Here is a 114542-nt window from a genome sequence, read left to right on the forward strand (position 1 = left end):
GCAAGAACTTTTTATCTGCTTAAAGGAGACGGAAGTTCTGATGAGGGTAAATCTGAAGAAGAAATGGCAATCATAAGGCAGCGGGAAAAACTTCTGAAAAAATACTTGGTTCTTCATGGAGTTACAGAGGAAGAACTCAAACCATATTCAGAAATAATCGAAGTCTGTCATAAGTGCGAAATGCTATAATTCAATTTATTTAGCCGGAAAATAAAATCTGAATTTTTAATCCGAATATTTATTACAATTTAGTAAAAAGTCACTCGATTGTTAAAACAATCTTCTGTCAAGAATCTTCTTGACTTTTTATGGGAGTGAATCTATGAAGATAATTGAATATTTTACAACAGAAAACAAAGAGCATTGGCTAAAAGAAATAAAAAAATGTGACTGGGAAGCAGGACAATATTTGCATCAGCTTTTAAGCGAAAACAGTTTAAAACAAAAACTTGGCGGAACGGCACTTGTTCTCCTGCTTGTGGATGAAGACAGGCTTGTTTCATTCTGCACTTTTGCACCAAAGGATGATATCCAGCCGACGGATTTATCACCATGGATTGGATTTTTGTATACATTTCCTGAATACAGGGGAAATAAATATGCAGGAATGCTTTTAGATTATGCCGAAAGTATAGCAACTGTAATGGAACGCGAATACATTTATATTTCTACAAATCATGATGGTCTATATGAAAAATACGGATTTGAATTTTATAAAACCGAAAAAGACATAAATGGAGAAGATTCAAGAATATACAGAAAAAATCTTGCATTAGAGGGACAAGAAAAGGACAGACGATATAATAACGGGGCAAAGTGGAAGGCAGAAATTGTAAAGGATGCAAGAAAAAACGTTGACATGACGGCCTATTGCGGATTTTCCTGTAATCACTGCTTTCTAGGAGAATGGTGCGGAGGATGCCGTTCAGTATTCAGCTGCTGTTCTTACGGAACATTTCATGAAAGCGGAAACTGCCCAAACATAGTTTGCTGTAAGGAAAAGAAAATCGACGGCTGTTATGAATGCAATGAATTGGCAGACTGCACAAAAGGATTCTATAAACCTGATAACGATGGAGCTTTTGCCTGCAAAGCACAGGCATTGTTCATAAAAAAATACGGAAAAGAAAAATTCCTTCAGGTTCATGACAACTTACACAAAGCCTATGACTTCAAAAAAACACAGGAAATATTGGGAAAAAGTGTTGAAGAAGGATTAAAGATATTGGAAAAAAATATGTAAAGCAATTGAATGTCAATCACATTTTTTTGCAAACAGAAAGAAATTTACCGGCTTACAGTTTTTACATAAAGTCAGGTTTTTCAGAACTGAAAGCTCATGCATCATTAGTAAAAATATTTGACTGAAAAACAATCCAGAATTTTTGAATCTGGCGCAGATAGATAACTTAAAATTTTATAGAGGAAAATCATCATGATGAAAAATCCAGAAGAAACAATTGGAAAAATTATTGATAATTCAGCCAACAGCAGAAGCAAAAGAACGGCTGTGGCAGGATTGCGATACTATCCATGAAACTTGAATTCAGAAAGGCTTCCCTTGCCGATGCAGAACAGCTGATAGAGATTTACAATGCTTCATTTTACGACGATTACATTAAATACGGTGAATGTCCTGCGTATGGAAAAACGAAAGAAGTAATGGAAAAATCCATTTTGGATTATCCGAAATTTCTTATACTGTGCAATGAAAGACCAGTTGGCTGTGTTTCCTGCAAAAAAAAGGAAAAGAAGATATACGAAATCGGCTGCCTGTGCGTAATCCCGGAATTTCAAGGCAAGGGAATAGGAACACAGGTAATTGAATTTGTAAAAGAGTTTTACAAAGACTGGGAAGAGTTCACTTTAATTACGCCAGCTGATAAACTTGAAAATGTAAAGTTTTATTCAGAAAAGTGCGGATTTAATATCGAGTCAACCGAAAAAGACGGAAATGTTAAAGTTGTTCGCTTAATTCTAGGAAAGTACTGATTTACACTTGAAGCGATTACTCAGTAGTTTCTGTCAAATTTGTATTTTATGAGGTGTTTATAATGAAAGAAAATATAAAATTTGATATGACAGTTCCATGCGGAAATGGTTTGTTAAACATTCGGGTTGGTGCAATCATCATGAAAAAAGATAAGATTCTTATGGTTGCAAACAGTAAAAATCCTGAGTATTTATATTCTGTTGGCGGAAGAATAAAGTTTGGAGAAACGGTTGAAGAAGCTGTGATTAGGGAAGTTTATGAAGAAACCGGGATTCAAATGGAAGTTGACAGATTAGGTTTTGTTCATGAAAATTATTTTTATGGAGATGTTGATTCTAATCTTGGAAAACTGATTTATGAGATTTCATTTTTCTTTTATATGAAAGTACCTGAAAATTTTGAACCAAAAAATCAGACTTTTGCAGAAGATGACCATAAAAAATACTTGCATTGGATTTCATTGGATTCGACAGTAAAGTATTATCCTGAATTTTTCAAAACGGAATTGAAACATCATCAAACAGCTGTAAAACATTTTGTTACTGATGGAAGAAATATTTGTACTGGATAACCCAGGCAAAAGAAAAAGCTCAAAATATCATAAAAACTGTTAATTTGAATATGGCTCTTGAAAATCAAAATATTACGACTGACGAAGCTGTTATGGACATGGCAAATGATTTTATCAACAATAATACAAAGCAAATCTGGGATTAGTTTGATTTAAAAACATTGGATAGAAACCAATAATTATTCTAATGGAAATGCAGATAATGGTGATTATTCAGATTTGATTGAATTCACTAAAGAAAGGAATAGATAATCTTCCTCATTTTGTGAAACTCAAAACTTAATAAAGTGTTGATTAATGCGCAATCCTCTGTGCAAGTTCACCAATTGCTTGAATGTTGTGGGCCTTGTGGGAGTGCATGAGCGTGCGAGTGTCCAAAAGGATGCCGTAGATTTTGTTGTAAGGTTTTTCTGTCTGTTCAGAATCCTGGGGCAGGGCGTAGTCTGCGGAAACAAAGCCGATGTTTTGGCTCTCGTTTACAAAGGCGGGCATGATAAATGCGTTGTAGATTTTTTGGGAATCGAGGTTTTGCTGAATGTCGGACGGCAGTTTGATTTTGTTTTTCGGGTTGGCAATATATTCGGCATAGGCCAGCTGCTTTACGACGCTTGCACTGTCCGGCAGGTGATTTGGATTTTTGGTTGCGCCGTACTGGTAATATTTTGAATCGAGCACAAATATTTTCTGTTCAGGTTTTCCGCGGTTTTGAATCATGATTGTGTCAGGGCGGAGGGAATTTCGCTTTTCGGAATTTCCAAACGAAAAATCAGCCTTGCTTCCGTTCAGCCGCCAGTAAACTTTCGGGTAGAATTTTTCCTTGTCCTTTTCGCCGTAAACAGAATCAACAAGCTGTTCCCAAATGTGATGAAAATTATTTGTCCCGAAAATAAAATTTTCTTTGTCCGCTGAACTGTCCAGATAAAGGATGATGTCGAGCATGTTCTTAAAAAGCAGAAGTTCGCTTTCGTTAAAAGTGTGGGCGATTTTTGCCTGCAGGATGGAAGTAAAAAAGTTTTTGTTAAACGCAATCGGCGGCTTTGCAGGCACAAAAGAAGAAAAAAGAAATCCCAATTTGCAAAAACTTTCATGCACGCAGAATTTGTGAATCAGCGTGATAAGTTCAGCTTCGTTGTGATTCGTTCGGTGCGTTATGAATTCCAAGTAGACCGCATTTTCATTTGCAATCTGGGGACGTACCTGTTTGATTGTTCGGCTCCAGGAGATTTTTCCGGAAGGTGCGCGTTTGTAAATCTGTTCTTTTGACCTGTAGTAACCGTGATTTAAAAAATCGTTGATTACAAAAAAATAAGCGTGAATCGGAAATGTTACCTGAGTAGATTTTAAGCGAACGTCTGTTTGATGCAATAATGATTCCGGCGTTCCGAAGGAAGAAAGAACGCTGATCAGGTTCAAAATATCAAGTCGGATTTGCCTGTCGTCTGCATTTTCAGATTTTGCATAGCCAACAGGAAAGTGAATTGAAAGTTTTCCATCAACAAAACGAAGACCGACGAATTTATCAACAAGACCTGTTTCTTCATCGCGGGAATTTTCCGCATCAAAATAAACACAAAGGTCAGAAAGAGAAACATTTTTATTTCGGACATCATTTGCTGAATTCATTAAAATCCTTACTGTTCAGAAGTTTCAGACTGCGATTCTGAATCTTGCGGAGTCGTGGTTTCGCTTTTTGATTCTGAATCCGGCTGAGTTGTCGAAAGAAAATCTTTTAATCCACAGTTTTCAGAAAAAACATCAAAACCTTTTTCAAAAAATCTTTTTTGCAGTTCTTCAAAATTCTTTATGTCGCTCTCAAAAATTTCCTGATGACAAAACTTGAATGCGTCATCCCAAAGATATTTAAGAACTTTGTTCGCAAACTTTTTTTCTTCAATGATACCGTTTTCAGCTTTGATGAACCAGCAGCCGAGCCGTTTGTCTTCCATGCTGGAAAGTCCGCCTTCATTTGACTTTTCGCCGATAATGCTGTTAATCTGAGTCTGAAAACCCTTCCAAGTGATGGACTGATTATTCACGGTGATTTTTGCATTCATTTGAGAAGAATCACTACATTGATTTTGAACAAGTTCCATTTCCCACCTTCGCTGGAAAGCGTTGTCCAAAGTAAAAACGTTCTGGTCGCTTGTATTCATAGTTGCAAACAGAGAAAGATTTGGCGGAAGGCGGATTCCAGTGTTGGCAGTCCAATTCAATTCCGGTACTGTTTTTCGGATTTCATAATTGATGTCATCGTTCATAATGCAATACGAACTCCAACCGTCTGAACCTCGGTCAAGAAGCTGAAAAATCTCACCAAAAATTGCAGCTGCATTTCCGCGGTTGATTTCTTCTATAATCAAATAATAAGGCTTTTCAGGATTTTTGAGTGCTGCAACAAGAATTCGAGTAAATGACCCCGGCTTGAAAGTGTACTTAACAGCATCGCCATCAACAACAGGCAGAATCTGTCCGACAAAATCTGCATTTGTATATTCAGGATGGAAAACAACGCGGATTTTCTGCTCGTCAGAAACGAATTTTGTCTTTTCATCGATTTTGCGAGATTTTCCGCTACCTGGCACACCGTAGTAGATGGTTTGGGTGGGGGCGTGGGTGGAGTAAGAGAGATTTTGATTGGAAGGTTCTTTTTTTTCAATTATGGATTCATCTTTTGTAAGAAGATTCTCTATTAAATCATCTTGTATAAGATCAATAAGTTCTTTTTTTGAAAAAAAATTTTTTCCTATAGTATAGAGTCCATTTGAAAATGTAAAGTTCATTTATCTACTCCTAGTTTTTTTAACATATCATTTAAATAATTTTGTCTTCTTACTGAAAAGAAACCTATTTCATCATTAAATTTTTTTAGAGATGAAGTTTTTATTCTAAATTGCGCATTACGGGCTTCTCCGTCATGCCTTTTATTAGGAGTAAGTTCAAATCCAACAGATTCGACAATGTCAGAAAAAGTTTGAAATGTATCTTCCGATAATTTATAATCAACAACAATTAAATGACTATTTGTATCCATTGAACCACGACCATCAAAAATCCCCTTTATAAAAAAGCGCTTATTTTCTATGCTTTCAAATTTTAGTTTTGATACAAGTTTATAAATTTTTTGAAAACTCACATTCTCATTCTCAGAACTGTCTTTCTCTATTAGAAGAGTAAATCCCCTTAAAGCTCCAGATAGATTTCCGAATTCTTCTGTTTGATTTGCTGTTATTTTGATTTTTTCAGATAATTTATAACTGCCAAGGAATTGTTTTATTTTTTTATGATGCTCTAATATATCCTCTTCAGAAATATGAGCTGCATTATGTCTAACTTGAGCTAATACATATCTATTACCATTAGCAGCTGTTTTTTCTGTATATAATGGAAATATCATACCAAGAAGAAATGCTTTTGCAGGTGACATCTCTAGATTTACAAATTCATCTAAAGTCATACTTCTAATCTCCTTTTTGCCATTTCAAAGTAGTTATTATCTTTTTCAATTCCGATAAATTTTCTATTTAATTCTTTACAAGCAACTCCGGTAGTTCCACTGCCCATAAATGGATCTAAAATCAATTGATTTTCGTTTGTATGAATAGATATGATTTCTTTCATTACAGAGAGAGATTTTTGTGTAGGATGTCCAACTTTTTCAGCTCCATTTACAACAGGAGCTGTATATAAACTGCGTAAATACGGTTTAGAAACGGTTTTGTTGAAAACCCATTTTGAATTTTTCTTTACTGCCCAGATTGCAAATTCCATATCTTGCACATAACGGCGATTAATATTTCGTGGCATCGGATTTGATTTTTGCCAAATCAAAATATCTTTTACTTCGCAATTTGATTCTTCTCCTTCAAGAACATCTGCAATATAACTTAAAAATCTATATGAGCAAAAAATTATAATTGAACCATTTTTGTCTAAAAGTTTTGTATATAAAGGAATCCAAGAAAATAAATCAAATTTTCCTCTATCCCATAACCCAAAATCTACACCTGTACGTGGTTTTTTCATTGTTGAGAAATTATTATTTTTAGAAATGTTATATGGAGGATCTGTAATTATATGATTTACAATAATACCAGCAGAAATGAGTTCATTTATTTTTGTATATGCATCATCATTGTAAATAATCATTGAATCAGACATTTTTGAATTCCTCCTTAATCTGTTCTGCAAGAGCTTTTGCTAAAAGTGGAGGAACTGCATTTCCAATTTGTTTACAAACAGAGCATTTATTTCCGTAAAAAATAAATGAATCTGGAAAACTTTGTATTCTGGCAGCTTCTCGTGGTGTTATTGAGCGATTTAATAAAGGATGTGAGTTTCTACCATTAGAAGGAGTATCAAATCTTGTATCAATTGTAGGAGAAGGAGAATCCCATTTTAATCTCGCCCAAGTTGTCGAAAATTGCTGCTTTCCATAAAGTTCTTTCGGCATGGAAGTCTTATCTCCTTCAGGAGGAATCATTTTTAGTTTTTCTAATGCAAAACTTGAATGATTTGTTGCTTTATGGTTATAAAGCATTTTGCTACCATTACGAATTTTCTGCTGGTATTCTGATTGTGAATCATTTTGATATTCTGAAATATCTGAGCCTTCACCAGAATCTAAATAAGCAAGGTCAGAAATAGCATCTCGAACTGTTGTTCTTGGTGCGTTATTTTGTTTTGGAACTGTTATTCTTTTATTAGATAGAGTTCCTATAATAATAGTTCTTTCCCTGGTTTGGGGAACACCAAAATTGTAGGCATTTACAATATCGTGATTTAATGTATATCCAAGATTTTCAAATTCTTCATATATTTGCCTGATGAAAAATCCATTCGCGGACGCAATAAGATTTTTAACATTTTCAATAATAAATACTTGAGGATGTAATTCTTTTACAATATTTACATATTCTCTAAAAAGAAAATTTCTCGGATCTTTTATTCCAAGATTTTTACCTTTTAAACTAAACCCCTGACAGGGAGGTCCTCCAATAACCATGTTTACATTTCGTTCTTTTGATTTTTGAATAATTGCTTGTTTTGTTTCAGAAGAACAAATATCTCCACAAATACAATAAGTATTTGGAAAATTTTTTTGAAATGTATTTATGACTTTCGGATCGAAATCTGTTGCAACTTCTGTTTGAAATCCTTCAACCATATCAAGACCACAAGAAAATCCCCCGGCTCCAGAAAATAAATCTAATACATGAAAATTAATCGGGGTCTTAGGGGCATCGCCCCTAGGAGAAGGGGTAGCGGAAGACGGTTCTCCGGCTGGAGCGAGGGGAAGGCTTTCCCCTCCTTTTGTACACTTTAAACGGTCGTTTTGGGTATCACTTTCTTACCCAACTTGCCCTTGCCTCTGTTACAAAATATGACGAACTTACACCAAGCTCCCTTGAAAAACTTGCTGCATTCCAAAAAATCTCCACAATCTTCCTTTTTTTTTTATATCTTTAAAATATGATTTATGGTTACATTCGGGTAAGTACGGACAAGCAGACTGTGGAAAATCAGCGGTTTGAAATCCTGGAATTTGCAAAACGCAATTCGCTTGTTCTTGACAGCTGGATTGAAGAAACTGTGAGCGGAACAATCAGGCCGGAAAATCGAGCGCTTGGAAAACTTCTTGATTCAATTCAAAAAGATGACCTGATTATCTGCTCGGAACTTTCGCGGCTTGGGCGCAGTCTTTTTATGATTATGTCAATCCTAAACAAACTGATGGAAAAAGGTGCACGAATCTGGACAATCAAGGACGGTTACAGGCTTGGCGATGACATTCAGTCAAAGGTGCTCGCTTTTGCATTCGGACTTTCGGCTGAAATTGAGCGTAACCTTATAAGCCAGCGGACAAAAGAAGCTCTTGAACGAAAAAAAGCCGAAGGTCAGAAACTCGGACGCCCCAAAGGAAGCACAACTGAAACTTCAAAACTGGACGGAGCAGAAATCGGTGCCACAATTATGATTATGCAGGGAATTTCTGTAAATCAGATGGCAAAACTGTACGGCGTCCACAGAAATACGGTAAAAAAGTTCATTGCGGCAAAACAGCTTGGTTCGCAGGAAAATATCGAGCAGATGCTGAAAATAATAGGGTAAAAACTGACGGATATGTTCTTTACATTTCGATGTATCGAAAATACCCGTTGAAAAAGTCATAATTCACAAAAATCAAAAAATATGCTATAAAAAAAATATGGAGGGAAACATTGCTTTCTTAAAAACAACTTTCTTCCATAATAATTATAGTAGGAAAAAATGTGCAATAAAAATATAAATAAAGAAGAAAAAAACATCACCAAAAACGACCGTTTAAAGTGATGCATTTAGGAAAAAAAATGGGTCATAAATGGACAGATAAGGAATGTATCGTGGTTTGCGAAGTTTTTAAGAGAGATTTTGTGGATTCTAGCAGTTCTCTTGTTAATGCTATCAGTTCAATAATGAAAGAATGTCCGGATTTGGAGAATGGTTCTGTTCGTATGAAAATATCAAATACCGTGCAATTATGTAAAGAGTTCTCTATAAGGCACACCTGTCAGATTTCAACGTTAAAAAACTATTCACAACAACATTTGAAAGCATTCAAAAAGGTTTTTGAAATTTAAGGTATCCACATGGAGTCAACTCAGTTCATCTATAACGGTCGTACTCGCAGTTTTTTTAATACGCTGGTTGAAAACTTAGAGCAGTGCAGTGAATTCAAAATCAGTGTGGCATTTATTACTTTTGGCGGGCTTCAGGTTTTGCTTGAAACTTTGCAGGTACTTTCTGAGCGCGGTATTCCTGGCGAGATTTTAACGACTACCTATCAGAACATGACGACTCCACAAGTTTTAAAGCGTCTTTCTGAATTTCCTAACATCAAGCTTAAGATTTATGTTCCGCCGACTCAGAACGACGGCTTCCATGCAAAAGGCTATCTTTTTCATAAATCAACTGACAGTAAAAGCAATGACCTGTGGACTGTAATAATCGGTTCTTCAAACATCACCGGTCGTGCTCTTAAAACAAATATCGAATGGAACGTGCTGCAGAATGAACCTGTGCAGGAAGCGCAGGAACCGGGAGTTTTTGCAAAATCCGTACTTGATGAATTTGAGCAGCTTTGGGAAAGTCCGTGGGCAAAAGAATATTCTGATGATTTTTTAATTTCGTACCGTGATTATCTTGCGCGGATTAAAAAGGATGTTCAGGCTAAAAAAGTCAATGAGCTTTTTACTTACGAGAGAGCTCAGGCAATCCAGCCGAACGAAATGCAGCAGGAAGCAATCGTAAAACTTGATAGGCTTCGAAAAACCGGCGCAAAAAGGGCACTTGCAATTGCAGCAACAGGAAGCGGAAAAACATATATGTCTGTTTTTGATGCTCTTCAGGTAAATCCAAAACGGTTGCTTTTTATCGTTCACCGTGAGGACATATTAAAAAAGGCAAAAGAATCTTTTGACACTATATGCGGAGCGGTTGGAAAAAATTATGTTTCCGGTTTTTATACAGGAAATCAAAAAGACGAAAATTGCACTTATCTTTTTGCAACTCGCGACACGATGAGCCGGCATTTTACGGAATTTGCTCCTGACACTTTTGACTACATCGTAATCGATGAAGCGCACCACGCTTCAAGCGACAGCTACCAGAAAATCATCTCGTATTTTAAGCCTGATTTTCTTCTAGGTCTGACGGCTACTCCTGAACGCAGTGACAGCGGCGACATTTACGCGCTTTTTGACAACAACATTGCTGTAGAAATCCGTCTGAGGCAGGCACTTGAATACAATCTGATTTGTCCTTTCCATTATTTTGGTCTTACTGATGCCGAAGGAATTGACTACACAAAAATCAAAGCGGAACCTGGCACATCTGAATATACCGAAGAAATTGCCAGAATGCTGATGGTAAGTCACAGAGTTGATTACATAATAGAAAAAATGAAATTTTACGGTCACGATGGTGAAAAAACAAAAGCTCTGGGATTTTGTCAGAACATAAAACACGCAAAATTTATGGCAAGTGAATTTTGTGCGCGTGGAATTCCTGCCGTAGCTCTTTCTAGTGAAGACAACAAGAGCATTGACGAGCGAATTGCTTTTACAAAACGTCTTGAAAACGATGATGACGAACTTAAGGTGATTTTTACGGTTGACCTGTTCAACGAAGGAATTGATATTCCGTCCGTAAACACGATTTTAATGCTTCGCCCGACGGAGTCTTCTATTATATTTATTCAGCAGCTTGGACGAGGATTGCGTAAACTTGCAGATAAAGAATTCGTTACGGTTCTTGATTTTATCGGAAACTACAACAAGTCATTTTTGATGGCGATTGCTTTGAACGGTAAGCAGAACTTTGACAAGGATTCGCTAAAAGTTGAAGTAGAAACAGATTTTGCCGATTTGCCAAACGGAACTTACATCCACATGGACAAAATTACAAAGCAGCAGATTCTTCATCAGCTTGAAAATGAGCGCTTTATGTCAATGAAGTATATGAAGGAATCCTACTTGAATTTTAAACACGTTTGTGGCGGAAAAATTCCTATGCTGATTGATTATTTAAAGCATGACGGAAGTGTTGACCCACTGCGTTTTTCTTCGTTCAATACGAATTACAAGACCTATCTTGAGTTTGCCGCTTTTATGGAAAAAGAGACTCACCCTGAACTTTCTGTTCTCTTGGAAAACGAAGCGTTTAAGCAGCTCATGCGTCTGTTCACTTTTTATACGCCTGCAAAACGAATTGAAGAATGGCTAATTGCAAATGAATTATTGAATGCTGAAAATTATTCGGTAAAAATTGATGATTTTATAAATAGAGCCCATAAGTTTCTTGATGAAGTTCATGCTGAAAATCTGATTCATGCAGCAGAAACTTTGAGCGGAAAATATTTTGATTCATCAGAACTTAAAAGATTTGAAAAGGCACTTCTTTCTTTTGACGGTAAGTCAGTTTCATTTAGCAGTGAAGTAAAATCCGCTCTGAAAAACGAAGAAAGTTGCCGTACTTGGTTCGAAGATTTGATTCAATATAATCTTCTTCGCTATCAGAACGAATTTGGCAGTGCCGATTATGGGCTTCCGTTCTTAAAGCTGTATTATGAATATTCAATGCGTGACACGGCACTTTTGTGCAATTACAAGAAGATTCATTCTTCGTTCCGCGGTCAGGGACTTCTGACTTCTGCAAAGCCAGATTATTTTATTTTTGTAAATCTTCATAAAAATGCCAACATCAAAGAGTCTATAAACTACAAAGATAAATTCATTACGCCTGGAGTTTTTCAGTGGCAGTCACCGAACAGTACAACGCAGGATTCGGAAGTAGGACAGAACATTATTTTTAGTTACAAGCGGGGAATAAACCTACATCTTTTTGTCCGTAAATTTGAAGAGGTAGAAGGTGTAACTCAGCCTTTTGTTTATCTTGGAAAAGTCGTGCCTTTTTCTGATACTGCTGAAGGCAACAAGCCTATTACAATTCATTTTGCCCTTGAAAATCCTGTGCCTGATGAATTATATTTGGATTTTACAACAAGGACTGATATGCTTGGGAAAAATAATCCGGAGATTGAATTATGAAACACATCACCGTAAGCGCCGCCATAATCGTGCGCACAAATCCGCAGACTCAAAAAAAAGAACTCTTTGCCACCCAGCGCGGCTACGGCGATTTTAAAGGCGGCTGGGAATTTCCCGGCGGAAAACTTGAACCTGGCGAATCACCGCAACAATGCATTGTCCGCGAAATCCGGGAAGAACTTGCCACTGTCGTAAAGGCAGAAAAAACTCTTGGGGTAGTGGAGTATGATTATCCGGCTTTTCATCTTACCATGCACTGCCTTTTGTGTTCAGTAGTTTCGGGCGACTTAAAGCTTTTGGAACACGAGGATGCAAAGTGGGTAACTGGAGAAAACCTTTATTCTCTGGACTGGCTTCCGGCGGACAGGCTGATTTTGGATAGGCTTCTTTCAATTTTATAATCTTTTATTATCTTTTGGGAATGTTTCAAATCCTTTGTTCTGCTAAAATTTTGCTGCCATTTTTTCTACTTCTTCTTTCAGTTGTTTTTTTATACTGTCGGGGCTTAGGATTTCAAGGCGGCTTCCAAAACTCAGTAGCCAGTCTGTGAGCCATGGCATTTTTGGAACTGAAAGGGTTAATATTTTGGAGAAAGGAGTGTCATCCTGAATACTGTCTGCACAAAAATCATCAAGTATTCTGTAAACATCCTGGCTATGCACCCTTAATTTGAGCGTAATTTTCGTGGTAGTGTCTTCGCGGTAACCGGAATAATCCATCTGAGTGGCATTTGAATTTATTTTCAGATCTGATTCTGACTTTTCGGAAAGGATTTCTACATTTTTCATTCGGCTTAGCTTAAAGAAGCGGTTTTCTTTCTTTTTCTCACACCACGCCCACAAATACCATGCCTGACCGCGAAAAACAATTTTCCATGGACATAGAATCCTGTTTGTGCAATTGCCGTTACTTGAATAGTAATCAAGACGAACCTTCCGTTCGCTTAGAACTGCGGTTTTTAATAGATTGAAAATATTTTTTATTTCAGTAAGTTTTGGATTCCAAGGGGCAAAATCAATTTCAATCCAGTCTGCATTTGCTTTTGTTAGGGATTTTAGTTTTGTTACTGCTGACTGTTTGTTTCCGCTGAGATTTTCAAGTGCCAGAACTCCAGCTAAAAGTTCAAGCTTTTCATCTTCTGTAAAAACAGTTTTGTCCAGAGCATATTTTTCCGAAACGCAGAGCCCACCTCCTTTGCCTTTGATTGCATAAATCGGAACGCCTGCAAGGTTCAGCGCATCAACCCAACGGTAAATCGTCCTTTGACTTACGCCAAAGTGTTCTGCCATTTCTGAGGCAGTAACCTGCTTTTTTTCCAGAAGAATGTAAGTTAATTCAAAAAGAGATTCGGTCTGCATTTATGTCTAAATTTTTCCTTTTATCACGACACCATTTGCATCAGGGCAAAAAAGTGTTCGGCTTTTCCTGTATTAAAATAATTGTACCATTCGTCTAGTGCGGCGTTTTCAAAAACATTGAGTTTCTGAAGAATAAGTTTTGTCCATAAAAGAGAGCCAGTGGCACCTGCTGTAATCAGATTATTGTGGCACACAGCCGCTTCATCAACAAAAAACTCAGAGCCTTTGTATTCTGGAACAAACATTTCAAGAAAACCTTTGCCATTACTTGTGTGCGGTCTCTTATCAAGAACGCCCTTTTTTGCAAGAGCAGCGGTTGCGCCACAAATCGCACAGACTGTTCCCCCGACTTCAATGATTTTAAGTGCCTTTTCAAGAATAGCTTCGTTTTTCGTTTCATTCCAGGAATCGGCACCAGGCAGAATCAGAACAGTATTTTCATCAGCTGAAATTTCATCAATCGTGCAGTCCGGAACAACTGAAAGTCCGCCCATAGTTTTAATTGACTCCTTTGAAACAGCCGCATGTTTAAAGATGATTTCTTCGGCATCCTTTTTAAAGAATCTTCTGGAATGTAATTCTGCCGAAATATAACCGGTTTCCCAGTCAGCCATTGTATTCAAAAGATAAAGATATACTTTTCGCATTTCAGCCTCTCTCCCGATTATTTCACGGCCAGATAAATAAAAATTGTTCCATTACCTGTAGCACAGTCTTCCTGGTACTCTTCGTAATCTCCGGTAAAAGTGCGTTCCAGCGGAGTGTTCCAGATTTGATCCCAGCTTTCTGCAACTGCTTTTGGAATTTCACCTTTTACGGTAAATTTTGCATATCTTCCGGCAGGAATTTTTTTAACAGTAAGTCCGTCTTTTTCAGCTTCGGCAATACCTTCACTTGAAATCTGGCAGCCGGCAAGAACTGTATAACTCATGTCCTGTGCATAATCGCAGTACAGCCCGACAGATTTTCTGTTCACTCGATTTTTCATTGACTGAGCTACACCAGAATAAAGCTTCTGCCAGAGTCCGCCGATTACACTTTGCATATCAGGCGAATCATTTTTTGTAACTGCAGATACTCCTGCAAAAGTCCTTTCTTCCATTTCTACGATTTCGTAATTCATAAAACACCTCAATAACTGATTATGTGGCAATTATACAAGGTTGAATATGACACCTGTCTGTCATAATATAAAATATTTTTTGAAAAATGTGAAATTTAATTATTTTTTACTTATTTTGTCAAATAAAAACAGAGGTAAAAAATAGGGCGTTCCCCTCTAAAAAAGTAAAAACTAAAAAATTGCTCCAAGTTTTCGCAATTTTTCTTAACGTTTTTTCTGTTTTAGAGGGTCGCAGTATTCTCAGGCTCGCTCAAACCGCTCGGTGCTTCGCACTTGCCTTCGGCAACCCTCCATGTTGCTAATGCAGGTTTAAACTGAAGACAATACCTGTTATCACTTTACTCCTGTGCAGTAAAAATGTTTAATAGAACAACCACCCATTTTGTGCTATAATAACCCTATGACCGAAAGATTTTTGCCAATCGGCATTCAGGATTTTGAAGATTTACGCACACGCGGCTGCATTTATGTAGACAAAACTGAACTTATCTACAAACTTGCAACAGAAGGAAAGCCTTATTTTTTAAGTCGTCCGCGTCGGTTTGGGAAAAGCCTTTTGCTTTCTACGATGGAAGCGTATTTTCTTGGCAAAAAGGAACTGTTCAAAGGTCTTGCGATTGAAAAACTTGAAAAAGAGTGGATTGAATATCCTGTTTTGAAAATCAGTTTTGGTGTGAATAGTTATGAAAATAACGAAAGATTAAAATCCCGGCTCGATTCTATTGTTTCTGAAAATGAATCTCGTTATAACATTGAAAAAAAAAGTGAAAATTCTGCCGAAAGATTTGCCAATATTATTCGTGAAGTTTCAGAAAAGTTTAACCAAAAAGTTGTCATCCTCATAGACGAATACGACAAACCGATTCTTGACGCCCTCTACACCGAATACGAAGAACAGAACCGTCAGGAACTCCGCAGTTTTTACAGCCCGTTAAAAGACAGCGACAAATATATCCGCTTTCTGTTCATCACTGGAATTACGAAAGTCAGCCATGTAAACATTTTCAGCGGATTGAACCAGCTTGATGACATCAGCATGTATGAAGATTATTCTGGTTTGTGTGGAATTTCTCAAAATGAACTGGAGCATTATTTTGAGCCGGAAATTAATGCGCTTGCCGAAAAACAGAAAATGACTGTTGATGTGGCAAAAGAGACACTTGCAAAAATGTACGACGGCTATCATTTTACTTACGATGTTGAAGGCGTTTATAATCCTTTCAGCCTTTTAAAATGTTTCAAACAAAGGCGTTTTGATTCGTACTGGTTTGATACTGCAACTCCGACAATGCTCATCAAGACTTTGGAAAAAAAGCCTTCTGATTTACTGCGTTATACAAAACCCATAATCATTCAGGAGTCCGCATTTAAAAATTACGATCCTGAAAGTGAAAGTATTCTTCCAGTTTTGTATCAAAGCGGCTATCTTACGATAAAAGATTACGATAACGATTCAGAACTTTACACGCTAGGAATTCCAAACCGCGAAGTTGAAAAAGGACTTTTTGAAATAATCATTCCAAAGTTCACAACAATCGCGACAGACGACCTTGGACTTTCGATTGAAAAGTTCAGACAGTCATTTATCCACGCAGACATAGAAAAACTTATGACATTACTCAAGGCAGCTCTTGCAGACATCCCTACAATTCTCAAAAAAAATCAGTGTGAAAATTATTACGAAACCGTAACCCATGTAATTTTCAGACAGACAGGATTCAGCGTAGTTTCAGAATTCCAGTCGATAGCCGGCCGAAGTGACACAGTAGTTACCACAAAAGACAGCGTCTTTATTTTTGAACTGAAAATGGACAAAGGCCGCCCGTTTGAAGAAGTGGCCGCAGAAGCACTTGCACAAATTGACGCTAACGGATACGCTGACCGTTTTGCCGTAAGCGGCAGACAGATGCACAAGGTGGGCGTAGTTTTCTCCAGCGACGGTAAGGGAATGTGCGGTTGGAAGGTGAAGTAAGGGAGTCAAATCATCGAAATCAAAAAGGAATAACTTTTACATGACCTTGCCACAATTCCTTGAAAAATTATCAAAATCGCAAATCACGGAAGAAGTTTTGAAATTATGCAGGCTTTATCCTGAAGTAGAAAATTATTTTGAAAATAAAATCAGCGAAATCAATTCAGAACAAAAGATAACAAAGAATTCTGCTTCAGAAAATATGTCCACTGCAATTTCTTTCGTAACCAGACTAAGTTCTCCGCAGGAAAAAATAAATTTGTTCAAGTCAATTTTTGTAGGACGTGAGGATGTTTTTGCACTGCGATGGTTTAATAAAAAGACGAATAAAAGCGGATATTCACCTGTCTGTGCAAATAAATGGCAGAGCGGAAAATGTGACTTAAAAAAGTTTTCGTGCAGTAAATGCCCGTATAAATCTTTGGTAAAACTTGATGACAGATTTTTATTTAATCATCTTGCAGGGAAAAGCGAAAATGCCTGTGATGTTATCGGACTTTATCCGCTGATGAATGGAAATGTCTGCCGTTTTCTTGCTTTTGATTTTGACAGTCATAAAGGTTTTGAAAATTCCTGGAAAGATGATGTTTTTGCCGTAAAAAGTATTTGCAAAGAATTTGATATTCCCTCTTACATGGAAATTTCCCGTTCTGGGAATGGATGCCACTTGTGGATTTTTTTCAGTGAAAATGTGTCTGCTTCTCTTGCAAGAAATCTTGGTTTTGACATTTTGAAAATGGCAATGCAAAAAAGGCATTCTCTTCCGTTTGAATCTTTTGACAGAGTTTTTCCAAATCAGAATGAAATTCCTGATGGCGGTTATGGAAATTTAATTGCACTTCCTTTGCAGGGGAAAGCCGTTAAAGATGGAAAATCTGTTTTTGTTGATGACTTTTTGAAACCTTTCTGTGACCAATGGGATTTTTTAAGTTCGATTAAAAAAATTGATGAAGCGTTTATAAAAACTGTACTTTCAAAGATTAGAAAAACACTTCCTGAATATGTAAAAGAAGAAAAGGCTGAAATTGACGAAGAAAACAGCAAATCTGTCAAAAAAGATGTTAAGTTCAACGATGATAAATCATGTTCTGAAAAAACTCCAATATTTTCAAAAGCGGATTTTCAGGAAAAAGTTTTTATCCGTCTTACGAATTATGTTGAAATCAGTAAAAAAGGAATTTCAGAAAACGCACTTCTTGCATTAAGACGGACGGCGGTGTTTTTAAATCCTGAATATTTTAAGAAACTTAAAATGCGCTTGCCGCTATATAATATTCCTCGTTATATTGACTGCTCAAAAAATATCGGAGATTTTCTTCTGCTTCCGCGTGGAGTTTTGAATAAAATTAAAGCTTTGCTGAATTCGGCAGAAGTTGAATACGAAATTGCAGATGAAAGGGAAAAAGGTTCTTCAATTGAAATTAAATTCTATGGCACATTATTTGAAAATCAAAAAACAGCGTTCAATTCACTTAAAAACGCTGACTATGGGATTCTTTCTGCCGGTACTGGATTTGGAAAAACTGTAGTTTCTGCGGCATTAATTGCAGAAAAAAAAGTCAGTACGCTTATTCTTGTTACATCAAATGCGCTTCTTGAACAATGGAAGAATCGTCTTCAGGATTTTTTGAAAATTACTCCTGGAACTATTTCTGGAGGAAAAGACAAGTTAACAGGAATTGTTGATATTGCAATCGTAAAATCGCTTTGTGAACAGAATACAGATGAATTAAAAAAACGGCGTTATAAATATGGAATGGTAATCGTGGATGAATGTCATCATGTGGCAGCTTTTCAGACAGAAAATCTTGTTTCAAGTTTCAGAGCAAAATATGTTTACGGACTTTCGGCAACACCCATAAGGCGTGACGGTCATCAAAAAATTATCTTTTATCAATGCGGATCTGTTTTGTACGAAACAACCGTCAGGCAAATGAATCAGCTGCAGACTTTTTCGCATTATTTCATTCCGCGATTTACGAGTTTTCATCTTCTGGAGAAGGAAAATTCTAAAAACAAAAACCTTAATGAATATTTTGAAAAGATGATTAAAAATGAAGCCCGGAATCTGATGATTGTCAGCGATATAAAAAAATCAATAGAAAATGGGCGGACGCCACTTGTTCTTTCTGACAGGCTTGAACATCTTGAAATTTTAAAAGAAAAGTTGACTGGATGTGCAGAAAATGTGATTCTTATTACAGGTCGTGGCACTCAAAAACAGAAAAAACAGCAGTTTGAAGAATTGAATTCCGTTCCGTCTGCTGCAACCCTTATTGTTCTTGCTACAGGAAAATATGTTGGAGAAGGTTTTGATAATCCGCGTTTTGACACGCTTATGCTTGCTCTGCCGTTCAGCTGGAAAGGACTTTTGTCTCAGTATTGCGGACGTCTGCACAGAAATTTTGAAGGCAAGGATGAAGTTCAGATTTTTGACTATGTTGATTTTCTTGTTCCTGTTTTTGACAGAATGTATCAGAATCGGCTAAAAGGTTACAGGCAGATGGATTATTCAATAAAATCCTGTTTACCAAACTCTGACAGTTCATCGGACAGTAATGAAAATTATCTAAAAGAACCTGAACAAGACTCAGGCTTAAAAGATCTTGAAACAGCAAAGAAACATTTTATAAAAGATATTTCAGATGCCAGAAGCAAAATTGTAATCTGTGCACCATATCTCTCAAAAACAGAAGTTACGGATTTTTCATTTTTTGCTTCAAAAAAAATCATCGAAGGCGTAAAAATATTTATTCTTACAAAAAAAGAGGAAGATGAACAGAAAGCTCAAAAAACCAGAACCTTGATTTCGATTCTCCAAAATGCAGGAGTACAGATTGTCTTTACAAAAAACAAAGGACAAAAACTTGCAGTAATAGATGAAAGAATCCTGTGGTATGGAAGCATAAATTTTCTTGGGTTTACTGAAAAAGATGAATGCAGCATGCGGATAAATGATTCTGCACTTGCATCAAAAATTGAAGGTGAAATCAGTTCTAAGGAAACACTGAATAAATCCTATTGAGGATTTTTCAGTGTTAACCTTGAATGTAACACTGAAAAATCACCATGGGAGGAAAAATCAACTTTTTTGCCATTATATTCAAAGTAAGTGCAAAGTTCTGTCTTTATCCTGTTGTTGCGGTTAATGAGCGGAAAAAAGATATGTTGATTCTGAACAGGAAAAAGACCTTTCGTTTTTTAGCAATTTACATTACCCAAAATCATAACTAGAATATATCTATGAATAAATTGAACACATTGAAAAAACTCGGACTGGTCGGCGGAACAGGACCGGAATCTACGGCGATTTATTACCGCGAGCTGAACAGGATTATAAATCAGAAAACCGGCGGAAAAGCGTTCCCGGAACTTTGCATAGAAAGCGTAGACTTGTACCGCACGCTCGGTTATTGCAAGGCTGGCGACGATGAGGCGCTTGTGCAGTATCTTTTGGACGCAGTGAAAAATCTTGTTGTGTGCGGAGCGGATTTTGCAGCTCTTACAGCAAATACCGTGCACAGCGTTTTTGACAGGCTTAGTGCACTTTCTCCGATTCCGCTTGTAAGCATTGTTGATGCGGTGTGCGAAGAAGCGTTCAGGCGCGGCTACAGGAAAATCGGGCTTTTGGGAACGATTTATACGATGAACGGCGCTTTTTTCAGAAATTCGTTTACCGCGCGCAAAATTGAACTTGTAACTCCGCCGGAAAACGAAAAGTCGCTTGTGAACAGCAGGATTGCCGACGAACTTGAACTTGGAATCGTAAAAGACTCCACCGTCCGCGAACTTGTTTCTGTCATTCAGGGAATGAAAGAGCGCGACGGAATTGAAGCGGTAATCCTGGGCTGCACCGAACTCCCGCTTGCCCTCAACGACAAAAACTGTTCCGTCCCGTGTCTGGACACAATGAAGATACATATCGATACGCTTTCGGAGATGGTTTTGGGGGCGGTGTAAATCCGAGTGCAAGACCTTTTAAGAATCAGCATACTTCACTGCTTGCGGCGAGGTTGCTGATTGCAAATAAAACGAAAGAAAAACCGTACTACTTTGTAATGCGTAACCCGGCAAATTCAAAAGACGGCGACAGCCTGATTACTAATTTTGAACAGATTTTCACTTATAGTCCTAATACAGTAAGAAAGATTCTCTAAACTGTTAAGTTCATTTAACAAATCTTGTTAAAAATCGTTAAGTAAACTTAACAATTTTTCAATATTGAAATATAGTATAAACTATGGAAAGACTTATAGAGGTATTCAGAAAAAAAATTGCCTCAACGGAAATGACTTTTGTCCGCAGTTTGGAAAGTCAAATCAACTGGAACGCTCGTCTCACATAAAAAAGGCTTTTTCTGGCTCGTTGGATAAAGTGCTTTATGTGAGCCTTGACAATCTTTATTTTTCTGACAACTCGCTTCTTGATTTTGTAGACAGTTTTGTAAAAAGAGGCGGAAAGTATCTCTTCCTTGATGAAGTTCACAAGTATCCAGACTGGTCGCGTGCAATCAAAAACATTTATGACGATTATCCAGAGCTGAATGTGGCTTTTACAGGCTCTTCGCTTCTTAAAATTTTAAACACACGTTCTGATTTGAACCGTCGTGCTCTTGTGTACAATTTGCAGGGGCTTTCTTTTAGGGAATATCTGAATCTTAATGCAAAAACTGACTTCCCGATTCTTTCTCTTGAAGAAATCTTGAAGGACAATGAAAATCTTTCGGCACAAATTGTTTCTAAAATCAAGCCTTTTGAATATTTTGCAGATTATCTTGAGAACGGCTATTATCCGTATTTTCTCGAAGGAATTGACGATTACTACACCCGATTGAATGAAACTGTGAACCTCATTCTGGAAATCGAACTTCCACAGCTTAGAAAACTGGATGTCGCGTATATCGTAAAAATCAAAAAGCTGCTTGCTGTAATCGGGATTCATTCCGAATGTAACAGAGATTGCTTCTTCAATTCAAATTTCCCGGCAGACTTTATTGCAGTACTTTGAATATCTGGAAGAATCAAAATTAATTTATCAAGTTTTCAAGCAGAGCCGCGGACTTGGAGCACTTGAAAAACCAGACAAGATTTTTCTTGAAAATACAAATCTTATGTATATGTTTGATGATGTCCAGACTGATATTGGAAATGTCCGTGAAACTTTTGCTTTCAATCAGCTTTCGCATAGTCACGAAGTTTTGTTTTCTGAGCAGAGTGATTTTCTTGTAGATCAAAAATACATATTTGAAGTCGGCGGAAAAAATAAAAAGCGCAGGCAGATAAAAGATATTTCTGATTCATATATTCTTGCTGACAACATTGAATATGGAACGGAGCGAAGGATTCCAATCTGGCTTTTGGGATTTTTGTATTGAAAATACCAGCCTGTGGAAAGGCTTATCCATAGGCAGCGGAATGGCGGTTCTGAGGTCTGTGGAACGGCGAGGATGCAAGGGTGGACTTGCTGCGGAAATCAGGCGGCCTGTAAAAGTGATGTTGCAAAGTCCTTCGGATTTTCTTTAGCGACAAAACAGCCTTTTGGTGCTATAGTATAACAGAAAATATGGAAACCAAATGCTCTCTTTCCGAACGCGACATTATTACAAAATATATTCTCCCCGCAATTGAAGCTTCTGGTTGGGATAAGCGAAACCAAATCAGAGAAGAGGTGTCCTTTACTGCAGGCCGTATTTTTGTAAAAGGCAAACTGACTAAACGCGGTGAAAAGAAGCGTGCAGATATTATCATTTACTATAAATCAAACATTCCTGTTGCTGTTGTAGAAGCAAAGGATAATAAGCATGCTGTTGGAGCCGGAATGCAGCAGGCTTTGGAATATGCAAGTACGCTCGATATCCCGGTTGCAATTTCAAGCAATGGTGATGGTTTTGTAATCCAATACCGCAGAAATTGCGGAGGTTCAGACGCTTCTGGCAAAGCGATAATTTCGGAAAATGCAGATCTCGATCATTTTCCGACTCCTTCAGAACTTTGGGAATGTTACAAACGCTATAATAATTTGGAATCAAACGAAGCAGAGAAAATCTCACTTTCCTCATATTTTTTTGATGCAGAAGGAAGAGCTCCTCGCTATTATCAGCGAATTGCAATTAACCGCACTGTAGAAGCTATTGCCCGCGGTCAAAACAGAATCCTTCTTGTAATGGCGACAGGAACGGGTAAAACTTATACTGCATTTCAGATTATCTACCGTCTTTGGAAAGCCGGCTGTAAAAAGCGAATCCTTTATTTAGCAGATCGCACCAATCTTATCACCCAGACAAAGAAAGGCGACTTTAAGCACTTCAAAGATAAATGCCACATCATCAGACATAAGCACATCGACAAGTCTTATGAAATATATCTTGCTCTTTATCAGGGGCTTACAAATTATGATGAAGAAACTGATGCTTACAAACAGTTCAGCCCGGATTTCTTTGATTTGATTATTGTTGATGAGTGTCATCGCGGTTCAGTTGATGAAGTCAAGGCCTGGCACAAGATTCTTTCTTATTTTTCGAGTGCAACTCAAATCGGTATGACTGCTACTCCAAAAGAAACAAAGGCACTTTCGAATATCGAATATTTTGGAGAACCGATTTATACCTACTCTCTCAAGCAGGGAATTGATGACGGCTTCTTAGCACCTTACAAAGTTCTTCGCGTTGGAATGAACATAGACCTTGAAGGCTATCGTCCTGAGCGTGGCAAAACTGATATAGACGGCGAGCTTATAGAAGACCGCCTTTACAACACAAAAGATTTTGACCGTAATATTGTAATTGATGAACGAACAGATCTTGTTGCCAGAAAGATTATGGAATATCTTACAAACTCAGACCCAATGGCAAAGACAATTGTTTTCTGTGTTGATATTGAACATGCAGAACGAATGCGACAGGCTCTTTTGAGTTATGCACCACCAGAAATAACTGAAAAATCAGATAAATACATAGTCCGCATCACAGGTGATGATCCTGTTGCAAAAGGATATCTTGAAAGCTTTATAAATCCGGAAGAACGTTTCCCTGTTATTGCAACAACCTCAAAACTCATGACAACAGGAACAGACGCAAAAACCTGTAAACTCATCGTTCTGGATTCAAACATCGGAAGCATGACAGAGTTTAAGCAGATTATTGGCCGCGGAACTCGAGTAGAAGAAGATCTTGGAAAACTCTATTTTACAATCATTGATTTTAGAAACGTCACAGATAAATTTGCAGATAAAGATTTTGATGGTGCTCCAGTAAAAATCAAAGTTTCATCACAGGACGATAAACTTTCGGAAGAAGTAATTGATGAAGGAACTGGCGATGATCAGATTGACCCGGTAACCGGTGAAAAAGTTCAGTTTGAAGAAGTGTATGGTTTTGATGATTCTGGAAATATGGAACTTGGAGAAAAAACTCCTCCCTATGGGGTGGTTGAGCCTGTCGAAACCAAGAAAGAAAAAGTATATGTAGCCGGTGTAGATGTAAGCATTCTAAGCGAACGCCGTCAGTTCCTGGACGCAAACGGAAAGCTAATAACCTGTAGTCTCAAAGAGTTTACAAAAACAGGTATTCTCACATCTTACCGTTCATTGGATAACTTCTTACAAGCCTGGAACGATGCAGAAAAGAAGCGCGCCATTATAGAAGAGCTGGAAAGTCAGGGAATTATCTTTGAAGAACTAAAAGATGAAATAAAAAATGACCTGGATATTTTTGACCTCATCTGCCACATCGCCTGGGACGCTCCAGCCCTCACAAGAAAAGAACGCGCCGAAAATGTCCGCAAACGAAACTACTGGACTAAATACGGTGACAAAGCTCGCAATGTCTTAAATGCAATTCTTGATAAATATGCCGAAACAGGAATTGAAGCCATTGAAGATATGAAGGTTCTGACAGTTCCACCAATTACAGATATTGGTACGCCGAAAGAAATCATTGATTCCTTCGGTGGAAAACCACAGTATCTTGCTGCTATAAAAGAACTCGAAGCAGAGATTTACAAGGTGGCATAGAAATGACAAAGATACTGATAATGATTATTTTGACGCTCTTTGTAAAGAAGCTCAGTTTACTGTAGAGATGTTATGCTCTGGATATACAGAAATTAGAAAAGCAAATTATGCAAAATGAGGTGTATATTTCCAGGCATTCACAAGCTTATCAACTGGATTTGAACGAATAGGAAAATTATGTTATTTACTCATTTATGCAATAGAACATGATGGTAGTTTCAACTGCGCTATTTAGTCAACACAAAATTTTCACAGGTTTAAGGTGTAAAAAATTATGCAGCCCGTTTTCTTTCCAGTTCATTGTACTGGAAGCATTTATACATTTCATCAGGTACATTGTAATCCAGCGACTGATGAAACCTCGCCGTGTTGTAGAAGTTGAAGTAGGCATTTATGCCGGCTTTCAAGTCTTTCATTGTTTCATAGCGTTTAAGATAGATGTCCTCGTACTTGAGACTTCTCCAAAGACGCTCAATTCTGATGTTATCCAAAGCCCTCTCTTTTCCGTCCATGCTGATTTGGATGTCGTAATCGACAAGAACTTTTATAAAAACATCAGATGTAAACTGGCTTCCCTGGTCTGTGTTGAAGATTGCAGGACAGCCGTATTCTTCGATTGTTTCCTTCAGAAGATTTGCATACTGCAGCGCATCCATCGTGTTGAATACGCGCCAGCTTAAGACCTTCCTTGAGAACCAGTCGATTATTGCCATCAGGTAAACATTTCCTGTCGAAAGCTTTATGTAAGTGATATCCGTTGACCATACCTGATTCGGATATCTGATTACCTTGTTTCTAAGAAGATACGGATATTTTTTGTGATATTTACAGGCCTTTGAAAGATTCTTGCCCGGAAATACCGCCGTTATCCCAAATCTTCGCATTACACGGCGTACAGTTGTTTCTGTAGTGTCTCCGCCGTTTTTGTTTATTTCTCTCCAGATTCTGCGGTAACCGTAATACGGATGTTCAATCTGGACTTCCTTGATTTTCACAAGCAGATTGAAATCTTTTTCATCCTGCTGTGAACTCGGCTCATAATAATATTGACTTCTGGAAATCCCAAGCAGTTTGCACTGCCTTGAAATGCTTAAAACCTTGTATGCAGGCTCTACAAGATTGGATCGTAGCCGTATATCTGCTTGTACTTTTTTTTTAGAAAATCAATTTCGACTTTTTGTTCACCGATTGTTTTCAAAAGACTGTCTTTTTCCTCTTCCTGTTTTCTCGTTTCTTCTGATTTCTTATTCGGTCGTTCAAAAATGTCAGCCAGTCCTGCAATTGCCTGTGCTTTCCATTGGGAAATCTGATTCGGATGAATGCCATACTTTACTGCAATTTCCTGAATTGTAGATTCTTCTCGTAATGCTTCAAGTGTAACTTTTGCCTTGAAATCCTTGCTGAATGACTGTCGTTTCTTTGCCATGTGCTAACCGCCCTGTTTAATTTATCGGCTGTTTGCACCTTAAATCTGCTCCTTTTTCTGTATCGTTTTACGCACTCATTTTAGTTTCCCGACCGATAAACAAATGAAAAATGAGATTGGACATGATATTATCAAATTGTATGAATTGATTCTCGAATTTAAAAATAAGCATGATATCAAATATGATTTTCTGCAAGATTTGGATAAACCTATTTATCAAAGTATATTAAATGTGTTATCTCGTTTTGGAAAAGGTGACCGCTATGCAAATATTGATCTTTTAATAAACAACAGGTCGTATGATGATCCTATTTCTGTTTGGTATAAAGATGTTGATTTAGTTATTTTCCAAGAAAAAATATCTGATAAGAAAAAGAAAAAATTAAGATGGATGCTTCTTTAGTACACTATCTTACCTCTAATTTTGTAATGCTAAGGCATACTGGTGAGGATGGTAAAGACATAAATACAGCTTTTGAAGGAAGTCTCAGAACTGGAATAAATGATGCAGTAGCACCTTATAGGCAATTATATGTATTTCATATAATACGTTTCTTTGTCGAGTCATTAAATATGGTAGAGTCTGTTTTTAATCATCAAAACTTTTTTGAAATTCCTTATTTTAAGGATTTTTTTAGAGTTTTTTATAATGATGATGCATATATGAAAGGACGTAAAACAATTAGCTTATTATAGTTTTTATTTTTCTTGTAATTACTCAAAAATACGGTTATACTAAATTTTGAGTAATAGGAGTTGTGTTTGATATTTACACGAGATTCATACATAAATCAGCTTATTCAAAAAAAGCAAAATGGAATGATAAAAATTGTTACTGGGTTAAGGCGTTGTGGCAAATCATTTCTTTTGTTTAAGCTATTTTACGAAAAGCTTATTTCTGATGGTACGCCAGATTCTCACATAATTAAAATTCCCCTTGATGATTTGGAATACTCTGAATTCAGGGAGAAAATATCGCTTTATAAATTCATAAAATCAAAAATTACTGACAATAAACAATATTATTGTCTTTTGGATGAGATTCAGCTCGTGGAAGGTTTTGAAGAAGTCCTTAATTCTCTTCTGCATATTCAGAATTTAGATGTATATGTTACAGGAAGTAATTCTCGCTTTCTTGTAAAAGATGTGATTACAGAATTTCGCGGACGTGGCGATGAGATAAGATTATACCCGCTTTCATTTAAGGAATTTTTTGAAAGCCGGAAAGATGAATTTATTTCTGCATGGACTGATTACTACACCTATGGCGGACTTCCTCTTGTAGCAACAATGAAAAATCATAAGGAGAAATCAGATTATCTTTCAAATCTTTTTGCTAAGGTTTATCTTACTGATGTAATTGACCGCTATAAGATTCGGAACAAAGGCGAATTCGAAGAACTTCTGGATGTAATCGCTTCTTCAATCGGCTCTCTTACAAATCCTAGAAAAATTGAAAACACTTTTAAATCAAAAGAAAAATCAACAATTACAAATAAAACAATTACATCTTATTTGAATTATCTTGAAGATGCATTTTTGATTCAGCCTTCTGAACGTTTTGATATTAAGGGGAGAAAATATATTGGTGCCAACAAAAAATATTATTTTACTGATACAGGGCTTAGAAATGCTCGGTTGAATTTTAGGCAAATAGAAGAAACTCACATAATGGAAAACGTTATATACAATGAGCTTAAAATTCGTGGTTTTAATGTTGATGTTGGAATTATAGAGTTTAATTCAAAAGACAAAAACGGAAAAACTATAAAGACACAGCTTGAATGTGATTTTGTAGCAAACCGGGGAAACGAAAAAATATACATACAATCTGCCTTAGATCTTGCCAGCGAAAAAAAGAAAGCTCAGGAAGAAAACTCTCTTTTAAGAATAAACGACAGCTTTAAAAAAATAATTATTCAAAAAGAAAAAATCATTCCACATTACGATGATAATGGAATCTACATCACCTGCCTTGAAGATTTTTTGACAGGAGATGAAATATGAGCGAATGGAAAAAAGTAAAAATTGGTGACATATGCAAAATCGTAAAAGGCACAACCGGCATCGCAAGTGCAGAGCCGGGAGAATATCCTCTTGTAGTTACAGCCGAAGAAAGAAAAACTTGTTCAACATATCAGTTCGATTGCGAAGCCGTATGCATTCCCCTTGTAAGTTCCAGCGGCCACGGCAAAAAGTCTCTCAAAAATGTCCATTATCAAAACGGAAAGTTTGCGCTCGGAACAATTCTGTGCGCCGTAATTCCAAACAATCCGCAGGAACTGGATGCGTGCTATCTCCATCAGTATCTTCAATTTTACAAAGACATAGTTCTCGTTCCTCTGATGAAAGGCGCTGCAAATGTTTCTCTTTCAATGAAAGATATTGCAACTGTAGAATTTCCCCTGCCACCAATAGAACGTCAGAGAGAGCTTTCAAATCTTTTTGTCTCGCTCCAGGAAAAACAAAAAGAACTCTCAGCCGAATATGAAAAGCAGACCGATTACGCAAAACTTCTCCGCCAGAACATTCTGCAACAAGCCATAGAAGGAAAACTCACCGCCGACTGGCGCAACCAAAATCCAGTCCAAAAAGGCAATCCCGACTACGATGCAGAAGCATTGTTTGAACAGATTCAGAAGGGGGAAGTCTCCCCCTCGCTCCAACCTGCTTCGCAGTTTTCCGCTACCCCCTCTCCTAGGGGCAAAGCCCCTAAAACCCCAGAAAATTCCCGCGAGTTTTTCGAAGAAAAACTCGATAGTGAGCGCAAGCGAACGAACAACGCCCGCTCAAAATCACTTGCTCCCATTACAGAAGAAGAAAAACCATTTGAAATTCCAGCTGGCTGGAAATGGGTAAGATTGGGAGAAATTGGAAATTGGGCTTCAGGAGCTACTCCATCAAAAAGTGAATTAACATACTATGTAAATGGTACAATCCCGTGGTTAAGAACAGGGGACTTAAACGATAACGTTATTTCTTCTTTGCCTATCACTATTACAGAAAAAGCTCTTAATGAATGTTCATTAAGATTAAATCCGATTGATTCTGTACTTATTGCAATGTATGGAGCAACCATAGGAAAAGTTGGAATTTTAAAAACTCAAGCAACAACAAATCAGGCGTGCTGTGCTTGTATTCCATATCAAAGCAATTTTTCACAATATCTTTTTTATTTATTAATTGCTTTAAGAGAATATTTTAAAGAAAAAAGTTGGGGAGCCGCACAACCAAATATTTCAAAAGAGATAATAATTAAAACACCATTTGCTCTTCCCCCATTAAAAGAACAAGAAGAAATCGTAAGCATAGTAGAAACACTTCTCGCAAAAGTAACTGAATTAGAAAATCAAATCCAAGACCGTAAATCACTGTCTGATAAACTTATCTTTGGTATAATAAAAGAAAATCTGGAGGGGTGATTATGGAATATAAGCAAGTAAATGGGAAAGATTCTACAAATCAACAAGCTGAGAAAATAATAAACAACTATGGACTTTCATATTCGGAAGTAAAAGAAATCGCGTTGGATGTTTTTAAAAATAATTTTTATCAATTATCAGCTGAAGCAAATCAACTTGCATTTGAAAGGGCAAAAAAATTTATTGAAGATTATATAGAGAAACTAATGAAAGAAAATCCTTCTGGCATAAAAAAATGTCAAGATCCGGATTTTCAATATGTGTTATTCGATGCCCAGAAAAATTATGCAAGAAGTGGAGATGACAATCAAGAAATGTTATTAATAAACCTTCTTGTCGAACTAAGTAAACAAGATGAACGTAATACCTTACAAATTGTTTTGAATGAATCTATTTCTGTTATAAACAAGCTTACTCAACGACAGATAGATTTATTGAGTTTTATTTATCTTATAAGATATACAAAGAACTCTTTAGGTCCAACAATTAACGATTTAGTTTTATACTTTACAAAATACTTTTCACCAATAATTACTGGTATTTCAGAAAACTATACAGATATTCAACATTTGTTATATACGGGATGCGGAAGCGAAAGTATTGGCTCAGTAAATATTTATAATATTATAAAAGATGCTTATCCTGGAGTATTTTCAAAAGGTTTTTCAAAAAAGGAATACGAAAGTTTACAAATACAAAAAGATTTATCAGACAATCTATTTAGAAAAGACTCTGTTATTGAAGATAAATATTATATTTATGCAACATCTTATGACGATTTAGATGGAATCGCCTCAATGCATGGATTTAATAATGATGATAAAAATAAATTAAATAATTTATTAAGGCAATCCTTAATGTCAGAAACTGAGGTTAAAAAGATAATAAGTGATAATTGTAATTTCATGTCGGAAGCTATGGAAATTTTTAATAAAACAAAGATAAGCCATTTTCTCCTATCATCAGTTGGTATTGCAATTGGCTATGCCAATATAAAACAAAAATTGGGCTCTTTTTCTGATTTAAGTATTTGGATCAAATAGAGGAGAAAACTAAATGAACAAATTTATTCAAAATAACGAAAAAACATCTCAAAACTATCAAGCGAAACAAATAACGATTAATAATAATGCAGAAAATAGTAAAGATAATACAGATTTAAAGAAATCTCACCCTATTGCCTACATAAGTACATTTATTGCAGGGGGTGTATTCACGGTAACAGTAATTATTCCTCTTATAATGTTATTTGCGAATCAAGAGATTGTTACAAAAAATTCTTATACTTTAAATAAGGACATTGAAAAGGAATATGTGTCACTCACTCAATATCTTGATTTATCAGCCCAAAATAAACAGAACGAAACCGAAATTGAAAGTTTAAAAATAACTATTAGAAAGTTGAATGAAGAAAACAATAATCAAGATTCCCATAGTGAATGGTTAAAAAGATATGATGAGTTAGCACAAGAAAGATTAGGATTTGAAAATCAGCTAAATAACTTAAATAATTTTTCAACAGGGATAAAAAATAATTCAGAGAATTCATATAAAGTAAAAAAAGATGAACTTCTAAGAAAAATACAAAGTAGAGATGAACAAATAAAAATTCTTTTAGAAAAATTGTAGTTTTACTATGTTAGGGATTGTAGGGGCGCGAAGCGTTCTTCGTAGCAAGAATGAAGGCGAATGCCGGAACCCCGAAAAGCCCGACCCGAACGTAGTGAGGGGAACACTCAGAAAAACCAAAAGGAGCAAAACAAATGCCAAACGAACTTGTAAAACAAATATCGTACATTCTCTATAAAGCAGATGAAGAAGATGTAAAAGTTAATGCGCTCCTTAAGGATGAATCTATCTGGCTTACGCAAAATTCTATGGCAGAACTTTTTGATGTTAATGTTCCTGCGGTTTCAAAACACCTTAAAAATATATATGAATGTGGGGAATTGGAGGAAGACTCAACTATTTCCATTTTGGAAACAGTTCAAAAAGAAGGCACACGGTCCGTAAAAAGAAATGTGACCTTTTATAACCTCGATGCCATTATCTCTGTAGGTTATAGAGTGAATTCTGCAAAAGCTACAAAGTTCCGTATCTGGGCTACAAATGTATTAAAGGAGTACATTAAAAAGGGCTTTGTGATGGATGATGAGCGGTTAAAACAGGGAGAAAATGTTTTTGGAAAGGATTATTTCCGTGAACTTTTGGAAAGAGTCCGCTCAATTCGTGCAAGTGAACGCAGAATCTGGCAGCAGATTACAGATATTTTTGCGGAATGTTCCATTGATTATGATAAAAACTCTGAAATTACAAAACAGTTTTATGCAACTGTTCAGAATAAGTTTCATTTTGCAATTACCGGGCAGACTGCGGCGGAAATTGTTTATGACAAGGCTGACCACAAAAAAGAACACATGGGTTTAACTACATGGAAGAGTTCTCCCGATGGCCGCATTTTGAAATCTGATGTGAACATTGCAAAAAACTATCTTTCTGAAAAGCAAATCCGTCAGCTGGAAAGAGCTGTGAGCGGTTATTTTGATTATATTGAAGATTTGATTGAGCGTGAAATTCCTTTTAATATGGAACAGTTTGCGGCAAGTGTTAATGAATTTCTTGAATTCCGTAAGTACGATATTCTTGAAGGAAACGGTAAGATTTCAAGAAATAAAGCTGACGAAAAAGCCTTTAGTGAATATGAGATTTTTAATAAGACTCAGAAGATAGATTCTGATTTTGATAAAATGATTCGAAAGCTGGAAAAGAAATAATCCCTCATAGAAAGAGGGATTATTTGAGGGATAAAAAAAACAGGAGCAGAACAAATGCCAAACATTGGTGGAATTATAAAGACATTGCAGAATATAATGCGCAAGGATCAGGGCGTTTCTGGAGATGCGCAGAGAATTGAGCAGTTGGGCTGGATTCGCATTGAGGGGCATCGCCCCGAATATAATTTCCTATAAAGAACAGCAACTTTAGTTGCTGATGATTACGCTCAAAATCATTGATGATAAGGAAGCCGAAATGGAACTTATCAGCGATGATCATGTTGCTGTGATTCCGAGCGAGCTGCAGTGGAGAAACTGGGCTGCGGACAGTGAAGGCATGACTGGAGACGCGCTTAAGGATTTTGTTGATAATAAGCTTTTTCCCGGCTTGCAGAATCTGGATGTTTCTACCGGCAACAAGCGGGCTGTTTTGATTCGCGATATTTTTGCGGGCACTAACAACTACATGAAAAACGGAACTATAATCCGCCAGGTTGTGAACAAGCTTAATGAGATTGATTTTAATGCCAGCGAAGACCGCCATATGTTCGGCGACATTTACGAAGATCTTTTGCGAGATTTGCAGAGCGCCGGTAACTACGGTGAGTTTTATACTCCGCGCGCTGTTACAGAAATCATGACCGAGATTATTAATCCGCGGCTTGGAGAAAAGGTTCTTGACCCTGCCTGTGGTACCGGTGGATTTTTGACTAGTGCAATCGAAAACATCAGAAAGCAGGATGTTCATTCTGTTGAAGATTTGAAGGTGTTGGAAGATACAATTCGTGGTCAGGAGCTTAAGCCTCTCCCTTTTATGCTTTGTGTTAGGAAAATCCTAACGGATTTTCTACGAGTTTTTGCGATGCAAAAACTCGCGGAGTCCGAACATTATGCGAGTTTGCAACGCAAACTCGTAGCATAAAAGCTCTGCTTTTATGCCTTATTCTTGCTAATCCGCCTTTTGGTGCGAGCGTAAGTGATGGTGTTGAAACTAATTATCCGGCTCAGTTCCGTACTACAGAAAGTGCCGACTTGTTTTTACTTTTGATGATCCGCTATCTTCGTGATGGTGGCCGAGCTGCGATTGTTTTGCCTGATGGTTCATTGACCGGCGATGGTGTAAAGCAGAGAATCCGCGAAGAGTTTTTGACTCAGTGTAATGTGCATACAATTGTGCGTTTGCCGAACTCTGTTTTCCAACCTTATGCATCGGTCGCTACAAATCTCTTGTTCTTTACAAAGGGCGAACCAACCCACGAAATCTGGTACTGGGAACACAAGCTTCCAGAAGGTCAGAAATCTTATTCAAAAACAAAACCTATTCAAAAGAGCGAGTTTGCTTCGCTTAAAGAATGGTGGGGGAAGCGTGTCGAAAACGAGCAGGCATGGAGAGTTCCTGTAGAAAAGATTGCTGAAAACGGCTGGAATCTTGATATTAAAAATCCATTTGTGAAGGAAGAAGAAGTTACGCATACTACGGCGGAACTTCTGGATAAGCTGAGTGTATCATTTAAAAAGAGTGATGAGTTGATTGCAGAATTACGGAATGGTTTGGCGGGAAAATAGATATTGATGCAGGTTTGAAAAATATTTTATACGAAGGCTTGCAATATTAATCCTGGAATAACAGAAGATAAGGTCGACAATGAGATTTACCCCCCCCCTCTCCCCAAAAACACACCCGGCAAACGTTTTCCAAAAACATTCACCGGGCGTTTGTTTTTATGTTTAGTTTCAGTTTATGCTGTCCGTTTCGTAAAGCGAAAGTCAAAACCTGACCGGCACTTTACCTTTTTACGGCACGTTCTTAAACGTACTTTTCGTCTATAATAGAAAGAACTTCGTCGAGTTTTGCAAGTTCTTCGTCAATCTGCGCTTCCGTGATGATAAGCGGCGGTGCGACGATGATTACGTTTTCGTGCGAATACGTAACAAATCCGCGCGACTTTAATTCTTTTACGATTGCGCCCATAACTCCGGCAGGGTCTTGTCCCCAAGGAACTAAAGGCTCGCGGGTGGCGCGGTCTTTTACAAGTTCAACGCCGCCGAAAAGTCCGATGTATCGTACATCGCCTACAGATTTGTGTTTTGACTTGAGGCTTTCAAGAACTTTACCAAGATGCTTTCCGACTTTCTGAACGTGTCCTTCGATGTCGTTTTTAAGGTAGAATTCCTGACACGCAACGCCGGCGGCACACGCAAGAGGATGACCTGAATACGTAAGTCCGCAGCTTAAATATTTGTCGTCAAAGAAATGCGCGATTTCATTTTTTACGATTGCACCTCCAAGCGGAATGTAGCCTGAGTTTACGCCTTTTGCAAAAGTAATGATATCCGGTACTACGTCAAAGTTCATATAGGCAAACATTTTTCCTGTCCTGTACCAGCCTGCCATAACTTCGTCGCAAATCATCATAATGCCGAACTCGTCACAGATTTTGCGTACGCCTTTTAAGTAGTTCTTCGGATAGATGATTATTCCGTTTGAACCTACGACTGTTTCAAGAATGATTGCCGCAATTCTGTCGCCGCCTTCAAAAATCACCTGTTCGCGCAGTTTTTCTACGTAGTAGTCGCCTTCTTCTTCCTCGCTTTCAAACTTGATTTTTTCCTGATAAGAATACGGTCCGCGAAAGTGAATGAATCCCGGAATTGCAGGTTCAAGCGCAAAGTGGCGCGGTTCGCCCGTAAGGTTTCCTGCTCCGAACGTTGAACCATGGTATGAGCGGTACTGGCTCATTACCTTAAAGCGACCTGTATACATTCGCGCAATTTTGATTGCGTTTTCGTTTGCGTCCGCTCCGCCGTTCGTAAAGAATATTTTTCCAAAGCAGTCAGGAAGCCTGTCTACAATCGACTTTGCAAGGCGTGCGCGCGGTTCTGCGCCGAACGACCCTTGAATATATGCGTATTCATCAAGCTGCGCCTTTATTGCTTCTGTCATTTCCTTGTTTGCATAGCCTGCGTTTACGTTTACCTGTTCGCTTGACATATCGGCATAGCGTTTTCCGTCCTTGTCGTATATGTAGATTCCTTCGCAATGGTCAACCGGAGTCGGATTAAGTCCGCCCTGCTTGCTCCAGCCCTGCAGAACGTATTTTGTCTGCATTTCGCTTATTTCTTTTCCTGTCATAGTAGTGCCTCCGTAAAAAACGCATTCTGCGCCTTTTTTCGTACGAGATGACTATAGACTTTCCGGACTGTTCATTCACTGTTATTTTAAACAAATTTTCAGATTTTTTATGGGTGATTTAAATAAAAACTTTTTGATGATTCTTTAGTGATGTTTTTTTTGCAGACAAAAAAGGCGGACTTTTAAAAAGTCCGCCGTCATTTTTTCTTTTCAGTCAGAAATTATTTTTCTGTCCTGTTTTTCATTACGATTAAAAATCCTGCAAGTGCCGCTATTCCGAATGCAAGCGAAATGAGGCAGCTTGGAACTGTTCCAAGGGAGTGAGTAAATCCTGCTACGATGTATGCAAGGAATGAAATTACTGCCATTGAAATTGCGTACGGAAGTTGCGTTGCAACGTGCTTTACGTGGTCGCACTGTGCGCCGGCACTTGCCATAATCGTTGTGTCGGAAATCGGGGAACAGTGGTCACCGCATACAGCTCCTGCCATACAGGCAGAAATTGAAATTATGCGCAGTACATCTCCTACCGGGAAAATTGCAATGCAAATCGGAATGAGAATTCCGAACGTTCCCCAGGATGTTCCTGTTGCAAATGCAAGGAAACAGGCAATTATGAAGATGATTGCCGGAAGGAAGTTCTTGAATCCCTGTGCGCTTCCTGCAACAACTCCTGCAACGTAGTCTGCCGCGCCAAGACTGTCTGTCATTGCTTTAAGCGTCCACGCCAAAGACAGGATGAGGATTGCCGGTACCATTGCCTTAAATCCGTCCGGAATGCACAGCATACACGCCTTGAATGAAAGGACTTTGCGTATTCCGTAAACAAACAGCGTTATGATGAGTGCCGCAAACGAACCTAAAACAAGACCGATTGACGCATCGCTGTTTGCAAATGCTTCAATAAAATTGTGGAACGCAGGGTTTGCTGCCATTTCACCTTCAGCCTCGCCTTCAATCAGCGGTGTAAAAAATCCGCCTGAATAAATCATCCCCAGCGTACAGAAAACTATGAGGGTTGCAATCGGGAATACAAGATCAAAGACTGTTCCTGTTCCCTGAATGTCGTCATCGTCATCCGTAGGTTCGTTCATAATCTGAACAGCTTTTTCATATTTTGACATTTCGCCGTATTCAAATTTCATAAAGACGAGCGCAAACATAAATATAATGGTAAAAAGTGCGTAAAAATTGAACGGAATTGCACGGATGAACAGGGCAAGTCCGTTTTCGCCTTCTCCGGCAAATCCCGAAACTGCTGCTGCCCAGGAACTGATTGGTGCAATGATACAGACTGGTGCTGCCGTTGCGTCAATGAGATATGCAAGTTTTTCTTTTGAAACGCCGTATTTGTCAGTTACCGGCTTCATTACAGAACCTACCGTAAGGCAGTTGAAGTAGTCATCGATGAAAATCAGTATTCCAAGGCAGATTGTTGCTATCTGCGCACCGACTTTAGACTTGATGTGTTTTTTAGCCCAGTTTCCAAATGCGGCAGAACCGCCTGCTTTGTTCATAAGGCAGACCATAATTCCAAGTACGACAAGGAAAATCAGGATGCCGACGTTCCAGCTGTCTGAAAGCTGCACAACCATTCCGTCCTGAAAGACGTGGGTGATAAAGCCTGTGAACGAAAGTCCGGAGTAGAATGCTCCGCCGATAAGAATACCAATAAATAGAGAGGAATATACTTCCTTTGTGATGAGTGCCAGTGCAATGGCAACGATTGCAGGTACTAGTGACCAAAAAGTTCCGATCATAATTCTGTCCTTTTATTTTTCCTGTAGTTTCGTAAAGTCTGTTTCAAGCGGATTTTTAATTCCGCTTTTTTCAAGTTTTTCCATTACTTGAAGAACGTAATCTAGTTCATCAAGCATTGTGGCGGCGCAATACGTCTTAATCTGACGAAGTGCTTTAATTGCTTTTTCATTTGTCATATTTCCTCCCATAAAAGTTAATGCGGAAGGTCGGAAGCAAATGTTCCTGACAACTTCCGGGTTGACTTCTTATGCTGTTCCATAATGAAATGAATTTGCAGCGCAAGCTTCCGGCGGGAACAGCAATTGATAGGGAAGTTCGCAACGCGAACTTGTGAATAAAAAATCTGACGCTATTTCAGGCAGAATTTTTATTACACTTTCCCGTTTTATAAAAAGTCTGCAACGCAAACTTAAGGCAGATAAAAGCATACTCCTGTAAAAAAATGTTGTAAATAAAAAAACTGCGTTTTTGCAAAAAAACAGAGGTTTTTTCCTGGTTTTGCGTTTCTTCTTCTCTTTTTAATCGCTTTTTCTTCCCGATTTGACCATATTCCGTTCTATTTGCTATACTGAGGTTATGAAACTCCCGTCACAAAAACTGAATGTAAAAGTCATAGCCTTTGATCTTGACGACACGCTTTTAAATCACGATTTGAAAATTTCACCGAAAACTGTTTCCGCAATCCAGAAAGCGGCTGAAAAAGGAATATATATCGTTCTTTGTTCTGGGCGTGCAGAAAACGCAATTCTTCCGTATGTCCGCGCCCTTGATATTGCCGGTACTCAGCAGGGAAGATACTTAATCGGAATAAACGGTGCGAGCGTTCTTGACCTTCATACGCGCCTTCCGATTTATTCGCACACTCTTGCAAGCGACATTCTGAAATACGTTTACCACGAGGCAAAAAAGCGCGGTATGGCGGCGGTTGTATATGATCCGTCAACTATTTATGCCGGGGAAGATTCAGCCTGGGCGCGGAAGGACGCGGAAATGTGCGGACTTCATTTTAAGAAAGTAGACGATTACGAAGCGTTTTTAGACAGTCCGCGTCCGAAAATGCTTGTTCCGGCAGAGCCTGAACGGATTTCCGAATGGCAGCCGCAGCTTCAGAAGGAACTTGAGGGAAAGGCGGACGTTTTTATCAGCAAGCCGTTTTTCCTTGAGGTAATGCCGCACGGTGTTGGAAAAGGCCAGGCTGTCTTGTGGCTTGCAGACTATCTTGGAATTCCGCGCGAACAGACGATGGCTTTTGGCGACAGTATGAACGACGAATCGATGATTGTTCAGTGCGGTTACGGCGTTGCAATGTGCAACGGTCTAGAATACATAAAGGACAAGGCTGATTTTGTTACGCGAAAGAGCAATGCCGAGGACGGAATTGCCGATTTCCTTGAGTCGTTTGTTTTATAGAATGATGTTAAATTTCGAGCAGTTTCTTTAGTTTTGGCTTTACGTTCAGCCGTTCTGCAAGTGATTTTGCTCCTGTATTGCCGGGGTTCTGCCTGTCTGCGGACGGATTTTTTTTCAGTGCGCGGATAAGCAGGTTTTTCGGCGTGTGTTCCATATCTATGAATTCCAGGATTTGTACGGAATAGCCGGATTTTTCTAGATATTCTGCGCGGAGCGCATCTGTTGCCAGCGACGCAAAACGTTCCTTTATAAGACCGTATTTCAAGAGCGGTTCGAATTCTTGGGGAACGGTATTTTCTGCCTTCCAGCGTTTTTTATTCTCATCAAGCTGTGCGTTAAGCTCATGCTGGCAGCACGGAACGCTTAGGATTGCGCGGCATCCGTGTTTTACTGCGTAGTCAAGCGCGTAGTCTGTGGCGGTGTCGCAGGCGTGAAGCGTAATTACGATGTCCGGCTCGTTTTTGTATGAATAGTCTGCGATGTTTCCGGTGTCAAAACTGAGTCCTTTAAGATTAAGGCGTTCTGCCGTCCGCGAGCAGTATTCGATTACGTCGCGTTTTAAGTCAAGCCCGATAATTTCTGCGTCAATTTTTTTTATTTCGGTAAGAAAATAATGCACTGCAAATGTCAGGTACGATTTTCCGCAGCCGAAATCTGCAATTCTTAAAGTCCGCCCTTTTATCTGCCCGGTAACCGCCGGAAGAATGTCGTCAAGAAATTCAAGGAAACGGTTTATCTGGCGGAATTTATCGTACTTTGACGAGATGATTTTTCCTTCCGGCGTCATTATTCCTAAAAGCACGAGGAACGGAACGGGCGTACCTTCCGGAATAAGGTAATTTTTTGTGCGGTTTGCACTTTTTGAAAGGATGTTCATTGCCGTTCCTGCGTTTTTTCTGCCGTTTTTCTGCGAAGAAAAAACGTTCGTGCTGGTAATTTTCTTTTTCAGCGTGGTGATTTCACCTTTTTTGTTTGCAAGAATGGTCGTTTCTTCTGATTCTGTCCTTATGACGCAGTTTTTGAACGTCTTTCCGGCGTTTTCCTTGATGAATTCGTCAAGTTCCGCCTCCGTCATCTGCGAGTGGAATGCCTGTGTTTCGGTGAATGATTCCGCAAAATACGGCGTTTTTCCCGAACTGTGGGCATAGCGGATTTTTATGCGCGTATACGGTTTTCCCAGCGTTTCGGCGCAGTTTTTTGACGGTTTTGAAAAGGTTGCGGAAATAATCATAGTTTTTTTACTGTATACCTTTTTGAAAAAAAATGATATATTGAAGCATATGGGTAAGTGTTTTGTTTTTGTCAATCAGAAAGGCGGAGTTGGAAAGACAACTTCCTGCATAAATATCGGCGCATATATCGCTCTGGCAGGTAAAAAAGTCCTGCTTGTTGACTTTGATTCTCAGGGAAATATGTCAAGCGGAGTCGGCGTTTCAAAGGATAAGCCGACTATCTACGAATTGATTGCAGGGCTTACTTCTCCGCAGGAAGCGGTTAAACATACTCCTGTAGCCGGACTTGATGCAATCAGTGCTTCAATCGACCTGTCTGGTGCGGCTATTGAGCTTGTAGAGCAGGATAACCGCGAGTTCTTCCTTAAAAAAGCACTTGCACCGTTCCGTGACGTTTACGATTATATTTTAATTGACTGTCCTCCGTCACTCGGACTTTTAACGCTGAACGGTCTTGCCGCAGCTGATTCTGTTCTTGTTCCTATGCAGTGCGAATATTTTGCACTTGAAGGAATTACGCTTCTTTTAAAATCCGTAAGCAATGTTCAGAAAAGCATAAATCCGGAGCTTGTAATCGGCGGAATTTTCTTTACTATGTATGATTCGCGTACGCGTCTTGCACAGGACGTTGTAATGCAGGTTAAATCTTATTTTAAGGACGTTGTTTTCAATACGATTATTCCGCGAAACGTCCGTCTTTCGGAAGCACCGTCGCGCGGACTTCCTATTTGCAGCTATGATCCTGAGTGTGCCGGCGCAAAAAGCTATGCAAAGCTTGCAGAAGAGGTAATGAAACGTGGCTAAAAAAGGTGGATTAGGACGAGGGCTTGATGCGCTTTTAGGCGGAAGGCCTGCTGAACAGAATGAAGAAATAAACTCTGCTGTGAACGGCTTTTCTTCCGCAGAAAGCCGTTCTGCCGCCGTTACTCCGACTGCAGGACTTCCTGCCGGAATAGAAGTTGACGAAAACGGCGGTCTTTGGGTCAGCCCGAACCTTCTTATTCCTAATCCAAAGCAGCCGCGAAAGGACTTCCGGCAGAAGGAACTTGAAGAACTTGCCGATTCTATCCGTGAACACGGCGTCATTGAGCCTATTCTTGTAGAAAAAACTGACGGTGATAATTTCTATATTATTGCCGGAGAACGCCGTACGCGCGCCGCAAAAATTGCCGGTGTTGATAAAGTTCCTGTCCAAATCAGGAAGTATGACGAAATAAAGAAGCTTGAAGTCGCGCTCATCGAAAACATCCAGCGTTCTGACCTTAATCCTATTGAAGAAGCGCAGGCGTATTACGATTTGATGCAGCTGGGCGATTTAACTCAGGAAGACGTTGCGCGCCGTGTGGGAAAAAAACGTCCTACGATTGCAAACGCTGTCCGTCTTTTAAAGCTCCCGGAAGATATGCAGAAGTCGCTTGTTGAAGGGCAGATTTCCGCCGGTCACGCACGTGCGCTTCTTTCGGTTACGAACGTTGCCGATATGCGCATTCTTTTCGGGAAAATTATAGGAAGCGGACTTAGCGTTCACGATACGGAAGAACTTGCCCAGCAGTATAATAACGGCGGCCGCGCATCTGCAAAGAAGCCTGCTAAAAAGCCGGAGAAAAAAGACCCTGACATTGCAGAAATCGAGCAGAAGTTCATCGAAGTGTTCGGAACAAAAGTCATTCTTAAGGGAACTGTAGACAAAGGTTCAATTCAGATTGACTATTTCAGCAGGCAGGATTTAGATCGCCTTTACAACGTAATTGTATGCCAGTCCTGATTTTTCTGCTGCTGTTTTTAGATTTTAAGCGCGCCCAAGACTTTTCCGATTGATTCGTGTATGACAAGATGCGCTTTGTAATCGCTTGCCGTTTCTGATTTATTTATAAGAACGATGTTTTTTCCCCTGTAGTAGTCTATGAGTCCGGCCGCCGGATAGACGACAAGCGATGTTCCGCCTATGATAAGAAGGTCTGCGCCTGAAATTGCCTTTACGGCTCCGTTTATACATTCCTGATTTAAGCTTTCTTCGTACAGGACGACGTCCGGCTTTATTTTTCCGCCGCATTTTGTGCAGTGCGGAACGCCGTCAGCCTCTGATTTGCTTTGTTCTATAAAATCAATGTTGTACGGTGCGCCGCACTTCATACAGTAATTGCGCAGGACGCTTCCGTGAAGTTCGAATACGTTTTTGCTTCCTGCTGCCTGATGAAGTCCGTCGATGTTCTGGGTGACGACGGCGCTTAGTTTTCCCAGAGATTCCATTTTTGCAAGGACGTTATGCGCGGTGTTCGGCTGTACGTTTTTTACAATCAGTTTTTCGCGATAGAAGCGGAAGAATTCCTCTGGATTTGAGTTAAAAAAACTGCGGCTGATTATTACTTCCGGCGGATAGCGCCATTTCTGGTTGTAAAGACCGTCCTGACTCCGGAAGTCCGGGATGCCGCTTTCTGTAGAAACGCCTGCTCCTCCGAAAAATACAATGCGGCTGCTTTCGTCATACAGTTTCTGAAACTGCGCTATTTTTTCCTTAAACAGTGTATCTTCCATATTTTTTTCCGCCTTTCTGGAATTCAGATTGTTCCGCCTGAAAACGTACCGTATTTTGTATGTAAATTCAAGTTTTATATATTTTATGTCGTTAATAGTAAAGAGAAAATTTGTCAACTCAAAGATTGTACTATAAAATGGAGACATATTTCACAAAGGAGTGATCTTGATGAAGCATCAAAAAAAGTTCTGGAAATGTTTTATACCGGCAGTGTGTACTTTTTTAATGGTACAGGCTGCTTTTTCTCACGGTTCAAAAGACGTTGAGGAAATAAACGTTGAGAATTTAGAGAGCTGGCAGGAGTCGTTCAATCTAGAGGGAAAGAAAAAAGGCAAATATAACATTCTTGTAACGGCTACGGACCTTGGAGGAAATGAATTTATTGAAGGTCCGTACAATATTTATGTTGACCCGAAATCAGATCTTCCTGTGTGCGGAATTACAAATCCTCATCAGGATATGCGTATTATAGGAAACCTTAACATCGTCGGAACTTGTGTGGATGATGATGCGGTTCAGTATGTCGACTTGATTCTTGACGGAGACGAAGAACATCCGGTTCGTGCAAGCGGAAAGGAATTCTGGTCATATTATCTTGATACTACGGAACTTTCTGAAGGCGTACATTCAATAAAAGTTATCGGTACTGATATAAACGGTCTTGCAGGAAATCCTGTTTCATTGACCTGGAATCTTGACCGCCGCCAGCCGGTAACGGAAGTGCAGAACCGTTCTATGGGCGAACTTGTGTCCGGTACGGTGAAGTTCAGCGGAGCGGTTTCAGACGGAAACGGAATAAAAAATCTTGCATATTCTGTAGATAACGGCGAAACGTTTAAGGACATTCGTCTTTCTGAAAAGAAGGGAATAAAATATTTTACTATTTCCGTAGATACGCGAAAATTCAAGGACGGTCCTGCCGTCATCTGGTTTAAGGCACTTGATAATGCCGGTTCTACAGGTGTTTATTCATTCCTTTATTTTATAGACAACACAAAGCCTGACATTCAGATTGTAACTCCGGAAGAAAAGGAAGTTCAGTACGGAAAAGTTGCCGTTTCCGGAATTGCAAAAGATTCTATCGGGGTAACAAAGCTTACCTGGACATTCGGCAAGGAAACCGGCGAATTTGATCTTGTTCCAGGGAATCCTTACTGGAGCATTGTGTTTGATACAATCGGTTCTTCTGATTCTTCACGGAAATTTACGATAACAGGCGAAGACAGGGCAGGAAATGTCGTATCAGTTTCAAGAAATATTCTTCTTAATCAGAAACTTGATAAGCCGGTTGTTGAAATTGTGTACCCTACGGTGGAAACATTCCTTGAAACTAACGAAAAATGTTTTGTCCGCGGTATTGCAAAGGACAGGGAGGGAATTCAGTCTGTAAAATACCGCATTGACAATAACGACTGGATTATAGAAGAAACAAAAGGCGTTTTCTGTGGAGACTTGATTGACGGTTCGGAACTTTCTCCGGGAAAACATACGGTAACTGTCGTTGCAACAGACAGAAACGGCGTTGAAGGCGATCCGTTCTCCGTTACTTTTACGGCTCGCGGTGCAGTTCCGTCATTCTCCGAGCTTCGGATTATCGGCGGAAAAAATACGCGTGCGGTTGAGGCAGGAATGTCCGTTCATCCGGAAGACGGTGCTTCGTTCCAGATTACCGCTTCGTCCGGGCTGGGACTTTCTGCGGTATCGGCAGAAGTCCGCTGGGGAAAAGACGGTTCTGTTTTGTACGAATATACTCCGAACGGAGGAACGTCTCAGAATATTGTAATTCCTTTGGGAGCGGATTGTCCTAAGGGTGTAGTACGCATATATGTAAGCGCGACAGATACTGCCGGAAGAACTAAGAATTATAAGACGATGTTCCGCGTCATAAATACGTCAGTCGTAACGTCAAATACGCCGGCCGTTGTATTTGATGACAGTACGGTAAGCGCGGACGGCGTAATCATCAATAACAAGGAATTCCCGGCGAGCGGCTATTTTATCGGCGGAAATGCGCGGACGGCAGAGATTGTTCCTTCTACTCCGTTTGCAAAAGCTGAACTTCACGGAAATCAGATTGTTCTTGTTCCTGGTTCTGCTACAGGTTCATCAGAAAAAGTTGTAGTCCGCGTAACTACGGATCAGGGACTGCGCTACGAGTCCCGGCAGATTGTCTTTAAAAATGATACGTCATTCCCGGTCGTTAAGATAAATCAGGCTTCTGAAGATTCTGCGGTTGACGGAAGTGCCGGCGAACTGACTGTTACAGGTACTGTTTCCTGCGATACGGGAATAGGAAAGCTTGGCTACAGGATATTCAGTGCGCGTGCGGCTATGGCAAACGGTGCGGTGAATGCGCTTGAGCCTGTCGTAAAATCGGAACTTACGGAACTTCCTGCATCACGTTCATTCAGCATTCCGTTTAATGCCCTTGAACTTGGATACGGAATTTACTTTATAGAAGTTGTTGCAGAAAGTGCAGGCGGAAATACGGCTGCATCTGCCGTGTGCATACGTAATATCCCGGAACTTGGAACTCTTCCTAACGGAAAGGCGGCTGTTGCAAAAGCACCGATGTTTGTTTGGGCAGACGGCGTTGACGTATATTACGGGGCTGCTTATCAGGGAGAACTTGACAGGAGTTTCGGTGCATTTAAGCGCAGCGATATGACGTTCGGCTCAAATGCCCTTACGGCAACAGTAACTGCCGCAGAAAAATCGTACTCTTCAAAATATACGGCTTCACGTGATTATGAACTTTCTGCAGCAATTGCTTCCATAAACGGAAGCGCATATATGAGCGGAATGCCGGTTGAAGTTCCTTTCGGTTCTTCTGCAACGCTTACGGCATATATTGATACGGCGGCGGCAGTTTCTTCCGTAAACTATGAAATTACCGGAGAGGCAGTGCCGGGCGGTTCTAACCAGAGCGGTTCTGTAAAGACTGTAAAAGCTCTGGACGGAACTGACCGCTATACAGTGGAAATTCCGCTTTCGGGACTTCCTGTCCGTGTGAATACGATAAAAATTTCGGTGAAGGCAGCCGGTCTTTCGTATGATTTAACCGGTTCATTTGAAATCGTTCGTCCGCTTGATAAGGAAAAGACAGATGATTTGCGTGCCGTATACGCAATGGAAACTGACGATACGTTCTTTGACACGGATACCGGAAGTTACATTATGAACACAGGAATTCCGTTCAATTTCTATGCGAACGTGCCGGAACTTGCCGATGCAGCTCTTGTAACGGCTATGGACGGTCTTGTTCTGGAGCGGAACGGAAACAATGTTTCCGTAAAGGCGGAAAAGGACGGTTCTTATCGCGGAGTTCAGGTTCGCGTAAAAGATATTAACGGCATTTCATACACTTCTCAGGCAGTGAATTTCATTGTAGATTCAGGCGCGCCGGAAGTTGTAATTTCAACACCGCAAAATCATTCCTGGGTGAAGCGTTCTATCCGCATTACAGGAACGGCAGTTGATCCGTCAGGCGTGAAGAACGGAGAATATTCTATTGACGGAGGCGTTACGTGGAGTCCGCTGAGCCTTTCCGTAACAAAAGGTGCGCAGGGAGCAACGTTCAGCGCAACGGCAGATATTTCCAATCTGGAAGACGGTCTTATCGGTCTTGACGTCCGCGTTTTTGACACTGCCGGACACGTTTCTTACGCAAGGACAGCTGTCCACCGCGATACAACTCCTCCGGAAGTTGAGATTGTTCTTCCTGGCGACGAGGCTGTTGTAAACGGCGACAATCTGATTGCATTCAGGGCATACGATGACGGAAGCCTTGAAAAGATATATTACATTGCACCTCCGGGAGCAAAAGTTCCGCAGAGCCGCGTTGAACTTGAATACGGTAATTTTGTTACGACGCATATCGGTACGGCGGATAAGCCGATTGATGATGCAATGTCGTTTGAGTTTGTTGACGATGCAGGAAATGTTGCCACGATTGAATCATATAAATTTATGATAGACAGCAAGTCTGACCTTCCTGTAGCAGAAATTCACCTGCCGGGCGACAATGAAGTCATTACGCGTGACTTTACGATTTCCGGCGTTGTATATGATGATGACGGTCCTTCAATGGTGTATTACCGGATTGACCGCGGCGAATATATACGGGTGGAAGATCCGCTTCCTCCGCCTGCTTATGATGAGAACGGCACAGAGATTTCTGTTGACTATGACCAGAAGCGCACGAGTTTTGCCATTCCGATTGACTTCAGTACGATGGTAGACAACGAGCATACTATTTACGTTTATGCAGTTGATACTAACGGCGTAAAAGGTCCTGTTGCCGAGCGTGTATTCCGTGTTTCTACGGAAGAACCGAAAGGCGCAGTCGTAACGCCTTCCATTGATACGTCCGTAAAGAATGTCATCACCATAAGCGGAAACGCATCCGACAAGAACGGCATTGCGAAAGTTCAGGTTTCTCTTGATAACGGAAACTCCTACAATGACGCTGTAGGTACGGAAGAATGGTCGTATACGTTTGATACGCGCGCCATTCCGAACGGCACGAACGTTGTGTTCATAAAAGTATTCGACAAATACGGAATTCAGGGATTGTATTCAAGCCTGATAAATATAGACAATCTTGCGCCGGAGATGATTCTTGACTATCCGCTTGATTATTCTGCAACGACAGGACCGCTTTTCTTCAGCGGCTACGCATTTGACAACGTAAATATTACGGAAATGTTCGTAACGGTGCGCAGTCTTGACGGAAAATCAGTTCCGCGGAGTATGCAGCGCGTCAATTTTGAGCTTGAACGGATTATTGCAAAGACGCTTGACCTTTCTTTGCTTGAAAACGGCTCGTATAATATTGAACTTACGGCTCTTGATAAGGCAGGAAACGCTACTCACGTAAGCCGTAACGTTATGCTGAACAAGAACAAGCCGCTTGCAGTCGTTGACTTGCTGTATCCGCTGAACGGAGAACATAAGCAGGGTGTATTCAATATTTACGGTGAAGCGTCTGCGGACAAGCCTATTGAAAGCCTTGCGTTGTATATTGACGATACGTTCATTGCAGATACGCAGCTTCTTCCGACCGGTTACTTTAAATTTGCAATTACTCCGGAGATTATTTCTGCCGGAACGCACCGCTACCGTGTAGATGCACGCGTTGAGGGCGGTTCAGTTATAAAATCTCGCGTCCAGACGGTGGAATATTCTAACGTCGGACCATGGATTACGATAGATAATTTCAGCTATGGTGATTTTGCAATCGACCGTCCGTATATTGAAGGTCACGCAGGATATTCTCTTGATGAGGAAGAGCTGCTTCTTTCAAAGATGAAAAAAGCAACGAAAGAGCAGAAAGATGCCATCAACAGCAAGAAAGTTGAAAAAATTGAAGTCAGTTTTGACAACGGAAAGACTTTTGAGCAGGTTTCAAAAGCTGAAAAATGGATGTACCGTATTGAAAATCACGATTTGCCGGAAGGATTCCACTTTATGCTTGTTCGCGCAACAATGCGTAACGGAGAAGTTGCAATCGACCGTGCAATAATTCAGATAGACAATACTTCTCCTAAAGTCAGGCTGATTGCACCTGATGCCGGCGGACGGTATAACCAGCAGCTTGTGTTTAGCGGACTTTCAAGCGATAATATAGGCTTGAATGACGTAACTCTTTCACTTCGAAAGGGCGACAAGGCATCTTATCAGGTTCCTTCCTTCATTCAGGGATTGTATTTTGACTGGAAATTCTGGGGTGCAACGCTATTTGATATCGGCGTAGGACTTACGTTCTTTGATGACGTTGTAAAAGTTCAGTTCCAGTGGGGACAGTTTACGCAGGCACAACGGGATATTTTCTCTAAGAGCGATATGCGTTACGGCGGTGATAATGTTATGGGAATAAAAATTCTTGCAAATGTTGCCAATATTCCGTTTGCCTATTTCTTAGGGCGTGATTTTGAGTGGCTTTCTGCAAATATTGCAGTCGGTGCTAACTTTACGCGGTTCAATGAATCTGCAAGCGGCGAGGCGCAGATACTTTCTGCCCTTCTGGCTCAGGTTGAATTCCCTAAGGTTACGTTCCCGCAACTCAAGATGTTCAGTACGTTCTCTCTGTATACGGAATTCTCCCTGTGGTTTATTCCTACGGACGTTATCAGCAGCGGATCGGAGTCTATAAAGAATCTTGTTCCGCAGATATCGGAAGGTATTCGTGTAAATCTGTTCTAGGCGGTGTTCAATGGAAAAATGCATCATAAATATAAAGAAGATTGCAGTTCTGCTTGTTTTCCTTGTGTCATTCTCTGTGCCGGTGTTTTCTGTGGAAGCGTATGTAAGTTCCCTGTACCGTGAGATAGACATTGCGTTTGCAAACAAGTCGGAGAATGAGCTGAACTCTATTCTTTCAAAGAATGCGGATGATGTGAACTATTATCTTCTGGAAAATTATGCGATGAAGAAAGTCCGCCATCTGATTATTCAGGAAGAATATGTATTTGCAATGAAAGCCAATCTTGTTATTATAGACAACGATCTTGATAATGTAGATGCGGTTGAAATGTATTCGACGATTGCTACTGCCCTTGAAAAACAGAAGGAACAGCAGGCGCTTGTTGAAGAGCGAAAGAGAATTGCCGCGGCAAAACTTGAAACCGAGAAGGCAAAACAGCGTGTTTCTGCGGCAAAGGACTTTCAGTCTGTAAAGACTGCCGAGGGAGATTCTGTCTATCTTAAGGATAAGAACGATAAATATACGTCTACGTATTGGAAAGTTAGATTCGGAATGTTCAACGGTGATTTGATTACCGAGTCTGATAGCAGCTATGATTCTTTCAGATACGGAATTTCCGGCGATTTTTCCTATGAGTATACGTTTGACAAAATTATGGTCGGTTTTGATGCAGGCGGCGAGGCAATTCTTATTCCGTTTACAAATAATGACGATACTATGCTTGGAAATGTTTACCTTGCGCCGAAAATCGGATTTTTGCCGCTTAGCAAGAAATTTTTTGGAAGGGCGGGCGTTGCCGGCGTCATAACGATGAACAGCACGGAAAAATCCGTCCTGTCGGATACGTTTGTAACGCCGCTTTTCGGACTTGGATTTGATCACGCAAAGGCCGGACCGCTTTTGTTCTCAGGAAGCGTTGATTACTATCTTGCGCATCTTGCGTACGATGATATGAATCTTGCAATGGGAGGAGAACTTAATATGTCCGTTCCGTTTACGGATATGGAGAAAGTTCGTCTTAGTCTTAACGTCGGGGTGAAAGATACTTTATTTGTAAAATCATCTGGAATTGAAAACAGGACCAGATTTATTCTGGCAATTGGAGCTGAAAATGTTGCGAAATAAATCATTTTTATTACTGATTTTGTGCGTCTGTTTCTCATTTGTTTCTGAGGTTTTTGCCCAGACAACTACGTTTGATCTTTCCGAGCGGTATCTTCAGAAGGCGGAAACTGCGTTTGATGACGGGCAGATTACTGAAGCGTTCAAGAACATCACTATGGCGATGAAAGTTACCAAGACAAGTGAAGATGATGTTGTTCCTGCAAACGTGCTTGTTCTTGCGCGGACGATTTACCGCACAAAGCTTAAGTTGCTTCAGAAGTCATATAGCGAGGCGGATTTTATTGAGCTTAAGACAAATCTTGAAACGTTCCCTGAAGTGAATACGTCTGAAATTACAAAACTTGTGCGCCAGATTGAAGCGCAGGTTGTTGCGGACGAAAAGGCATCTACAAAGAAAGACCAGCAGGAATTCTACACGAAAATTCAGGAATCGAATGATGCTACGAACAGCGCAGTAATGCAGATGGTTGAAGAAAACCGCAAGCAGTTTGAGCGTGCGGAAGAGCGCGAACTAAAAAGAGATGCGCGCGATGAGAAGAACGATAAAAAGTTTATGATGATTTTTATCGCTGTCATCGGAATTGCGTTTATCATTCTTGTTGTCGTTATGCTGATTGTAGTAGTTGTACGCGCTGCGGCAAAACATTCGCAAATTCAGCAGCAGCAGTATGTAGAAGCATTCAAACTGCTTGCCCAGAACCAGAGCCAGACAAACCAGCTGATGATTGGCGGAATTGCCGGACTTTACAGTGATGACGGTCTGAAACTTGCAGGAAGTTCTACCTGGAGTCAGGGTGCATTGCCGGAACCGGAAGATACGCCGGAAGAAAAGGAAGAACTGCGCGAGCTTGCCGCAAAATGCGAAGATTTAGGTGCAAGAATTGACCAGGTTACGGGGCGCAAGAACAATTCAAAGAACGTTTCCGAACTTGTATATAAACTTGCAATCAAGCTGGGAATCCGCCAGCACGAAGCAATGGTATATTTCTGCGCCTCTATGGTTTATGATGCAGGATTTTTGAGTATTGATCCGGAACTTTTAAAGGCGGAAAACCTTACAGAAGAGCAGCGCAAGGAACTGAACAGGCACGAATGTCTTGCAGAAGAGCATTTGCAGTTTGTTCCTAAGCGGTACTGGACTATTTTTGACGATGCCGCGCGCCTTCACCACGAAAATATGGACGGTTCAGGAATGCCGGAAGGTCTGAAAGGCGAAGAAATCCCGAAGATTGCGCGCATTATCCGCGTTGCAGACAGTTTCAATGCCCTTTCAAGCCGCAGATCGTACCGCGGCGGAACAGACAAGGAATCTGCCGTAGCAAAACTTGAAGAACAGCCGAATATCTATGACCAGGACGTCATCAACGCGCTGAAAGATATTATTTAAGGCTTAAAAACAGAAAAACTGAAAAGCCCTTCCGCACAGGAGTACACTCATTCTGCGGCAGGGCTTTTTTATTTAACTTTTGTGTGAATGTGTCGATATTCAGAATATGGTTACAATACTCTTTTTTTTACTAACGCTGCTTTCGATTAATAATGTATTTGCAAAAGAAATCAAGCCTTTGTACAAGCTTCCTGAACAGGTTGTTGTGCCGGAGGAAAAAATAAGCGAAACAAAAACTTTTCTTGCCGGTTCAGACAAGGGACTTTTCAAAATTTCAAGTAACAATCAGTCTATTCCGTTGTGGACGGACGGCGGGGTAGAGCAGATTGTACGTGCAGAAGTTCCGAGCGAGGACGGAAAATTCCACGAAGTTTGGTATTTCAGGACGACAGAGGGAATTCTTTTCAGTTCTGACCTTGAAACGTTTGAACTCAGGAATGAAGGTCTGCCGTTTCTGACGATTAAAGAGTATGACGGACAGAACACTTCGTTTAAAAAAGTCGTTCACACCTTAAAAGATATATGCGTAAATCCGCTGAACTCTATGCAGATTGTTACGGCAACAAAAGACAATGTCTACCTTTCGCGCGACGGCGGAAAAAACTGGAAGTCGCTCGGCTCGATGAGCAAGTCTACTTCTGGAATAAAGGCGGTTGCGGTAGCGTCTATGCCTGTAACTAATGCGGACGGAAGTCCCGGCGCAGAACTTGTCGTGTTTATGAGCCATCCGATTTTCGGACTTTCGTATATAAAGCCGGATGCAAAAAATCCCGGATGGATTGACGTTTCTGCCGGGTTTGAGCTTATGCCGACTATGACGCAGCCGGATGAAATTGCCGACATCCTTCCTGTAATGAAGCTGAATTCGGACGGCTCGTTCGGCGTAACAGTTTATATGTCGCAGACGTTCATCCCGAGAATTTACAGGTTCAACTGGGAAACAAAGCGAGGCGAATGCATTTACCGCGGTGAAGAACCTGCTGACACCATCGATGCGCTTACGACTGTTGACAATACGCTTGTCTATACAAGAATTGAAACAATCGGCTCATTGAATTTAGATACGCTTACAAGTCCGGGTATTCCTGAAAAACTTTCTGACTGGAAGAACAGTTTTTCCTGCGTTCCGGGATTTGTAAATACGGCGTGGGTTCCGTACAACAGGACAGGTTTTAAAAAGGGAATATGCCTGAATGAACTGTGGATGCTTTATCCGGGAACGATACATACGGCGTATGCGGATAAGGCTGACGGTATAAAATGCGTATATGCTTCGGCTTATCAGTGCCGTCTTCAGAGCGGAATTGATAAATTCAGGAAAATCATAAAAGACAATAATCTTAACGGTCTTGTAATTGATATGAAGGATGACTACGGTCTTTTGCGCTACGATACAAAAGATCCTCTTGTAAAGTCAAAGGGAAAAGTAACGCAGTATGCCGTAAACCTTGATCATTTTGTGCAGGAATTCAAGAAAGACAACGTGTATCTTGTTGCCCGGATTGTCGTATTTAAAGACAGAAATCTTGCTTCTTTCGGCGGAAGTAAATATTCCGTGTGGAACTACAAGACTAATGCTCCGTGGCTTGGAATAAAAGGATACGAAGATATTGTTGACGAGGAAACAGGCGAGGTAACCGGGAAAAATACGCTTTACTACGACGAAAACTGGGTAGACCCGTACTGCCCTGACGTGTGGGAATATAATGTTGCGGTTGCAAAGGAACTTATTGCGCGCGGTTTTGACGAAATTCAGTTTGACTACATACGTTTCCCGACCGACGGATACAATCTTTCGCAGGCTTCTTACCGCTGGAAAAGCGACGGTATGGACAAGGAAAGTGCTCTTGTGTCTTTCCTGCGCTATGCAAGAAGCAATATAGATGCTCCGATTGGAATTGATATTTACGGTGCGAACGGCTGGTACAGGAGCGGAACCCGTACAGGTCAGGATGTTGAAATGCTTGCAGAATACGTTGACGTTATAGGACCTATGTTCTATCCAAGTCACTTTGAGCAGGATTTTCTTGATACAGAACCGTTTGCAGACAGAACGTACCGGATTTATTTTTACGGAACGTATAGGAACACGGTGATGGCGCGGAACAGGGCGATTGTCCGTCCGTGGGTGCAGGCGTTCTACCTGAACGTGCGCTACGACAGGCAGTATTATAACAGCGAATACGTGCAGAAGCAGATTTTCGGCGTGCGCGATTCTGCGGACAGGGGATATATGTACTGGAACAATTCCGGTGATTATTCTACGATTTTGCCGGACGTTTCGGCGGAAGATCCGTACATCGGTACTGCACCGGAAGCAGGTACGCAGTTCAGAAAACCTGCTGTTGGAACGCAGAAAGCGCCGGAATATAACGACGAAATGGTTTCGGTTCTTGATATGCTGTACAGCCGTTTTGACGGACGGCAGAAGTTTATGACAGATTCCGGCTATACTCCGTTATTGAAAGTGCGCCCTCTTGTAAAATAGTTTTATCTGCGCGTTTTTCCTGCGATAAAGCATATCAGGAATGCTGCAAGATTTGCGGCAACAATGCTTGCTCCGGCAGGCGTTGACCAGGCAAAAGATACTGTCATTCCGGCGGTAAAGCAGACGATTGAAAGAACCGCCGCACATACGACGACTTTCAGAAAACTTTTGAATACGCGCATTGCAGAAAGAGCAGGAAATACAATAAGGCTTGAAATCATCATTGCACCCATAAGGCGCATTCCTACAACAACTGTAAGGGCGGTAAGAACGGCAACAAGCGCATTGTATGCAGACGAGCGTATTCCGCTTGCCGTTGCAAAAGATTCATCAAACGTTACTAAAAAAATGCGGTTGTATAATAGAACGAACAGGCTGATGACGACTGCGCCTAAAGTTACGCTTATAATCACGTCTGTTCTGCTTATGGCAAGAATGCTTCCGAACATAAAAGCCGTTACGTCTGTGTTTAGACCGCTTGTTACGGATGTAACGATAATTCCTATTGCAAGCGCGCTGCTTGAAATAAGGGCGATTGCCGCATCTCCCTTTACGCCGGAAGAAGAAGCACTTACCCGGAGAAGCAGGAACGCCGCCAGAATGCACACCGGAACGGAAACGGCAAGCGGTGCCCAGTTAAACGCCATTGCAACTGCCATAGTTCCAAATCCAACGTGGCTCAGCCCGTCACCAATCATTGAAAACCGCTTCAGCACAAGCACAATTCCAAGAAGCGATGCGCACAGCGAAATAAGCGTTCCTGCAATAAAAGCGCGAATGATAAATCCGTATGAAAAAAGTGCGCTGAAAAAATCAATCATAGTGGTATTCTCCGGGAATGTGGATGTGGCTTGCTCCGCAATCATCTCCGCAGTAGCCAAGATGCGTTTCGCAGACTTCTACGTGGCTCATTGTTTTGTAGAACGGTGTTTTCTGATAGTCCGCAGAAGTTCCGAAGAATACAGGCGATTTATTCAGATGGAGAATGTGCGTTGCATTCTGCACGGCGCGGCGGACATCGTGGCTTACCATAAGGACGGCAATCTTGTCTTCCTGATTAAGTTTTCTGATGATTGAATACAGTTCGTCAGTAACGACCGGGTCAAGCCCTGTAACAGGTTCGTCAAGGACAAGAAGATGTTTTGCCGCGCACAATGCCCGTGCAAGAAGGACGCGCTGCTGCTGTCCGCCTGAAAGGTCACTGAACGGTTTTTCCGCAATTTCAAGAAGCTGAAGCCGCTCCATCTGGAACATTGCGTTCTTCCTGTCGTCCTTTGAGTAAAAAAGTCCTCCTGCGCCAAGGCATCCTGAAAGGACGACTTCACGCACATTCGCCGGAAAATCGCGCTGAATGTTGTGCTGCTGCGGAAGGTAGCCGGTGTGGATTTTATCAATGAGTATTTTCCCTGATTTTACAGGAAGCAGTCCGAGCAGGGCTTTTACAAGCGTCGTTTTTCCAGAACCGTTTGACCCGACGATGCATACGTAGTCGCCGGGATTTATGCTGAACGAAACGTTCCGACACGCTTCAAACGCGCCGTACTGTACACAAACATCACAACATTCAACTAATGCCATTATCTTAATCCTTTTTTCAGTGCGGCGGCGTTGCGTTCCATAAGTGAAACCCAGGTTTCGCCGGCATCAAAGTCTTTTTTGCTTACATTCTGGCAGGACTGAAGCTCGATTGCGCTGACATTGCACGCCTCGGCAATGGAATCTGCAATTTTGTGGTTTCCGAGCTCAATGTAGAAAACGGCAGGCAGATTTTTTGCCTTTACGGTGTCTATAAGGCGCGAAATAGTTGAAGTACTGGCTTCAACTGCGGTGCTGCATCCGCTGAAAGCCGCATCGAACGAAAGTCCGTAGTAGTTTGCAAAGTACAGGAACGGGAAACGGTCTGCCATTACGATGTACTGTTCCTGCGCGGCGGCGATTACGGCGGCAGTTTTTTCTGTAACGGAAGAAATTTCTTCCTTATATTTATTTGCGTTCATTTCAAAAGCGGCGCATAATTCCGGTTTTCCGGCATTGCGTGCCGTTTCGCAGAGCGCTTCGTACACGGCATCAATTATTTTCAGTTCGTTTGCCGGGCTTGTCCAGATATGCTCGTCCTGCTCGTGCGGATTTTCCGCACTTAAACTTTTATCCGCAGAATTAGCTTCTTTTCCGTGCGAATGTTCTTCTTCGTCTTCCGCATCTTCTTCCCCGAACGAAATTTCGTCCGCTGTTTCTACAAATTCCATAAGGCGGAGCTTTTTTGCCGGACTTTCAGAGCCGCCGCTTTCAAGTACTTTTTCTACCCATTCGTCGTTTTTGCCGCCTGCATAGATAAAAAGGCTGCTTTTCTGAACTGCAATTATGTCTGCCGGCGACGGGTCAAATGAATGGACTTCCGTTCCCGGTTTTACAAGAAGCTTAAGCCCGACAGTTCCGTCTGTGGCGGCGCTTCCTAAAACTGCGCGTGCGGCATCATAGCAGGGAAAAGTTGATGCTGTTACGGAAAAAGCCGCTTCCGGCTGGTTTTTGCGCGTGCAGGAGAAAAAAGCCGCACATACACATAAAAGTAAAAAAGATTTTAATGATTTCATAATTATTCCTGTTCCTTTAAAAAAAGTATGGAAGTTTCCGTTTTTATATGTACTGTGAGCAGGCGGCGCACGTTCCGTAGAATACCGTTTTTGCCCGGTCCATCGTAAACTGGTGCTCCGTAAGTATATGCTCATCTATGTCAGAAACAAATCCGCAGTCAAGATGAATGATTTTTCCGCATTTTTCGCATTTCAGATGGTAATGACCGGAGCAGTTTTCATTACCGCCGGCATATTGCCAGCAAGATTTTTTTCCGCTTTCATCGGCGAATTTCCTGATTACACCCTGTTTTTCAAGAGAGTCAAGATGCCGGTAAATAGTTGCCAGTCCGATTTTCTGATTCGCTACGGCAAGCTCTTCTTTTATTTCGGAAGCCGAAATCTGCCTGTCGTTGTTGCGCTCAAAATAGCGGAAAATCATATTTTTCTGGTCTGTGTGATACGAAATGTTATTCATAATTCCTAAAATTGAGAAGCATTCTCAATTTTAGGAATCAATATATAAAAATCATTGCGTCTGGTCAAGTGAAAAAAGATGAAAAATAAATGAAAGTGTGATATAGTGATTAAGTTCTTATTTTTAAAAGTTGAGGTGTAATACATTAATGAATCCGGAACTGCTGTCAAAAGAAAAAGTCGTTTATTTTTTTAATAAGTATAAGTATAATTCAAATAGAATTTATGTTCTTGAGCGTCAGCTTTTAAACGAAAGCTGTAAATCGCAGAAATGGGAGCTGCTGCTCAAAGAAATTTCTGATTTAACGCGCCAGCTTTACATAAAAAATGAAGCGCTCCTTGACGCGTACTTTCGTCCTGCCCTTGAATCTCCGCAGCAGCTTCGCCCGGACACAATACAGACGTTCCTTCTGCATATTACGTTTTTTCTTTTTGAAAACAACATAGATTCCCTGATTACAGAAGACCTCATCAATTCTTTTCTGGCACATCCTGAAGTTCTTGATACGCAGTCAAAATTTTCTGCGCTGATGAATCTTGGAATTTGCCGCACGATGTCCTGCGATGGAAATTTTGATGAAACGCAGAAGATTTTTGAAGAAGCAATTTCGATTTTCCCGACGTATGAATCTACGCCGAACTATGATACGCGGGTTCACCTTGCGTTCTGCAGGGTCTATCAGATGCTTGCGTTCGATTTGTACGGCTCTGACGATTATAAAGATTTTGTGCGGGTCTACAATGAAACTGACAGGCTTTTAAGGACAGGCGACGAAAAGCTGTATAAAAAAATGTGGGGCGAAAAATCTGACGCACAGTTCCACATGGACTATCTTATGCGTTTTCTGCGCATATACGGCATTTTTATGGCAGGAAAAGCCGGTTTTGACAGTTCGCGCGATGAAAGCCCGGAGAATGTTCAGGCACTCGGCACGATAATTCACTGGCTTACGGATGAATTTGAAGCGGAAAAAAAAGAGGGTGAAGTGAACCTTATGGTGTTCACTTTCTACAATAAATACAGGCACTTTAGCGGCGAAATTTCGGACGATGAATATTTTAATCTGATGAATTCAAAGTTCGAAGAGCAGAAAGCGTTTCTGGAACGTACGCGCGATTATATTTTCCCGGAATCATCTTTTCCTGTTGATGATGACCCGGTTGATCCTGTTTTTTCGCGTATGCTTGATAAAATGAAACTTTTTAACAGGACTTTTTCGTATATCTACGTGTTCCTTATGGAATTTGCACCTCTTTCTGCTGACGAAAACTTGAACAGGGAAATAATCCAGGAAGCCGCGCACTTTTTTGAGGCAAGCAAATATGCGGAAAAAGGCTTTAAGACCGATAAATTTGAAATTGACCTTATGCGCACTATTGCGCAGAAAATGACGTCAATAAACGAATTCCTGATTTTTTTCCAGACAGTTTTCATTCACCGGCAGATTTCAACGTCTAATCATATAGGAATGGTGAGCAGTATTGTGGGCGTATGTTTCTATCGTTTTGTAGAAAAGCGCCCGGATTTGTTCTTTATTCCCGGAAAGATTGAGACTGTGGAAGATGTTGAAAAATACAAGACTGATATGCTCCATTTTGTAAAAGTGGGCGCGCTTTTACATGACATAGGAAAACTTGGAAATACGGCGCTTATTAATCTTCATTTCAGAAAAATTACGGACAGGGAGTATGGCAGGATAAAGACACATTCGTCGCTGGGCGGTGAAATCGTAAAGGGAATTCCATATCTTGAAATTTACAGGGATTTTATTCTTGGTCATCATAAATTCTGGAATGACGAAAAAGGCTATCCGGAATCCTTTAAGGTACAGAAGTCTGCATATAAATATTACATCGGACTTATTACGCTTGCAGACTGCATTGATTCCGTAACTGATGCGGAAGGCAGGAACTACGCTACAAAAAAGAAATTCGATGATATTTTTGACGAGCTGCGTGAAGGAGCAGGAAGCCGCTACTGTCCTGAGCTTGTTGACCTTTTGATGAGGGACGAAAATCTTTTGAACCAGCTTAGAATGCTCACTTCTACAGGGCGCAACCTGAACCTTAGAAAAACATACCTTCGTTTTATAGAACACAACATTCATTTTTCAGAGCAGGAAGAAAAAACTGTGTCGCTTCTGAACGATACTTTGTACAAGCGACTGCCTGATTTTTATAAAACGTGCTATCCGTCCGTGGAAAGTGAAAAAATCGTGAAATATCTGGATGGCTTTAGTTCAAGCAGGAACGGCAGGATGTACATAATGCACGACAAAACAAACCGCATATACGGCGTTATGAACGGTTTTATTACAAGTTCAATCGATGAGCCGGATTATTTTTACATAAAAGAATTCATTATGCTCCCGGATTTCCGGCGAAAGGGCTTCGGAACAAAACTTCTGATGGCAGTTTCGCGCCTTTTAAAATGCGAGGACGTAAATAATCTTAAGCTGAACGTTCAGACAGGAAGCCCGGACGAAGCGTTCTTCTGGATAGACGGATTCAGCAAGTCAAAAAGCTACCTTATGGAATTAGGAATATGATTAAAAGTACCGGCCGCGCAGACTTGCCGCTTCACGTGGGAACTGTTCCACGATGGCTTGCAGACAGGATGATGACGCTTGGAACTCTGATTGTAGAATCTTTGGTGCAGCAGTACGGACGCCGCGAAGTGCTTATGCGCCTTAGCGATCCGCTGTGGTTTCAGTCACTGGGTGCGGTTATGGGAATGGACTGGCATTCTTCCGGAATTACGACAAGCGTAATGTATGCGTTAAAGCGCGGGCTAAATCCGCGTGCAGATGAACTTGGCATTTATATATGCGGCGGAAAGGGAAAGTACAGCCGCAGGACGCCGGAAGAACTGATTTACGTTTCGGAAAAAATCGGGCTTAACGGCGAGGAACTTGTCCGTTCAAGCAGGCTGTGCGCAAAAGTAGACAATACCGCCGTTCAGGACGGATTTCAGCTGTATCAGCATAATTTTATCATTACAAAAGAAGGCGACTGGGCAGTTGTTCAGCAGGGAATGAACGTTGCCGGGCGTAAGGCACGCAGATATCATTGGTGTTCGCCGCTTGTCCAGTCGTTTGTTGACGAGCCGCACAGTGCAGTTGTAGGCGAAAACTGCGGACAAATCCTGAACCTTACGGCGCACGAAGCTGATTCTGCACGGAGCGGCATTCTTGAACTGACAAGGGAAAACCCCGAACGCATTATGAAAGACATTGCGTCTGTTGCAGGAAGCGAAAGCAGTCCTACTGCATTCGGTTACGGCGGTTCGTCAAAAACTGTTTTGCCGGAAAATGCGATGGCGCAGAATACCGTAGCGGAGCAGGGACTTTTGTTCCCTGAATATGCCGCTTCTGAGGTACTGCCGCAGAAAGTTTCGCTTGCGCCGCTTAATTCAGAGATTATATATTCGGGAAGAAACCTTACTATGCCGGAACACCACGATGTGAGGGCAAAAGACGTTGATTTAAAGCGGCTTGGTGCGGTGATGGCGGCAGCGTATACGTCGCAGGCAGAAGATTTTGAAAGCCTCCTCCTTACGCCGGGACTTGGTCCGCGTACACTTCAGTCACTTGCGCTTGTAAGCGAGGTAATTCACGGAACGCCGTCGCGCTTTACGGATCCTGCAAGATTCAGCTTTGCTCACGGCGGAAAAGACGGTCATCCGTTCCCTGTACCGCTTAAAATCTACGATGAGTCAATCCGCGTTCTTCACGACAGCATAGAAAAATCAAAAATGGGCTATACTGAAAAGTCAGAATGTCTTGAACGCCTGCACCGGACTGCCGTACATATCGAGCAGAACTGCGTTCCTCTTGCAGATTTTGACGCATCAATAGCATACGAACGCAGTCATTCAAAAGAATGGGGCGGAAGAACAGTTGCAGACTGACAGTAACGGGCGCGACTTTTTCAATGCCTTCTAGCAAACAAACATCATTTAGTTATATACTAGGCTATGCGAAACAAAAAAAATAATGAACTTGCCGTCTGCGGTTTTGCGGCGGTGAAAAAGCTTGAAAAAAACAATAACGAGCGAATCCGCCGGCTGTATTTTACAAAGGAAGTTGCGCCGCTTTTCGGCGGACTTTGCAAGGCGCTTGCAAAACGCAAGGGAATTTATAATCAGGTAAAAGATGAAGAAGAGCTTGTAAAGCTCAGCGGAACGGTTCACCATCAGGGAGTCGTTGCGATGATTTATATGCCGGACATTACGCCGCTTGATTCCGACATAACTTCACGATGGGTAGAGAACGGCGAGAATGTCGTTGTCCTTGACCACATAGGAAATGCGAATAATTTTGGCGCAATCGTGCGGAGCGCGGCGTTTTTCGGCATAAAAAATATTGTCATTCCTGAGGATGAAACGGAAAGTGCCATAACTACAAGTTCCTACAGGATTGCCGAAGGCGGAATGGAATACGTGCATATTTATTCTGCGCGTTCGCTTGCAAGAATGCTTGAAGTCCTTAAAGGAAATATGGTTCGGATAGGCACTGATCTTGGCGCAAAAAAATCTGCTTCGGAATTAAAGGCTCTGTGCGGAAAAAAGCCGGCCGTAATCATTCTTGGTAACGAGGAGCGCGGAATAAGCGATGAAGTGCGCAGAAACTGCGATGAACTTGTAATTATTCCGTTTGCAGGAATGAGCGCAGGCGCAAAGGAGCCGCCTGTAGACAGTCTGAACGTTGCGCAGGCAAGTTCGATTATGTTCTACGAACTGTGTAAATAATTTATGAAATATCTAATCTGTTCTGACATTCACGGTTCGGAAAGTGCCGCGAGGAAAATCCTGTCGTTTTTTCAGTCGATGGAATGTGACAGGTTAATCAATTTGGGCGACACGCTTTATCACGGTCCCAGAAATCCGCTTCCTGAGGGGCATAATCCAAAAGGCGCAGCAGATGCGCTGAACGGTATTGCAGGGAAGATTTTTTCGTGCAGGGGAAACTGCGATGCGGAAGTTGACCAGATGGTGCTTGATTTTCCTACGACAGGCGATTATGTGCAGATTGTTGACGGCGGAATTACGCTTTTCTGTACGCACGGGCACGTATATGCGCCTTTTATAGGCGGAACTGCGGTTGTGCCGGGAGCAGCGAAGCCTTTGGTGGAAGTGCCGGCAGTGATTTTCTACGGTCATACGCACGTAAGCACGCTTGAAAAGGCGGAAAACGGCATTATCGTGTGTAATCCGGGGTCTGCCGCACTGCCTAAAGGCGGAACAGAAGCAGGATTTGCCATATATGAAAACGGCGAAGTAACGCTTTTTTCTATGAGCGGTAAAAAAATCAAAAGCCTTCGCTTTTAAAAAATCTGCTTCAAGGCTGACCGTGCCGGGTAAAAAAGTAAGGGTTGGGAGCGGTGCGTTTTTGAATCACCCATCTTTTTTCCCACTTTTCCGCTTGGTTGAGAAATGATTGTGAAAAACGTAAAATTAAAAACAGAAGCTTCTCAAAACTTCAGTTTTTTGAAGCGGCTTTGAAAAAGCGATGTTCTAACCTCGCGCTATAACAGCGAGTTAGAACTTGCAGGTATTTTTGAAAAATCGGCACAGACGAATTTTCAAAAATATCCAATATTTTTTTTCCTGGGGTAATTATGAAAATCGAAACAAAATGTTTGCATTCCGGCTATAGTCCTAAAAACGGAGAACCGCGCGTTGTGCCTATCGTTCAGAGTACGACGTACCGCTTTGATTCCTGCGATCACGTTGCAGCCCTTTTTGACAAGCCTACTGAATTTATGTATTCGCGCTTTGCAAATCCTACGTGCGATGCTGTTGAGAAAAAAATTGCTGATATGGAAGGCGGCGTTGGCTGTATGCTTACTTCAAGCGGACAGGCGGCAACTCTCTGTTCAATTTTAAATCTTTGTTCTGCCGGCGACAGTTTTATTGCCTCGTCTTCAATTTACGGCGGAACGATAAATCTGTTCGGTTTTACGCTCAAAAAGCTTGGAATTGAATGTATCTGGGTTGACGTGAACGCAAGTTATGACGAAATTGTAAAGGCTTTCAAGCCGAATACAAAATGCGTTTTTGGCGAAACGATTGCAAATCCGGCACTTACTGTGTTCGACTTTGAAAAATGGGCAAAGGCAGCGCACGCAAATAACGTTCCGCTTATTGTGGACAACACTTTTGCAACTCCTGTTTTGTGCCGTCCGTTTGAGTGGGGCGCAGACATTGTAATTCATTCAACAACAAAATATATGGACGGACACGCAGTTCAAGGTGGCGGTGCGATTGTTGACAGCGGAAATTTTGACTGGGAAGATGCGTACAAGAAGACTCACAAATTTGCCGATATGGTCGAACCTGACGAAAGCTATCACGGACTTTGCTATGTAAAGGATTTTGGAAAGGCGGCGTATATCGTAAAGGCTCGCACTCAGCTGATGCGGGATTTTGGCTGTTATCCAGCTGCCCAGAGTGCATTCTACCTGAATATGGGACTTGAAACTCTTGCCGTAAGAATGCCGCGCTACTGCCAGAACGCAAGGACAGTCGCAGAATATTTTAAAAAGTCTGAAAAAATTGCTTCGGTTTCGTATCCGGGACTTCCGGGCGACCGCTACTATGACCTTGCACAGAAATATCTTCCCGACGGAACAAGCGGCGTAATTTCAATCAGCATAAAGGGCGGACGGAGTGCTGCAGTGCGTTTTATGGACGCGCTCCAGCTTGCAAGTGATGAAGTTCACGTTGCGGACATCCGTACCTGCGTTCTTCACCCTGCAAGCGCAACTCACCGCCAGCTTACGGACGAACAGCTTGTAAAAGCCGGTATTGACGGCGGAATGGTACGGTTCAGCTGCGGCCTTGAAAATGTGGACGACATCATCGCCGACATAGACCGCGGACTTGCGGCGATTTAACAAAAAAGGAACTGACAGATGGTAAAACACGTAATTTTATGGACACTTAAAGAACTTTCTGAAGAAGAAAAAAAGTCGGTAAAAGCCGGAATTAAGAAAGGACTTGAAAATTTGAAAGGAAGAATTCCGGGGCTTTTGGAAATAAAGGTTGTTACAAACGGACTTCCTGGTTCAACGGCAGATGTAATGCTTGATTCTTTGTTTGAGTCTTATGAAGCACTTAAAGCGTATTCAACTCACCCGGAACACGTTGCAGTTGCCGACGAAAAAGTACGTCCGTTTACGGCGGTTCGTTTCTGCCTTGATTTTGAAACGTAAGGCGCAGGGCTAGATTTTGAAACGCTGGCATACCGCCTGATAAATCAGTTCTACTGCACCTTCTACGCCGAACATTTCTACGTCTATCATAATGTTTCGTCCGTGACGGTCGCCGCGGTTTTTTCCCGTGACGTAGCGGTAGTAATTGTGGCGGCGGCGGTCAATCTGCTTGATCATCTTCTGTGCGTCTTTTTCGGAAAGACCGTATGCTTCTGCAATGTGCTTTATTCTGTATGGAAGCGGCGCATATACAAAAGCATTCAGCGTAGTTCCGAATTCAGAAAGAAAATAGTCTGCGCATCGTCCGAGCATTACGCAGCTTTCCGTATTTGCAATCTGCCGGATGACAAATGCCTGTGCGCGGATTGCGTCTTCCGAATAAAATGATGATGAAGCACCGTAGCCGAATTCGGTGAAAAAACTTTCCTTTATGCCTGGGTGTTCATCTGACTTTCCGTAAAAATCAGCGTTTACGCCTGCAAGTCTTGCTGCACGGTCAACAAGTTCCTTGTCGTAAAACGGTACGCCCAGCCGTGCAGCAAGCTGTCTTCCTATTTCGCGTGCATTGCATCCGAATTCACGTCCTATTGTTATTACAAATTTTTTCATTTTACGTTCCTCTTACGTTTCTCTTAACTTTGTTTCAGCGTTTTCCTGTGTTGCATTTACGTTCAATATACTTTGCAAGAATTCCAAGCGGAATGCAGATTACAAGGTATACGCACGCAAGAATTGAGTATGATTCTATTGTAAGGAATGTCTGCGAGGTGTATGCCTTTGCAGTTGTAAGGAATTCTGCCGCGGTGATGTATGACATAAGGGAAGTGTCCTTTACCATCATTACAAGGTAATTTCCGAATATAGGAACGGAATTTTTGAGCGCCTGCGGAACTACAATCCTCAGCATTGCCTGAGAAGGAGTAAGTCCAAGCGCAAGAGCCGCTTCTTTCTGTCCGCCGTCAATTGAAAGGATTGCCGCGCGTATTACTTCTGCAATATACGTTCCGTAGTTTATTCCAAGTCCCAGTGTTCCGGCTGTAAGCGGCGTAAAGTTGCATTTGTAGCCTTCAAAACCGAGCAGCTGTCCCGCAATGGTAATCAGAAGCGGAACAACGTAATAGATGTATACAAGCTGTACAAGAAGCGGCGTTCCGCGTATAAGTTCCTGAAAAAGAATGACTATTCTGTTCAGTACCTTGTTTTTGGAAATGCGTGCAAGTGCAAGAATAAAACCGATTAAAAGTCCGAGTGCAAAACCAAGTAGCGTTGCTGCAAGGACGATGAACAGCGCACGTCCCAGAAGCTGCGGCAGCAGGTCTTTTATTGCTTTAATAAAATCAAGATTCTTTAAAATATTCATAGCTGCTCCTAAAAAATCAGAAAATCACCTGAAGTGCTATTTGTTCAGAATGCGCGAAAGGAATGCCTTTGTGCGCTCATTTTTTGGATTTGTAAACATTTCTTTCGGGGATTCGTCTTCTACAACGTAACCTGCATCCATAAAAATAACGCGGTCGGAAACTTCCTTTGCAAATCCCATTTCGTGCGTAACGGTTACCATTGTCATTCCCGATTTTGCAAGGTCTTTCATTACGGCAAGGACTTCGCCTACAAGTTCCGGGTCAAGTGCGCTTGTCGGTTCGTCAAAAAGCATAACTTCCGGGTTCATCGCAAGGCTTCTTGCAATCGCAACGCGCTGCTGCTGTCCGCCGGAAAGCGTTGCAGGATAAACGTCTGCCTTGCTTTTAAGTCCGACCTTGTCCAGAAGGGTAAGCGCAAGCGGATTTTGCCCTGCTTTTGACACCGGCAATTTATGAGTTTTATGTTAGGAATTTAAATCAAAAAGTCAATATAAAATAAATTTTCAAAAAAAGAGGAAAATCTATTGACTAAACGGCAAAAAACGGCTTTACCGGCTGAGTTTTCGGTAGACAGTGCGCTTCGGAACGCCTGCATCCTCGCCGAACTGCTCTTTTTTCCATTCTGCGTATTCAGACCAGTTGCCCTCAAAGAAGCGCACTTCTGAATTGTTCTCAAACGCAAGAATGTGGGTGCATACGCGGTCAAGGAACCAGCGGTCATGGCTTACGACAAGCGCACATCCGGCAAAATCCTCAAGAGCTTCTTCCAGTGCGCGAACCGTCTGAACGTCAAGGTCATTCGTCGGTTCGTCGAACAGAAGAACATTTCCGGCTTCCTTAAGCATCATTCCAAGATTAAGGCGATTCTTTTCTCCGCCGCTTAATACGCCTACCTTTTTGTTCTGGTCAGCACCGGCAAAATTAAACCATCCGCAGTAAGCGTGTGCATTCACCTCGCGTACTCCGCCTTCAAGAGCGCGGCCCTTTTCGTCAACAGCACCAAGCTTTATCATATCAGCACCGCCGCCAAGCGTTTCGTAGACAGTTTTGCTCATATCAAGGCCGCTTCTCATCTGGTCAACGTACACAAGCTTTACCGTAGAACCGACAGTTATTTTGCCGGAATCAGGTTTTTCTCCGCCTTCCATACCGGCGGCATCTACAATCATTTTGAAAAGAGTTGTTTTTCCAGCACCGTTAGGCCCTACGATTCCGACAATCGCACCTGCCGGAACGTGGACGTTAAGTCCTTCAAACAAAAGCTTGTCACCGAAAGACTTTGAAAGATTTTCAATATCAATAACCTGATTTCCAAGGCGCGGACCTGCCGGAATGGAAATCTGCGTGTCCTTAAGCTGTTTTTTTCCTTCCTGCGCCATAAGCTCGTTGTAGCGCGTGATGTGTTCCTTGTGCTTTGCCTGACGACCCTTTGCGCCCATATGAATCCACTCAAGTTCGCGCTGAATTTCTTTCTGGCGCTGGCTTTCGTTTTTGTTTTCAAGTGCAAGGCGCTGGTTTTTCTGCTCAAGCCAGGAAGAATAATTACCCTTAAACGGATAGCCTTCTCCGCGGTCAAGTTCAAGAATCCATCCGGCAACATCGTCAAGGAAGTAGCGGTCGTGGGTGATGGCAATTACTGTTCCCGGATAGTCGTGAAGGTGTTTTTCAAGCCAGGCGACAGTTTCTGCATCAAGGTGGTTTGTCGGCTCGTCAAGAAGAAGAATGTCCGGTTTCTGAAGAAGCAGGCGGCACAGAGCAACGCGGCGTCGTTCACCTCCGGAAAGTACGTCTACAACCTGTTCTGCAGGAGGACATCGGAGCGCGTCCATAGCAAGTTCCAGATTGTTGTCAAGATTCCATGCATCAAGCGCATCAAGTTTTTCCTGAACTTCGCCCTGGCGCGCACACAGTTTGTCTATGTCTGCATCCGGATCACCGAACGCTTCGTTTATCCTGTCAAATTCGGCAAGCAGGTCAGTGATTTCCTTTACGCCTTCCTTAACCGTTTCAAGAACAGTTTTTCCCGGCTCAAGCTGCGGTTCCTGCTCCAGATAGCCTATTGTATAGCCGGGAGCAAGCGTCGTTTCTCCCGTAAAGTCCTTGTCAATTCCTGCAAGAATCTTGAAAAGGCTTGACTTACCGGAACCGTTCGGACCGATAACGCCTATCTTTGCACCGTAAAAATAAGAAATGCTGATGTCTTTAAGAACGACTTTTGTTCCGTAAGAACGTGAAACTCTGTCCATAGTATAGATAATTTTTTTGTCATCGAATGTCTTTGCCATAACGTATCTCGCGCTCCCGTTTTGTAATTTTAATCAGTTTTATTACGTACAAATATATAGAAGAAAAATAAAAGGGGCAAGGGTGAAAGGGGGAGGAGGTCATAAACCTTCCCTTACTTCTCCGCCGAAATCACTGCAAATTTTCCCATAAGGTAAATGCACTCTGCGCTCTTAAAACCTGCATCCTTAAGCCAGGCGATTTCCTGCGCTACGATACATTAAAATGAGTGCGTAAACCAGCACAGAAAAAGAAGCAGATTTAAGGTGCAAACAGCCGATAAATTAAGCAAGGCGGTTAGCACATGGCAAAGAAACGACAGTCATTCAGCAAGGATTTCAAGGCAAAAGTTACACTTGAAGCATTACGCGAAGAATCTACGATTCAGGAAATTGCAGTAAAATATGGCGTTCATCCGAATCAGATTCCCCAATGGAAAGCACATGCAATTGCCGGAATGGCTGACATTTTTGAACGGCCGAATAAGAAGTCAGAAGAAACGAGAAAGCAGGAAGAGGAAAAAGACAGTCTTCTGAAAACAATCGGTGAACAGAAAGTCGAAATCGATTTTCTAAAAAAAAGTACAAGCAGATATACGGCTACGATCCAATCTTGTAGACTCTGCCTATAAAGTCTTAAGCATTTCAAGGCAGTGCAAGCTGCTTGGGATTTCTCGAAGCCAGTATTACTACGAGCCGAGCTCAGGGCATGATGAAAAAGATTTCAATCTGCTTATGAAAATCAAGGAAGTTCAGATTGAGTATCCGTTCTACGGTTACCGCAGAATCTGGCGTGAGATAAATAAAAACGGTGGGGACACGACAGAAGCGACTGTACGCCGTGTAATGCGAAGATTCGGAATTACAGCAGTATTTCCGGGCAAGAATCTTTCCAAGGCCTGTAAATATCACAAGAAGTATCCGTATCTTCTGAAAAACAAGGTAATCAGATATCCGAATCAGGTATGGTCAACGGATATTACTTACATAAAGTTGCCGACAGGAAATGTTTACCTGATGGCAATAATCGACTGGTTCTCAAGGAAAGTCTTGAGATGGCGCGTGTTCAACACGATGGACGCGCTGCAGTACGCAAACCTGCTTAGGGAAACATCGAAGAATACGGCTGCCCTGCAATCTTCAATACAGACCAGGGAAGCCAGTTTACATCTATCTTAAACGCTACGAAACAATGAAAGATTTGAAGGCCGGAGTTGATGCCTACTTCAATTTCTACAACACGGTGAGTTTTCATCAGTCGCTGGACTACAACGTGCCAGATGAAATGTCTGTATAAATGCTTCCAGTACAATGAACTGGAATGTAAACAGGCTGCATAAATTTTTACACCTTAAACCTGTAAAAATTTTGTATTGACTAAATAGCGCATTTTAATATTTTTTTTCCTATAATAATTTTTGTAAATGATTAACCAGTAATACAGAACGAGCTTCTATAAGTTTCTTTGCATTTGTTATATATTCAAGTGAAAAATTGACATAAGACTGCTGAATATCACAATTATTAAAAAGGTTTGGATACCAATGATAATAGTGTTCTTCTTCAAGCTCATATGTATTGTAATCTTGTAAATAAAAATCTTCAAAGAAATCTGCTATAGTTTTATCTTTTGTAAAATAAAAATTATTAGCTTTTATTAAATTATTTAAAGTTTTTAGTTTTTCAGAAGTCTTACCATCAAGACATTGTTTTAGTTGATTAAAGAAAATATCAGAATAATCGAGAATTATTTCATTCGTTCCTTTATATGAATTTATGCTTTTACGAAAACCAATAGTTTTAGAAGGTAAGAGCATAAAATTACCTAACCGCTGATAAACATGGAAAAAATCTTCTGCAAATGGATTGTCTATTTGAGAATCATCTTTAATCTTTTTCCATTCTTCCAAACTAAATAATGAACGTATTTTATTTTGTTTACCAAGTTTTTTTGCAAACAAAGTATTAAATGTATTTATAGTTTCGCCTTTAAAATTGCAATATTGTTCGGATTTCCAGGGATAACTTGGTATCCTAAAATTTTCGGTAATACCGATATCACAATATAATAAGAAATCAATAGCATATACTATTTTTGTACAATCTCCATCAGGATATGGTTTACCATTGCCATATTTTTCTTGATTTTTAATATTCCAAAATGAAAATTTAATAAGTTCATTTATGTCTTTGTTTGGAAGTTCTTCATTAATAAAGTCATTAATAAGACGTTTAGCATTATCTCTCATTTGTTCTTTATGATATTTCTCCATTATTGATACTACCTCTTTCATTATTTTTTCTTCGTAATCTTCTTTCATTCATAACCTTCAATTATTAATTTGAAAATTTAGCAAACATATTTATTACATTCTCTTTCCATTCCTCAACAAGCTGCGGCGGTTCGAGTGGAGTAATCCACTGACCTTGGCTCATTATCCAGTTTAGAACCGGATAATATTGGTTGCTTGAGAAAGTCATTATAACAGTGCCGTCTGGCTGCGTTTCAAACTTCTGGTCATCAGTCCATTTGTAGGTTTTGATATAATTTGCAGTAATATCTCTGTTGATTCTGATTTTGAAGTTATAAGTTTCGCTTCCGATATAACGGCCGAAATTACCTTTTGCTTTTTTAAGATACTCGCAATCTTTTGGTGGTTCAAAGGTTTCTTTTCTTACTTCGACATTACTGATTAATGGAAGATTGAAAAACTTTTCTTTCTTTTCTTTTGGGACATTTCCATACAATGACCACATCCCCTGATAATAAAGAAGCTGCCATGGCGCAATGGTATATTTTTGAGTCTGTTCGTTACCGTCATAAAAACTGTAATCAAAAGTAATATACTGATTTTTTGCCAAAGCTGTTTCTATGCTATCCCAGACTTCGTTGGAAATCTGTACAGGTTCCATACCGATAAATGAAATCTTTTTTGAAAGTTCTTTACCAAGAGAGATTTGAGTATCAGGTTCGATATTGTCAGAAAAATTAGCAAAAACTTCTATAGCTTGATTATATAAAGGTGTACCGTGAAGAGATTCTATAAGATTCTGCATTAAACGCGCTGCAATAATTTGTTTACTTGTTGTTAGATGTCCAGGAATCCGGAATGTTGGTCTTGTATAATAATAACCTTTATGAAAGCGATCATATTCTAGTAAAAACTCAGCTCCAAATTGCCAACGCAAGGCATCTAAATCTCGGTGAACTGTTGCTTCTGAAATCTTAAATTCTTTTCTAAAATCTTCAACATTAGGATAAGTGCAGCTTGCAATCATTTCATCATATCTTAAGATACGTTCAAATGTTGCAAAGCTCTCATGTTCTTTATTTAAGTTTGATTTTTTGCTCATGAGTAACCTCCTAAAGTTAAATATATTATAGCACACTCTCATAAAATGAGAGCCAAAAAATTATTTTAATATAAATCCTCTGGTGAGATACGAAGAATTATTAAATCCAATGATTTTTGTATTTAGTTTTTTGAGATAATCTTCAAAATCATTTATTCTAGCTTTAGAGACATAATCACAGAATGTTAATAAAACTTGTGGCGAGATTATAAAATTGAACTGAGATAATAATGATTCTGCTACAGATAATTCCATAAATGCCGGAATTGTTAGGATAGGATTGAAATTGAACTTATCTGAATTAAAAAAATCGTAGATATATTTTTGGTCATTTAGCGATGACCCGAAATCTATGAAATAAATAGTATTCGGCTCAAAAGAATATTCTTCTAGTTTTTCTTTTAATCTCGATACAAATGGAATTTTAATAATTTCACAGAATTTTTCGCAAATATAATTCTGTCCCAGCGTGCAGTAATTTGCAGAAATAAGGACTAATTTTTCTTCAGGATTGTTTTCCTTATATTTTTGATAGCATAGTTTAAACAAAGCATTTGTTTTTCCACTTCCATACTGGCCATAAATCATATAAATAGTTGGTTTTAGTGTTTTCATAGTTTTAGAATATTCTGTTTAACTCGCAAACAATGAGTGTTAAACTAAATTTTTTTTTATTTTTTTGACTCTCATTCTGTGCAAGCCAAACAATTTAATATTGAAGTAGAATTATTAAACGAAGGAGTTGTTATGAAAAAAACACTAACTTTACTGGCAGCGGTAATTCCGCTTTTCTTGTTTGGCTGCGCTTCAACACAAGTTGTTCCTGCAGATATTCAGTATAAGGAAATCAAGGGAGAAGATTATCTTGATGAATATTTGGATAAACTGATTGAACAATCAAAGACCTATAAAATTATTGATGTTTATATCTCAAAAATTGATGACATAAAACAACTGATAGAGAATCCAAAATCTGATTTTTATATGGAAATTGCAGAATCGCCTAACGGATTCAGAGGGCGTAGAGTTCTTGCAAATGAGTACGCAAAAAAAATGAATGAATTAGATCCTACCTGGGCTGAAAGACTCGAGTCTGTAAAAAATGATAAGAGATATAATGGACACTACACTGTATATCTTTATTTCAAAGAAGTTGGAAACTTTATGCTTGGTACAGAAACTATTGGCGTAATTTATGATATTGAAGGAATACCAACTTTAGAGAAAATTGCTGCAGATGACCTGGCAGAAAAAAAAGCCAAAGAAGAAAAGCAGCTGGCTGATGAGAAAGCCAAAGCTCAAGCTGATGCTGAAAATAATGCAAAAGGCAAAGCAATAGCTAAAGGTTATACTTATCATGGAATTGAAGAAGCAGAACAGAACTCTGTTTTATTTCAGGGTGGAGCATTAGAAAAAGGACATGCATATTATATTAAGGGATTTACACCTGCAAAATATTCTCCAGCTACGGTAGCTGTAATTATGACTTTATTTGGTGAATCTAATCCTGTACTTGTTTCATATAAAGACCAAAAGGTAAAAGCTGATGTTATGAACGCAAGTAGTTTATGGGGAGAATATTTACCGGTTACTGTTATTGTTACTGCTGATACTGTTTTACCAAACAGGGTTGTTGTACTTGGAATTGTAGAATAATATGACAGAATAAAAGAAGAGCGTCAGATGAAAAACTGACGCTCTTTTTTTGTTTGATTAAATCAGAAGGATTTAAACTATTGATTTTTAATTTTCTTTCCTTTTCAAGTTTTAATAATGTTTGGAGAATCTGTAATTTTGCTTCTTCAGTTTCTGCAAAAGTTATTGGACCCATATATTCCAAATCTTCTTTGAGCATGCTTGAAGTTCTTTTTGACATGTTACGGAAGATTTTATCTTGAACTTCTGTTGAAGCACCTTTTAAGGCCTTTGCAAGAATCTGCTGATCAGAATATTTCAGCATTATTTGAATAGCTCTGTCATTAATATTCTGTAAATCATCAAAAGAGCTACAACAAGAACATTTCTTTCACTTTCTGATTTCGAACAGCAATTAGAAATTATAAAAATTATTGGTTTCTGGATATGCAGAGAAAATTCCTTGTCCGGCTTTTTTTATACTCTTATGATGTCAGTAGTATTAATATTCTTCTGTAAACGATATATTTCAAGATATACCGAAATATCCGCCAGATATTGTCTTGATTCAATGAATTCAGAATTATTCGATATAGACCAAAAATTAATAAGAAAAGAAATAACAGAAGATGAAGCAAAAAATCAAAAACAACAAGTTGCAACAAAAATAAATTATTACAGCGCTTTAGATAGTTCTGCACAAGTTTTAGAAAAAACAATAACAGCTTTTATTTTACTTTTTATAGTTTTTACAGTTGGAGGAGTTTCCATAGGTATCGTAGAATTTCATCAACCTTTGCGGGAAGCAATGAATCAATATATTGTACTTTCTTCCGGCTATCTTGTAGTGTTTTTAATTCCATTATTCATTGTTTGTTTGAGTCTTAGAATAAAAAAATAATACAAGGAGGCATGATAAAAAAGTAAACGAACAAGCGGTATTGTGATACGCTGAAGTGATTCAGCGGAACCCAGGCGATAGTTCGTCATGTTTTGTAAGGACTCAGATCCTTGTCGAGGAGAATGAAGAGCTTTTGCCGCATCATACTATAGTCATTTAAGACTGAATGGGAGATTGGAACACTATACCGATTAGACTTTCCGCAGACGAATCAAAACTGAGGTCATCATGACATTTTTTATTGGAGTTGATTTGCACAAGACACAGTTTACTGTTCATGTGCGTACAGAAGAAAAAGTTGAGTCTTTGGATCAGATTAAACAGTATCCGACAACAGTAGCCGGCTACGCTGAGTTTCTTTCAAGAATTGAAACTTACAGAGCAACTGGTGCGGCTGTAAAAATCGGAGTTGAATCTACCGGAAATACAAGATTCTTCAAGAACCAGGTTGAGAAGGCAGGAGCAGAAGTAACTGTAATTAACACTCTCAAATTCAAGGTTATCAACGAATCAACCAAGAAAACTGACAAGCATGATGCTTCGACAATTTCAGAATTTCTTTCAAAGGATATGCTTCCTGAAAGTTATTTGTGTGGAAAAGAAACTGAGAATATCAGACGTCTGTTGAAATCACGGGAACGACTTGTTCGTTCAACAGTTGGTCAGAAAAACGAAATTCATGCATTGTTAGTGAGTTTAGGGCTTTCTGATGAGCTTAGAAGCCTACAAAGTAAAAAAGGGCGCCAGAAGATTCTGGACACCCTTGAGTCGAATAACGACTACGTGCTCGAGGCACAATCAGTAAAACTGATGTTTGAAATTATAGAGCGTATTGAAGAAAGCGTAAAGACGATTGAAAAACAGATCAGTGAACTGACAAAAGATGATGAAATGGTAAACCGCCTTATGACAATCCGAGGCTGTGGAAAAATCACAGCATGGACAATCAGGGCTTACACAGAAGACATATCAAGATTTGCAACTGCAAAGAAGTATGCGGCTTTCTGTGGACTTGTACCTTGGGTGCAGGATTCAAATGAGACCATTCATCATGGAAAGATAACGAAACGAGGACCTCAGGAATTGAGAACTTGTTTTGTGCAATTGGTGTTAGGAATTCGTCGCTGTAAAGACACTTCAGAATGGAGAATGATGCAGCGTTATGAATATATGAAAAAGAATAAAGGCAGCGGCAAATCAATTGTGGCTGCTGCCAGAAAAATGGCAGAAATCGTTTGGGCGATGCTCAGCGATAAACAGGATTTTAATGCAGACAGGATGAAAGGCGTTTACAAACCTATGATTCTTGCTGATGAAGCTCTCTCTGCCATAAATTAAGTAATTTAAGAAAGTCGACTTGTTCGTTGACTTTTTATGGGAGATTCTTATGGGATCTAAAGAAAATCAACCTACGGTACTGCTATAAAACAGTACCACGAGTTGCCGTTCAAACATCAGCTCTCAACTTGCCAAATAGTAACCGGAAGCATGGACTTAGTTTGGGAAACCGACAACGGATGTGTTGTTGTTGATTACAAAACATTCCCGGGCGAGAAAGAAGAATTAACAGACAAAAAAAGTGATTACTATGTCGGCAAGCACAAAGGTCAGTTAGAATGCTATGAGCAGGCTTTGGTTGCGACAGGCAAGGAGGTTATTGCTAAACTCCTTTATTATCCAGTAGTGGGTGTAATAGCGAAGTTGTAATTTTTTTTCCATACTATCATAATATGATAGTTCTCAGCTCTATAATGATATGTGAGGTGACAAAATGGATTTATATACTTTTGACAGCCCGGAAGGAATTCCAGAAAGCAAATATATTCCGCTGGATATAATGTCTGATTATTCAATAGGCGAGAGTATTGCTCGTATTCCAGAGCTTGTAAGAAAGGCAAAGTCGCTGAACATGAAGGCTCTTGCACTTACGGACAGAACTCTTTCCGGAGCAATAGAGTTTTACCTGCTTTGCAAGACGAATGATATTAAACCGATAATCGGACAGAAAATTGCGTTTGGAAATAATGAAGTGAATCTTCTTTGCAAGGATTTAGAAGCATACAAGATTCTTTGCAGACATTCACTTGAGTTACAGGACGCAAATGATTTTCCGATGGCTTTAAGTGAGCTTCGTATTACAAAAGAAGATTGTGAGCATTTTATTTGTATAACATCCTATTGCACTTCTGAATTAGTTACTTCTTTTGGAGATAATCTTTATAAACAGGTAGATTTTGCCGAGGTTAAAAATCATCCTGAAAAACTTGATAATCTCGATACATCACATGCAGTAATAACAAATCCTGTCCGCTATCTCGAAAAAGAGGATTACGAAGCTCTTGCAGCATTCAAGCTGAGTCTATCAGAAAATCCTAGTCCGATATATCCAGACAATTACTTTGCAGATGATTCGGAAATCATTCCGTTCCTCACCGAAAATAATCACCTTGAATTAGCAGAAAATACACAGCGAATCACAGAACAGATTCAATTCATCTTCCCGGAAAATTATTTTACAACACCGGAAGCTCATAACCGAATGCGAGAAAGCCTGCCGGATTTTGAAGACGCAGAAAATCAGTTGCGCGCTATTGCGGTGGAAGGCTTTAACCAGAAACTACATGAATTTGAGAATGAACAGGAAGCCCGCGACTGTCTGGCATATGAGCTGGAAGATATCTACAATCATCACTGGGAGAAGATTTTTCTGTTTCATCATGAAGTAACTTCCTGGTGCCGTCAGAATGGAATTGAAGTTGGACCTGGACGGGGTAGTGCGCCAGGTTCTTTTGTTTCGTATCTGCTTGGAATTACTAATGTGAATCCACTGAAACATGGTCTTATCTATGAACGTTTCTTGAATTCTGAAAGACTCTGTTATCCTGATTTTGATATAGATTACGATTATGAACGGTTGCCGGAAGTTGCGGAACATCTTAAGGAGAAGTATGGAGAAGATTGCGTTGTAAGAATTGCGACTTATGGTCGCTTAAAATGCTGGCAAACTCTTGAAATTGCAGCAAAGTATCTTAATTATTCTGCGGAAGAAATCCTTCCTATTAAAAAAATAATATTAGATTTCTGCTTACCTAGAGTGACTTTTTCAAGACTTTTGGACAGTAGCTCTTATCTTTATAAAGATGTAATTCCGCATTGGGACGGAGTTAAGCTTCAGGGCTTTTTACGCGACAAGAAGAATGAAAAACTTGTAAAAATTGCTCAAACCTTGGAGTTCGTAAAACATAATATTGGACTTTATGCAAGCGGATATATTGTTACTGGAGATTCGATATACACTTATATTCCAGTACTAAAAGACTCAAAAACCGGTTGGATTTATTCAGAATATACAATGAACATTCTGGAAGACGTTGGTCTCTATAAAAGTGATCTACTCGGATTGTGGGAGCTTACAAAACTCAAACACCTTACTGAGGCAATAAGTAAGAAAACAGGAACTCCTTTTAATTACAAGGAAATCTCTCTTGAAGATAAAGAAACCTTAGAGGCTTTTGCAAAAGGGAAGACAACTGATGTTTTTCAGTTTGAAGCACCTGGCATGAAAAAGTTCCTTAAAAAACTCGAACCAGACAGATTTTCAGACCTCGTTCTCATGAATGCGCTGTATCGCCCAGGTCCATTTGATTACATTCCTATAGCTATTGATAATAAAGCTGCCGGGAATTACAGAAATGATTTTCCTGGATGTGAATCAATCCTCGAAGAAACCTACGGGCTGCCCATTTATCAGGAACAGATAATCCAGATGGCTCAGATTCTTGCCGGCTATTCCCTTGCAGAAGGCGACATGCTTCGCCGTGCTATGGGTAAGAAAAAGCTTGAAGTTCTTATGGCAAAAAAAGCTGAGTTCATGGAACGGGCACCCGTAACAGAAATCGTATCAGAAAAACAGGCAGAAGAAATCTTTGATATCATGATTCCATTCGCCGGTTATGCTTTCAATAAATCTCATGCTGTTGCGTACACAATGATGGCTTACTGGGAAATGTACATGAAAGTTCACTTCCCAAAAGAGTACAGAAAAATCATCAAAAACTTCCGGGAAGAACTTGAAGAAGAAGATTTCTAAAAATAATGTCTGATAATAATCGGCTTTATGACCCAATATACAGTTACAGTGTAGAAGGTCATAATGCCTGCAAACAGAGCAAGATGCTTCCAGAAGTTCTGAATGAAGAGTTTTACCAGTTCATTCAATCGGGGAATTTCTTTGAGTGCTGAAAAGTAATTGGCTGCAATGTCGATTCCGGCATAAGTTAGAGTACAAGCGGATATTCATCAACAATAAACTTGCTTATTCCTTTGGCAAGGCTCCGGCTCTGAATTACGTTCTTGGAAATATAAAGAGACACTTTTCCATAATCTTTACAGTAAAGAATTGTACGGACAAGCCAGAAAAGGCTTCCTGCTCCGCCGACAATAAGAAGACGAACTTTTGAGCCGTGTGCAAAACGCAATAGAAAAGGAACTGGGAAAGATTTCTGTTGCGGAATTGATGAAGGAGATTTAGTGTTGCTTTTCCCCAAGGAACAGTCTTTCCCCAAACCTCCTATCTCTCCACCTTCCTTACCGGGCGAACGTATTTCCAAAAACGTTTTGTGTCGTGGTAAAAGTAGAAAATGCGGCCCGGCGTTGTGTCCAGCTCGTATCCGCTTTTTGACCAGTCAAAGTTTTTCATCGCCGCTTCGATTTTTGCTTCTACCGCCTGATTTTCCGTTTCAAAGTCGAACGGGCCGTGTTCAAAGACGATGTATTCGCCCTCGGCAATGTCGGACAAAATCATCTGTTCGGGAACAGTGCCGCTCCAGTCTGCCGGAAGCCGCACTCCGTAACATTCGGCAAGCGGAATTCCCCAGCTGCAAATCCGTCCTTCCGGGGCGTTCAAAAATGCCATAAGCTGACCGCTTCCGCTGTCGTTTTCCGTTCCGCCCTCGTCGTCGAGTTTTCCCTTAATGCTGTCCAGAATTCCGCAAATCGTCTGGCAGTCCTGACCGGGAATTTTCGACTGCTTTTCCCAGAAGTCAAAGTAGCCGATGCTCTCGTAATTCCTGACGTGAAGGAACTTGTGCGCCGGAATAGTTACAAAATAAGTCTTTACGTCGCCTGAATTCTGCGTGTTTTCCAACCCCTGCAACTCCTTCGAACCTTGTAAATCCTGCAAATCCTGTGAATGTGTTTTCGTCATAGTTTTTTCTCCTGTACTCAAAAGATAACAGTCGAAAGGGCGCAGCAGAGTCCGCAGAACCACGGGAACAGGATTTTTCCGATAGTCTTTCGGGCTTACCGAGTACGCTTCCTTGAACGCGCGCGTAAAAGCCTCGTGGGAAGAAAAACCGTACTCAAGCGCAATGTCCAGAATCGAACGCTTCGTGTCGCGGATTTCCTTCAGCGCAAACGCAAGCCTTCTGTAGCGCAGATAGTCGCGGAAAGCCATCCCTGAAATCTCCCTGAATTTCTTTGAAAAGTGAAATTCCGAATACCCGAGCGTTTCCGCCGCCTTGGAAAGAGAAAGAGCGTCGTCGTCCTTAGCCTTGATGCTTTCGTCAATTCGCGCAATCACAGCCTGAATCATCCTCTGCCATTCGTGAATGCCGCTGTTTTCCGCCGCGAGCGAAGCCGTCTTTTTTTTCGCAATTCCTGTCAGATTTTGCCGTTCCATTTCAACCATTGTAGCACAAGTATAAAACTGCCGCTCGCAAAATTCTTGATTTCAGTTGCTGTCGCAGGGGATTTTTTTTCCTTTCAGGGCGTGCCCCTCTTTCAGAGGGTCAGGCTATCCAGGGTTCCGCTTTCGCTCCATTGCTTTCGTTGTGCTCCGCTCCACTTCAGCAACGGCTTCGCCGCCCTTCCTATCCTTCACGCGACGCTGGAGCGTGAAGGTCGTGTGCGAGAGCACACAGTTAAATAGACAATAGTTCGAAAACTTTTCTATATTATATAGCTTTCACAGAGCCGGGCACTTCCGACTCTGCGTTGCGCGCGGCGCACCACGTTCCTTTTGCTAGTGACTCTGCAAGATTGTGCGAACGCAGGTATTCGTGCATAAAACCTGCGGAAAAAGAATCGCCGCACGCCGTCGTGTTTACTGCCCGTACTTCTTCCGCGTTAAATTCAACAAATGCTCCGTTTTCTGCGGCGAACGTTGATTTTTTGCCGCGCGTTACTACGATAATGCACCCCAAAGTCCGGCTTTTTTCCGCGACGGCATTTTTCAGCTGTTCTTCCGTTATAAAAAGGTCAAAACCAAATGTCGAACAGAATTCTTCCTCGTTGATTTTTATTACTGCCGGCGTACACAGGGCAAGCGTTTTCTGCAAATTTTCGCCGCAATAGTCCGCAAGAAGAAATTTTCTCCTGTCAGAAGCCATTTTTGCAATTACAGCCGGAAGTCCGTCTGAAAAATATTTAGGGCAGCTTCCTGCCATAAGAACTGCATCGCATTTTTCGATGTTCGTTTCTATTTCGGCAAGCATTTCTGCCTGTGCATCTGAAAAATCGTATTTATCTGCCGGTTCATCTGCAACAAGTTCCGTCGTCGTTCCCTGCGCCCTGTCTAAAAGCGTCCAGCATTCCCTTGTACTTCCCGGCGTTTCTACCGGAATTACCGCAATTTTGTCCTGTTCTGCAAGTTCCATAAAAAGAGCAGCGTTAGTTTTTCCAAGCGGACAGACGGCAGTTGCACATCCCGGTTCTAGCTGATTTAGTACGCGCGCAGAATTAACTGCCTTCCCGGATGCGTCCTGCCGGTACTGCCTGCACCGGTTTACTGAATTTATATGAAGATAGTCAAACGTAACTGTTCTTTGAATGGTCGGGCTTAGACAAATACACAAAATTGATGACATATTTTTATTATATCAGTTTCTATGAAAAGAAACAATAAAAAGAAACTATGTGTTTTCTGCCTGTAAAAAAAACAGGGGCTCCGAAAAGCAACGCTATCCAGAGCCCCTGCCGTCCAGTTTCCTGGACATCGGAGAGAGTTTATCAGCTTATTTACAAGCTGATATAAATATATAACGGATTAAAAAGATTGTCAATGGTTTTGATTTTTTTTTATAAAATTATCGCCGTGTGGATAAAAAAAGATAAAAAAAATGCTGCGCTAAGGCAGCATTTTAATTTGGAGATAATCGGATTCGAACCGACGACCCTTTGATTGCGAACCAAATGCTCTACCAACTGAGCTATATCCCCGAACGTGTGACTATAATACAATATATAAAAAAAAACTTCAATTTGAAATCGGCAGAAAAATGCAGGACGTAAAACTGCGCTATTTGTCCTGCGTAAGGACTGTTCCTGCCGGAATTGAGCGCGTTACCCAGGTGTTTCCGCCTATCGTACAGCCCCTGCCGATTACTGTTTCTCCGCCAAGAATTGTTGCTCCTGCGTAAATCGTAACGTCGTCTTCTATAGTAGGGTGTCTTTTTTTGTTCATCAGTTCCTTTTTTACGCTTAGTGCACCGAGCGTAACGCCCTGGTATATTTTTACGTTATCACCGATTATTGTAGTTTCGCCGATTACTACGCCTGTTCCGTGGTCAATGAAAAACGATTCGCCGATTTTTGCACCCGGATTGATGTCTATTCCTGTTTTTCCGTGTATGTGTTCGCTCATAATCCGCGGAATGACCGGAATGCCGCTTTCATACAGAAAATGTGCAATTCTGTACACGAGGATTGCTTCAAGTCCCGGATAGGAAAGGATGACTTCTTCGTGACTTTTTGCCGCCGGATCGCCCCTGTAGCCTGCTTCAACGTCAAGTGCAATTTTCCGCTTGATTTCCGGAAGTTCCTCAAGCAGTGCGATTGACGTTGCTTCTGCCAGTTTAAAGCAGTGGGAATCTTCTATATTATCTGCCGTGCCTTTCTGCTTGCAGACTGTGTATACAAGCGCTTTCTGGATTTCTTTCGTAAGTACGGCGATGACGTTGTTTACCCGCGTTCCTGTTACGTAGCGTATGTTTGCCGGCGTAATTTCTTCGTCCACCCTGAAGCCCGGAAAAATAAGGCACTGCAAGTCCTGAAGGACGGTGATGACGTTCTGTCTGTTTGGAAAATTCTCCGATTCGCTGCGGTTTATTCCGCCGTATCTGTCGTAGGAATCAAGAATTCCGTCTATGAGCATATCTATATTCATTTTGACCTCTAAAAGTTCTGTTTTTCTGAATAGTATCATATACTTTGTAAAAAAACTATAAAAAACGGCTGAATTCCGGGGAATTATTATTGACATAAAAGTATCGGTCAGTTATATTTTCAGAACGCATTGCTATTTGTCGTGTAATGCCCTTGTAGCTCAGCCGGTAGAGCGCAGCCATGGTAAGGCTGAGGTCTGCGGTTCAATCCCGCACGGGGGCTCAAGTATTTTATAAAAAATTGATTTAGGAGTATATATATGGCAAGTAAGAAAAAGGGAACCGTTGAAATCATCGCTCTTCAGTGTTCAGAGTGTAAGCGCAAGAATTATACAACTTATAAGAACCGCAAGAACATTACCGGTAAACTTGAGTTGAGCAAGTATTGCCCGTTTGACCGCAAGCACACAATGCACAAAGAAACAAAAGCAAAATAATTGCAAAAATTGTATATTTTTCGTTCCGGTTTCTGGAGCGGTAAAAATATATAGGGCAGTAGTTCAGCTGGTAGAGCAGCGGTCTCCAAAACCGCCTGTCGTGGGTTCAAATCCTGCCTGCCCTGTTTTCAGTTAATCCATTGGAGGAATTATGTCAAAAGTCGGACAGTTTTTACGTGAAAGCAAAGCAGAATTGAAAAAGGTTGTATGGCCTTCACGTGATGATGTTGTATCTTCAGTAAAAGTTGTAATTATCTCCACTATAATCGTTGCAATCGTCCTTGGTCTGTTGGATTTTGCTTTTACGGAAGCATTCCGCGCGTTAATGAAATAGAGAAGGATTTTTATGGCAAAGAGTTGGTACATTCTTCATACTTATAACGGTTATGAAGGTAAAATCGAACGTACTGTAAAAGCGCTTCTTGAAAAAAATGAGCTCGATCCTGCGGTTGTAACAGATATAAAAGTTCCTGTTGAAGAAGTAGTGGAAATAAAGGACGGCAAGAAAAAAAGCCGCCACGATAAATTTCTGCCGGGATACATAATGATAGAGCTTGACCTTCCTGAAATAGGATGGAAGGCTACGTGTTCTACTATCAGACGTATTCAGGGTGTAACCGGCTTTGTAGGAACTAATCCGAACGAGCGTCCGCGTCCGATTTCTGCCGATGAGGCAAAGAACCTGCTTTTGAAAGCCGGCGCTATTAAAGGTGAAAAATCAGTCAAGGTTAAGCAGTCCTTTAATGTCGGCGATCAGGTTAAGATTACGGACGGTCCGTTTGCTTCTTTCAGCGGTACTATCGAAGACGTAAGCGTAGAGAAAGACAAGCTGCGTGTTAATGTCCAGATTTTCGGACGTGCAACACCGGTTGAAGTCAGCCTGCTTCAGGTTGAAAAGATTTAACAAGAACAAAATTTCAGGTGCTCGCATGCCAGTGCGGGCATTACCTGTTTTTGGGAGAAACGCAGGTCCGTTGGACAAAGGCGTTTCGCTAGAAGCGTATAAGCGCTTCATACCAATTTAGGAGATTCAAAATGGCATCAAAGAAGGTAACAGCCGTAATTAAATTGCAGTGTCCGGCAGGAGCTGCTACACCGGCTCCTCCGATCGGTCCTGCACTTGGGCCTCACGGTGTTTCTGCACCGAAGTTTGTCCAGGAATTCAACGACAGAACAAAGAATATGGAAAGAGGCCTTATCATTCCTGTTGTTCTGACTGTTTATGCGGACAAATCCTACACATTCATCCTTAAGACTCCTCCGGCCGCCGTTCTTATCAAGAAAGCGCTCAAGATTGAGAAAGGTTCCGGAAACCCGCTTCTTAACAAGGTGGGAACGCTCTCTAAGAAAGACCTTGAGGAAATCGCAAAGACTAAGCTCCCTGACGTTAATGCTAACGATCTGGAAGCGGCAAAGAAAATCATCGCCGGTACTGCTCGCAGTATGGGTGTAGAGGTGGAGCACTAATATGAAACACGGAAAGAAATATCGCGCAGCCGCTGAAAAGTATGATTTGACTAAAAAATACAGTGTAGATTCTGCCTGCAATATGGTAAAGGATATGAAAGTTGCAAGCTTTGACGAAACTGTTGAAGCTCATATTTCATTGAAGCTTGATAAATCTGCATCTGTTCGTGATACACTGGTTTTCCCTAATCAGTTCAGGGGTGAAAAGAAAGTTCTTGTTTTCTGTCACGAAGACCGCGTAAAGGAAGCTCTTGATGCAGGTGCTGCTTATGCCGGTTCTGATGAATACATCGAAAAGGTAAAGGGCGGATGGCTTGATTTTGATGTTGCAGTTGCAACTCCTGATATGATGAAGGACGTTGGTCGTCTTGGTATGGTTCTTGGTAGAAAAGGTCTTATGCCTAACCCGAAAACCGGTACTGTTACTACTGACATTACAAATGCCATCAACGAGCTTAAGAAAGGACGCACTGAATACCGCGCTGATAAGGGCGGAGTTATTCATATTGCCGTAGGCAAGAGTTCTATGGACGCTGCAAAAGTTGCAGAGAACGTAAATGTACTTCTTGCAGAAGTTGCCAAGAAGTCTCCTAATGGTGTTACTGCTGGATTTATTCAGTCTGTTTCCCTTAGTTCTACTATGGGCCCGGGTGTCTGGGTTGATATGAAGGAAGGTGAATAATTATGGCAATGATGGCAAAGAAAGTTCAGTCTGCTAAGACTGCTGCAATTGAAGAAGCTAAAAAGACATTTGCAGAATACAAAGATTTTATTTTTGCTGATTACCGTGGAATGACTGTAGAGCAGATTTCAAACCTTCGTAAAAAGCTTCGTGAGCAGAAAGCCGTTCTTAAGGTTGTTAAGAATAATTTTGCACGCATTGCATTTGAAGATATGAAGATTGACAACGTTGCTGACTATCTTAAAGGTCCTACAGTTGTTGCTATGTCAAACGAAGAGTCCAATGTAGTTGCAAAAGTTCTTTTTGACTTTGCAAAGGAAGCTCCGACTCTTTCTGTAAAAGGTGCGTTCGTAGATAAGGCTGTCCTTGATGCAGCTAAAATCGAGGAATACTCTAAAGTTCCTGGAAAGAAAGAACTTATCGCAATGCTTATGTCTGCTATCAACGGTCCGGCTCGTCAGCTGGCTGCTACTATCAAGGCATACGCAGAAAAGAAAGAAGCAGAAGGCGGTGCGTCGGCTGCTCCTGCGGCAGAAGCGGCTCCGGCTGCTGAAGCTGCGCCGGCAGAATCAGCAGAGGCTCCGGCAGCTGAGTAATTCAGTTATTGAATCAGTTATACACGGTCAGGCTTCATAGCTGTCGACTGTCCGTGTTTTGATTTGCAGGACGGTTCGTATGAACCTGTTACTGCATCACCTTTTAGGGTGAATACATTTACATATTTGTGAGGAAGACAATATGGCAGCATTAACAACAGATCAGATTCTTGATGCAATTTCCGGTATGACAGTTCTTGAATGTTCAGAACTTGTAAAGGCAATGGAAGAAAAATTCGGCGTAACTGCAGCAGTTGCAGTTGCAGCAGCTCCGGCAGCAGGTGCAGCAGCAGGTGGTGCTGAAGAACAGACTGAGTTCACAGTTACTCTTGACAGCTTCGATGCAGCTAAAAAGATTCCGGTTATCAAGGCTGTTCGCGAAATCACAGGTCTTGGTCTTGGTGAAGCAAAAGCTTTGGTTGAAGGCGCTCCGAAAGAGCTCAAAGCTGGCGTAAGCAAGGCTGACGCTGATGCAATGATTGCTAAGATTACAGAAGCCGGCGGAAAAGCCAGCAAGAAATAATCGGGTTTTTGCCTGATTTTTAACTGAAACAGCAGGAGGTTGTCTCCTGCTGTTTTTGTGCTTTTATGTTCTTTTAAAATTTTTAGTATACGCCTTACCCCAATAAGGCAATCAGCCTGTTCTGTGCTGTGCAGAGTTTCTAGCATGTAGCAGTCCGTGGCTGAATCTATAATACAGGGGGAAATGATGTTCGCAAAGACACGAACAATCAACCGTCAGTATATCGGTAAAGACATCCAGAACTTTATGGATGTGCCGGATTTGATTGGTATTCAGACTTCTTCTTATGAAAGTTTTCTTCAGGCAGAACGGCTGAAGAAAGGTGAGCCGTTGCTTAATCAGGGATTGCAGGAAGTATTTACCTCAACGTTCCCTATTGAAAGTCCGAACGGCGATATGTCCCTTGAGTTTGAATATTACGAACTCGATTATCCTAACATTAAATTTTCTGAACTCGAATGCAAGCAGAAAGGTCTGACCTATTCTGTTCCTTTGAAAGCCCGTATTGATCTTACGTTCTTGAATGACGGTCATATCATTCAGAAGGACATTTATATGGGCGATATTCCGCTTATGACAGACCGCGGAACGTTCATCATCAACGGTGCAGAGCGCGTTGTTGTTTCTCAAATTCACCGCTCTCCTGGAGTTATTTTCCAGCACGATAAAGGCGTGTATTCTAGCCGCATAATTCCTTACCGCGGTTCCTGGCTTGAATTTGAAATTGACCAGAAAAAAGAACTGATTTTTGCAAAAATTGACCGCAAGAAGAAAATCCTCGGCACTATTTTCCTGCGTGCGCTTGGCTACAATACGCGTGAGGAAATCATCAGATGCTTCTATTCTACGGAAAATGTTGCTGTAGTTGATACGACTGAATCCCGCAATGCGCTTGTTGACAGCGTTCTTGCAAGTGCCGTTATCCTTAAGGATGAGGACGGAAACGAAAAGCGCCTGTTCAATGCCGGCGTACGCCTTCACCCTCACGATATTGATGACCTTGTTGCAAACGGCGTAAAGGAAATCTGCGTAATTAAATTCAATACAAAGAATAATCCGAACAGCAAGGAAGAGAACAACGAGTCACTTGACTCCCAGATTATCATCAACTGTTTTGAGCGCGAGGAAATCCGCCACGTAAAGGAAGGTTCTGTAGACAACGAGCCGACACGTGAAGATGCGCTTGCTGCCGTTTATGCAGTCCTGATGCCTGGTGAACCGATTACTGTTGAGGCTGCTGAAAAAGACTTGAATTCAATGTTCTTCAGCGAGCGCCGCTATGACCTTGGACGCGTCGGACGCTACAAGCTCAACAAGAAATTTGATTATAAAGATGACGTAAAAGATTTTACTTTGATTAAGGACGACATCATCAATACGATGAAAATTCTTATCAAGGTATATATCGGCGAAGAGCAGATTGACGATATTGATCATCTTGGTAACCGCCGTATCCGCTGTGTAGGCGAGCTTCTTACAAACCAGCTGAAAACTGCGTTCAGCAGAATGGAACGCATTGTAAAAGAACGGATGGGCTTGAAAGAAACTGATACGATGAAACCGCAGGATCTTATTTCAATCAAACCGATTGTTGCCGCCCTGCGCGAATTCTACGGTTCAAGTCAGCTTTCTCAGTTTATGGATCAGGTAAATCCGCTTTCTGAACTGACTCACAAGCGCCGTCTGAATGCTCTTGGTCCTGGTGGTCTTTCACGCGACCGTGCCGGATTTGAAGTCCGCGACGTTCATTATTCTCATTATGGACGTATGTGTCCTATTGAAACTCCTGAAGGTCCGAATATCGGTCTTATTGTTTCTCTTGCTATGTTCACGCAGATAAACGAGTACGGATTCCTTGAAGCGCCGTTCCGCAAAGTTGTGAACGGCAAGGCAACAAGCGAGGTTGAATATCTTTCGGCAATGGACGAAGACAAGTATTATGTCGGACAGCTTGTAGAAGGAATTAAGGAAGACGGTTCTTTCCCTACGGAAATGATTTCCTGCCGTCACCGCGGCGACTATACGACGCGCAACGTAAAGGATATTCAGTACATCGACGTTTCTCCGCGTCAGGTAATTTCCGTATCTGCATCTTTGATTCCGTTCCTTGAGCACGACGATGCAAACCGCGCACTTATGGGATGTAATATGCAGCGCCAGGCTGTACCGCTTCTGTTCCCTGAACCGCCTCACGTCGGTACTGGTATGGAGCGCAAGACTGCATACGATTCGGGCGTTCTCGTAAAGGCGAAATATGAAGGCGATGTTGTATACGTTGCAAGTGACTTGATAAAAGTCCGCCCTACGGATAAGGCTGCCGGCGAGATAAATGAATATCCGCTTTTGAAATATCAGCGTACTAACAATGATACGTGTAATCATCAGCGTCCGATTGTTGAGGTTGGTCAGCACGTTAAGAAGGGCGATGTCCTTGCTGACGGTCCTGCAACGTTCAACGGTGAACTTGCGCTTGGACGTAACATTCTTGTAGGTTTCGTTCCGTGGAACGGCTATAACTACGAGGATGCTGTTTTGATTTCACAGCGCGTTGTCCGCGAAGATATGTATACTACTATCCACATCAAGGAATTCTCTATTGAAGTCCGCGAAACAAAGCTTGGTCCGGAGCGCATTACTCGCGATATTCCGAACACGGCTGAGAAAGCGCTTGATAATCTTGATGCGGAAGGTATCGTAAGAATAGGTGCTAAAGTCCGTTCCGGTGATATTCTGGTAGGAAAAGTAACGCCGAAGAGCGAAACGGAAACAACTCCTGAATTCAAGCTTTTGAACTCAATTTTCGGTGAAAAGGCTAAGGAAGTGCGCGATTCTTCCCTGCACGTTCCGCACGGAGTTGAGGGTGTTGTAATTGATGTTCAGCGAATGAAGCGTATGGAGGGCGATGAACTTTCTCCTGGCGTTGATGAGGTTGTAAAGGTAATCATTGCCAACAAGCGTAAACTTCGCGAAGGTGACAAGATGGCAGGACGTCACGGAAACAAGGGTGTCGTTGCGCGAATTCTTTCTATAGAAGATATGCCGTACCTTGAAGATGGTACTCCGCTTGACGTATGTCTTAATCCTCTTGGTGTTCCTTCTCGTATGAATATCGGACAGATTATGGAATCGGAACTTGGTGTTGCTGGTAAATACCTTAATCAGTTCTTTGAATCACCGGTATTTCAGTCTCCTAGCCAGGAGCAGATTGCCGCAAAACTTAAGGAAGCAGGACTTGCTTCTGATGCAAAGCAGATTGTTCACGACGGACGCACAGGCGAACCGTTTGTAAATCCGATTTTTGTCGGCGTAATCTACTTTATGAAACTGCATCACCTTGTTGATGACAAGATGCACGCGCGTTCTACAGGACCGTACTCACTTGTTACGCAGCAGCCGCTCGGCGGTAAGGCACAGTTCGGTGGTCAGCGTCTTGGTGAAATGGAAGTATGGGCGCTTGAGGCTTATGGTGCTGCAAACACATTGCAGGAGATGATGACTATTAAGTCTGATGATATGAACGGTCGTTCAAAGATTTACGAGTCTATCGTAAAGGGTGATCCGACTTCTCCTGTAGGCGTACCGGAAGCATTCAACGTTATGGTTCAGGAGCTTCGTGGTCTGGGTCTTGATTTCACTATTTATGACGAAAAGGGCAAGCAGATTGCCCTGACGGAACGTGATCAGGAATTGATTGATAAAGCTGCATCTGGCTTCGAGAAGGAGAATTCAAATGCGTGATATTCAGGATTTTGCAAGTGTTAAAATAAAACTGGCTTCGCCGGATACAATCCGCGCGTGGTCTTACGGCGAAGTAAAAAAGCCGGAAACTATAAACTATCGTACGCTTCGTCCGGAGAAAGACGGTCTTTTCTGCGAGCGCATTTTCGGAACTACCAAGGAATGGGAATGTTACTGCGGAAAATTCAAGTCAATCCGCTATAAGGGCGTTATCTGCGACCGCTGCGGCGTTGAAGTTACTCACTTTAAAGTACGCCGCGAGCGCACCGGTCATATCGAGCTTGCAGCACCGGTAAGCCACATCTGGTATTACCGTTCCGTTCCTAGCCGGATGGGGCTTCTGCTTGATATGCAGGTTGCCCAGCTGCGTGCCGTTCTGTATTACGAAAAGTACATCGTTATTGATGCCGGTGATACGGACTTGAAGAAAATGCAGCTTCTGACGGAGGACGAGTACATCGAGGCGCGCGAGCGTTACGGTGAAACGTTCACTGCGGATATGGGTGCAGAGGCTATCAAGACGCTTCTTGATAACATCGACCTTGATTCCCTTGCGGCAGAACTGCGTGCAAAGATGATTGAAAAGGGCTCAAAGAGTGACAAGCGTCTTTTAAAGCGCATTGAAATTGTTGAAAATTTCCGCTCGTCCGGAAATAAGGCGTCCTGGATGATTTTGGACGTTATTCCGGTAATTCCGCCGGAACTTCGCCCTATGGTTCAGCTTGACGGCGGGCGTTTTGCTACGTCTGACCTTAATGATTTGTACCGCCGCGTTATTAACCGCAACAACCGCCTTAAGAGGCTTCAGCAGCTTTCTGCTCCGGACATCATTATCCGCAACGAAAAGCGTATGCTTCAGGAAGCGGTTGACTCATTGTTCGACAACTCAAAGCGCAAGCGCGTTGTAAAAGGCGCATCAAACAGACCGCTTAAGTCTATTTCCGATATGATTAAGGGTAAGCAGGGACGTTTCCGCCAGAATCTTCTTGGTAAGCGCGTTGACTACTCCGGACGTTCGGTAATCGTTGTAGGACCGGAGCTTAAACTGTGGCAGTGTGGTCTTCCTACGAAAATGGCGCTTGAACTTTTCAAGCCGTTCATTATGAAAAAGCTTGTTGACAAGGACGTTGTATTCAATATCAAGAAGGCAAAAATGCTCGTAGAGTCTGAAGCTCCGGAAGTATTCAGCATTCTTGACGAAGTTGTGCGCGAGCATCCTGTTATGCTGAACCGCGCTCCTACGCTTCACCGTCTTGGTATTCTTGCATTTGAGCCTGTTCTTGTTGAAGGAAAGGCACTTAAGCTTCATCCGCTTGCCTGTAAATCATTCAATGCCGACTTTGACGGTGACCAGATGGCTATTCACGTTCCGCTGACGCAGGCTGCTCAGATGGAATGCTGGACTCTTATGCTTTCCGCAAGAAACCTTCTTGATCCGGCGAACGGAAACACAATCGTTGCGCCGTCACAGGATATGGTTCTTGGAATTTACTATATGACTTCCGTAAAACCGGGTGCAAAGGGAACGGGTAAGCGTTTCTCAAGTCCTGATGAAGTCCGCCTTGCGGCTGAAAGCGGTGCTATTGAATGGCAGGCTGCAATCAAAGTGAATGCTCCTAAAGATTCTTTCAAAGAAGGCGAGTTTAAAGCCGGAGATTTGATTGAAACTACTGCCGGACGCCTTCGCTTTAATGAAGCTATGCCTGACGGAGTCCGCTATGTAAACGAGCTTATGGGTGATAAAAAACTCAAGGCTATGATTGAAGATGTTTATCATACGCAGGGACCGTGGCTTACAATCCAGATGCTTGACGCAATCAAGTCCGTCGGATACAAAAACGCTACGTTCTTCGGTGCAACTCTTTCTATGGACGATATTCTTGTTCCTGCTGAAAAGAAAGAGATGGTTGACAAGGCAAATAAAGAAGTTGAAAAAATCGTTAATGACTACTCAAAAGGTGTTATCACCGGAGAGGAGCGCTATAATCGTGTATGCGATATCTGGGCCCGCACTAACGACGAACTGACTGATTTGATGATGAAAAATCTTGCCAGCCACAAAGACGGATTTAATACTATCTATATGATGGCTACTTCCGGTGCCCGCGGTTCTAAAAAGCAGATTTCACAGCTTGCGGCTATGCGCGGATTGATGGCTAAGCCTAGCGGAGAAATCATCGAACTTCCTATCCGTTCGAACTTCAAGGAAGGTCTTTCGGTTATCGAATACTTTATTTCTACGAACGGTGCGCGCAAGGGTCTTTCTGATACTGCTTTGAAGACTGCTGACGCAGGTTATATGACCCGCCGTCTTGTTGATGTTGCTCAGGACGTTGTTGTAAATGACGAAGACTGCGGAACTATCAACGGTATTGATTATGCGGCGATTAAAGACGGTGATGAAATTGTCGTTCATCTGGCAGACAGAATTGTCGGTCACTATACGATTGAACGCGTCGTTCACCCTATTACCGGTGATTTGATCTGCGATGTAAACGAATACATAACTCCGGAACTCGCAAAGAAAATTGAAGATGCCGGCGTTGAAAAGGTTAAGCTCCGCACTGTCCTTACGTGCGAAGCACAGCACGGTATTTGTATAAAATGTTACGGTCAGAACCTTGCCCGCAACAAGATTGTTGAAATCGGTGAGGCTGTAGGTATTATTGCTGCGCAGTCAATCGGTCAACCTGGTACTCAGCTTACTCTTCGTACGTTCCACTCAGGTGGTACTGCTGATAAGGCAACGGAAGATAACCGCATCGTGCTGAACTTTAATGCAATAATCAATGATGTTCAGGGAACGCACGTAGAAATGGATGACGGAAGCTGGCTCTTTACTCGTAAAGGCTTTATGAAAGTTATCCGCATTCTTGACAGCGTAAAGCTTGAGAGCGGCGATGACCTTAAAGTACAGGACGGCGTAAGTCTTTTGAAAGACAGCGTTCTGCTTGTGCGCAAAGGAAAGAAAGTTACGGCTTCTGCTTCCGGAAAAGTCATTATCAAAGACAATGTTCTGTATCTTGTAAATAAGGAAGTGAAGGTTGAAATCAGTAACGGTTCTACTATTCACACAAAGGCAGGCGATGTTGTTGAAGCAGGAAAGGCATTGGGAACATTCGACCAGTATTCTGATCCGATTATTGCTGAAAGCAACGGTTACGTTCATTTTGAAGATGTAATTCTAGGTTCTACTCTTGCAGAAAAAGTTGATATGCAGACTGGTAAGACTGAGCGTACGATTACTGACCTTCACCTTGACGTTAAACAGCCGCGTATTCTTGTTACTGATGAAGCCGGTAACGAAATGGGAAGTTACTATCTTCCTGCCGGTGCCGTTCTTCAGGTTGAGGACACGCAGCAGATTAAGGCAGGTGATACTCTTGCCAAGATGCCTAAAGAGGCTGCAAAGACAAACGATATTACCGGTGGTATTCCGCGTGTTACAGAGCTTTTCGAAGCGCGCAAACCGAAAAATCCTTGCGTTCTTGCCCGGATTTCAGGAACTGTCAAGTTCAAGGGAATTTCAAAGGCAAAGCGTATTATCGCCGTTGAAGACGAATTCGGTAATGTTTTTGAACATCTTGTTCCTACGCAGAAGCATATGCTTGTGCGCGACGGTGACAAAGTAGAAGCCGGCGAGCAGCTGTGTGACGGCGCACCTAATCCAAGCGATATTCTTAATATTCTTGGTGAAAATGCCCTTCAGAATTACCTTATGGACGAAATCCAGTCCGTATACCGTGCGCAGGGCGTATCTATCAATGATAAGCACATCGGCGTTATCGTACGCCAGATGCTCCGCAAGGTAGAAATCGTTGCCGTTGGTGATACAAAATTCATCTACGGTCAGCAGGTTGATAAATACAAGTTCCACGAGGAGAACAGGCGTGTAGTATCAGAAGGCGGACAGCCGGCTGTTGCGCGCCCGATGTTCCAGGGTATTACGAAAGCGGCTTTGAACGTAGATTCGTTCCTTTCTGCTGCGTCATTCCAGGAAACAACGCGTGTTCTTACGAATGCGGCTATTTCCGGCTCAACGGACGGTCTGCATGGTATTAAAGAAAACGTTGCAATCGGACATATGATTCCGGCGGGAACAGGCATTAAGAATTACAAGAACATCAAGCTGTTTGATGAAAGTGATACAGACCTTGACGTTCAGATGGATGAAATTCTTGAGCGTCGCCGTCAGGAAAAAGAGCTTGAGATGAACAGGGTTGAAGAACCTGTGTTTGAGGCTGACGAGCAGGACTAATGCCTGTATAATGGTACTGCTAGCAGAAGAATACCGCCCGGATACTTCGGGCGGTATTCTTTTTTATACGGTTTATAAAGACAATTTGTTATGCCAGTTTTTAGTTGTGTGTGTGGTGAGTTGAAAGAGTAATGCCTTGCAGTTTTGTTTTTGATGGTTTACAGTGTAAGGCGTATTGAAGAAAGTATTGTCAGACAAATTTTTATATATATCCTTAAATATATTTTTTGCAGTAGTAAAAATAATGTTTTATAATAGTAGAAAAAGTGTTTGCGCCGGAAAGCGCCGGAGGATATGTTCAATGAATCTGAAGCAGAAGGCACTTGATTTAACATATAAAATAGAAAATAATTTTTTTCTCACAGTTGTCCGTCGTTCCCTTACGATGATGATACCGTTCGTCCTTGTAGGCGGATTTGCCTGTGCGTTTATAAATCTGCCGTTTATTGATTATGGTTCGGAACTGTTCGACGGTGCATTGGGAACACTGCATTCTATTTTGCTTTTTATTTACAATGGTACTTTTGGTCTTTTTTCTCTTGCGCTGCTTATTGTCATTACAGTAAGTTATTGCATAGAAAAAAATGAATCGCCGGATAAGGCGGCGATGTACGTAATAGTTGCGCTCGGTGCGTACGGAGCGCAGCTTAACATCGGTACTTCAGGATTTAATTTTGAAAGCCTGGGCGTAAAGAGCAGTTTTTCTGCGATTTTTATTGCGCTCCTTTCCTGCTTTTTGTACGAACGTCTTAAGCGCATAACGGCATTTTCCCTGAAAAAATACGTTTCCGGTATGGACGTTATGTGTGCCAATTCAATTTCATCGCTTTTGCCGATGACGTTTGTAGTGGGTGTTGCTGTTCTGATAAATCTGCTGCTTCATTCGTTTTTTGGAGTGAAAAGCGTACACGAACTGTTTTCAAATCTTTCCTGTGCGCTTTTTGCCCACGTTCATAACCGTTTCTTTTCCGGGCTTCTGTATACGTTCCTCCTTCATTTTTTCTGGTCGCTGGGATTTCACGGAAGTAATCTGATGGAACCTATTGCCCAGTCGATTTTTTCGGACGTGGCGGCAGATACTGTGTTCAGCAAAAGTTTTTTTGATACGTATATCGTAATGGGCGGATGCGGTACTACAATCTGTGTACTTCTTCTGCTTCTTCTTTTCTTCAGAAAGACGCGTTTGGGCAATCTTTCAAAAATTGCTTTTTTCCCTGTCGTGTTTAACCTGAACGAAGTCCTTACGTTCGGCATTCCGATTGTTCTTAATCCTGTTATGGTAATTCCGTTTATCAGTACGCCGGTGGTTTTGTACTGCATTGCCTATGCGGCGACTGCATCAGGACTTATTCCGGGACTTATAACTACAGTTCCATGGTCAACGCCTATTCTTGTGAGCGGATATATTGCTACCGGCTCTGTACGCGGCGTTCTTCTGCAGCTTTTTCTTGTTGCAACCGGTATGGCAGTATATTATCCCTTTATCCGGCTGAATAAGCGTATACAGGAACTTAGCGCGCATAAAAAACTTGATACACTGGTGGAAGCACTGAAAATATGTGAACGGGAGGGGGAACCGCCGCAGTTTCTCTCCAGAGTTGACAGTCTTGGTATGATGACACGTGTTCTTTTTGATGATTTAAAAGACGCAATTAAGCAGAATGCATTGTTTATGGTGTATCAGCCGCAAGTAAATTCGGATGGAAGGTGTGTTGGTGCAGAGGCTTTGCTTCGGTGGAATCACTCTCTGTACGGTTCTATTTATCCTCCTCTTATAATCTATCTTGCAAAAGCTGGCGGAATGCTTTCCCAACTTGAAGAAAAGATTATTGATATGGTGGCGCAGTCAATAGCACAAACAGAAAAGGTGTTCGCCGGTGATTTTAAAATTTCTTTCAATATTACAGGAAAATCACTGTTCTGGGATATTGAGTCATGCATAGACAATGCTCTTAAGAAATATAAGATTCCGGCGGAACGGATGTGGATAGAAATTACCGAGCAGGACGTCATCTCCAAGTCTGATGAAGTTGTCGGTACGCTCAAACGACTGAAGGCAAAAGGTCACACCCTGCTTATTGATGATTTTGGTATGGGACATACGTCGCTTCTATACCTTCAGTCGGGCTTTTTCGGCGTTGTAAAGCTTGACGGTTCGCTTGTTAAGAATATTGTCCATAACGAAACAAACCGGAATATTGTAGATTCTATTGTCGCACTCGGAAACAAGCTTGGAATAAAAGTCATTGCAGAATTTGTAGAAAATCAGGAAGAAGTGGAAGTGCTTCATTCGCTTGGGTGCAGCTGGTATCAGGGATATTTGTATTCCAAGCCGGTATCATTCGAGCAGTTTGTTTCATATCTGTGTCGTACTAATGAGGAGCTGTCGGGGATTTGATGCAAGGCAGTGCGGCGTGCAGTTTCTCTCAAAAATCTGGTTAATCCCCTTCCGGTTTTCTTCAGGCGATGGTTCAGGCGGAACTTCTGGAGATTCTGACGGTGGAATTTCCGAAAATTTTGTCTTTTCCTGGATTTTTTCCGGAATTTCTGCCGGCATATCGTTCTGTATGTAGTTTTTGTGTGAAATTCTCTTGAATTCATTTTCTGAATTCATTAGTATTGAAAAACTATCTTATTGTAAGTTGGAATAGAGTTTTTGCTCTATATTGATATGCAAATCTTCCGGGGTGCTGACCGGAATAAATAGAGGAGAATAGGCGATGCCTACAATCAATCAATTAATTCGTCAGGGACGTCAGTCTGTGGCTAACAGAACGAAGTCTCCCGCACTTCAGTCCTGCCCGCAGAAACGTGGTGTTTGTACCCGTGTTATGACTGTAACTCCAAAAAAGCCGAACTCTGCGCTCCGCAAGGTTGCCCGTGTTCGCTTGTCAAATGGTATTGAAGTAACTGCATATATTCCTGGTATAGGTCACAACCTTCAGGAACACTCTGTAGTTTTAATCCGTGGTGGTCGTGTTAAGGATCTTCCTGGTGTTCGCTATCATATCATCCGTGGTACTAAGGATACTCTTGGCGTTGAGGACCGCAAGCGCGGACGCTCAAAATATGGTGCTAAAAGACCTAAGGCTTAATAACGGAGGAATACGATGGGAAGACATAAGAAGTCAGTTGACCGTCCATGTTTGCCGGACGCAAAATATAACAGCAAGATTGTTACTAAATTTGTCAGCCGTATGATGCTTGACGGAAAGAAAGCAACTTGCACAAAAGTAATCTATGAAGCCATGGATAAACTTAAGGCTAAGACCGATAAGGATCCGCTTGAGGTTCTCCTTAAAGCTTTGGAAAACGTTAAGCCTGTAGTAGAAGTAAAATCACGCCGCGTTGGTGGTGCTACATATCAGGTTCCGGTAGAAATTCGTGATTCACGCCGCGAAGCTCTTGCTATGCGCTGGATTATCGAAGCTGCTAGAAACAGAAGCGGACACGGTATGGCAGATACACTTTCTGCTGAACTGCTTGATGCATTCAACAATACCGGTTCTGCCTTCAAGAAGAAGGAAGATACCCACAAGATGGCTGAGGCTAACAAGGCTTTTGCTCATTACCGCTGGTAGTTCTTTCTGCCTGTATAAAGGGCGTCTGCATTGTGCGGACGCCCTTTTTTTTGCGTTTTTTTTTCTTATGGAGATTTTTATTTTGCTCCGGTACTTGCAATTTATTTATAAAAATTGTATAAAGGTAGAACCTGTCATAGCCTGTATTGGGCGCGGCAGGTACAGGGTTCTTTAATATCAGCGGGCTGTTTCAAGCCTGGTATTTCCGTAAAGTTAATCGCAAGATTTTCAGGAAAATACGACCCTTGGGTGCGGATTTCTGCCGTCGGCAGGATGAGTGATAACAGGTGTGAACAGGGGTTCTGGTAAGTCTGCAATAAGGCAGGCTGGCTCTTGGAAACCAGACCAGTTATCAGCACTTGGTGTATGATGATGATCGGTGGTAACCGGCCAAAGATATTTCGAAAGTATGGAATATCAATGAAGAAATTATTTTCTAGTCCGTTTAATCACATCATCATCTTATCCTCAATGCAAATAAAAGTGTGTCTGCGAACGCTGCTTGTATCTGTTGATATAAACAGTGTTCTGGCTTAAAGTGCAACACATTAAAAATAAGAATGCCGGAAAATACAAAAAATAAAAGCCGGCAAGGAGAAAAACATGGCAAAGGAGAAGTTCGAGAGAACTAAGCCTCACATGAACGTTGGTACTATTGGTCACGTAGACCATGGTAAGACAACACTTTCTGCAGCTATCACTTCATATTGTGCTAACAAATATGGTGATAAGGCTCTTAAGTATGACGAAATTGATAACGCTCCGGAAGAGAAAGAGCGTGGTATTACAATCAACACTCGTCACTTGGAATATCAGTCAGATAAGAGACACTATGCTCACATCGACTGCCCGGGTCATGCTGACTACATCAAGAACATGATCACTGGTGCTGCACAGATGGACGGTGCTATCCTTGTTGTTGCAGGTACTGACGGTGTTATGCCTCAGACACGCGAGCACCTTTTGCTTGCACGTCAGGTAGGTGTACCGAAGATTATCGTATTCCTGAACAAGGCTGATATTGCTGATCCAGATATGCTTGAACTTTGTGTTGAGGATGTTAAGGATTGTCTTAAGGAATACGGCTTTGCTGCTGAAACTCCAATCATTCAGGGTTCTGCATTCAAGGCTTTGAACGAAGCTTCTAATCCTGAAAACACAAAATGCATCGAAGAATTGCTTACTGCTATGGACTCTTGGTTCGATGACCCGGTTCGTGACGAAGACAAACCGTTCTTGATGCCTATTGAAGACATCTTCACAATCTCTGGACGCGGTACTGTAGTTACAGGTCGTATCGAGCGCGGTGTTGTTAATATGAACGACCCGGTTGAACTGGTTGGTATCCGCCCGACACAGGCTTCTACTGTTACTGGTATCGAAATGTTCCAGAAAACACTTGATCAGGGTATCGCTGGTGATAACGTTGGTATCCTTCTTCGCGGTGTTGACAAGAAAGATGTTGTCCGCGGTCAGGTTCTTGCAAAGCCGGGTTCAATCCACCCGCACACAAAGTTCGAGGCTCAGCTGTACGTTCTTACACAGGAAGAAGGCGGACGCCACTCTTCATTCCGTAACGGTTATCGCCCGCAGTTCTATTTCAGAACTACTGACATCACAGGTACAATTATGCTTGGTGACGGCGTAGAAATGGTAAATCCTGGTGACAACGTAAAAGTTATCGGTGAACTTATCCACCCAGTTGCTATGGACGAAGGTCTGAAACTTGCTATCCGTGAAGGCGGTCGTACAATCGCTTCAGGACAGGTTACAAAGATTATCGAATAGTTAAAGGTCGGTTCAGCCTGTCATTTTTGTGGCAGGCTGACTGAGTCCTTTGGAGGATTAAATTCATGGCTAATGGAAAGATTCGTGTCAGACTTCGTGCTTTTGACGTAGAACTGATCGATCAGAGTGCTAAGGCCATCGTACAGGCTGTACAGAAAGCAGGTGCTAAGGTTTCCGGACCAATCCCGCTTCCGACAAGAATCAATAAGGTAACGGTTCTTCGTTCACCTCACGTATATAAAAAGTCACGTGAGCAGTTTGAGATGAGAACTCACAAGCGCCTTATCGACATTTTGAATCCTACTACTGACGTAATGGATTCATTAATGAAGCTTGAACTGCCTGCTGGTGTAGCTGTAGAAATCAAGCAGTAGTTTTTCTGCTGCAAAATAAGGTACGGTCCCTCCGGATCTGGGATGACGGCCTGATAAATAAAAGAACGTATGTTCTTATAGGAGTATCAGAATGAAAGGTCTGATTGCAAAAAAAGTAGGAATGACACAGGTCTTCGACGAAAGCGGCAACTTAACGCCAGTTACCGTGATCCGCGTTGAACCGAACACTGTTGTTGCTACAAAAACAAAGGAAACTTGCGGATACGATGCTGTTGTTCTTGGTGTAGACGATATGAAGTCTAACAAGGCAAATAAGGCATACGCAGGCATTTTCCCTGAAAACGTTTCCCCAAAACGTACTTTGAAAGAGTTCCGCGACTTCGAGAAAGAAGTTAAGGTCGGCGATTCTGTCGGTCTGGAGCTGTTCAATGAATCACGTTTCCTGGATGTAACTGCCACTTCAAAAGGTAAGGGTTTCCAGGGCGTTATGAAGAGATGGGGCTTCCATGGTGGACGCGCTACTCACGGTTCAAAATTCCACAGAGAGCCGGGTGGTACAGGTAACTGTACAACGCCAGGTCATTGTTTTAAGAACACAAAACTTCCTGGCCGTATGGGATTCAGACGGGTTACTGTTCAGAATCTTAAGATTGTAAAAATTGATCCTGAACTGAATGTTATTTTAGTTCGTGGAGCTGTTCCTGGCAACAAAGACTGCACACTCATCGTGAAGTCCGCAGTAAAGAAATAGCACGGAGGAATTAGAATTATGGAAAAGAAAGTCTATTCAACCGATGGTAAAGAACTGCGTACAATCACTCTTGATGATAAAGTATTCGGTCTTCCGGTAAATGATGATGTTATTTACTATGCCATCACAAATGAACTTGCTAATATGCGTGTAGGTACAGCCTGTACTAAAGGACGTGCAGAAGTGCATGGTTCAAACGCAAAGCCGTATAAGCAGAAGGGAACTGGTAATGCCCGCCGTGGTGATAAAAAATCACCTATTATGGTAGGCGGCGGTACGATTTTCGGACCAAAACCACGTGATTTCAGCTATTCAATGCCTAAAAAGGCAAAAAGACTTGCTATGAAATCAATTCTTTCTATGCAGGCGCAGAGCGATAGATTTACAGTAGTTGAAGATTTTACTGTTGAAAGCGGTAAAACAAAGGATTTGGTAAAAATCCTGGACAATTTTGTAAAAGGCGAGAGAACGGTTATCGTTCTTAAGGATGACGATGCAAAAATCAAGCAGGCAGGAAGAAACATTCCTTCTTTGTCTTTCCTTTCATACAATCGTCTTAGAGCACATGATTTATATTATGCTCGTAAAATTGTTATCCTTGAAGGTGCTGTAAAAAATCTTTCAGATTTTTATGCTGAAGACAAGGAGGCTGAATAATGAATTATTCTGACATTCTTATTAAGCCTGTAGTTACTGAAAAGGCAAATGCTCTCCGCGAGCAGAACAAGTACGTGTTCATCGTACAGCCTTCAGCAACGAAATTACAGATAAAGGAAGCTGTTGCCAGACTGTTCAACGTAAAGGTTGTTGACTGTACGACAGTGAATGTTATGGGTAAGGTAAAAAGGCTTCGCGGTAAGCCTGGTCGTACCAGCTCATATAAAAAAGCAATTGTACGTCTTGCTGCCGGTGAAACAATCCAGGCATTTGAAGGCGTATAAGTTCGCGTAGACTAAGGGGAAAAAGAAAATGGCTCTTAAGGTATTTAAGCCAATAACTGCAGGTACACGCGGACGCGTAGACCTTGTTAGGGAAGAACTGACAGCCGATACACCCGAAAAAAGATTGGTGTCAGGTAAAAAGTCTAATGGTGGACGTGGTGCCGGTGGTCGTATTTCTGTACGCCATAAGGGCGGCGGTCACAAAAGACGTTATCGTGAGATTGATTTCAAGCGCGATAAACACGGAATTCCGGGAACTGTAAAGACAATCGAATATGATCCGAACCGCAGTGCAAACATTGCTCTGGTGTTCTATGCTGATGGCGACAAACGCTACATCATTGCACCAAAAGGACTGCGTGTAGGTCAGAAGATTATGTCCGGCGAAAATGCAACTCCTGTTGTAGGAAATGCAATGCCGCTTGATAAGATTCCTGTGGGTTTCACTATTCATAATATTGAGCTTACTCTTGGACAGGGCGGACAGCTTGTTCGTTCGGCAGGTGCAAGTGCAATGATTGCCGGTCGTGAAGGTGATTATGTTATCGTTCGTCTGCCGTCAAGCGAAATGCGCAAAATCAATGGCAAGTGCTATGCTACCATTGGTGTTGTCGGAAACGAAGAACATATGAACGTTCAGCTTGGAAAAGCTGGTCATAAACGATGGCTGGGTATCCGTCCTACTGTTCGTGGTATGGCTATGAACCCTGTTGACCATCCGCTTGGTGGTGGTGAAGGTGCTGGAAAAGGACGTAACCCTGTTACTCCGTGGGGACAGCCTTGCAAAGGTTACAAAACTCGCAACAAACGCAAGCCGTCTAACAAATTTATTGTTTCACGCCGCAAGAAGTAGTTGCATAGGAGATAACTGTGTCAAGATCTGTTAAGAAAGGTCCTTTTGTAGAGAACAGCCTTTACAAAAAGGTAATAGCAATGAACAAAGAAGCAGACAGGAAGATGATTAAAACTTATTCCCGCTGCTCTACAATCATACCTGAAATGGTAGGTAATACTATTTCTGTATATAATGGTAAAACATGGATTCCTGTGTATGTTACGGAAAACCTTGTCGGTCACAAGCTCGGTGAGTTTGCTCCGACTCGTACATATCGCGGCCATGGTAATACAGACAAGTCAGCTAAGGCTGGCAAATAATAGGTGGATATTATGGCTGAGAAAAAAGGTTATGTAGCCACTTCTAAGTTCCTTATCGCTTCACCGACAAAGGTTCGTCCAGTAGCTCGTGTAATCAATCAGAAACCGTGCACTGTGGCAATGGCGATTCTTGCTAATATGCCGCAGAAGGGAGCTGGTCTTATTAGTGCTACTCTCAAATCTGCTATTGCAAATGCTTTGAATGCAAACGATAAGCTTGATGAAGATATGCTTTACGTAAAAGAAATCAGAATCGACGAAGGTCCGAGACTCAAGAGGGTCTGGTTCCGTGCTCGTGGACGTGCTGATCAGCTTTTGAAACGTATGTGCCATATTACCGTCGTAGTAGACGAAAAGGCGGGGGAATAAAGTGGGTCAGAAAGTTAGTCCAATCGGTTTGCGCTTAGGCGTAAACAAAACATGGCAGTCACGCTGGTATGCAGATCCTCGTGAGTATGCAGACCTCGTTCTTGAAGATATGAAAATCAGAAAACTGGTTATGGATCTTCCTGAATGCAAAAATGCTGACATTGCAGAAATTGAAATTGTACGTCATCCGCAGCGTGTAACAATCGTTATTCACACAGCTCGTCCGGGTGTAATTATTGGTGTTAAGGGTGCAACTATCGAAAAAATCAGCGGAGACATTCAGGCTCAGCTGACTAAGAAAGTTCAGATCAAGATTAAGGAAGTTAAGCGTGCGGATGTAAACGCAAGCCTGATTGCCCAGAATATTGGTCGCCAGCTTGCAGGCCGCGGTTCTTACCGCAAGGCTTTGAAGCAGGCTGTAAGCAATGCAATGCGCGCTGGTGCCCAGGGGATCAAAATTCGTCTTTCAGGCCGTCTTGGCGGTTCAGAAATGACACGTACAGAAGAACACAAAGAAGGTCGTGTTCCTCTTCACACGCTTCGTGCTGATATTGATTATTCTACTTATGAAGCTCATACAACATACGGAAAAATCGGTATAAAAGTATGGGTTTATAACGGAATGAACTACGGCATCGAGCAGAATGATGATGCAGGACAGCTTGTCCGCAAGCCGCGTCGTGATCGCCGTGCTGCAGATAAGAACGAAGGTGCAGATAAGGCTGAAAAATCAGAACCTTCTGCAAAGGCAAGGAGTTAGGTTATGCCACTGAGTCCTAAAAGAGTTATGCACCGTAAGGTGCAGCGCGGTAGGGAAAAAGGTAATGCTACCCGCGATAACAACATTGACTTTGGCGATATTGCACTTGTTGCAATGGAGCCTACGTGGTTGAGCGCAAAGGTTATTGAGGCAGCCCGTGTTGCCATTAACCGTAAGCTTGACCGTAAGGGACAGGTTTGGATCAGGGTTTTCCCGGACAAGCCTATTTCTAAAAAACCGGCTGAAGTCCGTATGGGTAAGGGTAAGGGCGCTCCTGAATCATGGGCGGCTGTAATCAAACCTGGTATGATTCTTTTTGAGATTGCCGGGGTTGATCTGAAGCTTGCAGAGCGTGCTCTTGAGCTTGCTTCAAGCAAACTTCCGATAATAACGAAAATTGCTTATAAGCCGACACAGGACTAAGGAGGAATAAGATGGCTGATTCAAAATCTAAGAAAAAGAACGACAAAGAACTGTCTTATTCAGAACTTGTTGCAAAACGTGATGCGCTTAAAAAGGAATACATGGACCTCCGTTTCAAGATGGTTGTTGCCCATGTAGATAACCCGATGCAGAAACGAACAATGCGCCGTGAAATCGCACGCTTGAATACGTTTATCCAGCAGAAAGAAGCTGCTGGAGAGAATAAGTAGGAGCTGAATCGTGGAAGAAAATACTGTTCAGACTGTAAAACCGGCAAAACGTTCCTTTGTTGGAGTTGTAACAAGCGACAAGATGGATAAGTCTATCGTCGTTTCAATTACGACAAAGAAAATGGATCGACTTTACAAGAAGTACGTTACACGTACTAAGAAATATATGGCCCACGATGAAAAGAACGATGCTCACATTGGTGACACAGTTCGTATCGTGGAATGCAGACCGCTCAGCAAAAATAAGTGCTGGCGTCTTGCTGAAATCGTAGAACGCGCTAAATAAGGCAGGAGTTGGAATATGATTCAGATGCAGTCATGCATGACAGTTGCTGATAACTCCGGTGCTAAAATCGCTCAGTGTATTAAAGTTCTTGGCGGAACACACCGCAGATATGCCGGAATTGGCGACATTGTTGTAGTGGCAATAAAGGATGCTATCCCTACGTCAACTATTAAAAAGGGTGCTATTGAAAAGGCAGTGATTGTGCGTCAGGCAAAAGAATACCGCCGCCCTGACGGAACTTATATTCGTTTTGATGATAACGCCTGCGTTATCGTTGACGACAATAAGAATCCTAAGGGAAAACGCATCTTCGGACCTGTTGCTCGCGAGCTTCGTGATATGGATTTTATGAAAATCGTATCTCTTGCTCCGGAAGTACTCTAAGGAGTTATGGATATGGTAAAAAAATTCAAAATCCGTAAAGACGATACAGTACAGGTTCTTGCAGGAAAGGATAAGGGAAAACGGGGAACTGTTGTCCGCATTCTTCCTAAAAAGGATGCAGTTATTGTATCTGGTGTGAACATTGTTAAAAAGGCAATGAAGAAACGCAGCCCGCAGGATCAGGGCGGTATCGTTGAAATTGAGGCGCCGCTCAACATTTCTAATGTTGGAATCGTATGTAAGAAATGCGGTCGTCCTGTAAGAATCGGTTACAAAATGGACGGGGACAAAAAAGTCCGCGTCTGCCGTAAATGTGGAGATATACTGTAATGGCTAATTACGTACCTCGGCTTAAGAAAGTCTATAAGGACACTGTCGCTCCTGCACTCGTAAAAGAGTTTAACTATACAACTCCGATGCAGGTTCCTGCTATCAAAAAGATTGTTGTTAGCATGGGTGTTGGCGAAGCTCTCGCAAATAAGAAACTCCTTGATGCCGCAGTAGCTGACTTGACACAGATAACAGGTCAGAAAGCTGTTAAAACAAAGGCAAAAAAGAGTATCGCTAACTTTAAGTTGCGTGAGGGCAATGAAGTGGGAGCAATGGTTACATTGCGCGGAACAATAATGTATGAATTCTTGGACCGCTTGATTAACGTTGCGCTTCCGCGTATTAAGGACTTCCGCGGTATCAAGGCTACTGGCTTTGATGGTCACGGAAACTTCTCAGTTGGTATTACAGAACAGTTGATATTCCCGGAAATCGACTTTGATAAAATCACTAAGGTTGCCGGTATGAATATTACTATTGTAACAAGTGCAAAGACTGATGCAGAAGCTAAGTCATTGCTTGCCAAGTTCAATATGCCGTTCCGTAAGTAGAGTGAGGGATACATGGCTAAGAAATCATTGATAATAAAAGCCGCCCGCAAACAGAAGTATGAAACACGGCAGTACAACCGCTGCCAGATTTGCGGACGTCCACGTGGATATTTGCGGAAATACAAGATGTGTCGTATTTGTTTCCGTAAATTAGCAGGTGAAGGCCTTTTGCCAGGCATCACAAAATCAAGTTGGTAGAGTGGTAGGAGAATAATATGAGTGCATCAGATCCAGTAGCAGATATGCTTACTAAGGTTCGCAATGCGGCTGTAGCCCGCCACGAGAAAGTTGATATTCCTGCTTCAAAACTGAAGCTTGAAATCGTTAAGATTTTGAAAACAGAAGGATATATCAAGAATTTTAAGAAGGTTCAGGAAGACGGACATCCAATTATCCGCATCATTCTGAAATATGATGATAGCAATAATCCGGTTATCCACGGAGTAAAGAAAATTTCTACTCCTGGTCGCCGCGTTTATTCTGGCTATAAAGAATTGCCGCGCGTATTCAACGGATACGGTACAATTATCGTTTCAACTTCTTCTGGTGTAACTACCGGAAAGAAGGCATCTGAAAAGATGGTCGGCGGTGAACTTATCTGCTCAATCTGGTAATAGGAGGAAGAAATGTCTAAATTAGGTAAGCTTCCTGTCGTTATTCCAGCGGGCGTTACTGTAACTGTTGCAGACTGCGTTGTTACTGTAAAAGGTCCGAAGGGCGAACTGAAACAGGATTTCAGTAAAGATATAAAGGTTGAAGTAAAAGACGGGAATGTTATCGTAACTCCGCTTAACGGAGAAAAACAGACAGGTGCATTCCACGGTCTTTACAGAAATCTTATTAACAATATGGTTGTCGGAGTAACAACAGGATTTACAAAGACTCTTGTAATTACTGGTGTCGGTTATCGTGCTGAAGTTCAGGGAAAGATGCTTATGCTTAACCTTGGATATTCAACTGATTTCTATGTTGTAATTCCTGAAGGGCTGACTGTAACGGCTGATCCAAGCGGAAAAGTATCTATTTCTGGTATTGACAAGCAGCTGGTTGGTGAATTCAGTTCTCAGATTCGTAAACTGCGCAAGCCTGAACCTTACAAAGGAAAAGGTATCCGCTACGATAATGAAGTTATCAGACGTAAAGTCGGTAAGACTGGTGTTAAATAAGGTGGAGCGCTATGTTTAAGAAACTAAACGATAAAGACAGAAAACGCCTGCACAGAAAGATTCATATTCGCAAGAGTATCTATGGTACTGCTGAACGTCCTCGTATGACTGTAACACGCAGCAACAAGAACCTTTCAGTACAGGTGATAAATGATGACGAGGGAAAAACTCTTGCTTCTATTTCTACTTTGGAAAAAGAGTTTGAGGCACTTAAGCCTAATATTGAAGGTGCTGCAAAACTTGGAGAAGCTTTAGGAGCACGCCTTAAGGATAAGAAGATTACGAAAGTAGTCTTTGACCGTAACGGTTATCTTTACCATGGTGTTGTAAAAGCCCTTGCAGATGGAACCCGCAAAGCCGGGATTGAATTCTAGGAGTCGCTGATGGAACGCCAGAAATTTGACAAAGATCCAAAAGAGAAGGAGTTTGTTGAAAAACTCGTTACTCTTAACAGAACAGCAAAGACTGTAAAAGGCGGACGCCGTATGTCTTTTGCTGCGCTCACTGTTGTTGGAGATCAGAAAGGTCGCGTAGGATACGGTTTTGGTAAGGCAAATGACGTATCTGAAGCTATAAAGAAGAGTGTTGACCGTGCTAAGAGAAACTTGGTTTATATGCCAATGAAGAACGGTACAATACCTCATGAAATTATTGGAAAATATAAGAGCTCATCAGTTCTTCTGAAACCAGCTTGTTCCGGTACTGGAATTAAGGCGGGTGGTGCGGTTCGTGCCATAATGGATGCTGTTGGTGCTTCTGATGTTATTTCCAAATCTTTGGGATCAAGTGCTTCCGTAAACGTTGTTCGCGCAACATTCAATGCTATCCAGAACCTTATGGATGCAAAAACTGTTGCTGCAGGTCGTGGTAAGACACTTGATGAGTTGTGGGGTTAAACTATGGCAAAGGCAAAGAAAGTTAAGATTACTCTTAGAAAGAGTACAATCGGACAGAAACCTGCAGTAGTTGCAACAGTACGCAGCCTTGGCTTGAAGAAAATCAGTTCATCTGTTATTCAGGAAGAAAACGATGCAGTCAAAGGTATGATTGCAGCAGTTTCTCACCTTGTAACAGTTGAGGAGGCTAAATAATGTCAGATTACAATCCAATTCTTAGCGCTCCTCTGGGTGCTAATAAAAAACCTAAACGTGTTGGCCGCGGTTCTTCTTCAGGACTCGGTACGACTGCCGGTAAAGGTAACAAAGGTCAGCAGTCACGCTCAGGCGGAAAAACATACGTCGGTTTTGAAGGCGGACAGATGCCTCTTTACCGCCGCATTGCAATCCGCGGTTTCTCAAACTATCCTTTCAAAAAAGAATATGTTTGCATTAACGTAGGTGAGCTTGAGGCAAAATTTGCTGACGGCGAAACTGTTGATAAGGGAACTTTGGCTGCAAAAGGCTTGATTTCAAAAACTTCTGCATCACTGGTAAAAATTCTTGGCAATGGCGACATTAAAAAGAAACTTTCCGTTGATGTTGATAAGATTTCAGAATCTGCTAAGGCTAAAATTGAAAAAGCCGGCGGCACTGTAAAAGTTGCTGAGAAAGCTGAAGAAAAAAAGTAATTGACGGAGTAAGACATGGCAAGCAATCCTATTGTTAATATGTTTAAAGTTAAAGAGCTTCGCAGTCGCTTGTTTTTTACTCTGGTTGTGCTGGCGGTTTTCCGCTTGGGAAGCGTCCTGACTATACCGGGGATTGATGCAACCGTGCTGTTTGAGTACTTTAACAATCTGGCAAACCAGAATAAAAATTCTTTCGCCAGTTATATGGACTTCTTTGTAGGTGGTGCGTTCTCTAATTTCTCAGTTTTTATGCTGGGAGTTATGCCGTACATCTCTACACAGATTATTATGCAGCTTGCTGTGATTATTTTCCCGTCTTTGAAACGTGCAGTTCAGGAAGATGGCGGTCAGCGTAAGATGGCTGCATGGACAAGAATCGGTACTATCTTTGTATGTATTCTTCAGTCTTATGCAGTTACCGTTTATGCCCGCAGCATTCCTAACTGTATTGTAATTGAATCGCATTGGAAGTTTAATGCACTTGCAATGCTTGCAGTTACTACAGGATCTATGGTAACGGTATGGCTCGGTGATCAGATTACTGCGCGCGGTATCGGCAACGGAATTTCTATGATGATTTTCGCCGGTATTGTTGCACGTCTTCCTAGTGCCATTATGGAACTTGTAAAGAAAGTGTCAGACGGCGAAATCCAGCTGGTTTTCGTCATCGTCGTACTTTTGATGTTCCTTGTCATCATCGGTCTGGTAATATTTGAGGAAGCTGGTGAGCGGAAAATTCCGGTTCATTATGCAAAACGTGTTGTAGGAAGAAAAATGTACGGTGGACAGAACACTTACATTCCTTTCAAGGTAAATCCGTCGAACGTAATTCCGTTGATTTTCGCATCATCGCTTCTTACTTTACCGCTTCAGTTAGTATCAATGATTGGAAATAACCAGAACTCTGCAAGGTGGATAATCCGTTTATCTAACGTTTTGACACCAAACGGTCTCTGGTACAATATACTGTTGGTCATTCTTATCGTATTCTTTGCATACTTCTACACTCAGGTAACTCTGAACCCCACAGAAATCGCAAAGAATATCCGGGAAAACGGCGGCTCCATTCCTGGTGTACGTACAGATAAAACTGAGGAATACCTTCAGAAGATATTGAACCGGTTGGTATTGCCTGGTTCGTTGTTCCTGGCGGCAATTGCTGTTCTGCCGACAGTCATCCAGAACCTTTTTGGATTCCCGCAGTCAATTTCAATGTTGATGGGCGGAACTTCGCTTATCATTATGGTTGGCGTTGATCTGGATACAATGAGTCAGGTTGAGGCACTTCTTAAAATGCATCATCAGGAAGGACTTACTAAGAAGGGCAAAATTAGATCACGAAATTTGTAGAATTTCGTGAATTAGTAGTAGAAAAAGATTGAGAATATGTGATATAGTACTTTTCACCGAATTGTCTCTCATTGCGAGGTGCTAAGATTCGGTGAAAAATATTCTCAGGGGGTCTTTTATGAAAGTACGAACCAGTGTAAAACCTATCTGTGATAAGTGCAAGGTTATCAGAAGAAACGGAATTGTCCGTATCGTTTGTTCAAACCCGAAACATAAGCAGAGACAGGGCTAAGGAGTAACAGATGGCTCGAATTGCGGGAGTTGATATCCCTAACAAACATATAGGTATAGCATTAACTTATATCTACGGTATCGGTCGTTCTGCAGCTGCAGAGATTTGCGCAGAAGCAAAAATTGATGCTGCAAAACTGGCTAACGATCTTACGCAGGAAGAACTTGCAGCTTTGCGTGAGATTATTGATAAAAATTACAAAGTTGAAGGCCGTCTCCGTTCAGAAATCGGTCTTAATCTGAAGCGCTTGATGGATATTGGCTGCTATCGCGGTCTTAGACACAAGAGTGGTCTTCCGGTTCGCGGACAGCGTACGCGTACTAATGCACGTACCCGTAAGGGCAAGAAGAAGACTGTTGCTAATAAGAAGAAGGCGTAAGGCGGAGGATTTTCAATGGCTACAGTAAAAAAGCGAAAGGAAAAGAAAAGCGTCTATGAAGGTAATGTTTACATTCAGGCGACGTTTAATAATACCATCGTAACAATTACAGACCTGAAGGGCAATGCAATTGCATGGGCTTCTTCTGGTGGACTTGGTTTCCGCGGAGCTAAAAAATCTACTCCGTTTGCCGCTCAGACAGTTGCGGAAACAGCTGTGCAGAAGGCAGTGAGCTACGGCTTGCGTGAAGTTCATGTGTATGTAAAGGGACCGGGAATGGGTCGCGAAAATGCTATTCGTTCTCTTGGCGCTATGGGACTGAAGGTTAAATCTATCCACGATGTAACACCGATTCCTCATAACGGCTGCCGCCCTCGCAAAACACGCCGCATGTAGTTAAGGAGACTTAGGTAATGGCAAGATATACAGGTCCAGTCTGCCGTATGTGCCGTGCAGACGGAAAAAAATTGATGTTGAAGGGTACCCGCTGTATGAGCGACAAATGCCCTATGAACAAAAAACGCGGAGCACCGGGAAAAGACCCGAAAGTTCGCGCTGGAAAACGCAGTGAATATGGTCTTCAGTTGATTGAAAAGCAGAAGATCAGACGTATGTACGGTATGCTTGAAAAACAGTTCCGCCTTACTTTTGACCGCGCTCTCCGTATGCCTGGCGTAACAGGTGAAAACTTCATTCAGCTTCTTGAAAGAAGACTTGATAATGTTGTTTATAGGATGCACTATGCTGTGAGCCGTAATCAGGCCCGTCAGCTTGTTCTTCATGGTCACGTGCTTGTTAACGGAAAAAGCGTAAATATTCCGAGTTATGAAGTAAAAGTCGGCGATGTTATCGAAATCAAGGAAAAGAGCAAAAAACTGCCTGTCGTTCAGGATGCTTTGGGCGAAGTTTCTAAATCTGGAACAATGCCTTGGGTTGCTGTTGATGTAGATGCAGTAAAGGGAACTTTTGCTGCTCTTCCAAGACGCGAGGAAGTTACTGACTTGCTGGATGTAAAAGAACAGCTTGTAGTTGAGTTCTATTCTAAATAAGGAGTTCCGATGGCTCGCAAAAATCTGCTTAAAGGTTTTAAGAAACCGAAGGGTATTACTTTTGAGCATCTTGAGACGAATCCGAATTATGGAAAGTTTACTGCGTATCCTTTTGAAACAGGTTTCGGTACAACTGTAGGAAATACATTGCGCCGTGTCCTTCTTTCATCTATTCAAGGATATGCGCCTACATCAATTCGTATTACATCTTACGATGCAGATGGTGTTCCTCATGTTATCTCCAGTGAATTTGAAGCAATTCCAAATGTTTCCGAAGATACTCTGGAAATAATTAACAGTCTGAAACAGATCCGTTTGCGGCTTCCTAACGACGTAGAACAGGATACGATTCTTTACGAATTCAAAGGACCGGGAGTTGTTAAAAGCGATGACCTTGCCAGGGAAAATCAGCTTGAAGTTATGACTAAAGATATGGTTGTCTTTACGATGATGGAAGGCGCCAATCTGGAAATCGAAATGCAGGTTGATCTTGGCAGGGGTTACGTTCCAGCTGAAGTAAACGAGCATTATATTGAAGTTGTAGGTACAATTCCAATGGATGCTATTTTTACTCCGGTTCCAAAGGTTAAATATTCAATTGAACCTTGTCGTGTAGGTCAGCGTAATGATTACGATAAGCTTGTGCTTGAAATTTGGACAGACGGAACAATTGCACCAGAAGATGCATTAGCCGAAGCTGCAAAGATTGCAAAAGATCATTTTTCAATCTTTGTAAACTTTAATGACAGTGATGTCGCCGGTGGTGATGAAAGTGACGAGGATGACGCAAGGATTAAAGAAATTCTTAACACTCCTGTTGAGGAACTTGAACTTTCAGTGCGCTCTTCAAACTGCTTGAAGAATGCAAATATCCGCACTATCGGTGAATTAACAAAAAAGACAGAAGATGATCTTGCAAAGACACGTAACTTTGGAAAGAAGAGTCTTGCAGAAATCAAAGAAAAGCTCCAGGAATGGGGCTTGACGCTTGGAATGACTGACTATAGTCATCTGAAGAATGCTGTCAACATAACAAAGCAGAAGGAAGAAACAGATGAATCATAGAAATGGTTTTAATCCGCTTTCAAGAACAACAGCACACCGCCGTGCAATGTCACGCAATATGGTAACTTCTCTCTTTAGGTTTGAGCGTATTACTACTACTAAATCTAAGGCACTTGAAGTCCGCAAGGCTGCTGAAAAATTAATTACAAGAAGCAAGGTTGATTCAGTTCACAATCGCCGCGAAGCTGCAAAATTTATTCAGGATGAAAAAATCCTCAATAAATTGTTTACGGAAATCGGTCCGCGCATGAAAGAACGCAACGGTGGTTACACTCGTGTTCTGAAACTCGGTTATCGCCAGGGTGATGCTGCTGATATGGTAATCCTTGAATTGGTAGACTATAAGCTTGAAAAAGATGCTCCGGAGGAAAAGTCCGCAGCACCTGCAAAAAAAGCTGCAAAACCGACTGCAAAGAAAGCAGAATCAAAAGCTGCTGCAGACAAGGAGTAGGATATGTCTAAAAATCATCGTGGAACTGGTGTTCGCACTCTTCCTGCACGTGGAAGAGGAACTTGTCCTATCTGTAAGAAAGAGCATATAAAGGTTCTTTACGAGCAGACTATTGACGGACAGCAAGTAAAAATCTGTAAGTATTGCAATGCTGCTTTGAAGAACAAGGCAAAGGCTGCTGCTCCTGTTGTACAGGCTGCTGCAGAAGCTCCTGCTGAGGAATCAGCACCGGCTGCTGAGTAATCTTAACGGATTTGTAAACCGCCCATATTTTTTTCGGGCGGTTTTTTTATTTAACAGACCTGTATGTACGTTTACTAAAAAAAGCAAATTAATTATACTTAATATATTAAGTATTTTTTTGGAGGAATTATGAAAAAAAACTTAATTTTGTTGAGTGCAGTTTGTGCGCTTGCATTAACAAGTTGTTCAAAGAAGGAATCTTCTGATGTTATTATCGGAGGAATTTTCCCTCTTTCTGGAAATGTTGCAGTTTACGGCGTTGAGTGCAAAAACGGTGTAGACCTTGCCATCGAGGAAATCAATGCTGCCGGCGGTATCAATGGAAAGAAAGTCGTTCTGGTAAGTGAAGATGATGAAGGAAATCCTGACAAGACTGTCGTTGCTTTCAAAAAACTTACGACACGTGATGGCGTAGGAGTGGTTATCGGTTCTTTGACATCCGGCTGTACTAATGCAATTACAGCTTTGTCACAGGCAAAGAAAGTTCTTCAGCTTGCACCGGCTGCTACTGCACCGGAGATTACAAACGCCGGAAACTACGTATTCCGCGCTTGTTTTATTGATCCGTTCCAGGGAACTGTAGGCGGAAAATTTGCTGCTGATACTCTTAAGGCTAAGCGCGCAGCCGTTCTCTACGATTTGGGAAATGACTATTCAGTCGGTCTTTATGAGAATTTCGTAAAGGCTTTTGAAGGTGACGGACGCGAGATTGTTGCAGTTGATTCTTACGCTACCGGCGACAAGAACTTCAATGCGCAGCTTACAAAAATCAAAAATGCAAATCCTGATGTTGTATATCTTCCTGACTATTATGCAACAGTTGCTTTAATTGCAAAGCAGCTGCGTGCACAGGGCATCGATACTCCGATTGTAGGTGCTGACGGTTGGGACGGTCTTACGACTGTTGCAGGTTCTGAAGTTTTGAACGGTTTTTATTCAAATCATTATTCTGCTGATTCTACAGAGCCTGTAGTTCAGAAGTTTGTAGAAGCATTCAAAGCTAAATATAACAAAGAGCCTAATTCTTTTGCTGCTCTTGGATATGACTGCGTTTACTTAATCCGCGATGCAATGACTGCCTGCGGTTCTGAAAAAGTTGCAGATATTCGTGATGCAATGGAAAAGACTGACGGTAATTACGTTACGGGTCACCTTACGTTTGACGAAAGCCGCAATCCGGTAAAATCTGCTGTAATGCTTGAGCTTGTTCAGGATGCAGACGGTAATCTGACAACAGCATATAAGACAACCGTTAATCCGTAAGCCGGTTAGCGCATTTGCCGGAAACTTTTGTTTTTGGTGACGGCGCTATATGAACGGAAAACGCGTGTCCTTTGGGCGGAATGCCTTTTGGATGCGCGTTTTTTTTATAAAAAAAAGTTTGTTTTCCGGTGTTGTAATTTCCTGTCTTGTTAAATGAATAAAAATAAATTATTCTTATTATATGAAAATTTTTTCAAGCAATTCTGATTTGCAGACGGTTTTATTGAACAGGTTTGTACGGTATGTACGCTGCTGGTCTGAAAGTTCAGGGGAAAATGCTGACAAGGGGATTATGCCTTCTACTAGCCAGCAGAAAGTTTTTGCAAAATCTCTTTTAACTGAAATAAAAACTGTCGGGCTGAAAAATGCGCAGCTTACGGCGGACGGATATATATATGCGGTGCTTCCTGCATCAAAAGGAATGGAGTATGTTCCGCCGTTCTGCCTTCTTGCGCATCTGGATACGGTAGATGAAGTTTCTGGAAAGGACGTTAAGCCGATTATTCACGCATCTTATGACGGTGCAAGAATTGATTTGCAGGATGGCGTTGTACTTGACGTAACGGAGGATGCGTATCTTGCACAGGCGGCCGCCGGGCGCGACACGATAATTACTTCTGACGGAACGACGCTTCTGGGCGCGGATGATAAGGCTGGAATTGCGGAGATTGTTTCGGCACTTGAATACATTAAGTCTAACAAGGAAATCAAGCACGGTGCTATTG

119 protein-coding genes, 3 tRNA genes and 1 pseudogene (1 of these 123 running past the window's edge) are annotated in these 114542 nt (G+C 41.5%); 91 read left to right on the top strand and 32 right to left on the bottom strand.

Features of this window, described 5'->3' with window-relative positions; genetic code table 11:
- From B5D55_RS11570 to B5D55_RS11575, 5 genes are all read left to right on the top strand, one after another.
- On the top strand, positions 1-189 hold a 189-nt coding region (locus B5D55_RS11570), incomplete at its 5' end, for a hypothetical protein (protein ID WP_159446153.1).
- Between the two features lie 133 nt (positions 190-322).
- A complete protein-coding gene (locus B5D55_RS04515; RefSeq protein WP_078932808.1) occupies positions 323-1243 on the top strand; it encodes a GNAT family N-acetyltransferase in 921 nt (306 codons plus the stop codon).
- Between the two features lie 290 nt (positions 1244-1533).
- Positions 1534-1992, top strand: coding sequence for a GNAT family N-acetyltransferase (locus B5D55_RS04520; protein ID WP_078932809.1), 459 nt, complete (start codon positions 1534-1536; stop codon positions 1990-1992).
- A gap of 62 nt (positions 1993-2054) precedes the next feature.
- Positions 2055-2564 (top strand): NUDIX hydrolase, encoded by a 510-nt coding sequence (locus tag B5D55_RS04525; protein WP_078932810.1) that lies wholly within the window; start codon positions 2055-2057, stop codon positions 2562-2564.
- A complete protein-coding gene (locus B5D55_RS11575; protein WP_159446154.1) occupies positions 2552-2710 on the top strand; it encodes a helix-turn-helix domain-containing protein in 159 nt (52 codons plus the stop codon). Before B5D55_RS04525 ends, B5D55_RS11575 begins: the two co-directional genes overlap by 13 nt.
- A 148-nt stretch (positions 2711-2858) precedes the next feature.
- Here the strand turns inward: B5D55_RS11575 and B5D55_RS04530 are convergent, their stop codons facing one another.
- From B5D55_RS04530 to B5D55_RS11685, 5 genes are read right to left on the bottom strand one after another with little or no spacing between them, the layout of a single operon-like run.
- Complete coding sequence (locus B5D55_RS04530) at positions 2859-4187, bottom strand: LlaJI family restriction endonuclease (RefSeq protein WP_078932811.1); 1329 nt, start codon at positions 4185-4187, stop codon at positions 2859-2861.
- 8 nt (positions 4188-4195) lie between these two features.
- Positions 4196-5344 (bottom strand): McrB family protein, encoded by a 1149-nt coding sequence (locus B5D55_RS04535; protein WP_078932812.1) that lies wholly within the window; start codon positions 5342-5344, stop codon positions 4196-4198.
- Positions 5341-6018, bottom strand: coding sequence for a hypothetical protein (locus B5D55_RS04540; RefSeq protein ID WP_078932813.1), 678 nt, complete (start codon positions 6016-6018; stop codon positions 5341-5343). Before B5D55_RS04540 ends, B5D55_RS04535 begins: the two co-directional genes overlap by 4 nt.
- Positions 6015-6722 (bottom strand): DNA-methyltransferase, encoded by a 708-nt coding sequence (locus B5D55_RS11680; protein ID WP_200805279.1) that lies wholly within the window; start codon positions 6720-6722, stop codon positions 6015-6017. The genes B5D55_RS04540 and B5D55_RS11680 overlap by 4 nt, the downstream gene beginning before the upstream one ends.
- On the bottom strand, positions 6715-7788 hold the full coding sequence (locus B5D55_RS11685) for a DNA cytosine methyltransferase (protein ID WP_200805287.1): 1074 nt from the start codon (positions 7786-7788) through the stop codon (positions 6715-6717). The genes B5D55_RS11680 and B5D55_RS11685 overlap by 8 nt, the downstream gene beginning before the upstream one ends.
- Positions 7789-8033: 245 nt before the next feature.
- Here B5D55_RS11685 and B5D55_RS04550 point away from each other — a divergent pair, with 245 nt between their 5' ends.
- The 3 genes from B5D55_RS04550 (at position 8034) to B5D55_RS04565 (ending at position 12549) form a co-directional block, all read left to right on the top strand.
- Positions 8034-8672, top strand: a complete 639-nt coding sequence (locus B5D55_RS04550) for a master DNA invertase Mpi family serine-type recombinase (RefSeq protein ID WP_078932814.1) — start codon at positions 8034-8036, stop codon at positions 8670-8672.
- A 518-nt stretch (positions 8673-9190) separates the two neighbouring features.
- The gene (locus B5D55_RS04560) at positions 9191-12148 is read left to right on the top strand and encodes a DUF3427 domain-containing protein (RefSeq protein WP_078932816.1); all 2958 of its coding nucleotides are present in this window, start codon (positions 9191-9193) and stop codon (positions 12146-12148) included.
- Positions 12145-12549: a (deoxy)nucleoside triphosphate pyrophosphohydrolase gene (locus B5D55_RS04565; RefSeq protein ID WP_078932817.1), complete on the top strand. Its 405-nt coding sequence runs from the start codon at positions 12145-12147 to the stop codon at positions 12547-12549. The genes B5D55_RS04560 and B5D55_RS04565 overlap by 4 nt, the downstream gene beginning before the upstream one ends.
- A gap of 42 nt (positions 12550-12591) precedes the next feature.
- Here the strand turns inward: B5D55_RS04565 and B5D55_RS04570 are convergent, their stop codons facing one another.
- From B5D55_RS04570 to B5D55_RS04580, 3 genes are read right to left on the bottom strand one after another with little or no spacing between them, the layout of a single operon-like run.
- Positions 12592-13506, bottom strand: a complete 915-nt coding sequence (locus B5D55_RS04570; protein WP_078932818.1) for a helix-turn-helix transcriptional regulator — start codon at positions 13504-13506, stop codon at positions 12592-12594.
- Positions 13507-13529: 23 nt separating this feature from the next.
- A complete protein-coding gene (locus B5D55_RS04575; protein ID WP_078932819.1) occupies positions 13530-14153 on the bottom strand; it encodes a DJ-1/PfpI family protein in 624 nt (207 codons plus the stop codon).
- A 17-nt stretch (positions 14154-14170) separates the two neighbouring features.
- Positions 14171-14629, bottom strand: coding sequence for a GyrI-like domain-containing protein (locus B5D55_RS04580; protein WP_078932820.1), 459 nt, complete (start codon positions 14627-14629; stop codon positions 14171-14173).
- A gap of 400 nt (positions 14630-15029) precedes the next feature.
- Between B5D55_RS04580 and B5D55_RS04585 the strand changes: the two genes are divergently transcribed.
- The 6 genes from B5D55_RS04585 (at position 15030) to hsdR (ending at position 24611) form a co-directional block, all read left to right on the top strand.
- On the top strand, positions 15030-16601 hold the full coding sequence (locus B5D55_RS04585; protein ID WP_078932821.1) for an ATP-binding protein: 1572 nt from the start codon (positions 15030-15032) through the stop codon (positions 16599-16601).
- Between the two features lie 40 nt (positions 16602-16641).
- The gene (locus B5D55_RS04590) at positions 16642-19626 is read left to right on the top strand and encodes a TOTE conflict system archaeo-eukaryotic primase domain-containing protein (RefSeq protein WP_078932822.1); all 2985 of its coding nucleotides are present in this window, start codon (positions 16642-16644) and stop codon (positions 19624-19626) included.
- Positions 19627-19844: 218 nt separating this feature from the next.
- A complete protein-coding gene (locus tag B5D55_RS04595; RefSeq protein ID WP_200805280.1) occupies positions 19845-20561 on the top strand; it encodes an aspartate/glutamate racemase family protein in 717 nt (238 codons plus the stop codon).
- 405 nt (positions 20562-20966) lie between these two features.
- On the top strand, positions 20967-21608 hold the full coding sequence (locus B5D55_RS11690; RefSeq protein WP_200805281.1) for an ATP-binding protein: 642 nt from the start codon (positions 20967-20969) through the stop codon (positions 21606-21608).
- Positions 21595-21975 (top strand): ATP-binding protein, encoded by a 381-nt coding sequence (locus B5D55_RS11695; protein WP_200805282.1) that lies wholly within the window; start codon positions 21595-21597, stop codon positions 21973-21975. Before B5D55_RS11690 ends, B5D55_RS11695 begins: the two co-directional genes overlap by 14 nt.
- A 188-nt stretch (positions 21976-22163) precedes the next feature.
- Complete coding sequence (gene hsdR, locus B5D55_RS04605; protein ID WP_078932823.1) at positions 22164-24611, top strand: EcoAI/FtnUII family type I restriction enzme subunit R; 2448 nt, start codon at positions 22164-22166, stop codon at positions 24609-24611.
- A gap of 272 nt (positions 24612-24883) precedes the next feature.
- Here the strand turns inward: hsdR and B5D55_RS04610 are convergent, their stop codons facing one another.
- Positions 24884-25747 (bottom strand): IS3 family transposase, encoded by an 864-nt coding sequence (locus B5D55_RS04610; protein ID WP_143593195.1) that lies wholly within the window; start codon positions 25745-25747, stop codon positions 24884-24886.
- Positions 25723-26037: a transposase gene (locus tag B5D55_RS04615; protein ID WP_024468354.1), complete on the bottom strand. Its 315-nt coding sequence runs from the start codon at positions 26035-26037 to the stop codon at positions 25723-25725. The genes B5D55_RS04610 and B5D55_RS04615 overlap by 25 nt, the downstream gene beginning before the upstream one ends.
- Before the next feature lie 103 nt (positions 26038-26140).
- Here B5D55_RS04615 and B5D55_RS04620 point away from each other — a divergent pair, with 103 nt between their 5' ends.
- From B5D55_RS04620 to B5D55_RS11955, 10 genes are all read left to right on the top strand, one after another.
- Positions 26141-26440: a hypothetical protein gene (locus tag B5D55_RS04620; protein WP_078932825.1), complete on the top strand. Its 300-nt coding sequence runs from the start codon at positions 26141-26143 to the stop codon at positions 26438-26440.
- Entirely contained in the window at positions 26425-26733 is a 309-nt protein-coding gene (locus B5D55_RS04625; RefSeq protein ID WP_078932826.1) for a hypothetical protein, read from the top strand. The genes B5D55_RS04620 and B5D55_RS04625 overlap by 16 nt, the downstream gene beginning before the upstream one ends.
- 66 nt (positions 26734-26799) lie before the next feature.
- Complete coding sequence (locus B5D55_RS04630) at positions 26800-28044, top strand: ATP-binding protein (RefSeq protein ID WP_143593197.1); 1245 nt, start codon at positions 26800-26802, stop codon at positions 28042-28044.
- Positions 28041-29459: a restriction endonuclease subunit S gene (locus tag B5D55_RS04635; RefSeq protein WP_078932827.1), complete on the top strand. Its 1419-nt coding sequence runs from the start codon at positions 28041-28043 to the stop codon at positions 29457-29459. Before B5D55_RS04630 ends, B5D55_RS04635 begins: the two co-directional genes overlap by 4 nt.
- Before the next feature lie 2 nt (positions 29460-29461).
- The gene (locus B5D55_RS04640; protein WP_078932828.1) at positions 29462-30502 is read left to right on the top strand and encodes an LPO_1073/Vpar_1526 family protein; all 1041 of its coding nucleotides are present in this window, start codon (positions 29462-29464) and stop codon (positions 30500-30502) included.
- Between the two features lie 13 nt (positions 30503-30515).
- Positions 30516-31088, top strand: a complete 573-nt coding sequence (locus B5D55_RS04645; protein ID WP_078932829.1) for a hypothetical protein — start codon at positions 30516-30518, stop codon at positions 31086-31088.
- A 134-nt stretch (positions 31089-31222) separates the two neighbouring features.
- Complete coding sequence (locus B5D55_RS04650) at positions 31223-32233, top strand: virulence RhuM family protein (RefSeq protein WP_078932830.1); 1011 nt, start codon at positions 31223-31225, stop codon at positions 32231-32233.
- 54 nt (positions 32234-32287) lie between these two features.
- On the top strand, positions 32288-32428 hold the full coding sequence (locus B5D55_RS11700; protein WP_200805283.1) for a hypothetical protein: 141 nt from the start codon (positions 32288-32290) through the stop codon (positions 32426-32428).
- 61 nt (positions 32429-32489) lie between these two features.
- Complete coding sequence (locus B5D55_RS11950) at positions 32490-33155, top strand: class I SAM-dependent DNA methyltransferase (RefSeq protein WP_200805284.1); 666 nt, start codon at positions 32490-32492, stop codon at positions 33153-33155.
- Positions 33156-33175: 20 nt separating this feature from the next.
- On the top strand, positions 33176-33799 hold the full coding sequence (locus tag B5D55_RS11955) for an N-6 DNA methylase (protein ID WP_200805288.1): 624 nt from the start codon (positions 33176-33178) through the stop codon (positions 33797-33799).
- Between the two features lie 241 nt (positions 33800-34040).
- Here the strand turns inward: B5D55_RS11955 and B5D55_RS04660 are convergent, their stop codons facing one another.
- The 3 genes from B5D55_RS04660 to B5D55_RS11715 form a co-directional block, all read right to left on the bottom strand.
- A complete protein-coding gene (locus B5D55_RS04660) occupies positions 34041-35366 on the bottom strand; it encodes an aminotransferase class III-fold pyridoxal phosphate-dependent enzyme (RefSeq protein WP_078932831.1) in 1326 nt (441 codons plus the stop codon).
- A 221-nt stretch (positions 35367-35587) separates the two neighbouring features.
- Entirely contained in the window at positions 35588-37126 is a 1539-nt protein-coding gene (locus tag B5D55_RS04665) for a Na+/H+ antiporter NhaC family protein (RefSeq protein WP_078932832.1), read from the bottom strand.
- Positions 37127-37138: 12 nt separating this feature from the next.
- Positions 37139-37303 (bottom strand): hypothetical protein, encoded by a 165-nt coding sequence (locus B5D55_RS11715; RefSeq protein ID WP_200805285.1) that lies wholly within the window; start codon positions 37301-37303, stop codon positions 37139-37141.
- A gap of 400 nt (positions 37304-37703) precedes the next feature.
- Here B5D55_RS11715 and B5D55_RS04670 point away from each other — a divergent pair, with 400 nt between their 5' ends.
- Positions 37704-38537 (top strand): Cof-type HAD-IIB family hydrolase, encoded by an 834-nt coding sequence (locus tag B5D55_RS04670; protein ID WP_078932833.1) that lies wholly within the window; start codon positions 37704-37706, stop codon positions 38535-38537.
- Positions 38538-38544: 7 nt separating this feature from the next.
- On the opposite strand, the gene B5D55_RS04675 is transcribed toward B5D55_RS04670, so the two are convergent.
- Positions 38545-39768: a class I SAM-dependent methyltransferase gene (locus B5D55_RS04675; protein ID WP_078932834.1), complete on the bottom strand. Its 1224-nt coding sequence runs from the start codon at positions 39766-39768 to the stop codon at positions 38545-38547.
- 49 nt (positions 39769-39817) lie between these two features.
- Between B5D55_RS04675 and B5D55_RS04680 the strand changes: the two genes are divergently transcribed.
- Together B5D55_RS04680 and B5D55_RS04685 are read left to right on the top strand one after the other, a co-directional pair.
- Entirely contained in the window at positions 39818-40573 is a 756-nt protein-coding gene (locus B5D55_RS04680) for a ParA family protein (RefSeq protein WP_078932951.1), read from the top strand.
- Positions 40566-41534 (top strand): ParB/RepB/Spo0J family partition protein, encoded by a 969-nt coding sequence (locus tag B5D55_RS04685; RefSeq protein WP_078932835.1) that lies wholly within the window; start codon positions 40566-40568, stop codon positions 41532-41534. The genes B5D55_RS04680 and B5D55_RS04685 overlap by 8 nt, the downstream gene beginning before the upstream one ends.
- A 17-nt stretch (positions 41535-41551) precedes the next feature.
- Here B5D55_RS04685 and B5D55_RS04690 read toward each other — a convergent pair whose 3' ends face one another.
- Positions 41552-42304, bottom strand: coding sequence for an NAD-dependent protein deacylase (locus B5D55_RS04690; protein ID WP_078932952.1), 753 nt, complete (start codon positions 42302-42304; stop codon positions 41552-41554).
- Between the two features lie 226 nt (positions 42305-42530).
- Here B5D55_RS04690 and B5D55_RS04695 point away from each other — a divergent pair, with 226 nt between their 5' ends.
- From B5D55_RS04695 to B5D55_RS04710, 4 genes are all read left to right on the top strand, one after another.
- Entirely contained in the window at positions 42531-48509 is a 5979-nt protein-coding gene (locus B5D55_RS04695) for an Ig-like domain-containing protein (protein ID WP_159446155.1), read from the top strand.
- 10 nt (positions 48510-48519) lie between these two features.
- Positions 48520-49635 carry a hypothetical protein gene (locus B5D55_RS04700; protein ID WP_078932837.1) on the top strand — a complete coding sequence of 372 codons (1116 nt, stop codon included), beginning with the start codon at positions 48520-48522 and terminating at the stop codon, positions 49633-49635.
- Positions 49622-51022: an HD-GYP domain-containing protein gene (locus tag B5D55_RS04705; protein WP_078932838.1), complete on the top strand. Its 1401-nt coding sequence runs from the start codon at positions 49622-49624 to the stop codon at positions 51020-51022. The genes B5D55_RS04700 and B5D55_RS04705 overlap by 14 nt, the downstream gene beginning before the upstream one ends.
- 106 nt (positions 51023-51128) lie before the next feature.
- A complete protein-coding gene (locus tag B5D55_RS04710) occupies positions 51129-53510 on the top strand; it encodes a putative glycoside hydrolase (protein WP_078932839.1) in 2382 nt (793 codons plus the stop codon).
- 2 nt (positions 53511-53512) lie between these two features.
- Here the strand turns inward: B5D55_RS04710 and B5D55_RS04715 are convergent, their stop codons facing one another.
- From B5D55_RS04715 to B5D55_RS04730, 4 genes are read right to left on the bottom strand one after another with little or no spacing between them, the layout of a single operon-like run.
- The gene (locus tag B5D55_RS04715) at positions 53513-54331 is read right to left on the bottom strand and encodes a metal ABC transporter permease (protein WP_078932840.1); all 819 of its coding nucleotides are present in this window, start codon (positions 54329-54331) and stop codon (positions 53513-53515) included.
- A complete protein-coding gene (locus B5D55_RS04720; protein WP_078932841.1) occupies positions 54324-55088 on the bottom strand; it encodes a metal ABC transporter ATP-binding protein in 765 nt (254 codons plus the stop codon). Before B5D55_RS04720 ends, B5D55_RS04715 begins: the two co-directional genes overlap by 8 nt.
- Complete coding sequence (locus B5D55_RS04725) at positions 55088-56101, bottom strand: metal ABC transporter substrate-binding protein (RefSeq protein ID WP_159446156.1); 1014 nt, start codon at positions 56099-56101, stop codon at positions 55088-55090. Before B5D55_RS04725 ends, B5D55_RS04720 begins: the two co-directional genes overlap by 1 nt.
- Before the next feature lie 43 nt (positions 56102-56144).
- Positions 56145-56558, bottom strand: coding sequence for a Fur family transcriptional regulator (locus B5D55_RS04730; protein ID WP_078932843.1), 414 nt, complete (start codon positions 56556-56558; stop codon positions 56145-56147).
- Between the two features lie 148 nt (positions 56559-56706).
- Here B5D55_RS04730 and B5D55_RS04735 point away from each other — a divergent pair, with 148 nt between their 5' ends.
- The 6 genes from B5D55_RS04735 to B5D55_RS04760 all read left to right on the top strand — a co-directional run bounded on the left by B5D55_RS04735 (position 56707) and on the right by B5D55_RS04760 (position 63772).
- Entirely contained in the window at positions 56707-59106 is a 2400-nt protein-coding gene (locus B5D55_RS04735) for a GNAT family N-acetyltransferase (RefSeq protein WP_078932844.1), read from the top strand.
- A complete protein-coding gene (locus tag B5D55_RS04740) occupies positions 59103-60467 on the top strand; it encodes a DUF763 domain-containing protein (protein WP_200805286.1) in 1365 nt (454 codons plus the stop codon). The genes B5D55_RS04735 and B5D55_RS04740 overlap by 4 nt, the downstream gene beginning before the upstream one ends.
- 66 nt (positions 60468-60533) lie before the next feature.
- Entirely contained in the window at positions 60534-61307 is a 774-nt protein-coding gene (locus B5D55_RS04745; RefSeq protein ID WP_078932845.1) for a TrmH family RNA methyltransferase, read from the top strand.
- A 3-nt stretch (positions 61308-61310) separates the two neighbouring features.
- The gene (gene yfcE / locus B5D55_RS04750) at positions 61311-61886 is read left to right on the top strand and encodes a phosphodiesterase (RefSeq protein ID WP_078932846.1); all 576 of its coding nucleotides are present in this window, start codon (positions 61311-61313) and stop codon (positions 61884-61886) included.
- Positions 61887-62176: 290 nt separating this feature from the next.
- Positions 62177-63454 (top strand): O-acetylhomoserine aminocarboxypropyltransferase/cysteine synthase family protein, encoded by a 1278-nt coding sequence (locus B5D55_RS04755; RefSeq protein ID WP_078932847.1) that lies wholly within the window; start codon positions 62177-62179, stop codon positions 63452-63454.
- Between the two features lie 18 nt (positions 63455-63472).
- Entirely contained in the window at positions 63473-63772 is a 300-nt protein-coding gene (locus B5D55_RS04760) for a Dabb family protein (protein WP_078932848.1), read from the top strand.
- A 9-nt stretch (positions 63773-63781) separates the two neighbouring features.
- Here the strand turns inward: B5D55_RS04760 and B5D55_RS04765 are convergent, their stop codons facing one another.
- The 4 genes and pseudogenes from B5D55_RS04765 to ettA form a co-directional block, all read right to left on the bottom strand.
- Entirely contained in the window at positions 63782-64381 is a 600-nt protein-coding gene (locus tag B5D55_RS04765) for a cytidylate kinase-like family protein (protein ID WP_078932849.1), read from the bottom strand.
- A 34-nt stretch (positions 64382-64415) separates the two neighbouring features.
- Entirely contained in the window at positions 64416-65132 is a 717-nt protein-coding gene (locus B5D55_RS04770; RefSeq protein WP_078932850.1) for an amino acid ABC transporter permease, read from the bottom strand.
- A gap of 36 nt (positions 65133-65168) precedes the next feature.
- Positions 65169-65549: pseudogene (locus B5D55_RS04775) on the bottom strand (amino acid ABC transporter ATP-binding protein); the annotation flags it as partial.
- 132 nt (positions 65550-65681) lie between these two features.
- The gene (gene ettA, locus B5D55_RS04780; protein WP_078932852.1) at positions 65682-67418 is read right to left on the bottom strand and encodes an energy-dependent translational throttle protein EttA; all 1737 of its coding nucleotides are present in this window, start codon (positions 67416-67418) and stop codon (positions 65682-65684) included.
- 302 nt (positions 67419-67720) lie between these two features.
- On the opposite strand from ettA, the gene B5D55_RS04785 reads away from it, so the two are divergent.
- Positions 67721-68047 carry a transposase gene (locus B5D55_RS04785; RefSeq protein ID WP_078932853.1) on the top strand — a complete coding sequence of 109 codons (327 nt, stop codon included), beginning with the start codon at positions 67721-67723 and terminating at the stop codon, positions 68045-68047.
- Between the two features lie 103 nt (positions 68048-68150).
- The gene (locus tag B5D55_RS04790) at positions 68151-68594 is read left to right on the top strand and encodes a DDE-type integrase/transposase/recombinase (RefSeq protein ID WP_078932854.1); all 444 of its coding nucleotides are present in this window, start codon (positions 68151-68153) and stop codon (positions 68592-68594) included.
- A 227-nt stretch (positions 68595-68821) separates the two neighbouring features.
- Here the strand turns inward: B5D55_RS04790 and B5D55_RS04795 are convergent, their stop codons facing one another.
- Genes B5D55_RS04795 through B5D55_RS04805 form a run of 3 tightly spaced genes read right to left on the bottom strand, consistent with a single transcriptional unit; the run spans position 68822 to position 71384 of the window.
- Entirely contained in the window at positions 68822-69736 is a 915-nt protein-coding gene (locus B5D55_RS04795) for a DUF6994 family protein (RefSeq protein ID WP_078932855.1), read from the bottom strand.
- Between the two features lie 16 nt (positions 69737-69752).
- Positions 69753-70769, bottom strand: a complete 1017-nt coding sequence (locus B5D55_RS04800; protein WP_159446157.1) for a helix-turn-helix transcriptional regulator — start codon at positions 70767-70769, stop codon at positions 69753-69755.
- Between the two features lie 60 nt (positions 70770-70829).
- Entirely contained in the window at positions 70830-71384 is a 555-nt protein-coding gene (locus tag B5D55_RS04805; RefSeq protein ID WP_078932857.1) for a hypothetical protein, read from the bottom strand.
- A gap of 132 nt (positions 71385-71516) precedes the next feature.
- On the opposite strand from B5D55_RS04805, the gene B5D55_RS04810 reads away from it, so the two are divergent.
- Positions 71517-72425, top strand: coding sequence for a hypothetical protein (locus tag B5D55_RS04810; RefSeq protein WP_078932858.1), 909 nt, complete (start codon positions 71517-71519; stop codon positions 72423-72425).
- Here the strand turns inward: B5D55_RS04810 and B5D55_RS04815 are convergent.
- The gene (locus tag B5D55_RS04815; RefSeq protein WP_078932859.1) at positions 72370-72729 is read right to left on the bottom strand and encodes a FliG C-terminal domain-containing protein; all 360 of its coding nucleotides are present in this window, start codon (positions 72727-72729) and stop codon (positions 72370-72372) included. The two genes, B5D55_RS04810 and B5D55_RS04815, sit on opposite strands and share 56 nt — an antisense overlap.
- A 36-nt stretch (positions 72730-72765) precedes the next feature.
- Here B5D55_RS04815 and B5D55_RS04820 point away from each other — a divergent pair, with 36 nt between their 5' ends.
- From B5D55_RS04820 to dnaE, 4 genes are all read left to right on the top strand, one after another.
- The gene (locus B5D55_RS04820) at positions 72766-73305 is read left to right on the top strand and encodes an FHIPEP family type III secretion protein (RefSeq protein ID WP_268811097.1); all 540 of its coding nucleotides are present in this window, start codon (positions 72766-72768) and stop codon (positions 73303-73305) included.
- A 228-nt stretch (positions 73306-73533) separates the two neighbouring features.
- Entirely contained in the window at positions 73534-74643 is a 1110-nt protein-coding gene (locus B5D55_RS04825; protein WP_078932861.1) for an IS110 family RNA-guided transposase, read from the top strand.
- Positions 74644-74745: 102 nt separating this feature from the next.
- The gene (locus B5D55_RS04830) at positions 74746-75012 is read left to right on the top strand and encodes a PD-(D/E)XK nuclease family protein (protein ID WP_159446158.1); all 267 of its coding nucleotides are present in this window, start codon (positions 74746-74748) and stop codon (positions 75010-75012) included.
- Between the two features lie 64 nt (positions 75013-75076).
- Positions 75077-77395 carry a DNA polymerase III subunit alpha gene (dnaE, locus tag B5D55_RS04835; protein ID WP_078932863.1) on the top strand — a complete coding sequence of 773 codons (2319 nt, stop codon included), beginning with the start codon at positions 75077-75079 and terminating at the stop codon, positions 77393-77395.
- A 187-nt stretch (positions 77396-77582) separates the two neighbouring features.
- Here the strand turns inward: dnaE and B5D55_RS04840 are convergent, their stop codons facing one another.
- The 5 genes from B5D55_RS04840 to epsC form a co-directional block, all read right to left on the bottom strand.
- Positions 77583-77870, bottom strand: coding sequence for a hypothetical protein (locus tag B5D55_RS04840; RefSeq protein WP_143593200.1), 288 nt, complete (start codon positions 77868-77870; stop codon positions 77583-77585).
- Positions 77871-77875: 5 nt separating this feature from the next.
- Entirely contained in the window at positions 77876-78985 is a 1110-nt protein-coding gene (locus B5D55_RS04845) for a helix-turn-helix transcriptional regulator (RefSeq protein ID WP_234975377.1), read from the bottom strand.
- 274 nt (positions 78986-79259) lie between these two features.
- Positions 79260-80171, bottom strand: coding sequence for a 1-phosphofructokinase family hexose kinase (locus B5D55_RS04850; protein ID WP_078932865.1), 912 nt, complete (start codon positions 80169-80171; stop codon positions 79260-79262).
- A 279-nt stretch (positions 80172-80450) separates the two neighbouring features.
- A tRNA-Ala gene (locus B5D55_RS04855) sits at positions 80451-80523 on the bottom strand.
- 79 nt (positions 80524-80602) lie between these two features.
- Entirely contained in the window at positions 80603-81469 is an 867-nt protein-coding gene (gene epsC / locus B5D55_RS04860; RefSeq protein ID WP_078932866.1) for a serine O-acetyltransferase EpsC, read from the bottom strand.
- Between the two features lie 148 nt (positions 81470-81617).
- On the opposite strand from epsC, the gene B5D55_RS04865 reads away from it, so the two are divergent.
- The 47 genes from B5D55_RS04865 to pepT all read left to right on the top strand — a co-directional run.
- Positions 81618-81690: transfer RNA gene (locus B5D55_RS04865), tRNA-Thr, on the top strand.
- Positions 81691-81727: 37 nt separating this feature from the next.
- On the top strand, positions 81728-81904 hold the full coding sequence (gene rpmG, locus B5D55_RS04870) for a 50S ribosomal protein L33 (protein ID WP_078932867.1): 177 nt from the start codon (positions 81728-81730) through the stop codon (positions 81902-81904).
- Between the two features lie 52 nt (positions 81905-81956).
- Positions 81957-82029, top strand: a tRNA-Trp gene (locus B5D55_RS04875).
- 26 nt (positions 82030-82055) lie between these two features.
- The gene (gene secE / locus B5D55_RS04880) at positions 82056-82238 is read left to right on the top strand and encodes a preprotein translocase subunit SecE (protein WP_078932868.1); all 183 of its coding nucleotides are present in this window, start codon (positions 82056-82058) and stop codon (positions 82236-82238) included.
- 12 nt (positions 82239-82250) lie between these two features.
- Positions 82251-82808, top strand: a complete 558-nt coding sequence (nusG, locus tag B5D55_RS04885) for a transcription termination/antitermination protein NusG (RefSeq protein WP_078932869.1) — start codon at positions 82251-82253, stop codon at positions 82806-82808.
- A gap of 131 nt (positions 82809-82939) precedes the next feature.
- Entirely contained in the window at positions 82940-83371 is a 432-nt protein-coding gene (gene rplK, locus B5D55_RS04890; RefSeq protein ID WP_078932870.1) for a 50S ribosomal protein L11, read from the top strand.
- 1 nt (position 83372) lies between these two features.
- Complete coding sequence (gene rplA, locus B5D55_RS04895; RefSeq protein ID WP_078932871.1) at positions 83373-84053, top strand: 50S ribosomal protein L1; 681 nt, start codon at positions 83373-83375, stop codon at positions 84051-84053.
- A gap of 2 nt (positions 84054-84055) precedes the next feature.
- Complete coding sequence (gene rplJ / locus B5D55_RS04900; protein WP_078932872.1) at positions 84056-84649, top strand: 50S ribosomal protein L10; 594 nt, start codon at positions 84056-84058, stop codon at positions 84647-84649.
- A gap of 142 nt (positions 84650-84791) precedes the next feature.
- Positions 84792-85172, top strand: coding sequence for a 50S ribosomal protein L7/L12 (rplL, locus tag B5D55_RS04905; RefSeq protein ID WP_078932873.1), 381 nt, complete (start codon positions 84792-84794; stop codon positions 85170-85172).
- Between the two features lie 186 nt (positions 85173-85358).
- Positions 85359-88910, top strand: coding sequence for a DNA-directed RNA polymerase subunit beta (gene rpoB / locus B5D55_RS04910; protein WP_200805289.1), 3552 nt, complete (start codon positions 85359-85361; stop codon positions 88908-88910).
- Complete coding sequence (gene rpoC / locus B5D55_RS04915) at positions 88903-93168, top strand: DNA-directed RNA polymerase subunit beta' (RefSeq protein ID WP_078932875.1); 4266 nt, start codon at positions 88903-88905, stop codon at positions 93166-93168. Before rpoB ends, rpoC begins: the two co-directional genes overlap by 8 nt.
- A gap of 301 nt (positions 93169-93469) precedes the next feature.
- Positions 93470-95566, top strand: a complete 2097-nt coding sequence (locus B5D55_RS04920) for a PTS sugar transporter subunit IIC/EAL domain-containing protein (RefSeq protein ID WP_159446159.1) — start codon at positions 93470-93472, stop codon at positions 95564-95566.
- Positions 95544-95741 carry a hypothetical protein gene (locus B5D55_RS04925; RefSeq protein WP_078932878.1) on the top strand — a complete coding sequence of 66 codons (198 nt, stop codon included), beginning with the start codon at positions 95544-95546 and terminating at the stop codon, positions 95739-95741. The genes B5D55_RS04920 and B5D55_RS04925 overlap by 23 nt, the downstream gene beginning before the upstream one ends.
- A 147-nt stretch (positions 95742-95888) precedes the next feature.
- The gene (gene rpsL / locus B5D55_RS04930) at positions 95889-96263 is read left to right on the top strand and encodes a 30S ribosomal protein S12 (protein ID WP_078932879.1); all 375 of its coding nucleotides are present in this window, start codon (positions 95889-95891) and stop codon (positions 96261-96263) included.
- Positions 96264-96278: 15 nt separating this feature from the next.
- Entirely contained in the window at positions 96279-96749 is a 471-nt protein-coding gene (gene rpsG / locus B5D55_RS04935; RefSeq protein WP_078932881.1) for a 30S ribosomal protein S7, read from the top strand.
- Between the two features lie 603 nt (positions 96750-97352).
- Positions 97353-98537: an elongation factor Tu gene (gene tuf / locus B5D55_RS04940; protein ID WP_078932882.1), complete on the top strand. Its 1185-nt coding sequence runs from the start codon at positions 97353-97355 to the stop codon at positions 98535-98537.
- Between the two features lie 65 nt (positions 98538-98602).
- Positions 98603-98911 (top strand): 30S ribosomal protein S10, encoded by a 309-nt coding sequence (gene rpsJ, locus B5D55_RS04945; RefSeq protein ID WP_078932883.1) that lies wholly within the window; start codon positions 98603-98605, stop codon positions 98909-98911.
- Positions 98912-99002: 91 nt separating this feature from the next.
- Entirely contained in the window at positions 99003-99623 is a 621-nt protein-coding gene (gene rplC, locus B5D55_RS04950; protein WP_078932884.1) for a 50S ribosomal protein L3, read from the top strand.
- 18 nt (positions 99624-99641) lie between these two features.
- A complete protein-coding gene (gene rplD, locus B5D55_RS04955; RefSeq protein WP_078932885.1) occupies positions 99642-100280 on the top strand; it encodes a 50S ribosomal protein L4 in 639 nt (212 codons plus the stop codon).
- Positions 100280-100564: a 50S ribosomal protein L23 gene (locus B5D55_RS04960; protein WP_078932890.1), complete on the top strand. Its 285-nt coding sequence runs from the start codon at positions 100280-100282 to the stop codon at positions 100562-100564. The genes rplD and B5D55_RS04960 overlap by 1 nt, the downstream gene beginning before the upstream one ends.
- A gap of 28 nt (positions 100565-100592) precedes the next feature.
- Positions 100593-101417 (top strand): 50S ribosomal protein L2, encoded by an 825-nt coding sequence (rplB, locus tag B5D55_RS04965; protein ID WP_078932894.1) that lies wholly within the window; start codon positions 100593-100595, stop codon positions 101415-101417.
- Between the two features lie 17 nt (positions 101418-101434).
- Complete coding sequence (gene rpsS / locus B5D55_RS04970) at positions 101435-101719, top strand: 30S ribosomal protein S19 (RefSeq protein ID WP_078932895.1); 285 nt, start codon at positions 101435-101437, stop codon at positions 101717-101719.
- Between the two features lie 12 nt (positions 101720-101731).
- Positions 101732-102088, top strand: a complete 357-nt coding sequence (gene rplV / locus B5D55_RS04975; protein WP_078932896.1) for a 50S ribosomal protein L22 — start codon at positions 101732-101734, stop codon at positions 102086-102088.
- Between the two features lies 1 nt (position 102089).
- Positions 102090-102848 (top strand): 30S ribosomal protein S3, encoded by a 759-nt coding sequence (gene rpsC, locus B5D55_RS04980; protein ID WP_078932897.1) that lies wholly within the window; start codon positions 102090-102092, stop codon positions 102846-102848.
- 3 nt (positions 102849-102851) lie between these two features.
- Entirely contained in the window at positions 102852-103271 is a 420-nt protein-coding gene (gene rplP, locus B5D55_RS04985; protein WP_078932898.1) for a 50S ribosomal protein L16, read from the top strand.
- Positions 103272-103282: 11 nt separating this feature from the next.
- Positions 103283-103501 (top strand): 50S ribosomal protein L29, encoded by a 219-nt coding sequence (gene rpmC / locus B5D55_RS04990; protein WP_078932899.1) that lies wholly within the window; start codon positions 103283-103285, stop codon positions 103499-103501.
- A gap of 10 nt (positions 103502-103511) precedes the next feature.
- Positions 103512-103787 (top strand): 30S ribosomal protein S17, encoded by a 276-nt coding sequence (gene rpsQ / locus B5D55_RS04995; protein ID WP_078932901.1) that lies wholly within the window; start codon positions 103512-103514, stop codon positions 103785-103787.
- Positions 103788-103802: 15 nt separating this feature from the next.
- Positions 103803-104171: a 50S ribosomal protein L14 gene (rplN, locus tag B5D55_RS05000; RefSeq protein ID WP_078932902.1), complete on the top strand. Its 369-nt coding sequence runs from the start codon at positions 103803-103805 to the stop codon at positions 104169-104171.
- 12 nt (positions 104172-104183) lie between these two features.
- On the top strand, positions 104184-104501 hold the full coding sequence (gene rplX, locus B5D55_RS05005) for a 50S ribosomal protein L24 (protein ID WP_078932904.1): 318 nt from the start codon (positions 104184-104186) through the stop codon (positions 104499-104501).
- The gene (gene rplE, locus B5D55_RS05010) at positions 104501-105052 is read left to right on the top strand and encodes a 50S ribosomal protein L5 (protein ID WP_078932905.1); all 552 of its coding nucleotides are present in this window, start codon (positions 104501-104503) and stop codon (positions 105050-105052) included. The genes rplX and rplE overlap by 1 nt, the downstream gene beginning before the upstream one ends.
- Before the next feature lie 12 nt (positions 105053-105064).
- Entirely contained in the window at positions 105065-105250 is a 186-nt protein-coding gene (locus B5D55_RS05015; RefSeq protein WP_078932906.1) for a type Z 30S ribosomal protein S14, read from the top strand.
- Positions 105251-105267: 17 nt separating this feature from the next.
- The gene (gene rpsH, locus B5D55_RS05020; protein ID WP_078932907.1) at positions 105268-105666 is read left to right on the top strand and encodes a 30S ribosomal protein S8; all 399 of its coding nucleotides are present in this window, start codon (positions 105268-105270) and stop codon (positions 105664-105666) included.
- A 12-nt stretch (positions 105667-105678) separates the two neighbouring features.
- Positions 105679-106218, top strand: coding sequence for a 50S ribosomal protein L6 (gene rplF, locus B5D55_RS05025; RefSeq protein WP_078932908.1), 540 nt, complete (start codon positions 105679-105681; stop codon positions 106216-106218).
- A gap of 11 nt (positions 106219-106229) precedes the next feature.
- Entirely contained in the window at positions 106230-106592 is a 363-nt protein-coding gene (gene rplR, locus B5D55_RS05030; protein WP_078932909.1) for a 50S ribosomal protein L18, read from the top strand.
- 9 nt (positions 106593-106601) lie between these two features.
- A complete protein-coding gene (gene rpsE / locus B5D55_RS05035) occupies positions 106602-107114 on the top strand; it encodes a 30S ribosomal protein S5 (protein ID WP_078932910.1) in 513 nt (170 codons plus the stop codon).
- A 3-nt stretch (positions 107115-107117) separates the two neighbouring features.
- Positions 107118-107309, top strand: a complete 192-nt coding sequence (rpmD, locus tag B5D55_RS05040; protein ID WP_078932912.1) for a 50S ribosomal protein L30 — start codon at positions 107118-107120, stop codon at positions 107307-107309.
- On the top strand, positions 107309-107785 hold the full coding sequence (gene rplO / locus B5D55_RS05045) for a 50S ribosomal protein L15 (protein WP_078932913.1): 477 nt from the start codon (positions 107309-107311) through the stop codon (positions 107783-107785). The genes rpmD and rplO overlap by 1 nt, the downstream gene beginning before the upstream one ends.
- 15 nt (positions 107786-107800) lie before the next feature.
- Entirely contained in the window at positions 107801-109135 is a 1335-nt protein-coding gene (gene secY / locus B5D55_RS05050; RefSeq protein ID WP_078932914.1) for a preprotein translocase subunit SecY, read from the top strand.
- Between the two features lie 118 nt (positions 109136-109253).
- Positions 109254-109367, top strand: coding sequence for a 50S ribosomal protein L36 (rpmJ, locus tag B5D55_RS05055; RefSeq protein WP_078932916.1), 114 nt, complete (start codon positions 109254-109256; stop codon positions 109365-109367).
- Between the two features lie 10 nt (positions 109368-109377).
- Positions 109378-109746 (top strand): 30S ribosomal protein S13, encoded by a 369-nt coding sequence (gene rpsM / locus B5D55_RS05060; protein WP_078932917.1) that lies wholly within the window; start codon positions 109378-109380, stop codon positions 109744-109746.
- Positions 109747-109761: 15 nt separating this feature from the next.
- The gene (gene rpsK, locus B5D55_RS05065; RefSeq protein WP_078932918.1) at positions 109762-110142 is read left to right on the top strand and encodes a 30S ribosomal protein S11; all 381 of its coding nucleotides are present in this window, start codon (positions 109762-109764) and stop codon (positions 110140-110142) included.
- A gap of 17 nt (positions 110143-110159) precedes the next feature.
- Positions 110160-110795, top strand: coding sequence for a 30S ribosomal protein S4 (gene rpsD, locus B5D55_RS05070; protein ID WP_078932919.1), 636 nt, complete (start codon positions 110160-110162; stop codon positions 110793-110795).
- Positions 110796-110804: 9 nt separating this feature from the next.
- Positions 110805-111860, top strand: a complete 1056-nt coding sequence (locus B5D55_RS05075; protein ID WP_078932920.1) for a DNA-directed RNA polymerase subunit alpha — start codon at positions 110805-110807, stop codon at positions 111858-111860.
- Positions 111850-112311 (top strand): 50S ribosomal protein L17, encoded by a 462-nt coding sequence (gene rplQ / locus B5D55_RS05080; RefSeq protein WP_078932921.1) that lies wholly within the window; start codon positions 111850-111852, stop codon positions 112309-112311. The genes B5D55_RS05075 and rplQ overlap by 11 nt, the downstream gene beginning before the upstream one ends.
- A gap of 3 nt (positions 112312-112314) precedes the next feature.
- On the top strand, positions 112315-112554 hold the full coding sequence (locus B5D55_RS05085) for a hypothetical protein (protein ID WP_078932923.1): 240 nt from the start codon (positions 112315-112317) through the stop codon (positions 112552-112554).
- 129 nt (positions 112555-112683) lie between these two features.
- Positions 112684-113817, top strand: coding sequence for an ABC transporter substrate-binding protein (locus B5D55_RS05090; protein WP_078932924.1), 1134 nt, complete (start codon positions 112684-112686; stop codon positions 113815-113817).
- A gap of 181 nt (positions 113818-113998) precedes the next feature.
- On the top strand, positions 113999-114542 hold the 5' end (the start) of the coding sequence (gene pepT / locus B5D55_RS05095; RefSeq protein ID WP_078932925.1) for a peptidase T. The gene runs 731 nt beyond the window's last position; only the first 544 of its 1275 coding nucleotides appear in the window; it begins with the start codon at positions 113999-114001; its stop codon lies beyond the right edge, outside the window.

The organism is Treponema porcinum (assembly GCF_900167145.1).
GTDB lineage: Bacteria > Spirochaetota > Spirochaetia > Treponematales > Treponemataceae > Treponema_D > Treponema_D porcinum.

Bases quoted from the DNA above. Each gene is read 5' to 3' on its own strand.
- B5D55_RS04515 (WP_078932808.1), top strand. From the start codon at position 323: ATGAAGATAATTGAATATTTTACAACAGAAAACAAAGAGCATTGGCTA.
- rplA (WP_078932871.1), top strand. From the start codon at position 83,373: ATGAAACACGGAAAGAAATATCGCGCAGCCGCTGAAAAGTATGATTTG.
- B5D55_RS04675 (WP_078932834.1), bottom strand. From the start codon at position 39,768: ATGATTATTTCCGCAACCTTTTCAAAACCGTCAAAAAACTGCGCCGAA.
- B5D55_RS04745 (WP_078932845.1), top strand. From the start codon at position 60,534: ATGCGAAACAAAAAAAATAATGAACTTGCCGTCTGCGGTTTTGCGGCG.
- B5D55_RS04525 (WP_078932810.1), top strand. From the start codon at position 2,055: ATGAAAGAAAATATAAAATTTGATATGACAGTTCCATGCGGAAATGGT.
- rplJ (WP_078932872.1), top strand. From the start codon at position 84,056: ATGGCAATGATGGCAAAGAAAGTTCAGTCTGCTAAGACTGCTGCAATT.
- B5D55_RS04805 (WP_078932857.1), bottom strand. From the start codon at position 71,384: ATGAAAACACTAAAACCAACTATTTATATGATTTATGGCCAGTATGGA.
- rpoC (WP_078932875.1), top strand. From the start codon at position 88,903: ATGCGTGATATTCAGGATTTTGCAAGTGTTAAAATAAAACTGGCTTCG.
- B5D55_RS04795 (WP_078932855.1), bottom strand. From the start codon at position 69,736: ATGAAAGAAGATTACGAAGAAAAAATAATGAAAGAGGTAGTATCAATA.
- rplC (WP_078932884.1), top strand. From the start codon at position 99,003: ATGAAAGGTCTGATTGCAAAAAAAGTAGGAATGACACAGGTCTTCGAC.
- B5D55_RS04785 (WP_078932853.1), top strand. From the start codon at position 67,721: ATGGCAAAGAAACGACAGTCATTCAGCAAGGATTTCAAGGCAAAAGTT.
- B5D55_RS05075 (WP_078932920.1), top strand. From the start codon at position 110,805: ATGGCTCGCAAAAATCTGCTTAAAGGTTTTAAGAAACCGAAGGGTATT.
- epsC (WP_078932866.1), bottom strand. From the start codon at position 81,469: ATGAATATAGATATGCTCATAGACGGAATTCTTGATTCCTACGACAGA.
- B5D55_RS04800 (WP_159446157.1), bottom strand. From the start codon at position 70,769: ATGAGCAAAAAATCAAACTTAAATAAAGAACATGAGAGCTTTGCAACA.
- B5D55_RS04770 (WP_078932850.1), bottom strand. From the start codon at position 65,132: ATGAATATTTTAAAGAATCTTGATTTTATTAAAGCAATAAAAGACCTG.
- tuf (WP_078932882.1), top strand. From the start codon at position 97,353: ATGGCAAAGGAGAAGTTCGAGAGAACTAAGCCTCACATGAACGTTGGT.
- rpmG (WP_078932867.1), top strand. From the start codon at position 81,728: ATGGCAAGTAAGAAAAAGGGAACCGTTGAAATCATCGCTCTTCAGTGT.
- rpsL (WP_078932879.1), top strand. From the start codon at position 95,889: ATGCCTACAATCAATCAATTAATTCGTCAGGGACGTCAGTCTGTGGCT.
- B5D55_RS04720 (WP_078932841.1), bottom strand. From the start codon at position 55,088: ATGGCATTAGTTGAATGTTGTGATGTTTGTGTACAGTACGGCGCGTTT.
- rpsD (WP_078932919.1), top strand. From the start codon at position 110,160: ATGGCAAGATATACAGGTCCAGTCTGCCGTATGTGCCGTGCAGACGGA.
- B5D55_RS04725 (WP_159446156.1), bottom strand. From the start codon at position 56,101: ATGAAATCATTAAAATCTTTTTTACTTTTATGTGTATGTGCGGCTTTT.
- B5D55_RS04645 (WP_078932829.1), top strand. From the start codon at position 30,516: ATGAACAAATTTATTCAAAATAACGAAAAAACATCTCAAAACTATCAA.
- B5D55_RS04665 (WP_078932832.1), bottom strand. From the start codon at position 37,126: ATGATCGGAACTTTTTGGTCACTAGTACCTGCAATCGTTGCCATTGCA.
- yfcE (WP_078932846.1), top strand. From the start codon at position 61,311: ATGAAATATCTAATCTGTTCTGACATTCACGGTTCGGAAAGTGCCGCG.
- B5D55_RS04760 (WP_078932848.1), top strand. From the start codon at position 63,473: ATGGTAAAACACGTAATTTTATGGACACTTAAAGAACTTTCTGAAGAA.
- B5D55_RS04620 (WP_078932825.1), top strand. From the start codon at position 26,141: ATGAAAAATGAGATTGGACATGATATTATCAAATTGTATGAATTGATT.
- rpsE (WP_078932910.1), top strand. From the start codon at position 106,602: ATGGAACGCCAGAAATTTGACAAAGATCCAAAAGAGAAGGAGTTTGTT.
- B5D55_RS04815 (WP_078932859.1), bottom strand. From the start codon at position 72,729: ATGCTGAAATATTCTGATCAGCAGATTCTTGCAAAGGCCTTAAAAGGT.
- B5D55_RS04960 (WP_078932890.1), top strand. From the start codon at position 100,280: ATGAATTATTCTGACATTCTTATTAAGCCTGTAGTTACTGAAAAGGCA.
- rpmJ (WP_078932916.1), top strand. From the start codon at position 109,254: ATGAAAGTACGAACCAGTGTAAAACCTATCTGTGATAAGTGCAAGGTT.
- rpsM (WP_078932917.1), top strand. From the start codon at position 109,378: ATGGCTCGAATTGCGGGAGTTGATATCCCTAACAAACATATAGGTATA.
- B5D55_RS04520 (WP_078932809.1), top strand. From the start codon at position 1,534: ATGAAACTTGAATTCAGAAAGGCTTCCCTTGCCGATGCAGAACAGCTG.
- B5D55_RS04710 (WP_078932839.1), top strand. From the start codon at position 51,129: ATGGTTACAATACTCTTTTTTTTACTAACGCTGCTTTCGATTAATAAT.
- rpsK (WP_078932918.1), top strand. From the start codon at position 109,762: ATGGCTACAGTAAAAAAGCGAAAGGAAAAGAAAAGCGTCTATGAAGGT.
- B5D55_RS04530 (WP_078932811.1), bottom strand. From the start codon at position 4,187: ATGAATTCAGCAAATGATGTCCGAAATAAAAATGTTTCTCTTTCTGAC.
- B5D55_RS04560 (WP_078932816.1), top strand. From the start codon at position 9,191: ATGGAGTCAACTCAGTTCATCTATAACGGTCGTACTCGCAGTTTTTTT.
- B5D55_RS05085 (WP_078932923.1), top strand. From the start codon at position 112,315: ATGTCTAAAAATCATCGTGGAACTGGTGTTCGCACTCTTCCTGCACGT.
- rplN (WP_078932902.1), top strand. From the start codon at position 103,803: ATGATTCAGATGCAGTCATGCATGACAGTTGCTGATAACTCCGGTGCT.
- rplD (WP_078932885.1), top strand. From the start codon at position 99,642: ATGGAAAAGAAAGTCTATTCAACCGATGGTAAAGAACTGCGTACAATC.
- rpoB (WP_200805289.1), top strand. From the start codon at position 85,359: ATGTTCGCAAAGACACGAACAATCAACCGTCAGTATATCGGTAAAGAC.
- rplK (WP_078932870.1), top strand. From the start codon at position 82,940: ATGGCATCAAAGAAGGTAACAGCCGTAATTAAATTGCAGTGTCCGGCA.
- B5D55_RS04575 (WP_078932819.1), bottom strand. From the start codon at position 14,153: ATGCGAAAAGTATATCTTTATCTTTTGAATACAATGGCTGACTGGGAA.
- B5D55_RS04680 (WP_078932951.1), top strand. From the start codon at position 39,818: ATGGGTAAGTGTTTTGTTTTTGTCAATCAGAAAGGCGGAGTTGGAAAG.
- B5D55_RS04570 (WP_078932818.1), bottom strand. From the start codon at position 13,506: ATGCAGACCGAATCTCTTTTTGAATTAACTTACATTCTTCTGGAAAAA.
- rplR (WP_078932909.1), top strand. From the start codon at position 106,230: ATGTTTAAGAAACTAAACGATAAAGACAGAAAACGCCTGCACAGAAAG.
- rpsG (WP_078932881.1), top strand. From the start codon at position 96,279: ATGGGAAGACATAAGAAGTCAGTTGACCGTCCATGTTTGCCGGACGCA.
- secE (WP_078932868.1), top strand. From the start codon at position 82,056: ATGTCAAAAGTCGGACAGTTTTTACGTGAAAGCAAAGCAGAATTGAAA.
- B5D55_RS04730 (WP_078932843.1), bottom strand. From the start codon at position 56,558: ATGAATAACATTTCGTATCACACAGACCAGAAAAATATGATTTTCCGC.
- rplV (WP_078932896.1), top strand. From the start codon at position 101,732: ATGGCTGAGAAAAAAGGTTATGTAGCCACTTCTAAGTTCCTTATCGCT.
- B5D55_RS04825 (WP_078932861.1), top strand. From the start codon at position 73,534: ATGACATTTTTTATTGGAGTTGATTTGCACAAGACACAGTTTACTGTT.
- rpmC (WP_078932899.1), top strand. From the start codon at position 103,283: ATGGCTGATTCAAAATCTAAGAAAAAGAACGACAAAGAACTGTCTTAT.
- B5D55_RS04670 (WP_078932833.1), top strand. From the start codon at position 37,704: ATGAAACTCCCGTCACAAAAACTGAATGTAAAAGTCATAGCCTTTGAT.
- B5D55_RS04660 (WP_078932831.1), bottom strand. From the start codon at position 35,366: ATGACAGGAAAAGAAATAAGCGAAATGCAGACAAAATACGTTCTGCAG.
- rpsH (WP_078932907.1), top strand. From the start codon at position 105,268: ATGAGTGCATCAGATCCAGTAGCAGATATGCTTACTAAGGTTCGCAAT.
- B5D55_RS05090 (WP_078932924.1), top strand. From the start codon at position 112,684: ATGAAAAAAAACTTAATTTTGTTGAGTGCAGTTTGTGCGCTTGCATTA.
- nusG (WP_078932869.1), top strand. From the start codon at position 82,251: ATGGCAAAGAGTTGGTACATTCTTCATACTTATAACGGTTATGAAGGT.
- rplE (WP_078932905.1), top strand. From the start codon at position 104,501: ATGGCTAATTACGTACCTCGGCTTAAGAAAGTCTATAAGGACACTGTC.
- B5D55_RS04635 (WP_078932827.1), top strand. From the start codon at position 28,041: ATGAGCGAATGGAAAAAAGTAAAAATTGGTGACATATGCAAAATCGTA.
- rpsJ (WP_078932883.1), top strand. From the start codon at position 98,603: ATGGCTAATGGAAAGATTCGTGTCAGACTTCGTGCTTTTGACGTAGAA.
- dnaE (WP_078932863.1), top strand. From the start codon at position 75,077: ATGGATTTATATACTTTTGACAGCCCGGAAGGAATTCCAGAAAGCAAA.
- B5D55_RS04705 (WP_078932838.1), top strand. From the start codon at position 49,622: ATGTTGCGAAATAAATCATTTTTATTACTGATTTTGTGCGTCTGTTTC.
- rplQ (WP_078932921.1), top strand. From the start codon at position 111,850: ATGAATCATAGAAATGGTTTTAATCCGCTTTCAAGAACAACAGCACAC.
- B5D55_RS04590 (WP_078932822.1), top strand. From the start codon at position 16,642: ATGACCTTGCCACAATTCCTTGAAAAATTATCAAAATCGCAAATCACG.
- rpmD (WP_078932912.1), top strand. From the start codon at position 107,118: ATGGCAAAGGCAAAGAAAGTTAAGATTACTCTTAGAAAGAGTACAATC.
- B5D55_RS04540 (WP_078932813.1), bottom strand. From the start codon at position 6,018: ATGACTTTAGATGAATTTGTAAATCTAGAGATGTCACCTGCAAAAGCA.
- B5D55_RS11950 (WP_200805284.1), top strand. From the start codon at position 32,490: ATGGAACTTATCAGCGATGATCATGTTGCTGTGATTCCGAGCGAGCTG.
- B5D55_RS04755 (WP_078932847.1), top strand. From the start codon at position 62,177: ATGAAAATCGAAACAAAATGTTTGCATTCCGGCTATAGTCCTAAAAAC.
- rplX (WP_078932904.1), top strand. From the start codon at position 104,184: ATGGTAAAAAAATTCAAAATCCGTAAAGACGATACAGTACAGGTTCTT.
- B5D55_RS04925 (WP_078932878.1), top strand. From the start codon at position 95,544: ATGAGGAGCTGTCGGGGATTTGATGCAAGGCAGTGCGGCGTGCAGTTT.
- rplL (WP_078932873.1), top strand. From the start codon at position 84,792: ATGGCAGCATTAACAACAGATCAGATTCTTGATGCAATTTCCGGTATG.
- B5D55_RS04640 (WP_078932828.1), top strand. From the start codon at position 29,462: ATGGAATATAAGCAAGTAAATGGGAAAGATTCTACAAATCAACAAGCT.
- B5D55_RS04690 (WP_078932952.1), bottom strand. From the start codon at position 42,304: ATGGAAGATACACTGTTTAAGGAAAAAATAGCGCAGTTTCAGAAACTG.
- B5D55_RS04585 (WP_078932821.1), top strand. From the start codon at position 15,030: ATGACCGAAAGATTTTTGCCAATCGGCATTCAGGATTTTGAAGATTTA.
- B5D55_RS04810 (WP_078932858.1), top strand. From the start codon at position 71,517: ATGAAAAAAACACTAACTTTACTGGCAGCGGTAATTCCGCTTTTCTTG.
- B5D55_RS05015 (WP_078932906.1), top strand. From the start codon at position 105,065: ATGGCTAAGAAATCATTGATAATAAAAGCCGCCCGCAAACAGAAGTAT.
- secY (WP_078932914.1), top strand. From the start codon at position 107,801: ATGGCAAGCAATCCTATTGTTAATATGTTTAAAGTTAAAGAGCTTCGC.
- B5D55_RS04595 (WP_200805280.1), top strand. From the start codon at position 19,845: ATGAATAAATTGAACACATTGAAAAAACTCGGACTGGTCGGCGGAACA.
- hsdR (WP_078932823.1), top strand. From the start codon at position 22,164: ATGGAAACCAAATGCTCTCTTTCCGAACGCGACATTATTACAAAATAT.
- B5D55_RS11700 (WP_200805283.1), top strand. From the start codon at position 32,288: ATGCCAAACATTGGTGGAATTATAAAGACATTGCAGAATATAATGCGC.
- rplB (WP_078932894.1), top strand. From the start codon at position 100,593: ATGGCTCTTAAGGTATTTAAGCCAATAACTGCAGGTACACGCGGACGC.
- rplP (WP_078932898.1), top strand. From the start codon at position 102,852: ATGCCACTGAGTCCTAAAAGAGTTATGCACCGTAAGGTGCAGCGCGGT.
- B5D55_RS04850 (WP_078932865.1), bottom strand. From the start codon at position 80,171: ATGTCATCAATTTTGTGTATTTGTCTAAGCCCGACCATTCAAAGAACA.
- B5D55_RS04550 (WP_078932814.1), top strand. From the start codon at position 8,034: ATGATTTATGGTTACATTCGGGTAAGTACGGACAAGCAGACTGTGGAA.
- B5D55_RS04565 (WP_078932817.1), top strand. From the start codon at position 12,145: ATGAAACACATCACCGTAAGCGCCGCCATAATCGTGCGCACAAATCCG.
- B5D55_RS04765 (WP_078932849.1), bottom strand. From the start codon at position 64,381: ATGAAAAAATTTGTAATAACAATAGGACGTGAATTCGGATGCAATGCA.
- B5D55_RS04695 (WP_159446155.1), top strand. From the start codon at position 42,531: ATGGTACAGGCTGCTTTTTCTCACGGTTCAAAAGACGTTGAGGAAATA.
- B5D55_RS04650 (WP_078932830.1), top strand. From the start codon at position 31,223: ATGCCAAACGAACTTGTAAAACAAATATCGTACATTCTCTATAAAGCA.
- B5D55_RS04700 (WP_078932837.1), top strand. From the start codon at position 48,520: ATGGAAAAATGCATCATAAATATAAAGAAGATTGCAGTTCTGCTTGTT.
- B5D55_RS11680 (WP_200805279.1), bottom strand. From the start codon at position 6,722: ATGTCTGATTCAATGATTATTTACAATGATGATGCATATACAAAAATA.
- rplO (WP_078932913.1), top strand. From the start codon at position 107,309: ATGTCAGATTACAATCCAATTCTTAGCGCTCCTCTGGGTGCTAATAAA.
- B5D55_RS04625 (WP_078932826.1), top strand. From the start codon at position 26,425: ATGGATGCTTCTTTAGTACACTATCTTACCTCTAATTTTGTAATGCTA.
- B5D55_RS04535 (WP_078932812.1), bottom strand. From the start codon at position 5,344: ATGAACTTTACATTTTCAAATGGACTCTATACTATAGGAAAAAATTTT.
- B5D55_RS04920 (WP_159446159.1), top strand. From the start codon at position 93,470: ATGAATCTGAAGCAGAAGGCACTTGATTTAACATATAAAATAGAAAAT.
- ettA (WP_078932852.1), bottom strand. From the start codon at position 67,418: ATGGCAAAGACATTCGATGACAAAAAAATTATCTATACTATGGACAGA.
- B5D55_RS04580 (WP_078932820.1), bottom strand. From the start codon at position 14,629: ATGAATTACGAAATCGTAGAAATGGAAGAAAGGACTTTTGCAGGAGTA.
- B5D55_RS04845 (WP_234975377.1), bottom strand. From the start codon at position 78,985: ATGGAACGGCAAAATCTGACAGGAATTGCGAAAAAAAAGACGGCTTCG.
- B5D55_RS04615 (WP_024468354.1), bottom strand. From the start codon at position 26,037: ATGGCAAAGAAACGACAGTCATTCAGCAAGGATTTCAAGGCAAAAGTT.
- B5D55_RS04790 (WP_078932854.1), top strand. From the start codon at position 68,151: ATGAAAATCAAGGAAGTTCAGATTGAGTATCCGTTCTACGGTTACCGC.
- B5D55_RS04715 (WP_078932840.1), bottom strand. From the start codon at position 54,331: ATGATTGATTTTTTCAGCGCACTTTTTTCATACGGATTTATCATTCGC.
- B5D55_RS04735 (WP_078932844.1), top strand. From the start codon at position 56,707: ATGAATCCGGAACTGCTGTCAAAAGAAAAAGTCGTTTATTTTTTTAAT.
- B5D55_RS11715 (WP_200805285.1), bottom strand. From the start codon at position 37,303: ATGACAAATGAAAAAGCAATTAAAGCACTTCGTCAGATTAAGACGTAT.
- B5D55_RS04740 (WP_200805286.1), top strand. From the start codon at position 59,103: ATGATTAAAAGTACCGGCCGCGCAGACTTGCCGCTTCACGTGGGAACT.
- rplF (WP_078932908.1), top strand. From the start codon at position 105,679: ATGTCTAAATTAGGTAAGCTTCCTGTCGTTATTCCAGCGGGCGTTACT.